Here is a 115,343-nt window from a genome sequence, read left to right on the forward strand (position 1 = left end):
AGCTTGGGCAGATAATTCAAATGCAAACGATGAAAGAAATCAAGTACCATATGTATGGAGCAGAGTTGCTCATACACTTGATCATCTGAAAAATGAAGGCAACATAACCTTTAGAATCACCTTTGCTAGCAACGATTACGATGAAGAATCTTTGGGTATGGCAATAGATAATTTCTATGTTGGTGAAAGACAGAAAAAGGTATTACTTGAAAACTTTACTAACACTAATTTAAGAGAAGATTATATTACCAATAGAACTAATGTAGAAAATCTTCTAACTTCTGAATTAGGTAATGACCTTTTACCATTGAATTTCCATATTTCGATTCCAAAACCAGATTCAATAAATTTGAGAAATTCAATTGAACTAGATTCACGAGCAAGTGTCTACAGTATTGAAGAAAGTCCTAAACTTGTTGTGGATGGTGAATTGTTCAAAGAAAATATATTTGATTCAAATAATGACGTCTCAGAAGCATTACACAAAAGAATTACAAGAAGATCATTACTTGAACCAAGCAACTTGATCAACATTGACATAGATGAAAATGCAGATGAGCATACAGTACGGTTTGATGCTACATTAATACCAAGCAACGATTCGTCAGCAAATCTTACAACTTACTTCTTTGTCATTGAAAAAAATGTTAACCAATCTGATGGTCTAAATAATATCGTCAGAAAGATTATACCTAATATAAACGGGGTCAATATGGACGAGCTCACCGAAAGAACGGTAACTACCTTCGAATGGGAAGTATCATCAATTTATTATGAGGATTTAGCAGTTGTCTCAGTACTACAAGATAGAAATACTAATAGTATTCTTGAAATCCATGTAGAAAACATTAACCAACCAAAATCGCCAGGCCAGGTCTTGAGCGTTGATAATGGATTTGAATCGCTGGGTATAAGCGTTTATCCGAATCCAAGTAGAGGGAAAATCAATATGGCATTTAGTAAAGCCCTTAGTTCTGACTTGAAAGTATTTATTCTAGATAATAGTGGTAAAATACTCAAAAACACCATAGTTAGTAAGGGTTCTTTACAAAGAGAATTAGATTTAACTGGTTTTGCTTCTGGTGTATATCACATTATTACTAAGAATCCTGAGGGTAAATTAAACAGGCAAAAAGTTGTGATTATTGATTAAGACTATTGCATAAAAAAGGTAATATTTTTTTAAACCATATGATCACACTAGCGTTATTTTAAGTGAATAATAATTCTTATAAGAGAAGTAATAATTGGCGATTATAGAAGCTCAGTTTTATTAAAGTATTTTTTTACTTAATTTCGTGAATTATTAAACCATTGTTTCAACATTTAATATAATTAGATTATACATGTCAGATCACGCAAAATTATCATACGCAGGAAAAGATTACGACTTACCAGTTATTGAAGGTAGTGAAAAGGAAGTAGCTGTTGATATAAGCAAACTTAGAGCAAATAGCGGACTCATCACTATTGATCCAGGCTTCAAAAACACTGGTTCTACCAAAAGTGCGATAACATTCCTAAATGGTGAGGAAGGAATATTAAGATACAGAGGATATTCCATTGAAGAGCTTGCGGAAAAATCATCATTTCTCGAAGTTTCTTATTTGTTGATTTATGGTGAGTTACCTACGAAAGCTCAATTGGAACATTTCCAAAACGAAATTACAACTCATACTTTAGTACATGAGGATATCAAAAAAATATTAGATGGATTCCCGTCAAATGCCCACCCAATGGGAGTCTTGTCTTCATTAGTGTGTTCATTAACTGCTTTTTACCCTGAATCTTTAGATCCAAATAGATCTTCTAAAGAGGTTGACTTAAGTATTATTAGAATATTATCAAAAATGCCAACATTTGCAGCTTGGGCATTTAAAAATCAAATTGGGCATCCGGTAAATTACCCAGATAATGAGTTAGACTATCAGTCAAATTTCCTTAAAATGATGTTTGCCCTACCAGCAGAAAAGTATAAAGTGAATCCAGTAGTAGCTAAGGCACTAAACACTTTATTAATTCTTCACGCTGATCACGAGCAAAACTGTTCTACTTCCACTGTTAGAGTTGTTGGTAGTTCGCAAGCGAGTTTGTACGCATCAATATCAGCTGGTATCAATGCGCTTTGGGGACCATTGCATGGTGGTGCTAATCAAGCAGTTTTAGAAATGCTAGAACAAATTGAAAAAGCAGGTGGAGATACTGCTAAATTTATTGCGAAAGCAAAAGATAAAAATGATCCTTTCCGTTTAATGGGATTTGGCCATAGGGTTTACAAAAACTTTGACCCAAGAGCTAAAATCATCAAAAAAGCAGCTGATGATGTTTTAGGGCAATTGGGGGTTGATGATCCATTATTAACTATTGCAAAAGAATTAGAACAAATTGCCTTAAAAGATGAGTATTTCGTAGAGAAAAAACTTTATCCAAATGTTGATTTCTATTCTGGCATTATTTATCGCGCAATGGGGATTCCTACTGAAATGTTCACTGTGATGTTTGCATTAGGTCGTTTACCAGGTTGGATTGCTCAGTGGAAAGAAATGAGAGAAAACAATGAACCAATCGGAAGACCAAGACAGGTTTACACTGGTGAAAACTTGAGGTCTTATGTTGACTTGAACAAAAGATAATTATATATCATATACAATAATTTTAAAGTCAATCTATATTTATAGGTTGACTTTTTTAATTTTACAGAAACTTTAAAAATAAAAATATGAGTTTACAAGAAGATTTTAAAATTGCCGCAGAAAGGTCTAAAACAGATATCAAAGACAGACCCTCTAATGAAGATTTATTAAAGTTATATGCTTTGTTTAAGCAAGGAGAAGAAGGAGATGTTTCTGGTGAAAAACCTGGCGGTTTTGACTTTAAAGCAATTGCGAAATACAATGCTTGGGAAGAATTGAAAGGAAAACCATCAGAAGAGGCTATGAAAGAGTATATTGAATTAGTAAACAAACTAGCTAACGCATAATAAACTTTGTATCAATCTGATAAAGACATATTTCTAAATAACATTGCTCAAACCTCTCCTTTCCCTTTTTTATTGGAAGTGGAAAGCGCTAATGGTATTTATTTAAATACTAAAGATGGAAAATCCTATATGGATCTTATCTCAGGTGTGGCAGTTAGCAATTTAGGTCATCAACATCCTAAAATAGTTGATGCAGTAAAAAAACAGCTAGAGAAACACATGCACATCATGGTTTATGGTGAGTATGTGCAATCTTCTGTTAATAAATTGGCAAAAATCCTGACGGATAATTTACCCCAACATCTCAATAGCATTTATTTCTGCAACAGTGGGGCTGAATCTATCGAAGGTGCCTTAAAATTAGCTAAAAGAGTAACAGGAAGAACAGAAATGCTAGCCTTCCGAGGAGCCTACCACGGAAGCACACATGGTGCATTAAGTATCTCTTCCAACGAAAATAAGAAGTATAGATTTAGACCTCTCCTACCTGATGTTGGATTTTTAAGATTAAATAATTTTGAAGATTTAAGCCTAATTACCAAAAGAACAGCCTGCGTTGTAATTGAAAGTATTCAAGGAGATGCAGGAGTCAGAATCCCTGAACAGAATTTCCTAGAAGCATTACGAAAAAAATGTACTGAAACTGGAGCATTACTGATTATGGATGAAATACAATCAGGAATTGGAAGAACTGCTAAACTCTTCGCATTTGAACATTTTGGAGTTGAACCTGATATTTTATGTACTGCAAAGGCTTTGGGCGGTGGACTTCCATTAGGAGCTTTTATAGCTGATAAATACCAAATGGATTTATTTACAAAAAATCCAATGTTAGGACATATCAATACTTTTGGAGGAAACCCTATGAGTTGTGCTGCTGCTGTAGCAACTCTTGAAGTAATTTTGGAAGGCGATTTTCTTGAAGAAGTTGAGCGTAAAGGCGCTAAGATTGAAGAGCTAATCTCGCATGCTGCAATTGTGGATGTAAGAAGAAAAGGACTGATGTTCGCCTTTGAGTTTGAAACGGATGAAATAGTCAATAAAATAGTGCAAGAGTGCTTAGCCAATGGTGTCATTTGCTTTTGGTTCCTTTCTTGTCCCAACAGTTTCAGAATTGCACCTCCCCTAACCATTACTGATGAAGAAATTGAAAAAGCATGTAAAATTATCAATACTGCTATAAAAAAAGTCGTCAAGTAAAAAAGCCCTTTTGCAATTTCAATTATCAGCTCCATGGAAGACCAAAGTATTATTAAAATATTTGATGAGAAAGAATTGGAGCAACTTATTAAAGACTTTCAGTTAAAATGTCCAGATGTTGACTATATAAGTTCAAAACACCAATTAGACTTCAGCAGTGCGCAATCGAGGCTTTCAATACGACTTCCATATTGTATCGAGTACAAAAAAGACCGAGTTATCGCTGCAAACTTCCTTATTATCATTATTCATTCGGGGGAAGCTGCCTTGGCTTATTCAGAAGAAAATCAAATTGTTGAGCATAAAATGGTGAAAGCATATATGGTACGCCAAAAGCAAGGTAAAAGCCAAATCAAACACCTTAAAACCAAAGGAAAATCTAAAGCTGGTTCAAGAGTGAGACTTGCTGGAACAGACCACTTCTTTGAAGAAATTAATGAAAAAATAGCTGAATGGGACGAGTATTTTAACATTGAAAGAATTGCGATTAGTTGTAATAAGACATTGCAACCCTACTTATACAACCGTCCGGACGCTGCCCTCCAAAAGGATGATCAGAGACTACTTAAAATCCCAAAACATATACAGGAAGCGAACTTTGATAATTTAACCCACATACACAACTATCTTATTTCAACGGAGTTAAAATTTGATAATTCCGATAAAGAATTTATCAATGATATAATTTCTGAAATAGATAATGACTAAAAAAATAAACTGGAAAAAGGAAGCAATTAGCTGGGGAGTGATGTTTGCAATCTTCGGTACATTATACCTCACAGGATGGCACACACCGGTAATTGGCAAAATTCAATCATGGTTTTTGGCTACACACATTTTCACTCCTTCTATTGAAGAAAAAAATAGAACACCCTTTAATTTTGATGGTGAGTTAATCACTCCTGCAGGAAAAAGAATTGCTTATAGTGAGCTCAAGGACAAGACAATTTTCATCAATTATTGGGCAACATGGTGCCCCCCTTGTTTAGGTGAAATGCCACATATTGAAAAGCTTTATCTACAACTAAAAGACAATCCTGAAGTGGTCTTTTTAATGGTCTCAAAAGACAATGAATTTAATAAAGCCATCCAATTCAAAGCAAAAAAGGAGTATGAACTGCCCATTTTTCAAGAATTGAAAAGCCCAGCTCAGTTACAATCACAAATATTACCGACAACTTTTGTGATTAAAAATGGTGAAATCGCCTTTCGTAAAGAAGGAATGAGTAACTTTAATACCGAGGATTTTAAGAACTTCTTGATAAGGAATTAGATTGCAAGGATTATTTCTTGTTTTTAGAAAGAAAATCAAGAAAAAGCCTAATACAATTCGTGCTCATAAAATAGTTTAAACTTAAACATATTTAGCACTTACTCCCCCGTTTGGATGTTTTCACCCAAACTTAAGCATTGAACCTCCCATGAAATCTCACAGAATCTTGAAGGTGAAAACACCTTCAATGTGGGGGTACAAGAAATGATGAGGATTAAATTATATATGTAGCTGAATAGTTACTTCAAAAGTTAAGAATTATTTCAACTCCAAATTGGTTTATAGGGCTAAACACCTTATTTTAGGAAGATTATTTTATCATTCTATAAATATATTTGAAATGAATTGGCTAAAGAAAATCGGTTATTTTAGTGCTTTTATAATTCCAGGTTTAACAATTCTAGGGTTTTACTTGGGCGGAATAGCCAATTTAGCCACTTTGATATTTGTGTACGCCCTTATTCCAGCAATAGATGCTGCAGTTGGCAGAGATCATAGTAATGTCCCGAAAGAAGCTGTAAAATCTGTTGCAAATGATTTCTATTATAGATTTATCACCTATTGCTGGACCTACTTTCAATTGGCTTTCTTAATTTGGGCTGTTTGGGTAGCATCTACCACTACCTTGACAATCTTTGAATGGATTACATTTACCATTGCTGTTTCGCTTTCTACAGGCGGTATTGGTATTACTGTTGCGCATGAACTAGGTCATAAGAAATCCAAACTAGAGCGTTTTTACAGTAAAGCGCTACTCATGACCGTGAGCTATATGCATTTCTATATAGAGCATAATAAAGGACATCATGTTCGAGTATCCACTCCAGAGGATCCTGCAACAAGTAGAGAAAATGAAAGCTTCTATGCTTTTTGGTGGAGATCGGTAACTAAAGGATATTTAAGTGCCTGGGAAATAGAAAATAAGAGGCTAGAAAGAAAAGGCAAATCAAAGTTCTCGATTCATAATAACATGATCTGGTTTAGTCTGCTCCCCTTTATTTTTGCAAGTGGATTAGCATTAGGGGTCAGCCTACTAATTGGTCAAATCACATGGATTCCTTTGGCCTTTTTCTTTGCTCAAAGTATCCTTGCTTTCTCTCTCTTAGAAGCGGTTAACTATGTTGAACATTATGGCTTAAGAAGAAAGAAGATAGATGAAAACAGGTATGCACTAGTAGCACCGCATCATTCTTGGAATGCAAACCACATGATCAGCAACTTTTTCCTATTCCAATTACAGAGACACTCAGACCATCATTATAATGCCATAAAACGATATCAAGTATTAGATGACTACGAAAATGCTCCCCAACTTCCAGCGGGATACCCAACTATGATTTTGTTAGCTCATATTCCACCTCTGTGGTTTAAGGTAATGAATCCGAAGCTTCAGCAATGGAATAATCTTAAATCAACTCATGTTTAAGAATTTGAATTACTTTTGATTCGAGTAGCCAAAATAGTAACACACAATGCCATCAGAGCTATAAAACTAAATGACGCTTGTAGATTTAACCATGCTGCCAAATAGCCAATTAAAGGCGGGCCTAAAAGAAAACCAAAAAAACCCATAGTTGAAACGGAAGCTAGTGCTACACTTGAACTCATGGTTTTAGATTTCCCTGCCAAACTAAAAACTAAAGGGATTACGGAAGAAACCCCAGCCCCTATAATAAAAAATGCTATTAACGAAATGATTCTGCCTGGGAAAAGAATTAGAATCAATAATCCAGAAAAATTTAATAAACCACTAAAGAAGACTACTTTCTTAACACCAAACTTTGTAGTAAAATAATCTGCTACAAACCTTGTTCCCGCCATACTGACCATAAAAAAAGTATATGCTAAGCCTAGTATGTCCTTCGGAGCATTTACAATCTTTTTATAATAAACACCACTCCAATCAAACATAGTGCCTTCACACATCATAGAGCAAAATGCTATTACACCGAGCAAGAGTAACGATTTATCTGGTATAACAAATATTGGTTTGTCATCTTCTTCATCAATATCTGACTTGATCAGGAATTTAAAGCTAATAATTGAGGCTAGAATGCTAGTAGCAAATATGATCGTATAATGATATTGCAATACTATCTCATTTCCAATCATAAAAGCACCTATTATGGCACCGAAAAATCCGGCTAAACTCCACATTCCGTGAAAACTAGCCATTATATTCTTTTTATATTCTTTCTCCAGACTCACGGCTTGTGTATTGATCGCAATATTTACCATATTGCCCATTAGTCCAAAAAGAAATAGCACTAAACCTAGTAGGTAAATACTTTCAGAAATAGAAATGGCAACTAAAGAGATTAAATAAAGAACAATAGATAGTCTGGTAACTGAAAAGCTATTCCATTTAGCTACTAAAACTCCTGCAATAGGTAAGGAGATAAAAGAACCAATTGGCAGCATTAAAAGTAAAGTTCCCAGTTCAGCTTCTGATAGTGAAAATTTTTCTTGAATGCTTGGAATTCTTGATGCCCAACTAGCGAAAGTTAGACCATAACAGAAAAAAATTGTACTAATTGCCCATCTAGCTTTAATGAGGGGGCTTTTAAAAGGTTGAGTCATTCGAAAAAATTAATAAAAATCGCATATATTAAGGTAGATAGCGACTAATAATACCATTTTGAACGACCTCTTCTTAACATTTTTCGTACATCACGTATAAATGCTAAGGCCAAGTACAGTAAAATTGGAGACCCAAAAGTTAAAAACGAAGAATAAATAAAAAATATACGAATATGAGAAGTAGGTATATCCATCATTTCACCCAGTCGAGTACAGACGCCAAAAGCTTGATTTTCGATGAATTGTTGAACTTTTTTCATAATATCCCTTAAATTTAAACAAATAAGGCAAAAGCCTCGTTGATAATTCGATAAATTTAGAATTCTTTTCTTAAATTTACTAAATACATTGGAATAGTTCCAATATAAATATAATTTCGCATTAACTTCCAAACATAATCAAATAATGAATCAAATGAGACAATTATTTTACGCAGCTGTTCTTTTAGGAACAATGACTTTTTCAGGTTGTGCATTAAACAAGATGATGCAAGCCGCAGAAGAGCAAGCTATCGATGTAACTCCAAATCCTCTTGAGCTTCATGGCGAAGAGGTAGCATTTACGGTAGATTTTCAATTACCTTCAAAAATGCTTAAAGATGGAATCACTTATACAGTAAATCCTTATTATGTCTATGGCGATAAAGAAATTGCTCTAGATGCAGTCGACTTTAAGAAAGCCGATTATCCTAATAGTGATACTGAGCCTGTAAGAACTAGCCAAGAATTTTCATTTAATTATGAAGATGATATGAATGTGAATGGCGAGTTAGTTATGCAAGGAACTGCAACTATTGAAAAAAACGGTAAATCTGCATCAACTGATAGAAAAACTTATGCAACAGGTATCATAAGTACTTCTCAGATGGTTATGCCTTCTTATCACGCTGCATATGCTGATCATGGCTATAACAACAAAGAGGAGTTAATTCCAACTAATGTAAACTTCTATTTTGACCAAGGTAGATCAGTACTGAAGTCTTCTGAACTTAGAAGTGACAGAGGTCAGAAATTCAATGCATTTATTGCTGACAAAAACGTAACTAGAACTGTTACGATTACTGGTACTCACTCACCAGAAGGTCCAGAAAGAATTAACAGCAATTTATCTGAGGATAGAGCAAAAGCTATTGAAAACTACTACAAAAGACAAATGAGACGTTATGACTACAAAGGAATGGCGGATTCAATTAAATTTATCTTGAAGCCAGTAGTTGAAGATTGGACTGATTTCAAAAAAGCTTTAGCTGAATATGACGGTATTACTGATGCTCAGAAAAGCGAATACACTAGTATAGTTAACGGGTCTGGAAGCTTCGAAGAAAAAGAAGATAGATTACAAAAATTATCTACTTACAAAAAAGTATTCAAAGATATCTATCCTGACTTGAGAGCTGCTAAAACAGAAGTTTTAACAGTAAAAGAAAAGAAATCAGATGCTGAAATCTCTGTTTTAGCGAAGCAAGTTGCTGCTGAAGAAGTTTCTGCTGATACTTTATCATTAGAAGAATTGATGTATGCTGCAAGCATGACACCTTCTTTGGAAGAAAAAGCAAATCTTCTGAAAGCTGCTACGAAGAAAAATGATGATAGCCCAGTCGCTCATAATAACTATGGAGCTGTTCATTTAGAACTAGCAATGGACGCTGAAGGTAACGAAATGACTACATTAGTTGAACAAGCTATCACTCAGTTTGAAATTTCTAATAAGAAATCTGAAAATGCTGAAGCTTATGCAAACCTAGCAACTGCTTATACTATGCAAGGCAACTACGAGAAAGCTTATGATGCTGCAACAAAAGCAAATGAAATGACTTTGAGTAGTGAAAATGAAAGAGGTTTAATGGGCGTTAAAGGTGCTTTAGAAATCATGATGGGTGATTACAGCGAAGCTTCAACTTCACTGAAAAACACTTCTGATTCTGAAGTAAACATGTTCAACAAAGGCTTAGGATTGTTGCTTCAAGGAAGTTATGAAAACGCAGTAAGCACGTTCGAAGAAGTTGCTGGTAAAACTTCAGGTAAAGGTGTTCATGCAAAAGCTCATTACTTAGCAGCTGTTGCAAGCGCAAGATTAGGAAAAGAAGGTGATGTAATCAGCCACCTAAAAGATGCTGTTGCAGCTGATGCGGATTTAAAATCTAAAGCATTATCTGATCTTGAATTTTCTAACTATTCAGCAAACGAAAATTTTAGAAACGCATTGAAGTAAGATTTAAAGCAATACTATTGAAAAGCATCTGCCTATTGGCGGATGCTTTTTTTTTGCTCAATTTTGATTTATTTCTTTTTAAACCTTCTGATCTTAATAAAAGTTAAGGAACTATTAAGTTTGAGTTGGTAATTGAATGTTGAATAACTATTTTTACCCTGTAAAATTTTCAAGATAGATGAGAGAAATTCAGTTTAGAGAAGCACTAAATGAAGCAATGTCCGAAGAGATGAGACGTGATGAAAACGTTTTCATCATGGGTGAGGAAGTTGCAGAATATAATGGTGCATATAAAGTAACCCAAGGAATGTTAGATGAATTCGGTCCTAAGAGAGTAATTGATACTCCTATTACCGAATTAGGATTCTCTGGAATTGGTGTGGGTGCTGCAATGAATGGAACCCGACCAATAATAGAATTCATGACCTTCAATTTTTCATTGGTGGCTATTGATCAAGTAATTAATTCAGCTGCTAAAATGATGAACATGTCCGGTGGACAATTTAACGTTCCTATCGTGTTTAGAGGTGCTACAGGTAATGCTGGTCAACTGGCTTCACAACATTCTCAAAACTTTGAAAACTGGTATGCAAATACTCCAGGACTAAAAGTTGTAGTTCCTTCTAACCCTTATGATGCAAAAGGATTATTGAAATCAGCCATAAGGGATAATGATCCTGTAATTTTCATGGAGTCGGAATTAATGTATGGAGATAAAGGAGAAGTTCCAGAATCAGAATATCTTGAGCCAATAGGCAAAGCTAAAATCACAAAAGAAGGAAGTGATGCAACCTTGGTTTCATTTGGTAAAATGATGAAAGTTGCACATGCAGCAGCCGAAGAAATGGAAAAGGAAGGGTATTCAATAGAAGTAATTGATTTGAGAACAGTTAGACCAATAGATTATGCTACTATTTTTGAATCAGTAAAGAAAACAAATAGATGCGTCCTAGTAGAAGAAGCCTGGCCACTAGCTTCCATTTCTGGTGATTTAGCATTTAATATTCAGAAAACAGTTTTCGACTTTTTAGATGCTCCAATTTTAAGAGTTAATAGTTTAGATGTTCCCGTTTCTTATGCTCCTACCCTGTTGGAAGCTGTTCTACCCAATAAGGAAAGAACAGTTAAAGCATTAAGAAAAGTAATGTATTTAGATTAAGAAACAATCTCAGCAATAACAAAAAAGGCTAATTTTTAATCAGGATTAGCCTTTTTTGTTTCCAGCAAACCCAATTTTCTTACCACATCTTTGATGTTGACACCATGGTCCGCGGCACACCGACCATCACTCCTGAAACAGCTATCTTTTCCGCTTTCGGTCGTTGTTCCACTGACTGGGGATACAGGATGTTATTATATTTTCAATAAATATTAGAATAAATAACTAACTTATTTTAATTCATCATGCAACTACTCAAGAATTCCTGAGTCTTTGATATAGATTTAAGAAGATTGGAAAAGAATAGTATATACATTCATCAGGATTTGATAATCAGCTGTAAAAATGGCGACCAGAGAGCTTATAAGCAATTATATATGCTTTATGCGAAATCAATGTTCAATATTGCTTTGAGAATCATAAAAAATAAAGACGAAGCAGAGGATATTACACAAGAAGCCTTTATTAAAGCTTATTACAAAATCAATCAATTCGATTTTCAGGCAACATTTGGCGCTTGGTTGAAAAAAATAGTGATTAACCAAGCATTGGATTTCTTAAGAAAAGAAAACAAATGGGAAATGGATGTACTAGGAGATGAAAATACCCCAGAAGAAGACGAAATAGATTGGGAAGATATTGATTTGAGAGTTGACATAATTAAAAAAGCAATTCATAATCTTCCATCAGGATTTAGAACAGTGGCCAGTTTGTATTTATTTGAAGGATATGAACATCAAGAGATTGCAGAAATTCTCTCAATTTCAGAAAATACTTCTAAATCTCAATTTCACAGAGCCAAAAAGAAAATAAAAGAATTCATAAAGCATTATGAGGAAGGTAACAGACAAATTGGAGCAATTTATCAAGGATAATAGAAACGATTTTGATTCAGGATTCAATCCAGAGAACAGCTGGAGCAAAATAGAATCAAAAATATCTACGAAAAAAAGCAATAGCCGCTCCATATGGATGATGGCTGCATCAATCGTGCTTATACTTTCATTAGCATGGTTGATTTATGATAGAGCACAATTAACTGACAAAATCAATGAACTAGAGAGCCTATCAGTTAATAATAAGCCTTATTCAGAAATCGAATCCTATTACCAGCAAAATATCGAAGAAAAGACTATACTGGTCAACCATATTTCGGCAGAAAAAAATATAGAAGTAAATACGGATTTAAAATCCCTAAATAAAAAATATGAGGAATTAAAAGCTAAAGTGAAAAAACAAGGCGGGCATCCGCAGCTAGTGAATGCCATGATTCAGAATTTACAAACGCAAATCGAAGTCCTCGAACAACAACTGAGCATCTTGCAAGATATACAGGAATATAGTCAAAACGATAAAAATGAAAACAATGAAATATCTATCTAAAATAATAATTGCTGTATGTTTATTCTACAGCCAGATTTCATATGCCCAAAATGCACAATATGAAATTTTGAATAAGTCATTCTCGCCAGCTAGTAAATCTACTGAGTTGGAAATTTCAAATAACTTCGGAAATATAACCGTGGCAACTTGGGATAAAAACACAATAGCAGTGAAAATTTCTCTTGATGTGGAAGGCTATGATGAACAAGAATCCAAAAAAATCTTGGATAAGATTGATTTGAAAACGAATGAAACGTCAAGCACTATTTCAATAAAAACGAATCTGAAATCGCATAACTCTTCCTCATTTCGTAAAAAATCATTCAAAATAAATTACGAAATAAATCTGCCCGATGGTCATCCATTAAACTTGAACAATGAGTTTGGAAATATATTCATGACTGATTATTCGGGAAAAACGAATATTAACCTAGAGTATGGTAATTTAACAGCTGGCACTTTAGGTGAATTATACTTAAAGCATGAGTTTGGAAAAGGTGAAATTGAAAGCATTACAAAAGGTATTTTTGAAATGGAATATGTTGATGCATTTTCTTTAACAGATGCTAAAGAATTAGAACTAACGGCAGAGTTTTCAAAATTTGAAATTGAAAATATTAAAACTATCAGTTTTGATATAGAATATGGAAAACTACTAATTGGTACTGTGTCTAACTATAATGGAATATCAGAATTCACTGAAATCACAATCGATAAATTGTATGATAATTTCAAATTGGATGCTGAATATGCAAGTGGAACAATTGAAATAAAATCTATCAGCAAGGATATCCAGTCATTCGAGCTTGATACTGAATTTTCTAAAGCTGAAATTAAAATTGAGGAAGGTGCTAACCTAGGGTTTGATACTAAACACTCATTTGGGAAATTAAAAACAGAAGGCGCCAGCTTTAATTTTAGCAAGAAAATCAAGGACATGTCTGATGAAGAATACACTGGCACCATTGGAGATCAACCCAACAATATAAAAACCATCCTGAAGATCAGGACAAATTATGGCGGATGCACCATCATTGCAGATTAATAAAAAAAGGCTGTTTCAAATGAATTGAAACAGCCTTTAAAAACTTTACGCTAAGTTTCTATTAAGAATCTTTTGGTAAGACATTGGTAGTAATTCTAATACTTCTTTCTTCTCCTATATTTGAGACAATTCGAATAACTTTATTTTGCCTTCCCATTTTGCCTCTACTATTAAATTTTACAGTTATTTCACCAGTCGCTCCTGGAGCTATAGCTTCCCCTTTCGGATAACTTGGAGCTGTACAACCACAAGTGGTTTTTACATTTGAAATTATTAAAGGTTGCTTTCCGGTATTTTCAAACTTAAAAACATGTTCTACCACATCCCCTTGGGTAATATCACCAAAGTCGTGGTTTTTTTCTTCAAATGTGATTTCAGGACCATTAGTGCTTTCTGTACTTTGTGCTAATGCAGTACCTAGGATAAAAAACGATGCGAAAAATAATATTGCCTTTTTCATAATTGAAATATTTGTTTTAAACGATGAGTAAAGTTACGAAAATTCAAGAAAAATTATACCATAAATCCTATTAAGAAATGAAAAAGTGACTCAGTTTAGTTAAAACGCATGTTAAAAAAATTTAGAGTGAAAATTGACCAAAAATAGCTCATCCGTTGATCGGGTGATTGCGGTATAAAGCCATCGGATATATTCTTTATTCAACATTTCATCTGTTAAATAGCCTTGATCAACAAATACAGATTTCCATTGACCTCCTTGCGACTTATGACAAGTCAATGCATAAGCAAACTTTATTTGTAGCGCATTTAGGTACGGATCCTTTTTTATTGCTGCTTTTCGTTCTGCTTTGGTTTCCAAATCCATGTAATCCTCTGCAACGTGATTATATAGCGCTCTGTACTCATCATTATTCAAAGATGGACCAGTTGAATGTAGCGTATCCAAAATCACTTTTACTTGCAGATTCGGATGGTCTTCATAATCTGTCAATCTGATTTCCAGATCTGCAAACCGCAGTCCATACATTTCTTCAAAATTGATGACTTTAACCACCTCCATAAAATCACCATTAGCTAAAAATCCTCCTGGAGTATCTTCAGTTTGATAGACATAATTATTTTTAACAATCATCAAAAAATCCCCAGCTTCCAATTCCCCTTCCATAAAATGAATCTGTCTTCTTATATATTCATTGTATTGGACAGCCATTTTATTTGATCTGCAAATGATTACCGTATTTTCAATACCATATTTGTCATAAGCATAACGCAAACCATCTTCCAACCTCTCCCCTGTCATTCTGAAAATATCCTTATAGGAATTGGTTGTAAAGTGAATATTAAATTCTTTTTTAGAAAGCTCCCCTCTTAGTACGGTAGCATTGTAAAGTATTCCTGAGTTTTGTGCCTGACGCATAACCTCCGTCAAAACAGTCTCAATAACTTCAGAACGATAATTACTTTTTAGAAAATTAGCATCCAGACCTGCACTAGTCAATTTTCCAACAGGTGGCAGCTGGGCATCATCTCCAATAAATAAAATTCTATTACCCTTGTTCTGGAATACGTAATTGATTATATCATCAAGTAAACTGCTATTACCAAACCCCTTTTCATCAGAAAGCATACTGGCTTCATCAACAATAAAAAGTGTTTTTTCATGATAATTTTTTTGCAAGGAAAAATTAGGCTCTCCGCTGCCGACCTCAGAAGTTTGACGATAGATTTTCTTATGGATTGTCAGCGCTAATCTTTTTGAGTAATTGCTCATCACTTTGGCAGCCCTTCCAGTTGGAGCCATCAAAACATATTTATAATTAAATAATGGCAAGAATTTCACTAAAGCACTCACAATAGTGGTTTTTCCAGTACCTGCATACCCCTTTAAAAGTAAAATAGGTCTATCTGTATCATCTAGTTCAAAAAAGGGATCTAATGCCTTGAAGAACTGTGACTGTCCAGGCGTAGGCTCAAAAGGGAATTTTGACCTTATAATATTAGAAGCACTAGGCATTCATTTTATGATTGATGTCTTCTGGGGTAATAACCGCCATAGTTGTGGTTGCCTTTGCAATCAAATTACGTTTTTCACCTTCAACCGACCAAATCTCGGATTCACAAAAGTTCAATTTTCTTCCTCTTTTGATCACATAACCAATCGCATGCAATTTTTCACCCATACCAGCCTTAAAATAAGAAACCTTGATTTCGGCAGTGACTACATGACAATCCATCGGAACCGTTGTGTAAGCGGCAAAACCTGCCACAATATCAGCTATAGTAGCTGTAACTCCACCGTGTACTAGTCCCTTTTGTTGTTTATGTATTTTTTGTATGTCAAGCCATCCTTCAGTTTTACCTTCTTCTATAACCGACAAATCGAAGCCAATATGCTTCATAAACTCCTGACGTTCTAAAAATTTCTCTACCCTTAACTTAAAGTCGTTTGTTGCTGTTTTTTCCTGCATTTTGTGTAATTTCAAATAATTCACAAATATAAGCATATTGATGGCGGCAAATGCAAGGGAAAGTGTCAATCAAAAATTTGGAGGGAAAGTAAGAGTCAGAGTTGGAGGAATCTTAATAGAGGACAACAAAATTTTACTTTTAAAGCATGAGGGTGTTGGAAAGATGGAGTATTTATGGTCACCTCCTGGTGGCGGAATGGAATTTGGCGAAAATGCAGAAGAAAATTTAAAAAGAGAATTTCTTGAGGAAACAGGCTTGAATATAAGAGTAGATGAGATGTTATTTATGAATGAATTCATAAATTATAAGATTCACGCCATAGAATTATTTTTTAAGGTAAAAAAAACCGGAGGAATTCTTAAATTGGGCAATGATCCTGAAATGGGAAATCAACAAATTTTAAGTGATTTAGCATTTTTCGATGAAAAAAAATTAAAAAACACAGAAAACGACTACTTGCACAATATGTTTATTGGAATAAATAAACCCCAAGAAGTTTTAAATCTTAAAGGATATTTTAAATTTGTGAATAATTCCATAAAATAGCGTTTTAAAATAATTTCTAAATAGAGAAAAAAATAAAAAGATGAGTAAAACAAAGATTTTATCAATAGTTTTCTTCGTAATAGCAATCGTAATTGGGTACTTTTTTGTAGACAGCATTGCCTATGATATTCAACAAGAAAAAAAGATTAAGCGAGAAGAAGCTCGAGTAATTAATAAATTAAAGCAAATTCGTTCGGGTATGATTGCTTACCAAAGAGTAAATGGTCAATACACAAGTGATTGGGACAAATTGATTAATTTTATTGATACAGGTGAATTTTATTTAACTGAAAGATCAGAGACGATTATTCCAAGAGAATACGGTGGTGATAGTGTTGTAATAAATATCGACACTTTAGGAACTATTCCTGTATATGATTCCTTATATGCTGATATACCGGATTTCAACCTGAGTAATTTACCATACAAACCAGGTACAAAAACGAAATTTGAAATTTTTGCAGACAAGATTATTAAAGGTTCTGTAAGAGTAGATGTTTTTGAAGTTAAAGATCCGGATCCTATCAACCCTAAGAGACGAGAGGATGATAACGAAAAAGCACTTAGAGTAGGTTCTAGATCAGAAGTTACAACATCAGGAAACTGGGAATAATATTTTGGATATAACAAAAGAGAAAGTATACAAACCTATCAGGAAGGTTAAGGATGACAAATTCTCTATTGACAAAATTGAGCAATATTGCTTAATTTTAGAGATAGGAGACCGTGACCTTCAAGTATCTATTATTGATATTAAATCAAATAGGGTTTTAATCCTTGAAGATTATAGTTTGAATAAAACTGCAGATGAGCATCAGAAAGTGCAAGTACTTAAGGCACTTTTTGATTCTCATCATTTATTGATGGTAGGATTTTGGAAAGAGGTAATATTGTGTTTTAAAACACCAAAGTATTGCTTAGCACCACTTTCCTATTTTTCGAAAGATAACGCCAGGGCAATACTTAAAATGAACTGCGAAGTTCACAAGGATGAATCGGTAGGATACTATAAAGTAAACAGCAACAACTCCGTTAATATTTTCACTTATCAAAAGGAGGTCTTAAAATTCGTCCGATCCATTTATGTGAACAGCAAAATAAAAGTGACGCACCAAAGTGGTATGTTGGTAAATGCTGTTTTGTATAATCCTCCCTTTGCTAACGAAAACGAGTTGTCATTGTACATTGACAGATTCTATCTTCATGCCGCAGTCACCAACAATGGTAAATTGCTCTATTTTAATTCCTTCAAAATTCAAAAATTCGAAGAATATACACGTTACATTAATTTAATTTGTAACGAGTTTAAAATTCTCAAGAAAGAAGGTGTAATAAATCTTTGGGGCTACATTAAAAAAGACTCTTCCCATTTTAATGCATTGAAAAAAGACTTTCCTGCATTGACGATGGGTAGCAGGACTAAAAAACTAAACTTTGGCTTTAAATTTGATGAAATTGCTGAACATCAATATTTTGATGTCTTTGGAAATTACTTCAATCTCTGAATTATGCCTAAAAGAATAGCTATCTTCCCTGGATCCTTTGACCCATTTACAAAAGGACATCACGACATTGTACAGAGAGGGCTTAAGATTTTTGACGAAATAGTTATTGCAATTGGCTATAATTCAAAAAAACAAAACAGATATTTCGATATTGATTTAATGGTCAATAAGCTTGAAGAAACGTTCCAAAATGAGTCCAAAGTCTCCATTATAGTTTACAATAAACTAACTTCAAACTTGGCAAAAGACCTCGGTGCAGGATTCTTGCTAAGGGGTTTGAGAAACACTACAGATTTTGAGTACGAAAATAGTATTGCTCAAGTAAACAAATACTTAAATGAAGGCTTAGAATCTGTCTTTCTAATTACTGCGCCAGAATATGCCGCTATTAGTTCTACTATCATACGCGAGGTGCATAAATTTCGTGGTAATGTAGATGAATTTCTCCCCTATACAATTGAATAGTAAATCTACTGTTCAATTACAAACTTCTTAATTATTGCTTATAAGAATTTCATCAACAGAAATGAAGACATCAATAAATTAAGGAAAAAATATTTCAAAATAATTTCACATTAAGGTCATACAACTTATTTAAAAATACGTTAGATTTCGTCATATAAAAATTATTAAAAAATGGCACTTAATGAACCATCGGATTTCGCACAGTTTGACGAATACGATGACAAGGATTACGATGAGCTCGAAGATGATTTTTTTGATGACGATACAGACGACATCAAATTAAGTGATGACGAGGATGAAGGCACTTGGCGATTTAAAATCGATGACAATTTGGAAGATGAGGATGATGGAGATGGTGATTTCGATTTTGATGATGACGATCTTAGAAAAGATTTAGGCGATTACTAATAAAAATGGGTGTGTAAAATTAATTACCACCCATTTTTTATTAAGCTATTTATAATTGCTTTTCTCCTCGCTTTGGTGTTTTCAACACAGCTTTCATTTCATAAAGATCACATCGCTTTTAGGTGAAAACAAACACCTAAAAATGGGGCGAGTCGAAAATTCAGCTTACCTAGCAGGAAAAACCTCCAAAGCCATTTTTTGAGCTTCAATAAACGCTTCCTGATTAATCCCCAATTCAATATTTTCTTTATTAAAATAAGCCACCATATCTTCTGTCACCATATTTCCAACCAAATCATCTTCCGCCATTGGACATCCGCCAAATCCTTTAATAGCCCCATCAAATCTTCTACAGCCAGCCGAATAAGCTGCTTCTACTTTTTCCAATATTGTAGCGGGATTACTGTGTAAATGCGCACCAAACTCAATATCTGGATATTGAGAAATCAGCTGATTAAAAATCCATGAAATATTTTGAGCATTGGAAACACCTATCGTATCAGAAAGTGAAATAATCTTTACCCCCATTTTTTCAAGCTTTTCTACGAATTCTTGGACAAACCCTGCATCATAAGGATCACCGTAAGGATTTCCAAAACCCATGGAAAGATACACGACCAAAGTTTTATCTTTAGCAATTGTCAACTCTTGTATTTCCTTTAAATCTTCCATTGCAGTAGTAATGGAGCGCTTCGTATTACGCTGTTGAAAGGTTTCAGACAAAGAAAGAGGATATCCTAAATAAGCAATCTGTTCAAACTTTACTGCGTCTGAGGCTCCTCTTTGATTAGCAATAATTGCCAAAAGTTTAGAAGTAGAATTCTGCCAATCTATCTTATCAAAAACTTCGGCACTATCCTTCATCTGCGGAATGGCCTTAGGCGAAACAAAACTTCCAGCATCAATAGTATCAAAACCTACTTTTAACAACTGATTCAAGTATTTGATTTTATCCTGTGTTGGTATAAAGTCATGCAAGCCTTGCATGGCATCTCTAGGACATTCTATGAGTTTAATATTTTGATTTTTTGTTTCCATAAGCCAAAGCTAATCAATAGGAATTTTAGCTAAAAGAAATATTTATTCGGAATGAATTTCTATTAAAGAGAAATCATAAGTATTATAGCAGTTTATTAACATCATCTTACTAAATTTCAGTTTAGTCATAAAAAATAACAGTGGGAGTTATCATCAAACAAAGTGCTTATGCCTCAATTATCAACTACATTGGAGTTGCAGTAGGTGCTGTCAATATGATATTTCTCTTTCCAGAGTTTTTAGGGCAGGAAGGTTTGGGTTTGTATAAAGCCGTAATCTCAATGGCTATTGTTTTATCACCTTTTGCACAGGTAGGCCTTGCAAGAAGCACACTGAGATATTTTCCTCGATTCAATAAAGGTCCAAACTCATCAGGACGATTTTTTACTTTCGTTTTGATTCTGGCATTTTTTACAATTTCTTTATTCATTGGGCTGTTCCAATTAGTTGATCAGTGGGTATTTGGATTCTTTGAAAAGAATGCTGCTGAATTAATTGATCAATATTGGCTAATCATCATTTTAGCAGCCGTAATGGTATATATTTCCATATTTGAAGCCTATTTCAAAGCACAACTCAATGTAGTGATCCCTACCTTTATGAGAGAGTTTTTTCTCAGAATTCTAAGTAGTTTACTTGCATTCATATATTTCTTGGATATCATCTCCTTTGAATGGTTTTTAAGGCTTTCAATTGCAACTTATGCATTAAGCCTGGTACTACTTATCGTAATTTTACTGTTCAAAGGTCAACTACATTTTAATTTCTCAATTTTCCATCTCAAAACACCTTTCATTAAGGAAATGATGAAATATGCGGTTTTTATTATGGCTGGAGCTATTGGAGCAGTAATTGTTTTGCAAATTGATCAGCTAATGGTAACAGGTTTTTTAGGCTTGAAAGAAAATGCTATTTACGTAATTGCCTTTTTTATGGGGACTGTAATAGAAATCCCCAAAAGAAGTATTTCTCAAATGTCAGATGCCATAATTGCGAATGCCTTTGAAAATGAAAGGCTAGATGAAGTCAAGAAAATATATAAACAGAGCAGTATCAATCAATTGATCCTGGGAAGCTTTGTCTTTATTTTAGTAGTAATCAATCTGGATAATATTTATGCCATTATGCCAAAAGGGGATGTATATTCGAGTGGAAAATGGATAGTAGTTTTGGTCGGATTGAGTAAATTAATTGATATGGGGTTTGGGGTTAATTCTGAAATTATTATCTCTTCCAAACACTACAAAAGCAATATCTATTTTGTCTTGATTTTAGCGGCATTGACAATTGGACTGAATGTGCTGCTGATTCCTAAATATGGCTTGACCGGGGCTGCCCTGGCGACTTTTACTTCAGTGTTTTTGTTCAACCTCATTAAAATGATTTACATCTATTACATTTTACAATTTCAGCCATTTTCAATTCATACTTTAACAACCATTGTATTGTCTGGTTTATGCTTTTATATCATGAGTATATTACCTCAATTATCTAATCCAATACTAAATGGAGCTTATTTAACTATTCTAACATTTGTGATTTTCGGTATATTGATGTTGGTTTTCAAACCTTCAAAAGAAATTACTAAAATCATTCAGCCAATTAGAGATAAGCTTAAGCTCTAAAAAAACTTTTAATCTTTTCTGCTACAAACGATATTTCCAGTTCAGTATGATTGGGGTGAATTGGTAGAGATAAAACAGTTCTGGAAGCTAAACTAGCCTGATCGAATTTTTCCAATGAATAAAAAACTTCCATATCTGAAAGAGCGGTTGGATAATGAATATCAGTTTCAATATTATTCTCTAATAAAAACTTTTGAAGTTCATCCCTCCTATCAGTTCTTATTACAAACTGATGATAAACATGACCATTTGCTCTATGGGGTAAAGCACAATTGGTATCAGCCAAAATATCATAATAAATACCCGCCAGCTTTTGTCTTTTCTCATTATCAGAATGAAGAAAGGTAAGATTAGTGCATAAAACAGCAGCTTGAATTTCATCCATCCTACTATTTCTTCCTAATTGGAGGTGCTCATTTCTGATTTCTTGACCGTGATTCGCCCAGCGACTACAATTTTCAGCTAAAGTTCCATTGTTTGTGGCTATGGCTCCAGCATCGCCCAAAGCTGCTAAATTCTTGGTAGGATAAAAGCTAAAAACTGCAACATCACCAAATGTACCAGCCAATTTACCATTTAAAGAGGCTCCATGGGCTTGAGCACAATCTTCAATTAAAACAATATTATTTTGTTTACAAATAGAGCTGATCTTGTCAATTTCGGGATGAAGCAATCCGAATAAATGAGGCAAGATAAGTGCTTTGGTTTTAACAGTAATCCTGCGCTCTAAATCAGATAGATTTATTTCAAAATGACTTATATCTATATCACAAAACACCACTTTTGCACCTATTAACTTAATGACTGAGGCATCTGAGAACCAACTAAAAGCCGAAGTGATTACCTCATCACCCTCCTGAATATCCAGACTTCTTAAAATTATTTCTAATGCGTCCGTGCAGTTTGCAGTAGGTATTATAGCATTAAGATCAAGAAAATTTGAAAATCCATATTTAAAAGCTTCAATATTTTCCCCATTCATAAAAACACCATTCTCTAAAACATCTTCTAAAGCAGTTTTTACCTCAGCTCGAAGTGGAGACAATCTTAAAAATGGAACCGAATCAAATTGCATATCGTAAATTAAAATTATGAGTTATGGACAAATATATAATGATTTTTATTTGCATTAACAGCAACGCTTTTCCAACTTTAAATTTGCTTTTGAAGTGCTAGAGCAATAAAAATTGTTAAATTGAATTAATATCATTAATACTTCAAAGATTGAAATTTTTACCTGAAAATAAGTCATAAATGAAGAAAGTAGCAATAATGACCTCTGGTGGAGATGCTCCTGGCATGAATGCATGCCTTAGAGCTGCTGTTAGAGGGGCAGTATACCATGGAGTGGAAATATACGGAATATATAGAGGTTATGATGGGATGATTGAAGGGGATATTGTAAAAATGGATTCACATTCGGTGAGTAATATTATTCAAAAAGGTGGTACTATTCTAAAATCTGCCAGAAGTGAAGAATTTAAAACCAAAGAAGGTCGAAAAAAGGCCTATAATGAACTTCAGAAATTAGGAATAGAAGGTTTGATCACAATTGGTGGGGATGGTACTTTTACTGGTGCAAAAATTTTCTACGATGAATATGGAATTCCAACAGTTGGTGCTCCGGGAACCATAGATAATGACCTATTTGGAACCGACTATACCATAGGATTTGATACTGCAGTAAATACAGCTTTAGGTGCGATAGATAAAATACGTGATACAGCTGATTCTCATAACCGTCTTTTCTTTATTGAAGTAATGGGTAGAGATTCTGGTTATATTGCCATTCGTTCGGGCATTGGTGGGGGAGCTGAATTAGTGATGGTTCCTGAAACCTCTACCAGCATTAAGGAAGTGATCAGTACTTTGCAGGAAGGTTGGGCTCGTCACAAGACATCATCGATTGTAGTGGTTGCTGAGGGTGATGAAGAAGGGAACGCAATGGAGATTGCAGAGAAGGTAAAAAAACAAATTAGTCAGAAAGATATTAAAGTATCCATACTAGGTCATATTCAGCGAGGTGGTTCACCTAGTGCACAAGATCGAATATTGGCAAGCAGATTAGGATTAGGAGCCTTAGAGGGCTTAATGAAAGGTGAAAAGAACGTAATGGCTGGTATTATTAATGACAAATTGGTTTATACAAGTTTTGAGGACAGCATCACTAAAAACAAACCTTTAAATCAGGAATTAATTCACATGGTTAAAGTGTTGAGCGTCTAATTATTTTGATCACTGTAAACAAACCTGATCAAATTACTTACTAGTGAACAAGCAATATCCAAATTTGAACACAAAATAGAATCCATCTAATTGGGGGTAAAATGGAATTAAAAACAACTATTGAAATTAAGCCAACTGAAGAGAAAATCCATCCACATGATAGGATCACTTCAATCGGAAGTTGCTTTGCAGATCATATTGGCAGCCGTTTTGAAGAAATGAAAATGGATATCTTAAGTAATCCTTTCGGAATCATTTACAATCCGATTTCTCAAATGCGATTGATTAAAGCTGCTTTAAATGAAGAAGATCTAAATGAGAATCATATCATTGAAAACAGGGATATTTATAATCATTTAGATGCACATTCGATCTTTGGAAAGAAAAACCTGATTGAATTAAAAGAAGGTATTAGAGAAGCTACTTCTAAACTAAAAGATTACCTAGAAAGCTCCAAAGTACTAATTTTAACTTTTGGAACCGCTTGGGTCTATAGATATGAAAAAACCCAACAAATTATTGCGAATTGCCATAAACTTCCATCTCAAAACTTCCAAAAGGAACTGCTGGAATTAGAGGATATCGTGAAAGAAGTAGCGGAAACTTTACAATACCTCAAAGAAAAAAATCCTGCCCTAAGAATAATCTTAACCGTAAGCCCAGTTCGTCATATAAAAGACGGAATTCCTGAGAATATGCTCAGTAAGTCTATCTTACGATTAGCAACAAATAAAATTAAGAAAGCAGTTGAAAAGACCTACTACTTCCCTGCATTTGAATTAATGATGGATGATCTAAGGGATTATAGATTTTATGCTGAAGATATGATCCATCCAAATAATATGGCAAGGAATTTTATCTGGCAGCGATTCAGAGAAACATTTTTCTCAGAACCACTCTTTGCCTATTGCGACAAATGGCAAGCCATTAAAAACGATTTAAACCATAGGGTAATGAACCCAGGCTCTGAAGAACACATCCAGTTTCTGGAAGCCTTGCAGAAAAAGCTTAAACGTTTTTCCGTTATGGGCAATGTTGAAGAAGAAATGAATCACGTTGATAAAGAATTAGAAAATGCCAAAAGTCAATAAACTTATTCACGAAAGCAGTCCCTATTTACTACAACATGCGCACAACCCCGTAAATTGGCAAGCTTGGGGTGAAGAGGCTTTAAATCAAGCACAAAAGGAAGATAAGCCCATTATACTGAGCATTGGCTATGCAGCTTGCCATTGGTGTCATGTGATGGAACATGAAAGCTTCGAAGATGAAGAAGTCGCAAAGGTGATGAATGAAAACTATATTTGCATCAAATTAGATCGTGAAGAAAGACCGGACATCGATCAAATCTATATGGATGCAATTCAAACTATGGGCTTACATGGTGGATGGCCTTTGAACGTATTTTTGATACCAAACCAAAAACCGTTTTATGGTGGCACTTATTTCCCTAAAAACAAATGGCTAGAAATTTTAGATAAAGTAGCCATAGCATTCCAAAGCAGTAGAAATCAATTAGAAGAATCAGCTAATAAATTTGCTCAAGCACTAAATGCAGCTGATGGGGAAAAATTAAGCTTAGGAGCGCTGAATGCTGAAAATTTTAACTCCAAAATATTATCTGAAGCTTATCAGAAACTGGGGTCTTTCTTAGATTGGGACAATGGTGGCACATTGGGTGCACCTAAATTCCCTATGCCTGTGATTTGGCAGTTCTTAATGAAATATGCCTTCCATAGCCAAAACCCTGAAGCTAAAAAAGCATTGGAATTCACTTTAACCTCTTTGGCTGATGGTGGAATTTACGACCAGATCGGTGGTGGATTTGCCCGTTACTCGGTAGATGCCGAATGGTTTGCCCCTCATTTTGAAAAAATGCTTTATGACAATGGGCAATTGATCAGTCTATATGCCGATGCTTTTAGATTCACTAAAAATCCTTACTTCAAGGAAATATTTGAAGACAGCATTAGGTTTAGTGCTAGGGAAATCATGGATCCTTATTGTAGGTTCTATTCTGCCTTGGATGCTGATTCAGAAGGTGAAGAAGGGAAATTTTACACTTGGACTTATACAGAGTTAGAGCAAATTCTAGGAGATAAAGCTGAACCCATTCTAAAATTTTATAATGCAACTGAAAAAGGAAACTGGGAAAATGGAAGAAATATTCTATTTCGCCATAGTTCAATTGAGGATTTCTGTAAAGCTGAAAAAATAGATCAAGAAAAATTTAAAGCGCAACTTATAGAAGCAAAAGATTCACTTCTAGACGCCAGAGAAGATCGAGTGAGACCAGCCATGGATGATAAAATCCTTACTGGCTGGAATGCTTTGCAAATGAAAGGAATATGCGATGCTTACAAAGCTTATCAAGATAAAAAGTACAAAGCCATAGCACAAGATAATTTTGTCTTCTTGAGCGAGTTTGTTTGGGATGGAAACCAGTTATTTCGAAGTTTTAAAAATGAACAACCCAAAATTAAGGCGTATTTGGAAGACTATGCTTTAGCAATTCAAGCATCAATATCATTATTTGAGATTTCGTCCGATTCTAAAGCACTAGATTTTGCTGAAAAGTTGACCAACTATGCTATCCAGAATTTCTATGATGAAAAAGAAAAGCTTTTTTTCTATACCGATAAATCAAGCGAGAAATTAATAGCAAGAAAGAAAGAAATATTCGATAATGTAATCCCAGCTTCCAATTCAGTGATGATTGAAAATCTTCATTGGTTAGGTATCTTAAAAGGGAATTCCAGTTTTACTGAAATATCAGAGCAGATGTTGAAACAAATTCAGCACCTACTGCCGAGAGAACCCAAGTTTTTAGCTAACTATGCTTCAGCTTATGCTCTTAAAGCTTTTCGCAGCTACGATATTGTGATAGTTGGCACTAAAGCGACTGAATTGCAAAAGGAATTATGGAGCCATTATTTGCCCAACACTTTCATTATGGCTATTCCTGAAGAGAGTAAGGATCAATTAGTATGGAAAGGAAAAGAAATTATCAATACTAAAACAACTATATACGTATGCGAAAATAATGCTTGCCAGCAACCCGTTTATTCTGTGGACGATGCCCTAGATCAAATCAGAAAATGAGCCAACTCAGCTTGAATACTTTTGAGGAAGATAGTTTAAGGAAAACCTATTTTGTGCAGGTTTTACTGCCTGTCCCCATCCCTAAAACTTTCACCTATAGAGTTCCTCAAAAGTATGAGGAACACATTCAGGTTGGGATTCGAGCTATTGTTCCTTTTGGTAAAAAGAAAATCATTACTGGAATTATTAGTGCAATTCATCAAGAGGCTCCAAATGATTATGAAGCTAAATATTTATTGGAAATACTGGACGAGTTCCCAGTAGTCAGTAGACAGCAATTCAAGCTATTTGAATGGATGGCACAATATTATATGGCTACTGAAGGTGAAGTTCTTAATGTGGGCTTACCTTCAGGTCTAAAATTAAGTAGCGAATCGAAAATTCAATTAAATCCGGAATTTCAATTAGAGCAATCACCCTATATTTTTAGCCAAATAGAAGAAGTTGTTATAAATCTTCTTAAAAAAGAAGGGCTTCTCTCCTATCAGCAATTTGCAGAAATTACAAATACCAAACAGACTAGCGTTTTAATAAAAGATTTACTCAAAAAGCAGGTTATTATGCTTATTGAGCAAGTTCAGGAGCGCTACAAACCCAAAACAGAGAAAAGATTAAGGCTACAAAAAGATTGGCTAGATAAAGCACAGCTAAATGAGCTGATGCAGCAGCTGGACAAAAAACCAAAGCAGTTGGATGTACTTCTAAAATATTTACAGGAAGTCCCAGTATTTAATGATAGAAGCTCAAATTACACTGGAGTTGCCAAAAGCATTTTTAAGGAAGAGCAATTTTCCATTTCTTCTATCAGCACCTTAATTAAAAATAAGATTTTTGAGGAATATGAAGTCATTACGTCTCGATTAGATTACCTCAACAGACAAGAAAATCTTGATCATGAGATTACACTAAGTCCGGCTCAAGAAGCTTGTAGAGATGAGCTCAATACAATTTTCACTGAAAAAGATGTAGCTCTTTTGCATGGAGTTACAGGAAGCGGTAAAACAGAAATTTATCTCTCCCTCATTCGGGAAGTGATTGATAGTGGTTCACAAGCATTATTTCTTCTTCCTGAAATTGCCATTACCACCCAGATGATTCAGCGTGTTCGCAAAATATTTGGTGATCAAGTAGGCATTTACCATTCCAAATTTTCAGATGCAGAAAGAGTAGAAGTTTGGCAAGGCGTGGCTGAAGGTACCATCAATTTTGTAATAGGGGTTCGCTCATCCATTCTTCTGCCTTTTAATAATCTTTCGCTTATTGTAGTTGATGAAGAACATGAAAGCAGTTATAAACAATACGATCCAGCTCCACGCTACAATGCAAGAGATACAGCTGTGGTTTTGGCTAATATCCATCAAGCTAAATTGATCTTGGGCTCAGCCACTCCTTCCTATGAGAGCTTTTATAATGCCAAAACTGGTAAATATGGTCTTTCAATTCTAACGGAAAGGTATGGCGAAGGCAGCATGCCCGAAATTGAAGTAATTGATATGCGCAGGCAAAAAGCCAAGAAGCTGGTCAAAGATGATTTTAGTCACAGTTTGCTAGCAGCGCTTGAATCGGAAATGAATAAAGGGAACCAAGCCATTATATTCCAGAATCGGAGAGGCTATGCTCCTTACCTTCAATGTGAAACTTGTGGCTGGATATCAGAGTGTGAGAACTGCTCTGTGAGCTTGACCTACCACATGCATCAGCATGAGCTGAAATGTCATTATTGTGGCTACAGACAAAAAAGCCCTAGTGCGTGCTTGAGTTGTGAATCTACTGCCTTGGTAATGAAAGGCTTTGGTACAGAGAAAATAGAGGATGATTTAAAGCTGCATTTTCCGGATGTAAAAATCCAAAGGATGGACAGAGATACCACCCGAAAGAAATATTCATATCAGCAAATAATTGAATCTTTTGAAAGTGGTGAAACACAAATCCTGATTGGAACTCAGATGGTTACCAAAGGCTTGGATTTTGAAAATGTAAGCCTAGTGGGCATAGTAGATGCCGATAGAATGATGTACTATCCTGATTTCAGAGCGCATGAACGTGCATTTCAGATGATGCTTCAGGTGAGTGGAAGAGCTGGCAGAAGCCATAAAAAAGGTAAAGTATGGATTCAGAGCTTTCAGGAGAACCATCCGCTCTTTAGTTTTCTCTTGAAATACGATTATGAAGGATTTTATGAACTACAGCTAAAAGAAAGACATTCGTTTTTTTATCCTCCATTTTGTCGCTTAATCAAAATCGTTTTAAAAGGCTCACAAGCAGATGCAGTGAGAAATGGAGCCAGATTATTGCATGAATCTTTAGTGTCTAAAATGGGAAATCAAAGAGTGCTAGCACCGCACGAACCTATGATTGCCAAAATCCGCAATATCTATCATATGGAAATCTGGATAAAAATGGAAAAAGGGTATCCATTGGAAAGCACTAAAAATCAAATAAAATCTACTGTTACTAAATTACAAGAAAACAGTCAATTTAGAAAGTTAAGAATTGTGTTTGATGTGGATCCGCAATAGGAAGCTTAAGGAAGGTTTAGAATCTATGTGTGAGACGGTTCTAACCGTCAGACACTGGGCTAACGGTCTGCAATTTCAATCATCTGGCACTAGGTCGAATATGAATAAGAAAAACCATAAACCTTTGTCATACTATTGCAAATAAAAAGACCTTCCTCAAAGCACTTAACTTTGAAAAAGGTCTTTCAAAAAATTCTCGAATGGCAAAAAATTAAAATTTTACATCAATTTTTCACTTCTTCTTTTTATCATAAATCTTTTTGGCTCCAAAAGCAGCACCTGCCGCAATCAAATATTCAATTCCTGTGATAGGAACTGGGTTATCTGGATCGGTTCCACCTCCTGGGTCTCCAGGCTGGGCATTCAAAGTAGATGCCCCGATAAATAATAAACTAAATATTAAAGCTGACTTTATGATTTTTTTCATTTTTTAATCCCTATTCGTTTAAGCAATAGCTATTTAAACTATTACTTCTTGATAATTCTTTTTGTTACACTCCCCTGTCCTGAAGTCAATTGTAATAAATAAGTTCCTTTTGCAAATTTTGACATATCGATAGATTGGCCATTTCTTGAATCCAACTTCACCTGATCCATAAAACGACCTGACAAGGTATAAATCATAACTTCAATTTCTCCAATATCTTTAATGTCAATATTCAAAATATCATCAACCGGGTTTGGATATAAATCAATCGCATTAGCAAGCGCCTTATTTGCATTCAAGACCTCTTCACTAAATGTATAGGCATCACTTGTTTTTATACAATTGGCTTTACTGACCTCTACAGTATAATCTCCTGATTCTTGAGCTACTAAAATTTTTCCTGTTTCATCAGGTAGTATCTCGTTATTTAAATACCATTGGTATCCTTCTCCCTCAACTGAACTTTCCAATACATTGTTTGACACCAAAATACCTGGTGTAGCTAAATCTGTCACTTCAATTGTGAAGTTAACCGTATTTGTACCACAACCATTCTCAGGAACTCCTGTCAAGGAGTACGTAGTTGTTTCTGTAGGAGCTAATTCCAAAATAGCAGAAGAGGTTTCTGCATGCAATTCTTCTCCTATAAATAGCTGATAACTATTCATGGCAACATTTGAGCTAAGATCAATTGAGACTGCTTCCCCTTTACAAACATTTTGATTTCCGATCTCCGCTATGGTAGCTGCTTCAAATAATTCAAACTCAACTATCTGGTTAGCAGTACGCACTCCACAATTATCATCAATAATATCAATTGTTAAGGTATGATTTCCAACTCCAAATTGATCAGAAGGCAAACTAAATTTCAAAACACTTTCATCATCTGCAGTTGCCGTAGCAATCACATTCTCTGCTTCCTTCAATCTATATTCTTTTCCTTTCTGTGGATTACTAATTTCAACCTTAATCAATTCAGCAGCACATTCATTTGAAGACTTCACTTCTAAATCAGTATTTATTTGCTCATATACATTAATTATAGCTTGATTTGAAGATAAAACAGGCTCGCAATTTCCACCCTCAATTTGTATATCTAATTCATTTAACCCCTGCCCTAGTTGGTTTGAATTGACATTAAACTCTAATTCACCATCCAGTTCGGCTGTTAAACTGCTTATATTTTCGCCCGCTAGTTGTAGGGTATAAACCTTTCCTGATTGTGCGTTTTCAATTACTATTGAAGTATTAGCGTCTCCACAGACATTCTCAGTGATCAAGCTAAGATTAGCATTAATATTTTCTTCTACTTCAATTTTTACTGACTCAGGAAATTCATACTGGGTACATTCTCCATATTTGGCAATAACTGTAAATTCATTTGAGCCCAAGGATAGATTAGTTTCAGGAATTTCCACAGCTTGTGCTGTTCCATCTCCAATTACACTAGTCACTAATGTATTTTCTTTAAAAATTTGATATTCAACACCTGATTGGCTAATAAAGCTTATATCAGCCGGAGTTTTCAAACATGAATTATTAGAACTAAAAGTTATATTTTGATCAATATCCAAATCATCAACTTCGATTTCTATTTGCTTATTTAAAGAACCATAAGCACATTCGTTCTTTTCAGCATAAATTGAAAATGTGTTAAGACCGGCCTTTAAGTATGTTGACTCAATAGTACCCGTAAATATAGTTCCATCACCCTTAATAGTTTGGATAGTATCATTCCCAGCCAGAATATAGTAATCTACACTATTTTCGGTATTTAGTTCAAAATTACCAGAAGTAGCTTCAGGGCAAATATTGCTTCCTATTACATTGGCATCAAGATTAATGTTACTACCAACAGTCTTCACTGTGAATGTTCCTACTTTCACAGAATCACAAGTTCCTGCCATTCCATAAACATCAAATGCATTTGTGACATCTTGTAATAAGGAGTCTGCAATCGAAATTGTTGCTTGCAACTGATTAGACACTTCCGATAATTTCACATCACCTTTATATATTGAATAGGAATGATTTTTATTGAGGTCTTCTAACAAATAAGAAGCTTCAGAGCTAGCGCAAGTCTCAATACTTGTCAGATTGCTTAAAGCTCCTATTCCTTTATTATTTAGCAGTAAACTAAATCTAGTTTTTGCTTTTGATTCCGCATCAGAATTAATTGTATAAGTATACTGAAAATCAGAATCAACTGAAATTATTTCATTTTCATAATTATCAATAAAATCAACTGTATAGTAATTTAACAGATTGTTAACCTGACTAAATGCTAGAGTAAAATCTCCTGTTTTAGATACTGACTCCATATTAACAGGGATTGAAATAGAACAGTCAGAATTCACTACTTTTGGTATGCTGTTGATTTTCAAATTCCTTCCATCATCACCAGTTGTTGATAATGTATAACCAAAACCGTTAATATTCAATCTTCTACTAGCATCAAATTCTTCATCGTAACCAAATGTGGCTTCATCTCTTAGCACTAAAACAATTTCATCGGATAAGTCATTATGAGCCATCTCAATTCGGAATAGTTCCAACGGTGCAGTTCGCTGGTATGTAGGATCTTGACCAACACTTTTGACTGATTCATCAGTTTCTAAAACTGGGGAAGTCGCATCGGTTCTTACCCAAAAAGCTTGCCCTGATGCAATATACTGAGAACCACCATTACTTGCTGTACCCCCAATATAAGTTGCAAAACTACCATCTGTTTTAGGGACATGAACTTCATTTGCAACATTAGTTTTAGTCCAGCCTGCTGCATCCCAATCAATTGGGGCAGCATATGGATTAGCCACTAAATTCCATGATTCTGCAGGATCACCATTATATTCAACAGGCATAGAAGCTGATTGTTGTTGCAATGTTCCTGTCACAGCTCCTACAATATTTGACGAACTATTTCTAATAAATGGAGAATAACCTCTTCCATTTTCAATCGAATTAGATGCAGCAGTTCCACTACTTGGATAAGCTACATAGGTGCTATTTGCAGCATCATAATAATAAAGAGAAGGATTAGATGAATTTAATGTAGATCCGTCATAAGTTCCAGAAGAAGGGTCATCAAAAGTTCCTGTAATTGGAAATTCTTCTTGCCAATCTGCAACTGTTGCATTGGTAACTGGAGAACCTAAGTATCTCCAAAATCTACCAGTGCTAAAATATCTTTCAACAGTTATATTACCTGAAATAGATGAGGTACTTGGAATCTGACCTACATAAGCAGCTTGAGATGAGGAAGTAGATAATAAAATCAATTGATTCGAACCTGCACCATCAACATCAAATGTAGTGTTTGCTCCTATAGTTATACCATCTGCAATTGTTATGCCAGCAGTATTGGTATTGTTGACTGTTCCACCGCTTACATTTAGTGTATTTAAAGCCAAAGCAGAAGATCCGCCAATATTTCTACTACCAGAACCATTAAGGTTTAAAGTTCCTCCATTATTAACAAATGATCCATTATTAATAAAGTTACCACTTGCTGTTAATGAATTAGGGCTGTTTAGAGTACCTTCAATTTGCACATTAGCAAATGTTGGGACAGTACCTGAAATAGAGGTAATGCCTCCAAAAATGACAGTGCCTCCGTTGGCATCAAATGAACCATTATTTGTTATATTCCCATTGATCTGAAAAGCATCATCAGCATCAGCAGTAACCACTCCGCTGCCTCCTATGGTAAAATCATTAACAGTAATGGGTTCTGATCCACCTAATTGAGACGTAGCATTAATCGTCAAGGTACCTGCTGAGCTACTCAAGGTACCATTATTAGTGATATCACCATTAACTGTCAAACTAGCTGCTGGATTAAATGTACCATTGACTGTTATACTTCCAAATGTTGGATTATTTTCGCCCGTAAGATTAGTCGTACCATCAAAAGTTATGGTAGAATTATTTAGTGTAGATCCTGCGTTAGCAACAAGATCACCATTTAACGAAATTGTATTCGCGCCAGCATTAAATGTACCATTGCTAAAAGTAAGAATACCGTTTACAGTAAAATCGTTCTGAACAGTTAAAATACCTGTTCCTCTTTTTTCAATATTGTTTATGGCGGTGGCAGAAGTTGGTAATTCGACACTGGTGTTTATAGCTGAGCTATTATCATAAATTAAATTATAATTACCTACTGCTGTTAAGGCATTTGTCAATGAACCATTTGTTCTTCTTTCTAAAGTGCCTCCATTTGCAATGCTAATGGCTGTACCATCTAGTGTTCCAGAATATAAGTTGAGGTTGGTTGCCGTAAAGTTAGAAGCAGCTGTATTTAAGGTAGCTGAAGCTCTATCTACTGTAATAGTATTAATATCTCCTGAAAATGACAGACTAGTAGGAAGTGTTCCAGCTCCATTAACTATTAAGGAAGAACTTACATTTGAAATTAAGCTACCAGCTGATTGAGTGTAATCACCACTAATTGTTAAACTATTGCCATTTAGAAGTAAATCACCGTTTGTTTGAGTTAAAGATCCATTTATTGTTAAGTCTCCACCTAATGTGACTGAGCCTGATGAAGTTCTATTGATGGTGAAATCATTTAACTCTTGAGTACCTACAAAACCCAGGGTACCAAATGCACCAGTACCTCCAATTGTTAAGTTTGAAAGTGATCCACCGGAAATTCCTCCGCTAGTGGTAGAAACTGTACCATTTAAAGTTAATAGGTTACCATCTCCAATATTTAATGTACCTGCTGTGAGTGTTAAAGTCCTTCCAGAACTAATAGTAACATCAGAACTCATATTTACTCCGCCACCTGTGTTGTTAATTGTAAGATTAACACCAGAAGCAGGGAAGCCATTTCCTAAAGCTTGGGTTGCAGTGCCATTATACTCAATTGTAGAACCTGTATTAAAGGTCCTTGTTCCTGAAACTCTGATTGAACCTGTTGTGGTTCCTGAAGTGATTCCTTCTGAATTTGCTGTTACTAAAGTAGAACCAGGCCCTATTTCAAAAGTACCAGAACCTGTTAAGAAATAAGTAGATACATCTAATGTTGAGGAGTTATTTATAGAAAAATTAATTGAATTAGAAAAATCCCCTCCAGTATTGGTGAAATTTTGAAGTCCCCCCCCACCAAAAATAATTGAATTAGTTCCTGTTCCTGTTTCAGTAATTGATCCAGCGATTATATTTAAGTCTCCATCCAAATCTACTGTAGTTCCAGAAGAACCAATTGATAAATTAACCCCATTACTTGAAGTATTTACATTAAAATCACCAACAACATTAATATTAACTGGCTGGGAATCTGTAGATTCTAATAGAGCTGAATTAGTTATATTAAAATTTCCAGAAACATTCCAAGTCATTGGATTACCAGAAAATGTGCAAGCAACATAAGTATTCGCTCCATCAAGATTTACATTACCTCCAACATTCAAAGTTAAAGACTGATTAAAGTCTGTAATATAAAGTATAATGCCGCCTGTATTATATACATTGAAATCACCGTTAGCAGTTGTAACGTAACCATCCATATCAAACCACCCTTGTCCCCCAGCAGTTAAATTAGGTGTATTCCACTCAAAATTACCAAAAGATTGCCCCCAGTTCCCAGTAGAACTTAAAATAGTTAATGAAGTATAACCTGTAACTTTTACGGTTGAGTTTAAATCCCATGATGCTGATGGCACAACCCCTTCTGTTGTAGTGAATTGATGATCGTAAACTGAACCTGAATCAAAAAATAAGTTAGCACTAGAAAAATTTGTTACTGACCCTTGATTTTCGAAAATGCCTAGAAATCTGGCTTGTCCTGCTGCACCACCCTTTCCCCCAGAACCAGTTCGAAATGTCCCTAAATTTCTTAATACCCCACCATTGTTAACTGTTATATCATCACCTGAACCATCATTGATTGTTAAGGCAATACCACTAGCAATTGTAATTTGACCACCATTGTTAACAGTTGCCTGATCAACAGTAACAGCTGCAGTTACAGTAACAGTATGCGTGTTTAATATACTAATTACTCCGTTAGCACTTGTTGGCGTATTAGCTGTGTTATCCCAACTACTTCCAGTCCACTCTTCCCAGGTATCTGAGTTATTCCAGTTACCTGTTTGGCGAGTTTGAAAATCGCCAGTAGCCTGCCCAATCCCAACACTCGCAACCCCAACAAAAAACAATATCGAAAGTAAAAATCTTTTCATATCTAATTTAATTAAAATCAACCGTTTGGAAATATCTCCTTTGACACAGCTTCATTTATTCTAACTACAAAAATACAAACATAATTACACATAAGGTAAGTAACCAACTACAAAATCTTACATTTAATCGAAAAATACTTAAAAATCCCTATAACCTAAGTGTAAATTGTTTAAATGACGTACGATTTTGGAAAAGGGTTGGATTTTTCAGGTTGGCAAGTTGAGAAGTTTACAGGTTGACAAGTTTGCTTGTTGGCAAGTTTGTGTGTGAAACTTATAGCTTTACAAATTAAACCCCATTAATTATATCTAAATCATATTTTTTGTTTCAACAAACTGGTGACCCCTCTCGAAGAATACAAAAATTGATAATTGAAGACACATCCATCACCCCACTTCCAACATCCTTCAAAACCAAAAAAGCTCCCCATCTCTGAGAAGCTTATTCGTATTTATATAATTTGTAATTCAATCTTTTTCTGGTCTGACCTTCGGTACTGACCTAATACCCATTGACCCATTTGCGTAGGAAATTCCCCCTTGGGGGGCTAGGGGGCTATTTCTCCCTCAAATGCCTTCTAATAATCTTACCTACATTCGACTTAGGTAATTCCTTCTCAAAAGAAACCGCTTTCGGGCATTTATAAGCTGTTAAGTTTTCCTTACAATAATCGATTACTTCTTGCTCGGTTAAGCTTTCATCTTTCTTCACTACAAAAGCTTTTACTACCTCGGTGGATTTTTCATCTGGAACACCAATTACAGCTACTTCCAATACTTTTTCCATACCGGCAATCACATCTTCAATCTCATTTGGATACACATTAAAGCCAGAAACATTAATCATATCCTTTTTCCTATCCACAATTTTGAAAAAACCGTCTCCATCTTGTACTCCAATATCACCTGTCCGGAACCACTCTCCATTGAAAAAAGTAGTATCATTCAATTCAGGTTTGTTCCAATAACCTGACATCACTTGGGGTCCTTTGCCACAAATCTCACCTGGCTCACCTAATGCCACTTCTTTCCCTTCCTCATCCAAAATCTTCATATCAGTGCTTGGTGTTGGCATACCAATTGTGCCAATTCTTTCTGTCCCATCCAATGGATTAACACTTAATACTGGAGAAGTTTCACTCAAACCATAACCTTCAACCAATGGCCCTCCAGTCAACTTTTTCCATTTTTCAGCAACAGCTCTTTGGACTGCCATACCACCTCCAATAGAGCCTTTCAAATGGGAAAAATCCACTTCTTTAATATTAGGCTGATTTAATAATCCGTTGAACAAGGTGTTTACACCAGTCATTAGAGTAAATGGATGCTTTTTCAATTCTTTAATGAAAGCTGGCATATCCCGAGGATTGGTAATCAGAATGCTTTTGGCTCCAATACTGAACATTAAGACACCATTTACCGCAAGTGCAAAAATATGATATAGTGGCAATGCTGTAATCATTTGCTCTTGCAGCCCTTCGGTAAATAATGGCTTAAACCACTCTTTAGTTTGCATAGTGTGTGCAACTAAATTACGATGTGATAATTGCGCTCCCTTACTAACACCAGTAGTTCCACCTGTGTATTGTAAAAAGGCTAAGTCGGAAGGTTCTATTTCAGGTTTTTTGAAAGTATGAGTCTTTCCCTTCTTTAAAACTTCTTTCCACTTGATTGCAGTTGGTAAATTATAGCTAGGCACCATCTTTTTGATGTTCTTCACTACAAAATTGACAATACTGCCTTTTAATCCGCCTAGCATATCGCCTAATTGAGTAACAATAACGGTTTTAATTTCCGTTTCATCCAAAATCTTCTCCAGATTACTCGCAAAGTTGGCTACGATCACAATGGCTTTGGCTCCAGAATCTTTAAACTGATGCGCCATTTCTCTTGCAGTATAAAGCGGGTTGGTTCCCACTACAATTACACCAGCTTTCAAAGCTCCTATCATAGCAATGGGATATTGCAAACAATTCGGCATTTGAATAGCCATTCTATCACCCTTTTTCAAACCTACCTCGTTCTGCAAATAAGCAGCGAAATTATTAGATAATTCATCTACCTCAGCATAAGTCAATACCTTGCCCATATTCTCATAGGCTTCATTACTGCCATGCTTCTGGAAAACTTCTTCAAATAATTCGGGGAGGTTTTTATATTGGTCGGGGTTTATCTCTCTCGGTACTCCTTTAGGGTAATGATTGTACCATGGAAAATCGCTCATAGTCGTATATTTAGTTTCAATTTTATCGTTTCGGATCGGAAATTAATAAAAAATATTATTCTTACATAGACCTATTTCAATCAACATTCATACAGCTGTCACGAATATTGCAAAATAAACTGTAAATCAATTGGTTAGAGATTTAAGTATTAAGTCTTAGGTTATAAGTTTTGGGTATGAGGTACAGAGTACAGTGAAAAAGGAAAATCTGCCGTTTGTATATCGAAAGTGGTAAATGCTCGTTCCTTTGGAACTTTTTAAACAGAGTTTTAAGTATTAAGTATTCGAAGTCTTTCCAGCCAAAAGCTGATCAGCCTTCGGCTGAAAACTGAATTTCAAAGAAGATAACAAAGTGAAAGAGAGTGTAGCATAGAAGGGAGATTCAGAGCTAATCAAATATTCTAGACTCTAGGTTCTTGATTCTTGAATCTATCCTCAACACTTCCCTACCTCAAAACGTACACACTTTCAATAGCAAACATCTATAATTCGATAAGTAAAAAATATAGTTTTTTGATAACTAAAACGCACAATTTGTGTTAGCTTTGTAACTTAATTGAAATTAGTCTAAATAATTCATATATGAGTAAAGACGATCAAATACTGGAAGAATTTGCCTCTAAGGAATATGAGCATGGTTGGACAGTAGATTTTGAAGCAGACTCAGCTCCTCCGGGGCTAAACGAAGATATAGTACGATTTATCTCTGCCAAAAAAGAAGAGCCAGAATGGCTTTTGGAGTGGAGATTAAAAGCATACAGGAATTGGAGAAAAATGGCAGAGCCTAAATGGGCAAATGTTCATTACCCAAAACCTGAATTCGAAGACATTATCTATTACTCTGCACCTAAACCTAAGGATAAACCTAAGAGTTTGGATGAGGTAGACCCTGAAATGAGAAAAACCTTCGAAAGATTGGGCATTTCTCTTACAGAACAGAAAAGATTGACTGGCGTTGCGGTTGATGCCGTAATGGATTCAGTTTCTGTTGGAACTACCTTCAAAAAACAATTAGGAGAATTAGGAATCATATTTTGTTCATTCAGCGAAGCGGTAAAAGAGCATCCTGAATTAGTTAAAAAATACATTGGCTCAGTGGTTCCGTCAAACGATAACTTCTACGCTGCATTGAATTCAGCTGTATTCTCTGATGGTTCATTTTGTTATATTCCAAAAGGAGTAAGATGTCCTGTGGAGCTTTCAACTTATTTTAGGATTAATGCTGCTAATACTGGCCAGTTCGAGAGAACATTAATCGTAGCAGAAGATGATTCATATGTAAGTTACTTAGAAGGCTGTACGGCACCAATGCGTGATGAAAACCAATTGCATGCGGCAGTAGTAGAGATTTACGCAGCTAAAAATGCTGAAGTAAAATACTCTACTGTGCAAAACTGGTATCCTGGTGATAAAAATGGCAAGGGAGGTATTTACAACTTCGTAACTAAAAGAGGAATTTGCGCTGGTGACTATGCAAAAATTGCATGGACACAAGTAGAAACTGGCTCTGCTGTTACTTGGAAATACCCTAGCTGTATCTTAAAAGGAGATTATTCTCAAGGAGAATTTTACTCTGTTGCAGTAACAAACAACATGCAACAAGCCGATACAGGAACCAAAATGATTCACATTGGAAAGAACACCAAAAGTAGAATTGTTTCCAAAGGAGTATCAGGCGGAAAAAGCCAAAACTCCTACAGAGGATTGGTAGAAATCCACAAAAGAGCAGAAAATTCAAGAAACTTCTCTCAATGTGACTCCTTATTAATGGGTGATAAATGTGGAGCGCATACATTCCCATACATAGAAATCAAAAACAAATCTGCACAAGTAGAACACGAAGCAACGACTTCAAAAATTGGTGAAGACCAGATTTTCTACTGTCAGCAGAGAGGAATAGATGAGGAAAGTGCAGTAGCATTGATTGTAAATGGTTACTGTAAAGAAGTATTGAACAATTTACCTATGGAGTTTGCAGTTGAGGCACAGAAATTACTGGCCTTGACCTTAGAAGGTTCTGTTGGGTAAATAGTATTGAGTACTGAGATGATGGTCGGTGTGCCACCGACCATGGTCAAACCTGTTCCCTGGTCGGTGGCACACCGACCAGAAAAGAAAGGAATAGAATTAAAAGAAGAATAATTTTTAGAAATAAGCATATATCATAATGTTATCAATTAAAAATTTGCACGCCTCAATTGAAGGCAAAGAAATATTAAAAGGCATCAACTTGGAAGTAAAGCCAGGTGAAGTTCATGCCATCATGGGGCCAAATGGTTCCGGAAAAAGTACTTTAGCCTCTGTTTTAGCTGGTAGAGAAGATTATACCGTTGACTCAGGCGAAATCACTTTCAATGGAAACGATTTATTGGAATTAGAAGCTGACGAAAGAGCTAAAGAAGGTGTTTTCTTGGCTTTTCAATATCCTATTGAAATCCCAGGTGTAAGCACAACCAACTTTATGAAAACGGCTTTAAATAAAATCCGTGAGCATAAAGGTTTAGAGCCTTTGGATGCTGTTTCTTTCCTAGCCAAAATGAAAGAGAAAATGAAGTTGGTTGAAATTGATCAAGCCTTATTGAGCCGCTCATTAAATGAAGGTTTCTCTGGTGGGGAAAAGAAAAGAAATGAAATTTTCCAAATGGCGATGTTAGAGCCTACACTTTCCATCCTTGATGAAACTGATTCCGGTTTGGATATTGATGCCTTGCGAATTGTAGCAAATGGTGTTAATAAACTAAAAAATGATGACAATGCAACAGTAGTGGTAACACACTATCAAAGGCTATTGGATTATATCGTACCAGATTTTGTTCATGTTTTATTCGATGGTAAAATCGTTAAAACTGGCGGAAAAGAGCTAGCACATAAGCTGGAAGAAAAAGGCTACGATTGGATTAAGGAAGAAGCAAGCATTGCATAATTTTAATCAGCAATACATATGAGTAAATTGATTAAAGAAGATATAGATAAATTTTTCATTGGGCAATTTAAAGCTTTTGAAAGCTCTCTTAACGGAGAAAGTAAAAAGCCATTGCACGCAAAGAGAAAACAAGCAATTGATAATTTCAAGGAGCTTGGTTTTCCTCATGCAAAACATGAAGAATATAAGTACAGTAATGTAGCCAAGATGTTTGGCAAGCTTTTTAATGTGGGAAATCTGTCTGACGATAGCTTTTCATTAAGTTTAGATGAAGCTTCTAAGTACTTTATTCCTGAGTTGGATGCCATTCGTTTGGTATTTGTAAATGGAGTATTGGATAATAAATTATCTGATATGGAGACACTTCCGAAAGGGGTACATATCCAAGCTATCAAAACTGCAGCGGATGATTATGCTGAAGATTTTGAGAAGCATTTCAACACCCATGAAATAGAAGGTGCTGATAATTTTTCTGAATTGAATACGGCATTTACAAATGGTGGAGTATTTGTGAAAATTGATGCTAATGCAGTTGTAGAAACACCAATTGCTTGCTATTATTTTAATGATGCTAAAAATGCAGATGTTATCAGTCAGCCAAGAAATTTGGTGATTGCCAAGAAAAATAGTCAAGCCTCACTGATTGAATCTTATGTCACCTTAGGTGAAAACACAAGTTTCACCAATGCAGTGACTGAAATTGTGATGGAAGACGATTGTGTTTTCAATTACTACAAATATCAGAATGAATCTGATCAGGCTATTCAAGTTGGGGCTACTATGGTGCACCAATTAGGAAAATCTGTTTTCAATGGTGTGACTTTAAGTTTAAATGGAGCTATGCTTCGAAACAACTTAAATACTGCCATACATAAAGAGCATTCAGAAACCAATATGTACGGATTGTATCTATTGGATAGAAAAACTCATGTTGATAACCACACTGTAGTGGACCATAAAGTACCGAATTGCGAAAGTAATGAGATGTACAAAGGTATTTTAGATGGTCAATCAAGAGGGGTTTTCAATGGTAAAATATTTGTAAGGCAAGATGCTCAAAAAACCAATGCATTTCAATCGAATAGAAATGTAGTGCTTTCTGATGATGCTGAGGTAGATACAAAACCACAATTGGAAATATGGGCAGATGACGTGCAATGTTCTCACGGTGCCACAGTAGGGCAACTGGATGTAGATCAGCTATTCTACTTAAGAGCCAGAGGAATTGATAAGCATACGGCTAAATCAATGTTATTAAATGCTTTTGCATCTGATGTTTTAAGCAATATTAAAATTGAAGCTTTCAGAACATTAATTGAAGGCAAAATTAACGAAAGATTATAAACACTTTATTAAGTAAAAATATCCCCGTTTTATAGAGGATTATAGCTCGATTAGGTTAAGGATTTTTAGCAGGGATTGCTTAAAAATAAGGTTGCTCCTACGGAGCTTGGTTAGCCGTTTTGCATGAAAATTACCATAATATAGCCCTCTGGGGCTGAATTAAAGTAAATAAAGATTAAAAAATGGAATTAATTTATATCTGCTATTTTACCTTGTAGTAAAAATCAAAACACAATAATATTGTAAGTCCCATAGGGACGAACTTATGGTAACAAAAATATAGACATATATGAACAAGCTCCGTAGGAGCAACCTTATAACCTAAACATTTTAGGACTTGAAAATATATAAAAGCACAAATGATTAGTTTACAAGAATGTAAAACTAGTCTTTGTTGTTAAAGACAAGATTATAAATATAAAGAATATGAGCACAGCAGTAGCACCAAAATTGGATATTCAAAAAATCAGAAAAGACTTTCCCATCCTTGAACAAAAAGTGAACGGAAAGCCTTTGATTTATTTTGATAATGCTGCTACCACTCAAAAGCCCAAACAGGTGATTAACGCTATCTCAGAATATTATGAAGGTTATAATGCCAATATTCACAGAGGTTTACATTCGCTTGCTGAAAAAGCTACGACTGCTTTCGAAGACAGCAGAAAGGTTTTTCAAAAGTTCATTAATGCAGCTGAAGTGGAAGAAGTGATTTTCACCAAGGGCACTACTGATGGAATCAATCTGATAGCCAATGCTTACGGTAGAAAATTTCTTCAAGAAGGTGATGAAATCTTAATCACTGCAATGGAGCATCACTCGAACATAGTGCCCTGGCAAATGATAGCAGAAGAAAAGGGTGCAATTTTGAAAGTAGTTCCTGTGAATGCTAAAGGTGAAATTTCACTTGATGATGTTGAGAAACTAATTACTGATAAAACTAAAATTGTATCGGTGGTTTATGCTTCCAATTCATTAGGTACTGTTAATCCTGTTAAAGATATTGCAAAATTAGCGCACGCTAAAAATGCGCTGATGGTAGTGGATGGAGCACAAGCTTCTTCTCACTGTGTAGTAGATGTACAAAATTTAGATTGCGATTTTTATGCGACTTCTGGTCATAAAATGTATGGTCCAACAGGCTGCGGAATTTTGTATGGAAAAAGAGCCATTTTAGAAGAAATGACGCCTTACCAAGGCGGTGGGGAAATGATTGATAATGTGAGTTTTGAAAAAACCACTTATAATGACATTCCTTATAAATTTGAAGCGGGTACTCCTAATATTGCTGATGTTGTGGCTTTAAAAAAGGCTGCAGAATATATTGATGCAATCGGAAAAGATAATATAATGGCACATGAACAAGCTTTGACTCAACATGCTCATGAAAGATTATCAGAAGTGCCTGGAATTAATTTCTATGGTACAGCAGCTGAAAAAGTAAGCGTAGTGTCCTTTACAATTGATAATGTTCATCCGTATGATGCAGGGATGATGCTAGATGCAAAAGGCATTGCAGTAAGAACGGGACATCATTGCACGCAACCATTAATGGATCATTTCGGAATTGAAGGAACGATTAGGGCTTCCTTCTCTGTTTACAATACAATAGAAGAAATTGATTTTTTTGCAGACTCTTTAAAAGATATAGTGGCAAAATTTAGTTAAAAATTAGTCAATGGCTGACAATACAATCAACGCAAAACAAGACGAGATAATAGGACAGTTCTCCATGTTGGACGGAGACATGGAAATGATGATAGGTTATTTGATTGAGCTTGGAGAAAAGCTTCCTGAAATGCCTGAATCATTAAAAACTGAAGATAATATAGTAAAAGGTTGCCAATCAAAAGTATGGTTGACTGCAGATGAAAATGAGGGGAAACTTCATTTTCAAGCAGATAGTAATACCGCCATTACAAAAGGATTGGTTAGCCTATTAGTTTCTATTTTAAACAATGGCAGAATAGATGATGTCTTAAATGCCGATTTATATTTTGTTCATAAAATAGGCATGAATCGTTTTATAGGGACGCAAAGGTCAAATGGTTTTTTATCCATGATCAAACAAATCAAAATGTATGCGTTGGCGTATAAAACAAAATTAGAAAATGAAGCTTAAATTGATGCATTATGGCAGAAGAAACAAAATTTGAAAAGAAAACAGAAGTTCCCAATTTAAGAGATAAAGTGCTGGAAGCCATCAAGTCAGTTTACGACCCTGAGATTCCTGTTGATATTTACGAATTAGGATTGATTTACGAGGTGAATGTATATCCGGTAAACAATGTATATATCCTAATGACTTTAACTTCTCCCTCCTGCCCTGCTGCGGAAGAAATTCCAAGCGAGGTTGAGATGAAAGTGAAGTCTATTGAAGGTGTAAGTGATGTGAAAGTGGAATTGACTTTTGACCCACCGTACTCTCAGGAAATGATGAGCGAGGCAGCGAAACTTGAATTAGGCTTTATGTAAAGCTCCCTAGATCACAAAGAGGGAAGTTTCATGTAAGGAGTAATTAAATGTGTACAATAAATTAAAATAGAAATGGTGAGATTTAACTGATTTAGTATAAAATCTCATCATCATAAATCTTAAATATATAAATATGTATCCTGAAGAATTAGTAGCACCAATGCGTGCAGATTTAACAGAAGTTGGTTTTGAGGAATTCAAAACAGCTGATCAGGTGGCTGAGCACCTAAAAGACCATAAAGGAACTTCTTTAATGGTAATCAATTCAGTATGTGGTTGTGCTGCAGGTGCAGCTAGACCAGGCGTTAAGTGGGCAGTTCAACAAAGTCCGAAGAAGCCTGATAACTTGACAACTGTTTTCGCTGGTGTTGACCAGGAAGCAGTGGCAAAAGCTAGAGAGTTAACGGCTCCTTATCCGCCATCTTCGCCTTCTATTGCTTTATTTAAAGACGGTGAATTGGTTCACTTTGTAGAAAGACACCACATTGAAGGAAGAACTGCTGAAATGATTGGAAATCATTTGGTGCAGGTTTTTGAGGAGTATTGTTAAGAGAGATGCTAGAACATATAGTCTAGAATCTAGACTAAAAAGGTTGTTGGAATAATCCAACAACCTTTTTTTATGAATTCTTCTTATTTTATTATTAACCTGAGTTTCGAAATAAGCAATTAGACGGTTCTAACCATCAAACCGCATGCATCACTGCCTTATTCTTACTGATAATCAGCAGGAATCTCCCTCGCTTTAGTTTTCTTTTCAAAAGCATAGGCAATTTTCAATAATTTCTCTTCTGAATATGGTGCTGCAATGAACGTTATGCCTTTTGGCTGACCGTCTTTCTCATACCCCATCGGTACAGTCAAGGCCGGATGATGAGCCACTGCTGCATATCCTGCACTCCAATTATTGATAGATAAAACAGCATCTAATTCATTCTCATTCATCATCGTTTCAAAATACCTTCTTCCTTCACTCATTAAGCGAGTTTTCAAACTATCAAATTCCATTGCAGAGGTAGAATCATTTACTATCCCATCAAATCTGGCTTGTCCATAAGGAATTCTAGTAGCTGAATCCTCTAAATTAAATTGAATCACATCCTGAACTGAACGTAGTTCAACACTTGGGCCAGCATAATTTTCAAAGTAGTGCGGCAAATCCGCTTTCATATCTAAATTCAATAAGGTTAGAAAACCAGATAGATCTACTTCTGGGGCTTCTACTTCAACTAATTCAGCTCCCAATTCTTCCAACTGCTTAACATTGACTTTATATAAAGAATCTTCCAAAAATCCTTTCATCACTCCCAATCGCATGCCTTCTAAATTACTTTCCTTTAAAGATTTCCAGTAATCTTTTTCAGGTGAGTTGCCAACAGTTACCTCATCTTCAGAATCTTCACCAGTTAAAGCTGAAAGGATAATTGCATTATCCATTACATTTTTGGTCATCGGACCAGGGGTGTCTAAAGTACTGGAAATTGGTACTATCCCTCCTCTACTTAATAAACCAACAGTTGGCTTTAATCCTACAATAGAATTTGAACTGGAAGGGGATAAAATAGAACCAGAAGTTTCTGTTCCAATTGCACCAGCTGCGTAATTTGCTGCCATGGAAGAACCACTACCTGAGCTAGAACCGCCCGTATCAAACTCTCCTCTTCCATAAGGATTCAACGTTTGCCCACCGATGGCGCTATAGCCATTCGGGCAACCATCACATAGAAAATTCGCCCACTCACTCAAACTAGACTTACCTAATATAATTGCTCCGCTGTTCTCCAAACGACTAACTATATGAGCATCACCAGTTTGATTATTCTGCAAAGCCACTGCTCCTGCTGTGGTTGGTATTCCTTCAAAATTGATATTATCTTTTAACAAAATGGGCATTCCATAAATGGGATGTTGATCACCTGACTTACCTTCATCTCTTGCTATTGCTTCTTCAACTGCAGTAGGATTAATAGATATTATATTATTTAAAGTGCTCAAACTATCATTTTCAAACAGGGCAATTCTATACAAATACCACTGCGTTAATTCTTTATAGTTCAGCCTACTATCTGAAATGGCATTTTGCATACTCATCATATCCTGTTCCAGAATAAGTGGCTTTAAACGCTTATAATCATCAGCGCTAAAATCACTGATTTGAGGTTCAATTTGCTTCCATAAATCATTTCTATCACTTACTTTGGATTGGATCAATTTATAGCGCATGTATTCGGACTCATGATCAGCATTCTTAGCAATTATGGCAGTTTCATCATAAGGAACCCAAGTCTCTATTTCTGTATCTGGCTTTTTATCACAAGCCCAAATAACCAAAAGCAGCAAGTAAAATATTCTTCTCATAGTATGAAATTTTGTAATTATATTAATCAAAAATCAAGATAACAATTTACAAAGCTTTAGATTCAGACATTATCAATTTTACATCATTGGTTAATTTGAGTGGTAATTAATAAAAATCAGAACCGTTAATAAAAACTCCCCAATAAAACTTCCCTTCCCTCAATTCTTGATGTTCTTTAAAGAGATATGAGTTACCATCTTTATCCACCATAGGGACATGACGACTCTTTGCAGTATTCCATCTTCTAGGCCAAATCGGTAAATCATGCATGAATTTATTCTGAATTAAATTCCTTATTTTCTCATGATCATAACCAGATGAAATTCTTAACTGATTTCCAAAAGGCAGTTGTCGAGTATAATCGATAGCAAGAATTCCATGAGAATATTTTCCGTAAGGTGTATCGCTTAAATCAAAATAGCCATAGCGTGAAAAATCTGACGAATTAACTCTTTTGGTATCAGGATCATCCTTATTTCCAGTCCAGAATAAAAAGGAAGAGGCAATACTTTGAAGTGAATCCTGATATCCTATTCTCAGGGCTGCAGTTCGAAATTTATCCACTGTTTCTGCAGCCAACAGATCGTTTTCATGAAGGAGAAAAAAATGTCCAAAATTCAACCCTATTTCTCCTGTAGGTTGACTAGTATTCCAGTTATTGAAGTAATAGCGATAGAAATAATGAAATTGATAGAAAGCTCGACTACTAAAGGGCGAATTACTAATGGCTCGAAAAATAATCGGCCTTCGATCAAATGCTGTTGCCAGTTTTATTCCCGCTATATGCTGAAAAGAATTTTCATAGTATCCGAAGTCTTTAAAGGTATAGAAAAAATTGTATTGAAAACTGACATTGGCATAAGACTGACCAAAAGTACTGCTCAGGCTTAACCCTACCCTGTTTTGATGAGAACCAAATTGCAAACTTATTCCACCACTTACATAATATTTTAAACTATTACCCTTACTATTCCACTCTTGGGCACATATTTTATTGGTATAGAGGCATACTAATACTAAGCTGACAAAAAAGATTGGTTTATGCACTTCCTTTCTAAAAATCAATTTTAATTTATTGAATAACATCTCCTTGTAGGAATTATATATGCTGTTGCATAGCGTATAATAAAAAGCAATCTAAATCCATCATTTGTAATTAACGCTAGTGGCAATTATAAATAATTCAGATCATCAGTTTAACAAAGCTATTTTAAAGCAAAGTATCAGTATTAAACTTTAAATAACAAAAATCACTATACTTGTGGTAAGATATCAACAAAATTTAGCAACAATGATGATAAAAACTACCTTAGTTCTCATTTTCGGCTTGTATGTGTATTCTCCCCTCAATATACATGCACAAAATTCGTCAGATAAAATGGAGCTTGAACAGATGCTCCACACATTTATGGATGGAGCTTCAAAAAATGATTCTCTCATTCATGCTAATTTTTGGGCGGAAGATTTGATCTATACAAGTTCTAATGGAACTCGTTTTGGGAAAAAAGAAATTATAGGTCGTTTTAATTCTAATGAAAAAACTAAAATTGAAACTCCTTCAAGCACATATGCCGCTGAGGATATTATCATACAGCAATATGCCAATACCGCTATTGTAGCCTTTAAAATGAAAGCAGTTAGTGATACTAGCATTCAGTACTACCTAAACAGCGGTACTTTTCTTAAGAGAAATGGCAAGTGGCAAGTGGTCAATTGGCAAGCCACCATAAGCGGTAAACCGATAAAGAAATAAGGTTCCTTTATTGGTTATAGCAACGATAACTATAGAAATACAAAATATTATTTGGTTGTTTTTTAACATATAGTGATTTATCAAAAAATTATTTCTACCTTTGTGCAACAATTACAATCCTAGGCTACTCGAAAGGTTCGAAAATGGCTTGGGTTAAGCCAGGGAATAATCGAGAGTCGCTTAATGCAATAGGCTGCTTAGCAGTCATGTCACAACATATCCCTGATATTGTATTAAATTTTAAAACAACACATGTTAACATTTGAAGAATTAGGCTTAAAGCCTGAAATCCTAAAAGCAATTTTAGAAATTGGCTTTGTGGAACCTACTGCTATTCAGCAAAAAACTATTCCACATTTATTAAACACTAAGCAAGATTTAATTGCCTTAGCTCAAACAGGTTCTGGTAAAACAGCCGCATTTGGATTACCTGTTATCAATCAAATTGATAGCGATTCTAAAAAGACACAATCATTAGTATTATGTCCTACTAGAGAATTGGCTATTCAAATTGCTAACGACTTTAACTCATACACTAAATATTCAAAGAAATTAGATGTAGTACCTGTTTATGGTGGTGCAAGTATTGAAACACAAATCAAAGCCTTGAATAAAGGAGTACAAATTGTAGTAGGTACTCCAGGTCGTGTAGTGGATTTGATCAAAAGAAAAAAATTAAAGTTAGAAGACATCGAGTGGGTGGTTTTAGATGAAGCCGATGAGATGTTGAATATGGGCTTTAAAGATGATTTAGATTTCATTTTATCACATACGCCTGACCAAAGACAGACTTTACTATTCTCTGCGACCATGTCGAAAGAGGTATTAAGGATTTCTAATAACTATATGAACAAGCCTGAGGAAATATCTTCAGGAAAAAGAAATCAAGGTGCTGACAAGGTAGAGCATTTCTATTTCGTAGTGAATGGAAGAGATAAATATTTAGCCTTAAAGAGAATTGCTGACATCAATCCTGATATTTATGCTATCATTTTCTGTAGAACTAAGAGAGAGACACAAGAAATTTCTGACCAATTAATGGCTGATGGCTATAATGCTGACTGTTTGCACGGTGATTTATCACAAGCGCAAAGAGATGCGGTAATGGGTCGATACAGAAAAAAGAATTTGCAAATGTTAGTGGCTACTGATGTGGCAGCTAGAGGTTTGGATGTAAATGAAATCACCCACGTCATCAACTACAATATTCCAGACGATTTGGAAACTTATACGCACCGTAGTGGTCGTACAGGTCGTGCTGGTAAAGCAGGTATTTCAATGGCGATTATTGGCCCAAGAGATATCAATAAGATCAAGCAATTAGAGCGTATTTTAGGTAAAACTTTCACGAAAGCGGAAGTACCTGCTGGAGATGCTGTAATCGAAAAGCAATTAATGGCTTTTATTGAAAAAGTGAAAGCAACTGAAGTTGAAGAAAAGCAAATCGAGCCATTTATCAATAATATAGCTGCTGAATTTGAAGATTTAAGCCGTGAGGACTTAATCAAGAAATTCGTTTCATTAGAATTCAATAAGTTTTTGGATTACTATAAAAACTCTGCAGACTTAAATCAAAATGCGAAAGCTGGAAGAGATAGAGATTCAGGAAGAGGCGAAAGAAGTGATAGAGGAAGAAAAGGCGGTGATTTCACCAAACTATTCTTGAACATAGGTGAGAAGGATAATTTAAATGCTGGAACTCTTCTAGGTTGGATTAACGGTTTACAAAGCGTTCCTAACGGAATTGAATTCGGTAAAATTGATGTTCAAAGAAGCTTTACTTTCATGGAAGTAGAAAGCCAGCATGAGCAAACTATTTTAGGAGCCTTGAATGTAAGCGAATTTGATGGCCGTAAAGTGGTAGCCGAACCTAAAATGGGTGGTGGACCAAGAACATCCAATAGATCTGACAGACCAGATAAGAAAAGAGGAAGCGGTTTCAAAAAGCGCCCTAATGCTGGTGGTGACAGAAAATCTGGTGGAAGAGCTAGAGTGAAAGCTGGTTCTGGTGGAAGAAGAAAATAATTTTTGGAGTAATAAGTTTAAGGTTTTAAGTCGTAAGTCTTAAGAGTTAAAAGTGTGACGTCCTAGAAAAGCCTTTTTGCAGTGATGCGAAAAGGCTTTTTTTGTGCCTTGCAGATACACATACTTAAGAGGCTCTTTCATTCGTGTCTAGTACGTTAAATCTGCCAAATCCTTAGGAACATACTGGGTGACTGCAATATTGGATAGCTATTTATCTAAGTGTAAATTTTACACTAACTTTACAACCAAATTAACTACTGTAAATCAACGAGTTAGCACAGTTATTAATTTATTATTTCAACCTTTCCCCAAATAATTTTATGTTTTATACAATAGATTTCCTAATTTCATTCCACTTAAATATCTACAAAACTATTTTATTATGGACGACTCAAACAAAGACAATCATTTAAACAGGCGTAAATTCCTTCGCAATATGGGACTAGCTGCAGCTGGAATAACCATAGTACCAAGTAATGTTATAGCTGGCTTAGGACATACAGCACCAAGTGACAAGCTGAATATTGCTGGTATTGGTGTTGGTGGAATGGGACGTACAAACCTACGGAACATGAATTCGCAAAACATTGTGGCTTTAGCTGATGTAGATTGGAAGTATGCAGACAAAACTTTTAATGACTATCCAAAAGCTAAAAAGTACAAGGATTACCGTAAGATGCTAGAAGAGATGGATAAAGATATTGATGCTGTAATGATCAGTACACCTGATCACACGCATTATGTCTCTGCAAAAGACTCTATGAATGCCGGTAAGCACATATACCTTCAAAAACCATTAACACATTCTGTTTATGAGTCGAGGAAACTCAAAGAGTTAGCAGACAAAACTGGAGTTGCTACGCAAATGGGTAACCAAGGAAATTCATCTGATGATATGCGTAAAGTTTGTGAATGGATTTGGAATGGTGAAATTGGTGAGGTAACAAAAGTAGATGCTTGGACTGACAGACCTATCTGGCCACAGGGTTTAGAAAGACCTAAAGAAAAAATGGAAGTTCCAAGCACCTTGGATTGGGATTTATTCTTAGGCCCTGCAGCTGAAAGACCATACCATGAAGCTTACACGCCTTGGAACTGGAGAGCTTGGTGGGATTTTGGCACTGGTGCTTTAGGTGATATGGCATGTCATATCATGGATCCGGTATATAAAGCGTTGGAACTAGGTTATCCTTATGCATTTGAAGCAAGTTCTTCTCAGGTAAACACTGAAAGCGCTCCAATGGCTGAAAAAGTGACTTATTACTTTGGTGAAAGACCTAAAAAAGGTAAGATTAATATGCCAGCTGTAGAATTCACTTGGTATGATGGCGGACTAAAGCCTGACAGACCAGAAGGATTGAAAGAAGGCATGTATCCTGGAGACCAGATGGGCTGGGGAGGTGCTATTTTTTATGGTACTAAAGGTACTTTAATCTGTGGTACTTACGCTATGGAACCATTCATTATCGGAAGAGAAGATAATCCACCACCTGTGACCAATGAATTGAGAAGGATTCCTAAGGCTATGGAAGGTGTTCATGAAATGGACTTTGTTCGTGCTGCAAAAGAAGATAAAAAATCAAGAGTTGAATGCAGCTCCAATTTCGCTTATGCAGGACCACTTAATGAGGTTGTCGTTGCAGGGAACTTAGCGGTTAGATTACAAGACTTAAGAAGGAAACTAGATTGGGATGCTGAAAATATGAAAATCACCAATATAGGGGAAGATGAAGAAATTAGGGTAGTCAGTACAGATAGTTTCACAGTAGTGGATGGCAATCCTAGATTCGACACAAAGTATGAAACTATTAATGCCAAGAAAGCCGCTGAAGATTATATTAAAAGACCTTACAGAAAAGGCTGGAATTACTAACTCTTAGGCTTTCAATATTTAAACCCAGTTGCATTTACAAAAAAAATCAACTGGGTTTATCTACAAACAAAATCAAGAATAATTTTTAAACTTTTAAATAAAGAGAACAATGAAAAAATCATTATTTATAGGCTTTATAGCATTAATGGCAATTTATGCTTGCAGTTCTGAAAAGAAAGAAAATACTGAAGACAGTAAAGATACCGAAGCAATTGCTGAGGATGTACAAGAAATAGCAGAAGAAAAACCTGCTCATAATGTGTTAACTTCTCAAGAAGAGGCAGATGGCTGGATGCTTCTATTCGATGGAAAATCTACTGATGGATGGCGAGGCTATCAAAAAGAAAATTTTCCGGCCGCTTGGAATATCGACAACAATGCACTGCATATTCAAGGTTCGGGAAGAGGCGAAGCTGGTGCAAAAGACGGTGGAGATATTCTCTATGAAAAGCAATTTGCTGATTTTCATCTAAAATTAGAGTGGATGGTCGATAGTGCTGCTAATTCTGGTATTTTATATCGTGGTAAAGAAAAGTTTGATTATATCTGGAAGACTGCTCCTGAAATGCAGGTTTTAGATAACAAGCACCATCCTGACGCAAAATTAGGCAAGAATGGGAATAGACAAGCAGGATCATTATATGATCTTATCCCAGCTGATCCTCAAAATTTCAAGGGACATGGAACTTGGAATAAAGCTGAAGTAATTGCAAAAGGTAACGATATTACTCATATCCAAAATGGAGATACCGTTGTTCAATACACAATTGGTTCCGATGAAATGGCCAATCTTATCGCCAACAGCAAATGGGCTGATATAGGAAATGATGATTGGGGTAAAATCGCACCTAAAGGTTTTATTGCGCTTCAAGATCACGGTGATGACGTATGGTTTAGAAATATTAAGATTAAGGAATTGAAGTAAGTTAGAAGATGGAAGTTGGAAGCTCGAAGTACTTCCAACTTCTGGCTTCCCCCTTCTAACTCTTACTAATCCCCTTCAAATACTTATAACTCTTCGTGATTTCTTCAAAGGGTTTTCCACTTTTGGTATCATCTTGTTCAACAAAGAATTGCTTTAAGCCTGCGGTAGAAGCATGATTGAAAATATTTTGCCAATCGATTACACCTTCACCCACTGCTGAAAAGAATTGCTCCTCTCCTGCCCCCATGTCTTTCACATGCCATAAAGGAAATCTACCTGCATGTTCCTTAAAATAAGCTACAGGATCAACTCCAGCTCTGGCCGTCCAATATAAATCCAATTCAAATTTTACTAGTTCAATATCGCACTCTGAAAGAAGTAAGTCATAAGGAATCTCACTCTCCAAAGTTTGAAATTCAAAATCGTGGTTATGATAAGCCATTTGAATACCATATTCCTTGGTGGTTTCCCCACATGCGTTCAACAGCTCCGATAACTTCTTATAATCATCTATGCTTTCCCGCTCAGAATCAAAAAGATAGGCACAGGCAATATGTGTTTGCCCTAATTCAGCAGCATCTGCTACTGCCCTCTCCCAATCGTTTGTCATGGTTCCAATATTTTTAGGCATTGCCCAACCAGTCAAAACATGGCTACTTTTAGCTTTCAAATCATATTCTTCTAAAATGGATTTCACTTCCTTAATACTATTTCCAAAATATTTTCCGTCAGAATAATTAAAAAACTCCAAATATTTATAGCCTATTTTTGCTACTCTTTCAATAGTACCTTTAAAATCCTTTTCTAACGCTTCTCTTAAAGTATATAATTGTAAGCCTGCATCCTTTGCCACAGCTTGATTTTGTGGAATACAAGAGGATAATATGGAAGGAGAAATAAAGGCTAATGCCGAAGTCATTCCTGCTTGCTGTATAAATTTACGTCTGTTCATAGAGTTATAGTTGTGTTATAGTTTTGATCAAGGAATTTAGTAAATATTGAAGATAGATGGAAGTAAGTGACCTAAAAATCACTTCCTATCCTTTTCTTTCAGTAAATCTCTAATTTCAGCTAATAATTCTATATTCTTAGGGGTTGTGACCGTTCCATCTTGCTCATTATCGGATTTCTTTCTCAATTTATTGAACATCCTCACTACTATATAAATACAAAAGGCAATAATTAAAAAATCAATTGCAGTTTGAATGAGGTTCCCATAATTAATAGTGATGGCTGCCTTTATTATATTTCCTTTTTCGTCCAATTCTGCTTCCTGAAATACATAAGCCAACTCCTTAAAATTAATCTGACCAATGAAAATACTTAAAACTGGCATGATAAAATCAGAGACTACTGAGTTGACTACCTTTGTGAAAGCAGATCCTATTATGATACCAACTGCCATATCAAATACATTTCCTTTTATGGCAAATTCTTTAAATTCTTTTAAGAAAGTCATATTAAAAGTTTTAAAATGATGTTTTCAATAAAGTACAAATACTGTAAAAACAGAAAAAGCTACAAGGTTGTACCCCCTGTAGCTCTTCACACAAAAAAACGGTGTTTTTCTTAAAACTCAATAGGAATGCTCACCATGGTTTTAGCCCAGATCATTTGCAAACTCACTTCTCCATTTGCCTGTTCGAAACGAATGGTAAATGGCTCAAACATTTCATCGGACTGATTAACGGGCACTTCAAATCTTACTAAATCATTTTCTTCATCATACTTATAGGCTCCCCACTGGCCAACATCCTTATTTAAAATAATCGTCCAGCTTTTAGCTCCCGGAATTGTAAAAAGGGAATATGTTCCAGGGGAAACTGTTTCTCCAGCCATTTTAATGGTATTAGTAATTGTTATCTCAGTCGCCTCATTTGCTCCCGTTCTCCAAATTTTACCAAGTGGTGCTAGTTCTGCAGTTTCAGTAAAAGCTTCTCTACCTCTTAAATGTGGTCTTCCATAAGTTACTTTCACATAAGTGTTTTCAAAAGTATAGGTAACCATCCCTAAAGGGCTAGGCTTTTGTTTTAATGCTTCTTGTGCGTTAGCATCAAAACTTATCAAAGCAAGCAACGCAAAGCATGCAAAAATCGATGTGATTATCTTTTTCATAATTTCCTGTTTTTATTTTAAAAGCAATTTACAATTTTATTACGCATAGCACCATAATCCATTATATTTGTTTTATGGAAAAACCACAATTTGATGATATTTTCATGGAATTAGCAGTTAACCTTGCCAAACGCTCCCATTGCATTAAAAGACATGTTGGTGCGGTGCTGACAAAAGAAACCAGAATCATTTCTATTGGCTATAATGGACCGCCTGCCGGAACCCACAACTGCGATGAGGAATTTCCGGGAAAAGGGTGCGGGTTAGATTCTAAAGGTAGTTGCATGCTGGCAATTCATGCAGAGCAAAATGCTATTATGTATGCTGTGAAAAACAATGCTTCTGTTGAAAACTCAACACTTTATGTCACACTCTCTCCTTGCCTGTCGTGTGCTAGGATAATTTTTAGTATGGGAATCAAAAAGGTAATCTACCTTAATTCTTATGCAGAGTACAAAGGCTTAGATCGGGATGAAGGTTTAGACTTTCTAGAAAAATTTGGAGTAGAAGTGGAAAAATATAGAGGAAATTTGGAGAACGTAACGCATATGATATGAAAAATATCGCCTACCCTTTGCACCACTACTCCTGCCGATATCTTCATTTCTAAGATATTTTTAAGTAGCTTTGTATCAAACTTAAATAATCTTATATGAAAAAATTCAACCTACTAACAGTACTATTCTTAGGTCTATTTGTATTTCAAGCCTGTAACAGTGACGAAAAAGCAACAGAAGGCGAAATTGAAGGTAAATGGAATGTGTCAGATTTAAGCTTTGACTTTACAATCAATGGTGAAGATTTCAGCGACTACTTCTCTGATGATCCATCTACAGCTGATTTAGTTGAAAGTATTCTAACCGCCTCTTATCAAGATAGCTTTGGTGGAACATTAGAATTTAAAAGTGACGGTAGTTACGTAGCAACAGGTGATAATAATTCTACTGACGAAGGTACTTGGTCAGTTAATTCGGATGGCACTGTATTAACTCTTGATGGTGGAACTGCTGAAGAATTTGCTTTTGATATTGTTACGTCAACCAATAGCTCTTTAGTTTTACAATTTACTCAGACTGAAAGTCAGGATATTGATTTCGATGGAACTGTTGATGAAGTGTCTACTTCTTTGAATTTATCACTATCAAAATAATTTGAATTATTAAACCTGCTTTGCAAAGTAGATTTTTACGCTCCTGATTTGTGCGTGCCTACTTGAACAGAAGGTCTGCACAAATCTATTTAGCGTAAAGTTTGTGCTTAAATTTATCGAACAAAATTCACTTACGGATTCTGAGGTCTGAATGAATTTAGCTTAAACTTTATGGAAATTATCTTAATTTTACACTAGATGTAGTAAAAATGAAATGAAAAATTTAAAAATAATTTTAATCGCTGTATTTACTGCTTTCCTTTTCCAATCGTGCAGTGAAGATGAATCTCAAGAATCCAAAATTATTGGTATATGGAAGGTAGACAACATCGAATTTGATGTTTCAATCAACGACCAAGGTTTTTCTGAATTTTTAGGAGATGATAGTGGAGTATTGGAAACACTCTTAGTATCTGAAATAGAGGGAGAATTTGAAAATATTACACTTGATTTTAAATCTGATAACTCTTATGAAATAACTAGTCCTAATGAACCAACTGAAACTGGAACTTGGACTGTTAGCTCAGATGGTAGAGAATTAATTATTGATGAGGGTAGATCTTATAGCGGTATTTACAAAATTAAATTTATATCAAACACTTCCCTAATTCTTAATTCAGAAGAAATTGATGATTCGCAAGATTGGAATAGTGATGGTGAAACAGAAGAAGTAAAAATAATGTTTGATTTATATTTAATTAAATAAAATTAACTTCAGGACTTAATTCTATTCCAAATTTTAAACGAATTGAGTCCTGAATTTTTTTAGCCAAAGTAAGAATATCTTTTCCTTTCCCCTGACCATAATTCACCAAAACAAGAGCCTGTTTATGGTGAACTCCCACTCCATTTTCTTGATGACCTTTCCAACCTGCTTTTTCAATTAACCAACCTGCTGCTAATTTTATTCTGCCGTCTTGCAGTTCATAAGAAGGAATTTCAGGAAATTCACTTTTCAAACGATCAAATTGAACAGCATGAACGATTGGATTCTTAAAAAAACTTCCAGAGTTACCTATTTCAGCTGGATCAGGAAGCTTAGATTGCCTAATTTCTATTACTGCATTACTGACATCTTGAATAGATGGCTTTACTATATTCCTTTCCGATAATATGTTTTTAATGATTCCGTAATCCAGATTCAATTGGTGGTATCCGGGCTTATCTAATTGAAAACTAACTGAGCTAATTAAATATTGCCCCTTCAAGTCATGCTTAAAAATGCTTTCCCTATAACCAAATCGGCATTCTTCAGCCTTGAAATACTCGACTTCTCCCGTCTCTATATTAACAGCTTCTAGTGACTGAAATCTATCTTTGATTTCCACTCCGTACGCACCAATATTTTGCATAGGTGCGGCTCCCACTGTGCCTGGAATTAAGGATAAATTCTCTAATCCACCCCAATTATTTTTCAAACTATAAAGTACGAATTGATGCCAGTTTTCTCCTCCTCCGCATTTCACTACTATTGAACTTTCATTCTCATCAATAATTTCAATTCCTGAAATTCTATTGCTGATTACGAGACCATGAAAATCATCTGTTAGCAATATATTACTACCGCCCCCAAGAATCAAATGCTTATTTTCCTTCCATTCAGAGCTTATCAATAAGGATTGAAATTCATTAATGCTGTTTAGCTCAACAAACAAATCTGCTTTGGCATCAAACCCAAAAGTATTATAATCAGCTAAAGATTGAGACTTTAAGAATTTCAGCATTAGAAAAAATCGCTATTCAATTAATAATTAAGAATTACTTTTCAATCTTCCATTTCGTTAAAAGCTTCTTCTACTTTGCTTTCAGCTCCTTTCAACATGGATTTGCAATTTTTTAGCAGGCCCATAGATTCACTGACCAATTCTGTTAGTTGATCAATAGGTATTTCTTCATTTTCCACCCTATGCAATATCTCCTCCAATTTGCGAAGTGATTCTTCATAGCCAAGTTCTTTCTTTTTTGCCATATTTAATCAATTTTAATATCCCACTCATCATTCAGCATACTGATAGTATGGTGCGCAGTCAAATCAAACTGGCAAGGAACTACAGAAACAAAATTATTAGCAATTGCCCATTCATCATTGTCCTCCCCCTTATCAAAATTCACGAAATTTCCTGCCATCCAGAAATACCTTCTGCCATTTGGATCAAATCTTTGGTCAAATTCTTCTTCCCATTTAGCTCTGGCCTGCCGGCAAATCTTTATTCCCTTAATGCGTTCATTTCTTTTAGGAGGAAAATTTACGTTTAAGGTTGTGTATCTTGGAAGGCCTGTATCCAAAACCTGTTGAGCTATTGCTTTCACATAAGGCAAAGTATGTTCAAATTCTGCATCTTGTGCGTAATCACACAATGAAAACCCAATGGACGGGCAACCTTCAATTGCACCCTCTATAGCTGCAGACATGGTGCCAGAGTAAAGCACGCTGATTGAGGTATTGCTACCATGATTAATACCACTGACAATTAGGTCAGGGGTTCTATCCTTTAAGACATGATGCTTAGCCAATTTAACACAATCGGCTGGTGTTCCAGAACTTTCGTAAGCTACCACATCGTCACCAAAAATATCAGTTCTATCTAATCTTAGCGTATTTCCAATAGTTATAGCATGCCCCATACCTGACTGGGGACTATTGGGTGCAACAACAATCACTTCACCAAGATCTTTCATTGTTTCCACTAAATTTCGAATTCCCTTGCTTGTTACACCATCATCATTGCTGACTAAAATTAGAGGTCTCTTCATAATATACTATTCTGGTATTAATTTCATTTATTTACTTACTTGATTGTAATGATCAATGATCTTAATGAGATCGGATTGTTTATCTACTTTCAATCTATTTTCTTTAACATAGTCTTTCATAACATCCTCTAACCTTCCAAAATAGGGATATAAATCTTTCCTTTTTTCTGAATACTTATTGATTTCCCCATTCTCCGTCAATAAATAATAATCATATGTTAAAATCTCTCGAGAAGAAAAACCTCGACTGGCACTGTACATTGGATTTATAAATCTATTGCTACTATTGCTTTCAGTAATTACATACTCCCTTGACATTAGTGTGATTCTCCCCTCCGCTAGAATTTCAAAAAAAATAGGAACGTTCATTCTGCCTTTTAATTGATATGGAAGGGAATAAACATATCGATATCTTTTGAAAAACTGGCAATAAAAACTAAAATAGAGAACATTTTGAGAACTAAAGGTTCTTATTCTTTTATCCACTGAATATTGAAGAAGATTGGATTCAAAATCATATTGAATCTTTCCTCTTAACGTATCTTCAGAATCCAATACTATCATTCCAGGATGCCACATTTCATGCGGCAAATCTTGTGATGCTGCTGGGCTAAGCCTTAAAATGAATAATATTATGATCAGTGAAAAAAATTTCACATTAGCTATTTTTAAGAATGCTATGCCCCATTTTGTCTCTTTTGGTTCGTAAATAGTTTTCATTATGCTTATTTGGTGGAATCTCTAAAGCAACATTCTCTACAATTTCCAAGCCATAACCTAATAAACCTGCTCTTTTTGTTGGATTATTGGAAACCAATCTAATTTTCCGAACACCTAATTTTCGTAATATCTGAGCTCCTACACCGTAGTCTCGTTGATCCATTTTAAAACCCAAAGCCACATTTGCTTCTACGGTATCCATACCTTGCTCTTGTAATTTATAGGCTTTTAATTTATTCATCAACCCAATACCTCTTCCTTCTTGGTTCATGTATACAATCACACCTTTACCTTCTTTTTCAATCATTTCCATTGCTTGATGAAGCTGAGGCCCACAATCGCAACGGCACGAACCAAATATATCACCCGTCAGACAAGAAGAATGCACACGAACCAACACAGGCTCATCCTCTTTCCATTCTCCTTTTACTAAAGCTAAATGATTATCCTTTGTGGTGGTTTGTTCAAATGCTACTAATTTAAAATCTCCATAGTCTGTTGGCATTTCAACATCCACTTTCTCCTCCACTAATGATTCATTATTTAATCTATACTCGATTAAATCCTTTATCGCCACTAATTTCAAATTGAATTTATCGGCAACTATTCTTAAATCAGGAAGGCGAGCCATAGTGCCGTCTTCATTCATGATTTCCACTAAAACTCCGCCTGGTGTCAATCCAGCTAATTTAGAAAAATCAACAGCAGCTTCGGTATGACCAGTTCTCCTTAAAACACCACCTTGTCGTGCTTTTAGCGGAAAAATATGCCCCGGCTTACCCAAAACTTCAGGTTTTGTATTAGGATTCACTAAAGCTTGAATAGTTTTGGATCTATCACTAGCTGAAATCCCAGTAGTGGTTCCCTCACCAATTAAATCTACAGAAACTGTAAATGGCGTTTCAAATTGGGCAGTATTTTTCCCTACCATCAATTCTAACCCTAATTCATTACATCGATCTTCTGGAAGCGAGGCACAAATCAATCCTCTTCCGTGTTTAGACATAAAATTAATAATTTCAGGAGTGACTTTTTCGGCAGCACAAATGAAATCGCCTTCATTTTCTCTGTCCTCATCATCCACTACAATGATGATTTCTCCATTTTTAATCGCTTCAATAGCTGATTCTATAGTATCTAATTGAATTCTTTCTGACGACATAAATCTTTGAAAAATAATAAATCACAAAGGTAGCCAATATTTCATGATTACCCGACAAAATTTAAAACGAATACATTCTTCAAGTGTTTGAAGATTACACTATTTAACAACCACCATTCCTAATAGATTGCCAATTTCCATTTTAGCCTGATTAAGCTGCATTAAATACTGTAAAATTATCTGCTCATCTTCTTGGGAAACAGAATCCTTAAGCTTTTCTGTGTTTTTGTCAATTAAATGAAGAATGGATCGGTGTTTTAATCTTAAAACATGAATATAAATCGAGTCATTTAGAATGTGACGTTCATGAGGCGTGTAAATTTCGAATTTTTTCTCCCAGTTTTCACTCAACTCGTAGCGATCTGTGTATAGTGAAAATATTACTTTCCTCACTTCTTCAGAACCATTTTTAATAAAATGAGATTCATTCAAAATAGTCCCATCTTTAAGATGAGAAACAAAATCCTCAAGTATTTCAGCATAAACAGGATGTATAAAATCAGTATCGGATAATTCTTGTAACAAGTAATCTATCACTAATTTATCATCCGCCAAAGGCAGTTCAGCATAGGTGAGTAATAACCTTATACTTTCTCTTTCTTGTAATGCAGCTACATCAAAAGGCGTGTATTGTTTTTGAATTTGCTCAGGGGCTTGACTAAAACTTTCACTTAAATAATTAGCCTGACGCTTAGTGATATCCCCTTTGCTTTCCTTTTCCCTTAAAACAACCTTATTCTGTTCTGCAATTAATAGTGCTTCATCTATTTCCAGAATATCACTACATTCTTTAATATAAATTGCCCTTTTAACAGGGTCAGGAATTTTAGAAATCGAGCGAACTATGTCCTGGATAGTCTCGGCCTTCTTGATCGGATCTTGTTTGGTCTCTTCCAACAACAAATCCGATTTGAAGCGAATGAAATCTTTTGCATTTTCTTTTAAAAAGCTCTTGAAAGCTTCATCTCCCATTTTTTGGGAATAGCTATCAGGATCTTCACCATCAGGGAAAATAACTACTTTAACATTCAATCCGCCTTCCAAAATCAAATCGATACCTCGCATGGCAGCTTTCAAACCTGCCGCATCTCCATCGAATAGAACGGTAACATTTTGCGCATACCTCCCTATCAACTTAATCTGTTGAGTAGTTAAGGATGTCCCTGAAGACGCCACCACATTTTCCACCCCAGATTGATGTAACGAAATCACATCAGTATAGCCTTCTACCAAATAGCAATTCTCTTCATCTCTGATACTTTTTTTAGCTTGAGCTATTCCGTAAAGGACTTCACTTTTATGGTAAACATCCGTTTCGGGAGAGTTTATATATTTAGGTTGCTTTTTATCATTGATAAGTATTCTGGCACCAAAGGCAATTGGTTTTCCAGAAATGGAATGAATAGGGAAAATTACTCGATTACGAAATCTATCATAGGTTTTATCCTCCTTCTTTATAATTAAACCTGCTTTTTCCAATAGCTCTTCGGAATGCCCCGCTGCCTTGGCTGCTTTTATTAAACCATCCCATTGATCTAAAGTAAATCCTAAATCAAACTCTTCAATAGTGGCATGTGAGAAACCTCTTTCTTTGAAATAACTCAAACCGATGGACTTTCCTTCAGGATGATTATGCAACAAATCTTTGAAATACTCAGCAGCAAAATTTAAAACAATATAAAGACTTTCCCTTTCATTATAAGCCTCTTGTTGTTCCGGAGAAGATTCAGTTTCTTCAATTTCAATACCATATTTATCGGCTAGTTGACGAATGGCTTCAGGGAAATTAAGCCCTTCCAAATCCATGATAAACTGAATAGAATCGCCTGCTTTACCACAACCAAAGCATTTGTAGATACCCTTATTGGGTGCTACGGAAAAAGATGGAGTTTTCTCATCATGAAAAGGACAACAAGCCCACATGTTTTGCCCTTTCTTTTTGAGTGGCACATAGTCGCCTACTACCTCCTCAATTTCGGCTCTATCTTGTACCTCTTGTATGGTTTTTGGACTTAATCCCACAGAATCATCAATTTTTTTTACTTTTATTTAAACTAATTCCAACTAATTTCCCGTATGAATTGTTAGCTAATTCGATAAAGATTAACTTGCAACAATTTCAAAACAAAACTACGATTTTTTTAATTATAAAAGATATATATGGCTGTTACTAAAGATAGCATAATTAAAGCATTAGGAACTGTAGATGATCCGGATTTCAAAAAAGACTTGGTGACTCTTAATATGATTGAAGATGTAAGCATTGATGGCAATGCAGTATATTTTACCGTGGTATTAACCACACCCGCTTGCCCTCTGAAAGAAATCATAAAAAATGATTGTATAAATGCCATACATAAGCATGTAGATCCAGATTTACAAGTCTTTCCAAATATGACTTCTAATGTGACTTCAACACGAAGTACTGCCCCCTTACTACCCAATGTAAGAAATATTATTGCCATTGGTTCTGGTAAAGGAGGAGTTGGAAAATCTACTGTTACGGCTAATTTAGCAGTTTCTTTGGCTCAACAAGGCGCAAAAGTTGGGTTAATTGATGCCGATATATTCGGGCCTTCAATCCCTACTATGTTCAATTGCGAAGCTGAACAGCCAGAAGTAAAGCAAGTGAACGGTAAAAATGTAATCGTACCTATTGAGCAATATGGAATTAAACTTATTTCCATTGGCTTCTTAACCCCGCCTGATAATGCGGTGGTTTGGAGAGGACCAATGGCAAGCTCTGCTTTGAAACAATTCATAGGAGATACGGAATGGGGAGAATTAGATTATCTATTAATTGATTTACCTCCTGGGACTAGTGATATTCATTTGACATTGGTACAAACAATTCCGGTAACTGGGGCTGTGGTAGTGACCACTCCGCAAAAGGTAGCTTTAGCTGATGCTAAAAAAGCTATAGGAATGTTCAAGCAACCACAAATTAATGTTCCAATTCTGGGATTGGTTGAAAATATGGCTTACTTTACACCTGCAGAATTACCTGACAATAAATACTTTATATTTGGTGAAGGTGGTGGTTACAAGATGAGCGAGGAATATGAGATTCCATTTTTAGGACAAATGCCATTAGTACAATCTATCCGAGAAAGCGGAGATTCTGGTTATCCTACCGCAATGAAGGAAGGACCATCAGCAGATGCATTTAAGGATTTAGCACAAAAATTAGCCCGACAAGTTGCCATCAGAAATGCAAGCATGGCGGGCACCAAAACAGTAGAAATGACGAGTTGAAATCAATAAATTATGGATGTTTTAGATAGAATAGAAAAAGCATTGGATTCCATTAGACCTTATCTAGAGGCAGATGGTGGTAATGTTAGAATTTTGGATTTAAATGAAGGTGTCTTACGTCTTGAATTATTAGGTGCTTGTGGCAACTGCCCAATGTCAACTATGACTTTGAAAGCAGGCGTTGAAGAAGCTGTCAAAAAATCTGTGCCAGAAGTGACTTCTGTTGAAGCAGTTAATATAACTTCAGCTGATGATCCAAATGCAGAATTGCCCCATACAATGCGATAATTATATTTCGAATTCATATTCTTTTCAGAAGATAATTTTGGATTCAATTCTGATACCGCTTATTACTTGGTTTTAATTTGAAGTCTAATTAAATTTAGAGTAAACTGTTTAAACCAAATGAAACAACTATACCACTCTTATTTCAAATACGTCTTTGGGAGTGGTATTTTTATTTATCTATTACTCTTGAGTTTTCATCAAATTCTAGCGCAAGAACGGTGTGCTGTCCCCCAACTATTAGAAGAAAGAGAAAGTAAGTATCCAGAATTAAGCACTGAAAAATTCGAAAAATGGATTTCTGAAAAGAAAAAGCTTAGATTTCAGTCATCGCAAAGAAATCAATCCAATTTAGTTCAAATTCCAGTAGTATTTCATGTGATTCATAATGGGGAGCCTGTAGGAATCGGTGGTAATCTACTTAAAAGTAGAATCGATCGTCAATTAGAAATCTTGAATGAAGATTTTAACAGATTGAATACAGATGCTACAGAGACTTTAGAAGAATTTAGTAATCTAGCTGCATCATTTGAAATTGAGTTTATCTATGCAAAGCAAGATCCAGACGGCTTTGAAACAAATGGAATTGTAAGAATGCCTGGAAGCCAAGCCTCTTATGGCTATCAAGAAAGAGCGATCTTAAGTTCTGAAAGTTATTGGCCCGCTGAGGACTATCTTAATATTTGGGTTGCCGATTTAGCAAACGGCAGTTTAGGCTGGGCCGAATTTCCTGTTTCAAATTTACCAGGATTGGATGCAGCCAGTAACAATAGGTTGATTGACGGTGTAACATTGGATTATGTTTACTTTGGAGAAAACCCTGATAGCCCCAGTTTCGAAAGCAAAGGAAGAACTGCAACACATGAAATGGGTCATTTCTTTGGCTTAAGACACATTTGGGGAGATGGTGGTTGCTCAGTTGATGACTATTGCGAAGACACTCCTTTTGCAAGCAGATCGAGTACTGGTTGTGATTTAGCTAAAACTACCTGTGAAAGTTTGGATATGGCGCAAAACTTCATGGATTATACAAATGATGCTTGTATGAATATATTCACGCTTGACCAAAAATCTCGAGTGCGGACAGTGGTTGAAAATAGTCCGAGAAGAAAAAGCCTTACAGAATCAGTTGGACTAGAAGAACCACCTGTTTTTAATCGCGATTTAGGATTGACAGAAATCAATTCACAATATACTGGTAGCTGCAGCGGAAATTTCACTCCACAAATCAAAATAAAAAACCAAGGCCTCTTTCCTCTGGATCAATATTCTATTCAAATGCTCGTGGACGGAGAACTGACTGAAACATTAACATTCAATGAAACACTGGAAAGCGGTGAAGAAAAAGAGGTTTTCTTTTCACTGCTTAATTTTGAGGAAACCGCTGAATATTCCATATTCTATAGCCTAAACCTCGAGGGAAATTTTCAAGATGAACGTTTGGACAACAACCAAAAAACTGAATATTTTCAAAAACTAGAAAACGCAGACCTACCTTATGAAAAGAAATTCAATAACAATATTAACTCTTGGTTTATTAGAAACGGAGATGAAGAAGAATCCTGGCAGATTTATGATGAGGCAATAGGAATTCCTTTCTATGAAAACCGGCAAAATTTTGGACAAAAAGAAGAAATAATTTCTCCAATTTTTGATTTCACAACACTAGATGTACCCGAACTGAGTTTTGTATTTTCACAAGTAGCGGATTCAATCCCTAACAGAGTTAGTATTTATGCATCCTATGACTGTGGAAGAAATTTCGATGATTTGATATTTTCAAATAGCATAACTGATATATCTACAGCTTATACCGTTGATTCGGTTTTTACACCACAGTTTCGATTGGATTGGGACACAGTGAAAATTGATTTAAATCGTTTGAGAGATGAAGAATCCGTCTGTTTTAATATTGTTGCGGAAAACAGACTTGGTAATAATTTTTATGTCAGTCAATTCAAAATAGAAGAATCAAGCAAAAAAAATAGAGAAATTGGTATTGTAAAATGGCAAGAGATAAATCCGCTTATTTGCGAAGAAAGATTAGAAGGAAAACTGGTAATCAAAAACATTGGACGGGAAAATATTAGCAATTATAAAATTGAGATATTAAATAATGGGTCTCTCATAAAAGACTATATCTTAAATGAGGAATTGCTAGTAGCCGGACAGGATACGGAAGTTGATATTTTAATTGAACAGCCTGAGCAAAATGTGGGTGAATTTGAAATAAGGGCAATAACAAATGGCGTTGAAGGAGAGATAGCCAATTCCTTTTATCTTCCATTCGAAAAAAATTGCATTGAAGAACTCCCTCCATTAAGGCTAGTGTTTAATGGTAGCAACAGTAACAACTGGTTTGAATTTAACCCAGAGAAGGATAAGGGATGGGAATACAGTTCTGCTGATTTCGCTGTTAAAAGTAATTCTTCGGAAATCACCACAGAATCCTCAGAAGATTGGTTGATAAGCCCTCTCTTGGATGTCAGCAATACGAATTATTTGGGTTTAATATTCGATGTTTCTTACAGAAAGGCTTTGAGGCAATCTGAAAAGTTTGAAATTTATCTTTCTGATGATAATGGCGCAAATTTTAGAACCTTAATTTATAGTAAATCAGGAGATTCATTGGCTACTTCTTTCGGAAATGATGTCCCTACTCAATTAGTATGGAGAAATGAATTCATAGACCTCTCCCCCTATGTTTATAGAGATAAAATACGACTTGCTTTTAAAGCCACTCATGACAATGGACAAAACATCTATTTAAAAAATATCACTTTTTTTGTAGGGCAATCACCACCACCACCCTACCCAAATGTCAGAAAGCCATTTGTCATTTATCCAAATCCTGCCAAAAATGACCTTAATTTGCACTTGAATTTAGAAATAGCTGAAGAAGGATACTTCCAAATATTGGATATGAAAGGGAATGTTATTTTAGATTTTACAGAGCCCAAAATCCTAAATCAATTTATTAGTTTTGATGTTTCACAATTGGCTGAGGGGATGTATATTTTACGATTGAGAACCAACAGATTCTCTGCGTCAGAAAGATTCATGATTCAAAAATAGCTGTTCTTCAAAAATCTTTTTTGTTTTTAAATTTACAAACTACAATTCATAGGTAGAATTCTAATTGATATGTTATTTTTACATTTTAGTATAGCTTTACTTAGTTAAGTAAACTGTTTGGTTTAAGTAACAGAACTACTATCACTTAGAGTTAAATATAATTCATATAAACTGAATACATGAGAATCGGAATATTTTTTGGAGGGCAATCAAGAGAAAGAGAAATTTCCTTTGCAGGTGGAAGAACGGTCTATGACAACCTTAATAAATCTATTTTTGATGCTGTTCCAATTTTTATAGATAGCAAAGGACACTTTGTTTTGCTCGATTGGCAATATATTTACAAAGGCACTATTCGTGACTTTTATCCTCCTGTTAATTTCTTACCGAAATCTGATTTACCCGTTCAAATTTATGCCGAATCATTAAAGAATTTATCTGATGAGGATTGGGACAAACTTATCGCAGAAGTTGGTCAAAAAATCAATCCTTCCGACTTCAAAAAACACATTGATTTTGCATTTCTAGCTCTTCATGGTCCTTATGGAGAAGATGGCAATATTCAAGGTATTTTAGAATGGAATGGCATACCTTTTAGCGGTGCTGGAATTTTACCCTCAGCTATTGGAATCAGTAAAATTGCTCAAAGACAGTTCTTGCAGCAAGCTGGTTTTGAAGGCCCCAAAAGTCGTATTCTGAACCAAAACGACTGGAATCATCAACCGCATGAAAACATTTACCAAAACTTAAAGAAGGAATTAGGCTTACCTTTGGTTATAAAAGCTCCTCACCAAGGTTCATCTATTGGCGTCAGCATTTTGAACGAGGATGATCCAAACAAATTTGAAAAGCTTGTTCAAAAAAGCTTCTTCGAACTGGAAATTACTGAGGACGAATGGAATGGCTATTCCCAAGAAGAGAAAATTGGGTTTATTGCCAAATTAGTTGATATCAGGGAAGGTATAGGCTTACCTGTAATTGCTGAGGAAGGAATGCTGTATACTCCCGATGAATTATTGGAATTCCTCAACAATACCTTTACAGCGAAAAAGCAAAGTATTAAACTTAAAGCTATCGATTCTGAGAACTCCCTTTTAATTGAGTCCTTTATTGAAGGAAAGGAATTCTCCTGCATTGTCATTCAAGATGAGAATGAAAGACCGATTGCATTGCCTCCTACGGAAATCAGAAAAGGAAAAGATGTTTTTGACTATCGTTCTAAATACTTGCCAGGCATCAGTAGAAAAATCACACCAATTGATGCTCCGCAAGACATTATTGAAAAAATTAGATCTCAGTGTGCTGCTTTATTTAAGGCATTGCAAATTGATGTTTATGCAAGAATAGATGGTTTTATCACCAAAGAAGGGAAAGTGTTTTTAAACGATCCAAACACAACATCAGGCATGTTGCCCTCTTCATTTTTCTTTCATCAAGCAGCTGAAATTGGATTGAATCCTTCGCAATTCCTGAGCTATATTATTAGAACCTCTTTACAAGCTCGTCTCAAAACTGGCAAGCATCATTTTGAATTGCAAAAAATGATAAAACAGCTTGATGCTGCTTTAGAAGGATTAAAGAAAGAAGCTCAAAAGAAAATCAATGTTGGGGTTATAATGGGTGGTTTCTCCACGGAAAGACATATTTCAGTAGAAAGCGGAAGAAATATTTATGAAAAACTATCTTCCTCTGAAAAATATTTACCTATCCCGATATTCTTAAGCGGAAATGAAGATCAACATGAACTTTATGTCCTGCCTATTAACATTATGTTAAAAGACAATGCTGACGATATAAAAGACAAGATACAGAATTATGAGGTACACCCTATAATCTCTCAAATCAAATTTGAAAGCAGCGAGATTACAGAGAAATACGTGGGCATAGAAAATATAGTACTAAAAAAGATTAGCTATCATGATTTACCTGATATCATTGATGTAACCTTCATAGCCCTGCATGGAAGACCAGGAGAAGATGGAGCCGTTCAAGCTGAACTGGAAAAATTGAACATCCCCTATAATGGTTCAGATGTTGAAAGTTCAAAAATCACTATCAATAAATATGACACCAACGAAATTCTGAAAAATGCTGGAATCTCAGTAGCTGACCACAGATTGGTATTTGAAAACAAATGGCAAAGCAACAAGGAAGCAGAGATAGCAGCAATTGAAGAGCAATTAAGCTATCCTTTAATTGCCAAACCAGCTGATGACGGATGTAGTTCGGCCGTAAAGAAGATAAAAAACAAAGCAGAACTTGAAGCATTTGCTGGTATGATGTTTCGACCACAAGCAGAATTTATAGAGGATTTAGCCAATATTTTAAAGCTCAAAAAAAATGAAGAATTTCCTCAAAAGAATTTCTTTCTATTGGAAGAATTGATAGAAAAGAAAGATGCCAAATACTTCTTAGAAATAACAGGCGGACTATTAACACATTTCAAGGAAGATGGAAGTATCGAATATGAAATATTTGAGCCCTCAGAAGCGTTAGCAGGAGGTGAAGTTTTAAGTTTGGAAGAAAAATTTCTTGCAGGAGAAGGTCAAAACATAACGCCTGCACGGTATACGCCACAGGCAGAAAACTATAAAGTAGTGGCAGAGCAAGTAAAAGCCACATTGAAAAAGACTGCAGAAGTGCTCAATATTACGGGTTATGCAAGAATTGATGCTTTTGTAAGGGTTTACGAGGATTTGAGCGTAGAAACCATTATTATTGAAGTTAACTCATTGCCTGGTATGACACCGGCAACTTGTATTTTTCATCAAACTGCAATCAACGGCTATAAGCCCTACGATTTTATTGATAAAATACTTGCTTTCGGAACTGAAAAAATGAAAAAACAAACCATTACAAAATGAAGCTAAAAGCTAATTCTTTAAAAGATTTACTTATACACCTGGGCATAATTATAGGGTTAGGTATTATCATCGTATTAACGTTCTTTTATATCTACCTACCAGTTACCACGCATCATGGGGAGAGCATTACAGTGCCACAATTGGAAGGCGTTCATCTAGAAGAATTGGACGAATTTTTATTGGAAAGAGACTTAAGATATGAAGTTACCGCAGATTCTGGTTATTCGGCAGAATACCCTCCTTTAACAGTCTTAAGCCAAAATCCGAAAGAGGGCAAAAAGGTGAAAGAAAATAGAAAAATCTACGTTTCATTAAATGCCACCAGTCCACCCAATGTGAAAATGCCGAAATTAATTGATGGCTCATTAAAAAATGCGCAAATGGTTTTAGAAAGCTATGGTTTGCTATTGGGCGAAATCAGTTATGAACCACATGAATTTCAAAATGCAGTTTTGAAGCAAAAGCTAAACGGAAAAGAAATTGAGCCTGGTGCTGATTTACCTAAAGGCTCTACAATTGACCTGGTTATCGGAAATGGACTAGGGAGACCTTTTGCTATGCCTGATGTAGTGGATAGCAAACAAGAGGAAGCAGAATTTATTATTATCGGCAGCGGTTTACAAATAGGGAAAGTAAGAACACGTGAAGATGATGAAAAAGCTGCTGGAATTGTATTACAGCAATATCCTGAAGCAGGCACTTCCGTCAGGACAGGGAACAAAGTGGATCTTTGGATTGTAGCACCCAAAAATCAAGATGAATTATTGACTCCTGAAGAAATATGAGATCAGCTTGGCTGAAAATATTTTTAATCATTGGATTTCTATTCCAATCAATGGCTTTTTATGGGCAAATTATAGAAAGCCCTATAGGTCATCTCTCAAAAAAGAAATCCAACTTTCAAATGAGGCAAATTGCTAACCAAGACACCATTAGCCTGCCTATCTGGGATGATTTTTCATACAAAAGTCAAGTGCCCGACTCTAATGTTTGGCAATATGGTGAGCATGTATTTGTCAATAACGGATACTCTTACCTTCCTCCGTCTTATAATGTAGCTACCTTAGATGGTTTCGATGGAAATGGACTTTCCTATAATACAGAAGATAATTCAAATGGTATTGGAGACAGTCTAGTATCAAAACCCATTGACTTATCATCCTTCAATGAAAATTCAAATATTAACCTCAGCTTTTTCTTGCAAGAAGGCTTTGGAGGAAATGCGCCTGACGCTCAAGATTCATTAAAAATAAGCTTTAAGAATGCTGAAGGTAATTGGGAATTAGTGCAGGCCTTCGGAGGTGAAGGGAATCTCGAAAGATCATTATTTTCACAGCACTTCGAAAGAATCAATGAAGCTAAGTTTCTTCATGCAGGTTTTCAGTTCAAATTTGAAGTGAAAGGTAATTTGTCTGGTGATTTCGACATTTGGAATTTGGATTACATTTATTTAAATGCTGGAAACACTCCTGTCAATACCCAAGATAATGCTTATGATTCCTATGAGGACCGTACATTTTCCGAGAATCCAAAAACTCCTTTTGCTGATTATTACGCAATTCCTTTAAAACACCTAAATGAAACTTGGTTGGTAGAAAATATCGATACCGCCTCCTTTATTTACAATAACTTATGGGCTGGAAATGCCAATAATTTCTCATTCGGAACTGAATTTTTCAGCACTGTATATGACACTTTAAAACCCAATCAAATCATTGATTCTTTAGAAGTTGATGGCGTGTTTTTAACAGATTTACAGGATACCGCACAGTTTATTTATCACCCTGAAAATAAAAATCAATTCATTGATCATCTGTTGTCAGAAAAGGATAGTGAAGACTCCGTTTATTTAAAATTTCAATTCAATTTAGGAACGAATGATAGTCTGTTTTTTGAAACCATTGACGGTGTTGCCGTTTACTATCCTGAATTAAGCTTCAGACAAAACGATACGGTTTCCACAATTATTCCATTGCATGACTATTATGCTTTTGATGATGGTACTGCTGAATCGAGGGTGCAACTCAACTCCAGAAATTATCAATTAGCGCAATCATTTGATCTAATTGGAGAACAGTTTCTTACCGGGATTGAGATTTACGTACCTAATATTGGTCAAAATGCCTCCACTCAGAATATAACATTATTGGTTTGGGATGATTTAACCTCAAATACTAATGATATTTTGAGAGCAAAAAATGTCCTGATAAATGAAACTGAATCCGTAAATCAATTTCAGAGATTCACCTTTGATAGACCGGTGCTGTTGAAAGATGAATTCTTTATAGGATATAGAGAAGAAAATGATGTTCCAGTCTCCATTGGGTTTGATAAAAACACCAATAGTGCTACTAGATTATTTTACAATCAGGGTGGTGAATGGGAACCCAACAAAACGCTCAAAGGTAGTGTGATGATCCGTCCGGTATTTGATGCTAAGGAAGTGCCCGTTTCAAATGACAAAAAAATAAGTCAAATGCTTGATGTAAAAGCATACCCTAACCCAAGCAAGGGAATCATAAAATTAACACAAGAAGTAGATCAAATTGAAATTTATGATTTGCAAGGAAGGTTAAAAGTAAGTGAAACAAAAATTGACAGCAGTCAATCGATTGATATCTCCCATCTGCCCGACAATTTGTACCTCATTAAATTAAGAAAGGGAAATAAGTTTTCTACCTTAAAGGTGATGTTGAGGAAGTGATTTTTCTAATACTTCAAGTGGTCGGTGTGCCACCGACCACGGGTAAGGATTGTAGGGCTCTAAATTACAAACTGTCCAAAGGTCGATGGCACACCGACCTTCTGAAACAATACCTCTAAATCAAAATCTAGACTCTGTTCATATCAATCCTCTGTCTCATCACTGCCCATTAAATAAGCTTTGATATAGTCGTTCAAATCACCATCCAAAACATTCTGAACATCAGTTCTTTCTACTCCTGTTCTGGCATCTTTAATTAATTTATAAGGATGCAATACGTAATTCCTTATCTGAGAACCAAAGTCAATTTTCTTCTTGCCTGCTTCTACTTCATTTCTTTCAGCACTCCTCTTCTCTACTTCAATCTGATACAATTGGGATTTCAACATTTTCATAGCCTCTTCCCTATTGCCTAGCTGGGTTCTGTTAGCTTGGCAAACTACCACTATACCTGTCGGCTTGTGGGTTAACTGAACTTTGGTCTCCACCTTGTTCACGTTCTGACCACCCGCACCACCAGAACGGGAAGTATGTAGTTCCACATCATTTGGATGGATATCGATTTCAATACTGTCATCCACAACAGGGTAAACATAAACCGAAGCAAATGAAGTATGTCTTCTACCGCCACTATCAAAAGGTGAAATTCTAACTAATCGGTGTACGCCATTTTCGGATTTTAAGAAGCCGTAAGCTTGTGGGCCGTCAAATTCCAAAGTAACGGATTTAACGCCTGCTACATCGCCTTCTTGAAAATCCACTTCTCGAACTTTATAACCATTAGCTTCTCCCCACATGATATACATCCTCATCAGGATTCCTGCCCAATCGTTACTTTCCGTACCGCCAGCTCCAGGAGTGATTTGTAGCATAGCCGAAAGTTGGTCTTCCTCCGAAGATAGCATCTTCTTCAGCTCCAGTTCTTCCGTTTTGGTCAAGGCTTTTTTATAGGCTTTGGAAACTTCCTCCTCGCTGGACTCACCCATCTCCAAGAATTCATAATAGGTTTCTACCTCACCATACAATTCACTAAGCTCATCGAAATGTTTAGTCCATTCCTTTAAGCCTTGAATGACTTTCATGGTTTTTTCAGCCTCATCTGAATCGTTCCAAAAATCAGGCTGGGCTGATACTAATTCAAGTTCTTTTATTTCTTCAACTTTCTTGTTGTAGTCAAAGATACCCCCGAAGTGCTTCCACTCGGGCCTTTAAATCTTTTAAATCGTCACTAGTCATTAGGACAGTTATTTATGTTTTTAAAATTTAAACCTTAAAATTAGGAAGCTTAAAAATTTCAGCTTCAATTGAATTCAAAGTTATGTTTTTATAGCTCAATTACCTTCCTTTTTCCTTGATGAAAAAGAAAGAATCCTAGGCTTTATAGATTTAACATCTATACAAGGCAGAGTCTTTCGCTTTATTCTTTCTTCCTTTCTTTTTGCTTGAACAAAAAGAAACAAAAATTCAAGAAAGTTTAATGCTTCCACCCACAAGGCCATCGCTGGCCCGCTAAACTTTCCTCCCTCCCGCTCTCTTCGAGCAAGTTTCAATTAATCATTCTACCGGTTTACTATTTAAAAAATTCCTCTACAATAATCTGATTCTACAAAGTAGCTTCCAGTAGGTAGACACATAGATTTAAATCAATGGAATCAATAAATTACATCACTATTTTCATCAACCGTTACGCAAAAAGTATAGTAAAGTGATACTGAATCAAATTAAAAAGCAAAAGCATTTCAGTGCTCACTATTCCCCGCCAGCTGGCGGGTTAGGGGGCTAAAAAAAAGCCGTACAATCATTCATCATACGGCAAGATCAATATTTTTACTACAAGTTAAAGCTTATAAATCCACTCAAATTTATCTTCAGCTTCGCCTAATTTGATTGCGTCCATTGCTTTTAAGACTTTATTAGAGAATTCTCTTTCTTCAATTGCAGGCAATTGATAGTCTACGCCTTCATGACCAATCAGCTTGATATGCGCAATAGTAGCAGCAGTTCCAGCTCCGAAAGCCTCTTGCAATGTACCATTCTTAGCAGCATCAACTACTTCTTTAATGCTGACTTTCCTTTCCTCTACTTTCATGCCCCAGTCTCTAGCAAGCGTCAAAACAGAATCACGTGTAATCCCTCTCAAAATAGTAGAACTAGCCTCTGGCGTAATCAAAGTATCATTGATCACAAACATAATGTTCATGGTGCCTGACTCTTCAATGTATTTATGCTCTGAAGCATCTGTCCATACCAATTGGTGATAACCTTGCTTTTGAGCTAATTTAGCAGGATATAAAGATCCCGCATAATTACCTGCTGCTTTAGCATAACCTGTTCCGCCTTTAGCCGCTCTGGTAAATTCAGTTTCGATTTTCACTTTCACCGGCTCACTATAATAAGCGCCTACTGGACAAGTGATAATCATAAATCTATATTTTTCAGATGGCTTGATGCCGATATAATCGTCCATAGCAAACACAAATGGACGGATATAAAGCGCTGTATTTTCTTTGTTCGGAATCCAGTCTTTATCTAAATTTAGTAACTCAGTCATAGCTTGAATGAAAAGCTCTTCTGGAACTTCTGGAATGCACATTCTCTCAGCTGATTTGTTCAACCTTTTGGCATTCGCCTCAGGACGAAAAACCACAGCTTCGCCATTACTGTTTTTATAGGCTTTTAAGCCTTCAAAAACAGATTGACCATAATGAATAACACTTGAAGCCGGAGCCATGGAAAGATTTTCGTAAGGAACAATTCTTAAATCACTCCACTGACCATCCTCATAGTCCGCTATAAACATATGGTCAGAATAAACTTTCCCAAAAGGGATGTTGTTAAAATCCACCTCATTGATGCGGGAATTTTGAACTTTACGGATAGAAATATCTAAAGTATCTAACATGATGGTCGGTTTAGTTTAAAATTGCACAAAAGTACAAAAAAAAAGGGTTATTTCCAATTACTTTTTTGGTACCCAAGGCACTTCACTAGCATTCAATTCCTGCGTTAATTTGCGTGAAAGCATAAACAGGTAGTCGGACAAACGATTTAAATAAGTGATTATCAAATCATTGACTTCTTCATGTTCTTTCAATGCCACCACTCCCCTTTCGGCACGCCTGCAGACGGTGCGCGTCACATGCGTAAAAGAAACCAACTGATGACCGCCCGGCAAAATGAAATTTTTCATAGGGGGTAAATTCTCATTCATTTCATCTATAGTAGCTTCTAATCGCTCCACATCTGATTCTGAGATGTCGGGAATAGGAAATTTACTTTCGCCCGGCTCTTTCGCCAATTGCGAACCAATGGTAAATAAGCGATCCTGAATTTCAATAAAAAGTAGGTTGCGGGACGTGTTTTCTTTATGATCGCGCAAAACGCCCATCCAAGAATTCAGCTCATCCACATTACCGTAAGCATCTATGCGTAAATGCGCTTTTGAAACCCGTGAACCACCTAATAAAGAGGTTTTGCCTTTGTCTCCGCCTTTGGTATATATTTTCATGTGTATATTGTTTATATTTTATGGTCACATGGAATCTTTGAATAAAAATTCAACTTCACTTAGTGTAAAATTCGAAGTGGAATTGATATTGTCGATTTCATTTTTTATAGTCGTTTGTAGTGATGCAAATATAGGGGAAAAGGGTGAAAGAAATTAGGGGTTTGGGGATAGAAGTTGGTGGATAAAGTGATGATCTAGGGAAATAATGTTTTGTAGATAAAGCTATACCTATGCTTAGTGGAACTTGGAAAGCACTAAGCTTACCATCTGCACTCAGCCACAGCAATTATTAAATGTATTAATTGTGGCTGACTATCCAAGTACAAACAAAATATCCTGCTTGATAAAACCACCTTCATAAATAGCCCCTGTGTTAGTGATCGAATCTTTTTCGTTGTTCCTCACTGAAAATTACTGGAAAAGCAAAACGTTCTCGTACTGGTTCACCCCGTGAGTAGAATTTCTTAAGTTCTGAAAACTCCTCTAATACCCGATTAAGTTCATCCGCATATAGCTCAGGAGCCTTGCTTTTGATAATGCTTAGACTGTCCTTTGCTCCAGTTGTCAAGCTCACATAAATCTTAAAGTCTTTTGAAAGTTCCGGCAATTCTTCCCACTTAATCATATTGTGAACTTTAGCCATTATGGAATCAGCTTCACATGAGAACCCAGGATCATCTTTAAGGTATCCATTTGTGAAAAATTCTTTGTTTTTAAGTCTGCCTTGTTCGATTGTAATCACAGTTTCTTGTTCATAGTAGCGCTCGAATCCAGAATGTTGATACTTAATCTGTTTCCCATGTTGAATGAATAGTTTGCCAGTGTACCAATCTGCTTTAATTGGAGATACTTGGTCAAAAATTTCTTCTAGTAAACTGTTAGCATGCTCACCACATTTAAAGACATCAATTAGATACAATTTAGAGTTTTCAATCTTCCAGTAGCCAATGTAGTTACGCCATAAACCAGTTGAACACATACCTTTCAAAGAAGGATACTTTTTTATTCGTTCTTCGTACTCTCCTAGAATATCTTCTAGTGGTAAGGAAAGGAGTTCTAAAGTATCTCCTTCATAAATTATTCGTTCTGCAGCTTGTCCAGTTGCGAAGAGTTGGTGATTGCCAAAACAAATTATCACTATGATTAAAAGCCTATTCATAATTCAGAGTTAAAAAGTAGCCTTATTTTAGGACGGGGCATTTTGCTCGCTGCCGCTAAATTTAAGAAACGTAGGGCTATGCAAAGTTTATGAAACTAAGGTGAGGTGGATTACACCGTCCCAATTTGCGAATAGTCACAAAGACCTATTTTTTCTTATATGGTGTTAGACACTACTACAAGTTTCCATCCCATTGAAGTCCATTATTTAATTAATTAACCGCTATTCATCCCGCCCATGACTTATCTCAAAAGTATGACATTTTTCTACTTTCGCCATTTCATACTTTTCTCCCTTAGGAATTAAAATAAATATATTTTTATAATTTTCGAACATAGTTTCGCAACTATATTTTTCTTCATCAAAATATTCAATTACATACTTGTTGAAATCTTCAAAATGCCATATATCTCCTTCTACTGAATTCAAATCAAGTATTTCAATATTGGATTCTGCTTCTATTTTAAAACAGAATGATGAAAACAAAAAAACATCTTTCGTTTCAAAACAAACATCTGCTATCTGCTCATTTTCGTATCGTAAAATTTTGGGAAAATATTTTACAGAGCTTTCATTCTTGTCTGCTATTATAAAAAGTGATTTTTCTTTTGTCCCTTGTAACAAACACAAATTTAAGCTCATTATAATATAGATTATTACTGACATCTTTCTCTATTATTATATAAAATTGATTGATCATTTTCTATTTCGGCTTTCTCTTCCTCAGTCTTATCCTCCCAAAGATCTGTTTCCTCCAATCCCAACCATGCACCCGATTCATAAAGAGTATGGAAATTGACTCCATTTATATTAGAATCAAATTGACTCATCATATACGAAAGTTTATCTAAATAAAACTGCACCATTAAATTATGTTGCGTAGTACCTATTTCTGCTCTAGTATATTCTCTAAATAAATCATAGAATTCAGATTTATCAAGATATGTATATTTATAGTAAAGTTCTGCATGTATAAATTCATGACATAAAGTCCTAGCAATTTCAAGATTCGACCTACCTGCATCAATATATGATTTACTTAATTCAATTTTAATAATTCCATTCGAAGGTGCATAAGTTTTTCCATTTGCAAAACCATCCTCAGTTGGTATTTCTTCTACTAAATCTATTTCCAAATTAGCCTTTGGGTTATCACCAAAAAAATCACTTAGCACATCAAACGCAATATTATTCTCCATCAAATCATCATAAACGCCTTTTGCACAAGGGTTATTCTCAAATTCTTCTGAAAGCTCAATATTTTCTTGTTCCCATAACTCTGCTAACAAAAGCTCTTCATCAATACATACTCCATCAACCCTTACTTCTCCATCACCGCACTGTGGCAATGGTGACGGTCCGTTAAGGGGAGGCTCTAATCCTATTAGTTCGTCCTGTGCTTCTCCTGGGGCTGAAGGACTGCCACCATCATCTTCTGGTGAACTAGGTTCGCCAGAACTACTTCCTCCTGGACTAGTACCACCTCCTATTTCGGGATCGGGTAATGGGGTACCCCAATCGTCAACATCTTCATTTGTTCCATCATCATTGCCACCACCATGAGGGTCAGATTGAATGCAGCTAACAGGAGTAAGTACCACTGTTTCCCAGCACCCATCATCTTCTTCTTCAAATTCGAAAGGATCACACGGAGAGCCATCAAAAGCCAACCACTCCACGCTAGCTTTATAGCAAGTTTCTGTGAGCAATCTATTTGTATTACCATTATTACTATCAGTATTATATTGACTTATTAGCCTACCGTCAAGACTATACTTATTGATTCGTTCTATAGTATTAACAAGGGTTCCGTTAGCATCAGTAAGGTAGTGATATTCAAATAGAGCCCCGTAAAATCCATCAGCCTGCTCTTTTAAAACTAAATTAAGAAAGTTGCTTTCATCTTTTTGTTCTATCGAAAAGGTATAATTGGAATAATTACCATTTCCGTTTTGAACAATTTGGAGTACACGGCTGTGATCTACCATATCCCAACTAAATTGAAATGGAAAGTTAGTTCTACGATTAGGTCGGTTCACAAACTCTTTTGCTTGCATGAAGGCTTCATTTAGCTTTTCTGAATCTTGTAGACCAATATAGCCATTTATTGCGGCTTCTTCAGGATAAACAGCTTCAACCTCTTGCTCTTGGCAAGAGAACAGAAAAGCCAAAAAGAAAATTAGGTTTAGTGAAGCAAATTTGTAAGGTTTCTGAATTTTGATTGACTTGTAAACACAGCTGTGTTTGGGGAAATTTGGTTTCATTTCTTTTATTTAATTGGTTTTGTGCCAATTTTTGTTTTAACGTTTGGTATAAGAAACGTAGGGCTTGACAGTATTCATTAAATTAAAATAATAAGGCTTATTTAACCTTCTCAATTTGAAAATTGCTACAAAAGCCAAATGCTTTCTTATCTGATGTTAGGCACTTTTTTCAAATTGACCCCAATCTATATCTTGAGAATCTACCTTCCACTTTATAAAGCAGTATTTAAAATTATAAAAGAAAGAGTCCGTTTTTATTATTTCTTTTTTATGATTGGTCACAAATTTTTTAAGGTCAGAAATAAATCTTTCAATACCTCCTTCCCATTTAACCTCACCTTTATCGTATGCTCCAAAGAAATCAGCTAGATCTTGCTCACAAATAAATTTTAAAGATTCTAAGAAAATTTCTTGAATCTGACAAAAAGTAAAGCTAGTATTTGAGTTTTTTAAGTAAAGCCAATAATCCCCAATACCATCTTCTTCGGAAGTTTCAAAAAAGAAATTTGAAAGATATTTCAATGTAGTATCAGACAAGTTCATTATAAATAGAATTTTAGTTTAATCGCTCTACCACCTCTTAAGTGAGCGTAGTCTTTCATCAGTACTTCAATGGTCATTTCTCCTTCATTTGTCTTAGAAAAGTTTCTAAACTTTACGAATTGATCTACTCCATTTTCTTGCCACCTAAGTTCCTGTATCAATTTCCCATCAACATTCAAGACTGTTTTAAACTTTCTACCAGCAACCATCTCTTCAAATATGGCTTTAGCTTCAATATTTGTTACATCAGTAAATTTATAAACCCCATTAGAATTCTTTAAACCAAGTAAATTCCTTCCACCTATTTTTAATGTAAGAGAACTATTGTTCAAGCCAAATGATAAGCCTGATTTCATTCTATTGACCACGATAGCGATCGATTTAGTATTGATTCCAATGTTTGCTAGTTGAACACCCCACTTTACACTTAAGAGTCCTTTTACAGAATGAAAAAGTACCCCTGAACCAGTTTCTATCAAAGCTAATTGTACAAACCATTTTGCCGTTTCAACAACTGGGTAAAAGTTTGCCATAATTAGCCGACCTACCAACTCTTCCCAGTAATCATTGACAATTTTGTTGATATCATCTACTTCTCCTCTGGTAATGCCCGGGGTTGCAATAAGACTTTCAATATTATCTTTAAAATCTCTACCTGCCTGAGCGTTATGAGTTGCAATATACATTAATTGTTCCTTTCTTTTCTCTTCAGGATTATTGATATGATCAATTTGTGCTTTCCAAAGTTCCATTAAATAAAGCTCTTCATTAATACATACTCCATCAACCCTTACTTCTCCATCACCGCACTGTGGCAATGGTGACGGTCCGTTAAGGGGAGGCTCTAATCCTATTAGTTCGTCCTGTGCTTCTCCTGGGGCTGAAGGACTGCCACCATCATCTTCTGGTGAACTAGGTTCGCCAGAACTACTTCCTCCTGGACTAGTACCACCTCCTATTTCGGGATCGGGTAATGGGGTACCCCAATCGTCAACATCTTCATTTGTTCCATCATCATTGCCACCACCATGAGGGTCAGATTGAATGCAGCTAACAGGAGTAAGTACCACTGTTTCCCAGCACCCATCATCTTCTTCTTCAAATTCGAAAGGATCACACGGAGAGCCATCAAAAGCCAACCACTCCACGCTAGCTTTATAGCAAGTTTCTGTGAGCAATCTGTTTGTATTACCATTATTACTATCAGTATTATATTGACTTATTAGCCTACCGTCAAGACTATACTTATTGATTCGTTCTATAGTATTAACAAGGGTTCCGTTAGCATCAGTAAGGTAGTGATATTCAAATAGAGCCCCGTAAAATCCATCAGCCTGCTCTTTTAAAACTAAATTAAGAAAGTTGCTTTCATCTTTTTGTTCTATCGAAAAGGTATAATTGGAATAATTACCATTTCCGTTTTGAACAATTTGGAGTACACGGCTGTGATCTACCATATCCCAACTAAATTGAAATGGAAAGTTAGTTCTACGATTAGGTCGGTTCACAAACTCTTTTGCTTGCATGAAGGCCTCATTTAGCTTTTCTGAATCTTGCAGACCAATATAGCCATTTATTGCGGCTTCTTCAGGATAAACAGCTTCAACCTCTTGCTCTTGGCAAGAGAACAGAAAAGCCAAAAAGAAAATTAGGTTTAGTGAAGCAAGTTTGTAAGGTTTCTCAATTTTGATTGACTTGTAAACACAGCTGTGTTTGGGGAAATTTGGTTTCATTTCTTTTATTTAATTGGTTTTAAGGTAATTATACCTAATTGAGTAGTAACAAAAATATAAACACTATCCTTATTATCCACCAGATAGTGACACAGTTACTACTATTTAATTTATAAGAACTCAAACACTCCTCAAAGCAAAAAACCATCAATAGACAGGTTTGCAGGTTTTGATTGCATGTATGAACTGCTAATATATGTGAAATATGAAAAGTTTGGACATCTAAATGATACTATTTACTGAAAAGTTTGTCTAAAACGTATGAGCAAGTTTAATAAAAGTCCAAGCGGACGCTTGAACTAGCGCAAGTTTTGCCTTTCGCTGCTCTTTCTACATGCATAAAGTCGGAGGCAATGACAATTCCTTTTTAAGTTCTCCATCAAAATTTTCTTGCGTTAAACCCACTTCAGCCAAAAGTCCCCAAATATTATCCGCTCCATCTAACAATGCCAAGAGTTTTTCTTTTCCATATAAACGATAAGTTCTTTCACAAATCAAAGCACCAACCATATACGGAATGGCGGTTTCGCCAGCAAAGAATCGTTCAAAAGGTTCTAAATGTTTGGAAAAATCTATCTCAGGATGCTCTTCTATATGACTTCTTAGGTTCTCTTTATGCCATGTATAAGAATAGACTCTACTTCCTCCAACATAGGTAGCCAATCCTTCATCAATCAGTTTAGTGCTCGAAGGATACCAGGCACTGGTGTAAAGATGCATAATTTCATGCGTGTAGAACTCGGATCTATTCCCTGAAAAAACAATATTGAGCGTTGCAGCCAATCCCCCACCTCCTTCTCTGTACATAATCGGATTGTAATCAAAGCCTTTGATTTGAAAGAGTTCTTCAAGACCGATGCAAGAATAATAAGTAATCGGCATAGGTTCGGTACTAAAGAAATCACAAATTTTAGCTATATCCTCAAGCTGCCTTTCAGCCTCCTCTTCATTGAAATCTCTATCCGGTGAGACTACATATTCTATACTCCCTTTCTGAATTTTTTTCCAGTTCTTGGTGAAGTATGGCAGTGGATGACTAAACACTATACCCGTATCGGTTTGGTTGGCCACAATATTATAAATGCTCTTGATCGTGCTTTCTTTTGTGGTATCATCATGCCCTATAAAAGCCAGCTTCAGTAACTTCTTTTGCTCATCATCAGTATTGACAATTTCCATTAAAGAAGGCTGATAGAAATATAATGCACTGTCTTTATGTTCTATTTCATAAAGATCCTGAAAGGGAAACCAGAAGGTATCAAAGTCTTCTGCTAACCAATATTTATTCTCCTTGAAGGAATCATTCTTTGTTTCTAGGAAGTTTGTAAGCGTGCTAATGATTTCTTGATTTAGGGGTTTTTCTTGATTAATGCTGGAAGAGATGCTTAATTGAATACCTTCGACTTTTTCCTGCTCTTCAGCAAGATTACATGAAACCATTAAAGCCAAAAGTGCTACGCCTACTATTTTCTTCATTTTATCGGATACTTTTGAGGTTATTATAAAATAAGCAATAAAAATCACCACCATAGCTCGAATATCAGCTGATGCGGCTGATCTTTTTACGCTTCACAGCAATGCCATTTAAAGCAAAGAAATGTTAGCAGCTCTTTTAACGATTACATAAGTTAATTAGTGCTCTTGAAGAGTACTAATTAGTTTTAAAATAAGAGCAGAATAACAATATTTTACTCCTTACTACTTCATCAAATTTAGTTTTATAAAAATAGTTGGTGAATAAAGTTTTTTCATCTTAGTGTGCTTTACAAAGTACTTTTCATTAAAACCAATTTTTCGCATTATGGAAAACAAAAGATTCTTACTTATTCTTGGAGGAATTGGTGTCCTGCTCCTTATCCCGGCTGTGCCCATGCAGTTTAGCAATGAAGGAAATTGGAAACCTTTTGATTTTAAGACAATGGGTTTTTTACTATTAGGCACTGGTCTATTGTGCGTAGTGGTATTAAGAGCAGTAAAAAGCCTGATTGCCAGATTAATCCCTTGTGGCGGCATCTTACTCGTGCTACTGGTGATTTGGGCAGAATTGGCTGTTGGAATTCTCGGGTAGCCTTTTGATCGATCGTAATTGTTAAAACCTTCCCCAAGAGGTAAGTTGAGATTTTAAATTTATCTAGATCCTATCCGTAACTATTTTTCAAGAGCATTAACTTTAGCTAAGTTAAAAAACCATTCTAATCCCAAGCCCATTTCCACTAGCAATTAACTTAAGTTCAGGCTTTCTTTTAAGGTAAGCTGAGGATTTTAAAGAAGAATTATAAATTCCTATAGCTCTTTCAACATTTTTTGAATAACTACTTGTGAATGGAATTGCTAAAACTAAAACACCGGCACCGATTCCTGCCAAGCCCCAATTGGGATCACCGCCAGCTAATGCAGTACCAACTGGCCATCCTATTAAAAAGCCACCTGTGTAGCCCACAATCGTTGCCAATGTATTATTTGTTTTTGCCTTTTTTATATGTTTATAAGCATCAGGTAATGGCTCCATTATTTCTTCCAACTGATGTATATTTAAAGGTTTTCCTTCTTGAATATATTTATAACCACCAAATACTTTTTCCGACTCAATTTCTTGAGCATTGATAAAGGAAATAACTGTTAAGCTTATTATTAAGGTTAAAATTGCCTTCCCCATTTTTCTTTAAATCTCTATTGAATTATTTAATTTGCATAGATAATAAAATTAAAATTAATTGTTTTTGATTCTGAGGATTTTTTCCAATTATCAATGACCTCTATGCGCATCAATGAGTTCTGCTTTGTTCATTTTAATTCCCACATTTTGAGCTTGCTCTTGAAGTTCTTTAACTGTCCATTCTTCATGAGGAGGTGCTTGCCCGCCTTTTTTACCTGGACCTGGTGTATTAGCAAGTCGAGCAGCCTTTTACTTGTTCACGCCCTTGTCTCTTAAAGCTTCGTATTGCTCTTCATTTTTTACGGTTTGTATGTTATTAGTCTTAGCCAAAGGTCAATTGATTTGTATTTATTTTAACCTTTAAGCTGATCTTAGTTTTCATTTATTTTTGAGATCAAAGAAGTCAGAAGCCTCGTATAGTCCTAAAACTACACTCTTTAAAATCAACCATGAATTTTGTCTATTGTACATTGTCAACTGTCAATTTGATTTATAAGCAATCTCCATTCATTTATATCTACTCAAGCATTCTGTCAGCAATATTCCCCTTGCTAATACAAATTCTTATAGCGAAATTGTGGTATGATGGACAAACCGCAACAGCTATTTGATTATTTTGCTTTAGCCATGATGCATGTCGGAATGCGTTATTTTATCGTGGCTGGCTCTGCATTTATCCTTTTGTATGTCCTTTTTAGGAAAGCGATGAACAATAGAAAAATTCAGTCCAAATTTCCACAAATTACTGACTATGGAAGGGATTTTTTCTATTCCATAATTACCATTTTCATCTTCAGTCTGGTAGCTGTTCTCACTTTAAGAACTTTTGCGGATTATACATTAATCTATTATGAAATCAGTGATATGCCCGTATGGTACTATTGGAGTTCTATACTACTTATGTTTGTATTACATGATTTCTATTTCTATTGGATTCATCGAATGATGCATCTACCTAAATTTTATAGACATTTCCATAAAGTGCACCATACTTCCACTAATCCTTCTCCTTGGACTGCTTATTCCTTTCATCCATTAGAAGCCATTTTGGAAGCTGGCATTATTCCCTTGATTGCCATTACAATTCCAGCTCATAGAAGTGCAATTGTAATATTCTTTATTTTTCAGATCATTTATAATGTATACGGCCATACTGGTTATGAGCTTTATCCAAAGAATTTCCACAGAACATGGATTGGCAGGTATATTAATACCTCAGTTGCGCACAATATGCATCATAAGAAATTCCATGGCAATTTTGGGTTGTATACTTTGATTTGGGATAGAGTGTTTGGTACGCTTAGAAAAGATTATAATGAGGATTATGAAAAGGCAACTGAAAAGAAAGGTGTTATTCACTCCCGCTAGCCCAATGCCGTTAAGTTAAGAGATAACCATAGCACATGAATTAAGGATTAAATCCAGAAAAGCTTAAATATAACTTTCAGTTAAATGTGCCAAGTTGCTATTTATTTTTTTTTGAGGCCCGAAGGGCTGATGTATCACAAAGTAGGGTGAAGCCCTACATAATAATAAACCGAGATAAAAAAGCCCTGAAAGGGTGAAATATTGCGCCCTTTCAGGGCTTGGGAGTCAGTTTGTTTATAACACAGGACTTCACCCTGTGTTACAATATGACGTCCTTTCAGGACTATAATGAGAAAAATAAAAATCACTTAAGTAAGACAAGAATTTAAGAAGGATTCAATTTTATACAAAGCTTAACTTAACGACATTGCCTGCTAGCCTCGGGCTAGTGGAAAATACTACCGCCTCGGACGTTTTTTAGCTGTTTACTGCTTAGTGTCTTTTTAGTCATGCCTGCATTACGTGCCTGAGGCACAAGTAACCATCGTTAGCCAGAGACTAACGATAGAACTGCTATTTTAAATTTTACCAAAACTAATTAATATCTGCCTCCAAATACTCTTCCCCCGTCATGGTGGGTTCCAAGTTCTCGATTTCTTCCATGGTGAAAATACGAGAGCGAATCATAAACCGAATCCCCATAGGAATTTCCAATGAAAAGCTTGAGCCTCTTCCTTCGGTTACATCTAATGTAAGATGGGTATGTTTCCAATATTCAAATTGGTCTTTGCTCATAAAGAAATCGCATCCGTAAACTTGTCCCAACCAAACATCTCCTCCTCCTACTTTGAAGTCTCCTTTTTCAAAACACATAGGAGATGAGCCATCACAACAGCCTCCACTCTGGTGAAACATCAAATCTCCAAATCTATCCCTCAGTTTATCTATTGTTTCAATTGCTCTGTCGCTTATTGATACTCTTTCCATATTGTTCAGTATTCAGTAGTGTGTAATGAGTATTGAGAAAAGTGGGTATCGAGTTCAGAACGATTTTTCAATCTCATTCCCGAATACTCAATACCCACTACTATCTATCTACTAAAAGAAACCTAATTTATTCTTATCATAAGAAATCAACATATTTTTGGTTTGACGGTAGTGATCCAACATCATTTTGTGGTTTTCTCTACCGAAACCTGATTTCTTATAGCCTCCAAATGGTGCATGAGCAGGATAAGCATGATAGTTATTCACCCAAACACGACCCGCTTTGATGGCTCTTGGCACTTGATACAGTTCATGAGCATCTCTACTCCATAATCCAGCACCCAATCCGTACATCGTATCATTTGCTATTTCGATCGCTTCTTCCACTGTTTTGAAAGTACAAACCGAAGTTACGGGCCCGAAAATCTCTTCCTGGAATACGCGCATTTTGTTATGCCCTTTGAAGATGGTCGGCTGGATGTAATACCCATTTTCCAATCCAGAATTTAATCCTGCTTTAGCGCCTCCGCAAAGCACTACTGCTCCTTCTTGCTTTCCGATATCCAGATAAGAAAGGATCTTCTCAAATTGGTCATTAGAAGCCTGGGCACCCATCATGGTGTCTTCGGCTAAAGGATGTCCCATTTTAATGGCTTTCGTACGCTCCACTACTCTTTTCAGAAACTCATCGGCTATGTCTTCATGCACCAATATTCTAGACGGACAAGTACAAACCTCCCCTTGATTTAGAGCAAACATCACGGCTCCTTCAATACATTTATCCAGGAATTCATCATCTTTATCCATTACAGACTTCATAAAAATGTTAGGAGATTTACCTCCCAATTCCATGGTCACGGGAATAAGGTTCTCAGATGCATATTGCATAATTAGACGACCAGTAGTGGTTTCTCCTGTGAAAGCCACTTTTGCTATCCTATCGGATTGAGCTAATGGTTTCCCTGCTTCAGGACCGAATCCTGTTACAACATTCAATACACCAGCTGGGACAACATCCTGAATCAATTCCATCAAAACCATAAGAGAAGTTGGCGTTTGTTCTGCTGGTTTAACCACCGTACAGCAACCTGCTGCCAAAGCCGGAGCAATCTTCCAAGTCGCCATTAATAAAGGGAAATTCCATGGGATAATTTGACCTACAACCCCTAAAGGCTCTTGTAAATTAATACTTACAGTGTGCTCATCATGCTCAGAAATGCTGCTTTCATCCGCCCTGATGGCTCCTGCAAAATATCTAAAGTGATCTACACAAAGCGGTAAATCAGCTGCTCTGCACTCTCTTAATGCTTTACCATTGTCAATGGTTTCGACTCTTGCCAACAACTCAAGATTTTCCTCAATAATATCGGCAATCTTTAAGAGTACATTTGCACGGGCTGCCGCAGAAGTTTTAGACCAGGTTTCAAATGCTTTATGGGCTGCATCTATCGCTCTATCTACATCTTCTTTTGTTCCTCTTGCAGCTTTAGTGAAAGCTTGTCCATCAACTGGGCTTATGTTATCAAAATATTCTCCTTTTGCGGGTTTCACCCATTGACCACCAATAAAGTGGTCGTATTGCGCCTTGAAGGTAGGACGTTCAACTGTTTTTTGAGTTCTTTCTAAAGTTTCCATAGTATTTTTTTAATTTTTAATATGTTGTAATTTCCTACTTATAATTCTTAAAAGTTTTGTTATCCGTATGAATCATTTTGCTTTCCATCTTATTTTTAAAATATCATAAAAATCACTAAATTGTGAGACTGCTTTTTTGAAGCTTTTTGAAAAGAAACTGATAGGTTTACTTATTCCAAATTCTGGTCGGTGTGCCACAGGACCGGGGTAAAACCCATGGTTGGTGGCGCACCAACCATTTTAACCCTAAATCTGACAGTTCTATCTAGAAAAAATAATATGAACAACGCTATCCGTCCATACCAAGTCCCTGTAGGAAATGAAAATTCGCTGTTCACTTTAGTGGAGAATCGAACTGCCTATACTTATGATAGTTGCGAACTGAATGTTTTTGAAACTCATCAACAGGCAAAGGATGTGAAATTGGTTTTCAACGATTTTGTTTTTACTTCTATGCTAAGAGGCAAAAAGGTGATGCACTTAGAAAATAAGGAGGCCTTTGATTATTTACCTGGGGAATCCGTAATTGTCGGCCCTAATGAGGTAATGGAAATAGATTTCCCTGAAGCAAAAAAGGGACAGCCCACTCAATGTATTGCATTAGCAATTTCCCAACAATTGATTGATTTCACTTTGGATATGCTGAATGAAAAGCATCCGAAAGTGATAGAGCAAGATCAATGGAAAATTGACCCTAGCATACATCATATCATCAATAATCAGGAGTTGATTAATACGGTCGATAGAATCATTAAAATCTCCAGAACAGAAGATAGCAGCACCAAGGATTTATATGTTGATTTGGCGATGAAGGAAATGATTATTCGCTTGATGCAAACTCAAGCAAGGCATGTTTTTACTTCCTCACCCAAAACTTTAGCTTCCCACCATCCCTTGGCTTATGCCATTCACATTATTCAGAATAAAATTAATGAGAAAATTGATTTTGACCGCTTGGCTAATGCTGCTTGCATGAGCAGGGCGACTTTCTTTAAGAAATTCAAAGAAGCATTTGGTTTTACTCCAGGACAATATGTGCTTTCGGAAAGAATAAAATTGGCTAAAAAATGGTTAAAGAAACCCAATTGTAGTATTTCTGAGGCTTGCTATAATTCCGGTTTTGAGAACCTCTCGCATTTTACAAGTACTTTTAAGAAAGAAGAAGGAGTTTCACCCTCAGGATATAAGAAGAATTATCAAGGGAATGGTTCATTCTTGAATTAATAAATTTGTGCTAAACTATTCGCTTATTTTCCTACGACTTCACTACATCGTTTTGGTGTTTTCAACAAAGCTTCAGCGATGAAAGATAATTGGCTTTCCATATGTCTTCAGGTAAAAATACCTAAAAGAGAGTTAGCACTTTGAGAATAGGAATTTAGTAAATCCTGTATCTCATATTTATTCTTGTCGTATTAGAGAAGAAACAAATTCATAAATTTGGAAGACTACAACAGAATACTCGATGATATTTTACATACGGTTAATTCAGTAGATACACCAGGAAATGTAGCTTCGTACATTCCCGAATTAGCAAAAATTGATCCTTTCAAATTTGGTGTCTCTCTGCAATTTGTAAATGGAGAAACCTACAATGCTGGAGATTATGACGAACGATTTTCCATTCAGAGTATTTCAAAAGTCTTCACCTTGAGTATGGCCATTCAGTGCATTGGCGACAAAGTCTGGGATCGAGTGGATGTGGAGCCATCTGGAGATCCATTTAATTCATTGGTTCAATTGGAACATGAAGAAGGTATTCCAAGAAATCCATTTATCAATTCAGGAGCCATCGTGATTTGTGATATTCTACTTTCAGAACTGGAGAATCCGAAAGATGATTATTTGCAATTCATGCACGATCTTCAAGGCTCAGATAAAATACAGTACAATGAAGAAGTTTTTAAATCAGAGAAAAGCATGGGCTATAGAAATGTGGCCATGGCTAACTTTATCAAAAGCTTTAAGAACATCCACAACAAGCCAGAAGATGTGCTGGATTTCTATTTCTACACTTGTTCTTTAGATATGAGCTGCGTTGAACTAGCTTGGTGTTTTCAATTATTCGCACAACATGGAAAATGCGCTCCTGATGGCACCTTGTTTCTGGAACCCAATCAAATCAAAAGGATCAATGCGCTTATGCTGACATGTGGATTCTATGATGAATCTGGTGAATTTGCATTTCGTGTTGGTTTGCCTGGTAAAAGTGGTGTGGGCGGTGGTATTGCTGCTGTCTTGCCAGGAGAGTTCAGTATAGCTGTTTGGAGTCCGAAATTGAATGAAAAGGGAAATTCTGCTAAAGGCATGCATGCATTGGAATTGTTTACCACGCATACAGAAAAGTCCATTTTTTAACCACAAAGCGACAAAAGAAAACATAAGAACAGCCAAAGGCTGCAAATGTTTAACCGCAGCGTTTTACTAATATTTCACAACTTGTCCCGTATTCATCGGGAAAGGACACAGAAGATTAGAAATGCTACAATAGCGAAGGAATGATCAAAGTGCCACACGACCATGGGGATTTTGCACAATAATGCCGTAGGCATGACCTTAAGGTAATCAAAAAAGTAAAAGGCTATCCAAGTTCCGTAGGAGCGACCTTTCTCAACATACTTTCAAAATACTCAAACCCTCTTCAACCTAAAACTCAATACGATTGCCAAAACCAGCAAACTCATAAAAAAGATGATCTGAGCTGGTAAACCAAATAACTGAGCTATTACCCCAAAACCGGCTGCCACCAATGTGAATAAACCAATGAAAGTATTCGCTACTGAAACATAGGTAGCCTTATTGTCATCAGGAGCATAATCTACCAAATAAGTCTTTCGACTTAATCTTGCTCCGCTATACGCAATGCCATTGATAAAAAATACGGGTAAAAAAGCATAGAAGCCTAGATTCCAGTCAGAGGCATAGTAAAACAGCAATGCAAAAACAGCTCCTCCTATTGCTATAAAGGAAGATATTCTCATCAGTCGAGTTGCGGATTGATCAGCAACTTTACCCCAAAAAGGACTGCTTAAAACATTTGCAAGTCCGTTTACAATAATTAAATATCCAAGCAAACTCCAGCTAGTATTATCAATATCTTTAGCAACCAGAACATAAAATGGCTGGAGGAGTGGAACCGCCATTAATAATGCCCTAGTAAAAAGGAAATTTCTGAAATTTGCTTCTTCTTTTATCAGCTTAATCCCTGCCTTAACTTCTTCAAATGGAGTTCTACCACCTTTTGTTGCTCCTTTCTCTTCTTCTATCATGAAAAACAAAATAGAGGCTATAAACCACAAACCAGAAGCGAAGAGAAACATAAACCCATAAATGGACTTGTCAGCCTGCCCCTGAATAAAGAATACCAAAACAACGCCTGCTATCAAGCTCAAAATCCCTCCAAAGGTAGAACGGTAGCTCAACATTTGTCCGCGAGTACTTTTGGGAATGGTTTTTCCAATCACGTCTTTGTAAGCAACAGAAGCTACACCGCTTGCCACACTAAAAATCGCAAGTAGCACTAGCATTGCTATCGGAAAGGTTTCCTCATCACCAAAGAAAATGTGACCAGCTGCAGCCAACCAACATAAACCTTGCATTAAGGCACTGATTGCCCAGAAATTTTTATGTATTGAAAAAGATCGGATTTTTCCCGAAACCGCTAGCTGAGGTAATAATGAGCCTGCATCTTTAATAGGAACCAAAGCACCAATCACAGCTGAGGAAGCACCGAAGAAGTCCATAATCCAAGCTAAAGTTAGATTTGGACTGATGATCTTTTCTGCCAATTTGCTTAGTGTACCATTGGCAATATTGAGCGTAAAATTCTTGGGAACATTAGTGCAAGCATCATCTGGAATTGCTTTGCATGCACGCAGTTCATCTTCTTCTATCAAAAAATCATAAAATTGCTCCTTTAATTTAGCCATCAATATTTAAGACTTAACTTTGCAAAAATTAAAAATAAGAATAATGAGGGTAATAGGTGAACTTCCAAACAACTTTTGTAAAATCAGTTTGTTCCAATGGAATGAAAAATATTTAGTGAAATTTGAATTAGGATTATATGAGCAAACCTTCAAAATTGATGAATATGAAGTGGCAGATGTAGAAGAATTAAAAAGCCTAATTTCTGAAGATTTTATCAAAAAAGTGATGCAGCGTTTTGATGATATGCATGCTGATTGGGGAGAAATTGCTTTGGGTTAACGCTTAAAAGAAAAGCATTAAAAGCCTTCATAACCTATAGTTAAGTATTGAAGACTTTTTCAATACTTTTAGTTAACCGTAATACTTCCTGTCATTCCAAGATGTACAGTACAAACGTAATTATCGAGTTCACCTGCCAATGCTTGTGTTAAAGTAAAATTAAAGCTAGTACCGCTAGCTTGAAAATCAACATCTGAGTCTTCTTCAAAACTTCCGTCAACACTATTCATACTTAACAGAATATTATTCTCACTATCTCTAAGTGCAAATGGATGAGAGCTAGCTCCAGTAACTGTTAACACATAACGAGTTCCAACAGTTAATTCCCATGTACTATTATCTTCATTGGTAGTAGTCACCTCTTCATTTCCATTAATTTCAGAAACGAAATAAGCCGAAGCACCAGAATTATCTATTGTCATTTCAACAATATTGACTGAATTATCATCATCGTCATCATTATCATCTACCATATCATCAACTTCCTCTTCACAAGAAAACGATAAAAAAGCAATTGGAATGAGAAATAGAATTTTTCTTAAATTATCCATAAGTAGTTTAGTTTTAATGAGATCAATCGTGAACATTGAACAATATTTTAATTATAGCAATATAAGTTATTCAATTAATTTCACAAATCCTTCAGCATAATTCTCCCCTATTAAATCCGCCTCAGCATTGAATTGGAAATCGCTTAAAACTTCAAAATCTATCGTATTGGGGTTTTGAAATGCTTCCAATAAATCCAATTGAAAATTCATTTCAGCTCCGGAAGAGCCAACCGTTACAGGAGCTTCAAAAGTAAATGATTGAGGTTTGAAATTATTTTCAGTGCCCACATGAACCACTACTCCTCTTCTATTTCCGTCATTATCTTCAAATTCACCGTCCATTCTGATAAATTTATAGCCAGTAGTCCAATTCCACGCCATATTATTGCTTGGGTCCAAATCTCCAGAAAGTGATTCGGAAAGATTGGTGTCTTCACGAATACCTATATTAAACCTGATTTCTGTATAGCTATCTTGTGAAACCGATGGGAGTCTTAAACTGTACTTATTACCTTCTTTAGGCTCAATTAAGTGGTAGCTGTCCGAAAAAGCGGTAATATCTCCTTCAGAATTAACCAATCGAATATCACTGATGTATGTTCTCCATAATCGTAAAGAAAACTCATTACCAGCTGCATTTTGGTATAAAGTATTATACTCAAAATCTGCAGTTCCAGCTTTATGATAAAAGTTAATATCAAGCGGTGCACCAATAAAATCATCATCTTTACAAGAAAGTAAAGCGAATGGGACTATGAATAAAAAGGCTTTAATTGTTTTCATTTTCAAATGGATTAGAGAATTGAGGATTATTAATAAATTCTTCATCAGTTAACATATGTAGAAATGCCAAAATATCTTCTTTTTCCTGATCTGTAAGGAATAATTGTGGTCGTTCTCCTGCAGCCTGACTTTCATTACTACCTTCTATAATTAGAACATCTAATGTACTGCTTTGATGAATTCCATTGTCGTAATGCTCAATCACTTCCTTTAAAGTTTCAAATCTACCATCATGCATATATGGTGCAGTTAAAGCTATATTTCTTAAGCTAGGAGTTTTAAATCTACCTTTATCTTTTGGGTCTCCAGTCACTGCCATTAAACCTTCATCCATATTTTCATCATTATCCAAACCATTATTATGGAAGCCTTGAAATTCATCAATTGCACCAGAAGTAAGTGGCCCCAAATGGCAGTCTCCACAATTACCACCTCTCAACTGACCAGGAATTGGATGCGTAAAAAACAATTGCTCCCCTCTTCGTTCAGATTGAGTTGGTTCATATTCGCCTCTTAAATATTGATCATATTTAGAATTAGATGATATCAACGCTCTTTGAAATTGAGCCAATGCTTTTCCAATTAATTCTTCTGTGATTTGATCAGTGTCAAATGCTTCTTGAAATAATGTATTATAACCTGCATCTTGTAATTTTTGAATAGCATTATCAAAATTCTCATGCATTTCAATGGGGTTACGAATTGGTTCGGTTGATTGTGCCTCTACTGTTTCCATCTGCCCATTCCAAGTAAATTTTTCAGCCCAAAGCAAATTCACCAAAGACATAGTACTCACTTTTCCATTTATGCCGTCTATTCCCGGGCTAAAAGCCTTACCGTCAGTGAAGGCTTTGCTTTGTTGATGGCAAGTAGCGCAAGACATGCTGTTATCACCAGAAAGTTTTTTCTCATAAAAAAGCATTCTTCCTAGTTCGAAGCCTTTCGTAGTAATGGGATTGGCTTCGGGAATTCTTTCATTGAAGCTACCAAAATAAGATGGAGCAGATAGCTCAAAATCCTCTTCAGGTTCAAACTCCTGCTCCTTGGGATCACAACCCGAGGATATAAAAAAAAGAGTAAGAATGAAAATAGGGTGATTCGCATTTTAAGTTCTTGAAAAGAAGTAAAAATATAGATTGTCAATCAATAATAACAAACGTAATTTGTATGAAAAAAAGTTTATATAAAGTAAGATAAATTAATTCCAGTTCAAGCAAAGATTGGTATTTCATTTAATTTAATAACCATTAGTATAAAAATCATGTCTAAAAATTTAGATTTAACGTAATTTTCAAAAAGACCTGTTTATGAAAATAGTAAAAACATTTATTATCGCACTTCTAATTTCAAGTTCTTGTTTTGCCCAAGTTCAAGAACCACTAGATTTCCTATCAAGTGACTTTCATAAAGAAAGAAGAGAAATTTTAAGAAGCAAGATGCCTGAAAATTCTGTGGCAGTGTTCTTTTCAAACCCAATTCGCAACCGAGCCAATGATGTAAATTATAAGTATCATCAAGATCCTAATTTCTATTACCTCACGGGTCATAGACAGCCGCATGCCTTATTGATGATTTTTTCAGAAGAGCAAAACATCAATGGAAATAGTTTTGATGAAATTGTATTTGTTAGGGGTAGAAATGCATTGGCCGAACTCTATGATGGCGGAAGAATGAGCGCATCAGAAGCTGCGAAAGATTTAAAATTAGACCTAGCTTTTGAAACACCTGAATTCAAAAACTTCCCTATTGATTTCTCGAAATACGATCAAGTCTTATTTCATGATTTTGAAGATGATGTGAGGGAAACACAGGAAGAAGGGGACTTATACGATTTGATTTCACAATTTAAGCAAAAAGTAAATTATCCTGATGATAGTAATTTAGATATCACACCTGAGCCGCAAGAAAATAATTTAAACACCACTCTTTTAGATCAACTATTGCGCCCAATGCGCGGTATTAAAACCGAAGAAGAATTGGATTTATTAAGAAAAGCGGTGAAAATTTCTGCTTTAGGACAAGCAGAAGTAATGCGAGCAATGGAGCCGGGCATGTCTGAACTTGAAGTTCAAGGAATGCATGAATTTATATATAAAAAATACAAGGCGGAATATGAAGGCTACCCTAGTATTGTGGGTGCAGGACATAATGGATGTGTATTGCATTATATAGACAACTACAAACCTGAAATTGAAGATGGGGAACTGATCTTGATGGATTTGGGTGCTGAATATCATGGTTATACCGCTGATATTACCCGAACTATTCCAGTAAACGGAAAATTTACCAACGAGCAAAAAGCGATCTATGACTTAGTATACGAAGCACAGGAAGCGGCCATGTCGATAGCCAAAGCTGGTGTTCCTTTTTCAGATTTGTTGGACACCACACAGGCTGTTATTAATAAGGGCTTGTTGGAACTAGGCATAATTGAAAGTTTGAATGAGGAAGATTTAATAGACCCGTCAACCGGAAGACATCGCTATTACCCACATGGATGTTGCCATCACATCGGTTTGGATGTGCATGATTTAGGTGAATACGGTACTTTGGAAGAAAATATGGTCATCACCATTGAGCCTGGGATTTATATTCCGCAAGGAAGCCCTTGTGATGAAAAATGGTGGAACATCCCAGTAAGGATAGAAGATGATTATTTAATTAAAAAAGATGGGATTGAATTGCTGTCGGATGATGCGCCAAGAAAAAGCGAGGAAATCGAAAAATTAATGAAGGAAAAGAGTGCATTTGGGCAGTTTAATTTGCCTGATTTGGATGGAGAATAATGAGCAATTAATAGCACTTCTAGATAAATATAGGTTACAAAATATTTTTAAATCGATTAGCCTAATAAAGGCTATCAATAATGATAATAGCGAATTGTTAGACAAAACAGTAATGAACCGACTGCATCTAATCTTACTATCATTTATACTTATTTCTTGTCAAGAAAGCCAAGAAGAGGACACTCAAAAACTAAATAAAGAAGTAAATAAGGTTGTTAATGTTTTTATAGAAGATAAAGCGATGTATAAATATGGAGTCATTTTAAATAAACTTTCTCCCTATGAATATTATAATTTACAGCACACCTCTGGGAAAGAAATTCCACCTTCTCGTGCTAGTTATGATTTAAAAAATGAGATTAGTTTACTAAAAATTATTGATTCAGAAAAATACTTTGATTCGATTAAGAATAAAAATAATCTCAAGACACAAATAATTCAATCAGAGAAAATTTATTCCGATTTTTCTTTAAATCTAAATTATCTTAGAGAAAAAAACTACGCATTTAAGGACACACTAACTTCCTATAGAATATATCCTCCTTTATTTAATAATGATTCAACTGCTGCATATATCCAATATGATTTTTTTGATTATGGTTGGAAAGAAGGGTCAGGCACCATTTATATTAAAAAAAAAGAAGAATGGCATTTTTTTAAAAATGTAAGTAGTCATATAATGTAAACTTTGCCTAATCGAGTAGACTGCCCTGAGCCATAAACACACGGTGCGGCTCTCATATACAACGATTCAATGAATGACTACTTAAACAATATTGAAAAACATTGATTCAGTTCCTTTCCCCCTGTTTTCGTTGCTGATATCTACAACATAATTATTTGAACACTAAATTAAATTATTCAAATAATATAAAATTATTCTGTTCATAAACGCAACCTAAAAATTAAACATTCCTTTTATTATCAGTGTATCAACATTTATTTAAAAGATGAATCGAACAATACCACTTTTCCCATTAAATTTAGTGGCGTTCCCATATCAAAATCTTAATCTACACGTATTTGAGCCACGCTATAAAGAGCTAATCGCAGACTGTCTAGAAGATAATAGCACTTTTGCAATTCCGTCTTATGTGAAAAATAAGGTGGAATATGGTACTGAAATGGAGATTCGGGAGGTGACTAAGAGATATGAAGATGGTAAATTTGACATCAAAACGAGAGGAAAGAGGATTGTAAAAGTACTGGATATGGAAAACCCATACCGAAATAAGAAGTATGCCATTGGTGCAATTGAAGAAATCCCGAATAGAAATAATGGAGATGTGCTATTAAAGGAAGAAATCTATGAGGCCGTTCAGGAAATGTATGATCTGGTTGAAGTAGATAACAGACAACTTTCCATGGATTTTCAAGTATTTGACATTGCTCATCAAATAGGGCTATCCACTGAAGCTGAATATGAACTCATTCAATTAACTGAAGAAAGGCAACGACAAAGATTTGTACTTGATCATCTGAAAGTAATTTTACCAAAATTGCGTGACATTCAAAGATCGAAAGAACTCATTCAAATGAATGGCCATTTCAGAAAGTATAATCCTCCACAGGAATTTTGAGCAATGCCAACTTTACAATTGGCTCTTTATTCCTTGATTATCCGTTGATAATAATCTTCTTTACCGTTTGATAATTTCAAAAGGTAAATCCCATTTGCAATTCCATCAATTATCAAAGCATGCTTGCTTTTCAATTCCCCTTCAAACAAAATTTCACCTTCTAGATTGATAAATTGATAGTGAAAATTTTCTGACTTTATCGATTCAATTTTAAGTTCGGAACCAACTGGATTGGGATAAATCAAAAATTTATTTTCAATAGATAAACGATTTGAAGTCATTATTTCTTCAATTCCTTCCAGTGCTACCCTTTGTTCTTGTCCACCAGAAATATGTAGTATCTCTCCCGAAATTTCACCTCCCATAGCAGTAATAGGCGTAAAGCGAACATAGACTTCAATTTCAGGAATATCTCCTCTTTCATTTATCGGTAGTACCAATTCGTTTGTATAATTCGAGTTTTTCAATAAACTGATTTCAAAATTCTCACTTATTGAAATACTGAGATTCTCAGGTAAATTTCCTGCTTGTACGCTATAAGACTGGACGGCTGAATACTCATCTAAAAGTATATCGCCAAAACTCAACCCTTCTTTAGGGGCTTCAACTATCAAAATGGTGTCTCTTGGTATTATTTCCAAATCCTCTTCAAATTCAGGGTAAATATGGAATTCATCATTTCTCCTACCAATGATTCCTGTCACATTTACTTTTCCAATAGGAATATCCTTTCCAACTAGAGGATGATCATCTCCATTTAATCTAAAAATCAAGGAATCAGTATTACTGTCAATGATAAAATATTCACCCGCTGTAAATTGACCTTCATAAGTAATCTCTAAATTTTCAATTTTCACTCTCTGTGATTCCACCCCAGCATTAATTTCATTAATTGCTTTTCCTTGAGGTTCAACCACTACGGAGTCAGAAGATAAAACATTGATTTCTGTTTCTGGAAGAATGCTTAACCAGCTATTTTCACTAACTAAAATACCTTCAACCTCCACACTATCCCCAAAACTAAGACTAGCTGAATTTAGTCCTTCAATGGCTATACCTGCAGTTCCATCTTGAATTATCCGCTTATTATCAAATTGATTATTTCCGCCACTTACAACGCCTTGAACTTTTACTCTTTGCCCTATTGATTTGTCTCTTGCCGTAGCAATTGAAGTTAAATTTAGTCTGCCTTCTTGTCCATTAACTGGTAAATAAGTTGTGTCGGCATCTTGGCTAAGATGCAAGATATTTCCATGATAGAATCTTCCAGCATCATCATCAGGGCAGAATTGAACATAGATTTCAGTGCCCTTAAATTTGTCACTTTCAAAAACCAGGGTGTCCTGAGCATTAGTAAAATCAGGATTTAGTGATAGCTTAAATGCTTCAGGCGCCACTGCCAAAATTGAATCTTTTAAGTGCTCAACAGAAATTTGATAAGATTGAATAGTAGAACTATCAGGAAAGGTGATCAATCCAAAATCGCTATTGAACTCACTAGTGTCCAGATTAATTTCAGGTCTAATAAAATTGATTTCAATGCTTTCCGAAAGAATGCTATCGGTAATTTTAAAAGTATATAAACCAGTATTTTCAAAACTTAAACCTTCAAAAACCCCTTTTCCTTTTTCTAAATTGACTTCAGATAATTGGATTTCATTATTATCTAAAATAGCCAAAGTTCGTTCAGCATAATCCAAATTGCCATTTTCATCCTCTGCACTTACTAAAACATCAAAATAATCCCCCACATAAACCTCATCAGGATATGAAATATTCAGTTCCGTAGCGATAACATTTATTGAATGCACAGAAGAAACAATTGATTTACTAAAGTTTTCAGCTAATTGGGAGCCATAAGGTGCTACTTCCCAAGCAGATTGACTAGAAGAAATTTCAAATACTAAATTTTGCTCATCCTCTATGGTTTCATTCAATTTAATCCGCAATTGAAAGCTATTGGAATCACCATCATTCAACTCAAATATTTCCGCTAATTCAAAAACGATTGAATCAGAGGAAATTGAATCATTTGTATTAATCACCACTTCATTTGACAAATCATATAGTTCCACTTTATTAATTACCTCACTAAAATCAACCTCATTTCCAGTCGATGGATGGATGACCATCTGATTGATAAAGGTGGATAATGAATCACTTGTACCTCTATCAACTAAGGTAAAATTAAATACTGGTTCAAAAACCTGACTAGCTTCAAAAGCATTGATTTCAGATGCCGAAAGCTGTTCCGTAGGTGGAATAACTTCCACATCCTTATCAGCTTCAGCATTAAGCGAATAAAAATCAAATTGTAGGATTTGCGTAGCATTACCTAAAGTATCCTCAGCTGCTACATAAATCGAATATTCTGTATTGGAAGATAGGTTTTCGATATTGATCGAAATAGGATCCTCTACATTATTAAGTTCAACTTTCTCATTACCTGCACTAATTATTTGTTCATCAGATTCCGGATTTTTTAAGCTTTGCAAGTCAGGAATTGAATCTTCAACCTGTTTAACAGCATAGTAGACAACCGAGAATTCATTTACAGAAAAACTCATATCAACCTGCTCACTTTGGATATTGAAAACTTGGGGTTCTTGATTGAAAATTGGAGCATAAGGATCCGCAATTTCATGATCTAAGGAAACAATCAATTGAATGCTATCATTTATGCTTTCCATGATGCCCTCTAAATCCACAGCTCCAAAAGGAAGCTGAGCACTTCCATCGTAATAAATATTATTCGGCTCTATTTTCACCAAAACTGTATCTTCCGCTCTAGAAAATTGAAAAACATTTTCAGCAAAATCTCCCCATAATTCAGGCTGATTTAAGATCATACTATCTAGCTTTATCCTAGTGCCAATTAGTTCATTATTTGAATTAAATTCAGAAGGGGCAATGGGATAAGTCTCTGGCAAAACATCATTATTACTTAGATTCATGACCGTATCAGCATTCAATCGAATACGTCCATTCACCTCTTCCCTACTACCCAAAACTTTTACGCGATTGCCAGCATTAATATTGGAGAGTTCTTCACTATAAAAAATTGCCATCCCCTGATCATAAGTAGTGGATTCATCCTTTTGAATATAGAATTGAGAGTTTCCTGAACCAAAATCATTGGATGCCACATAGCCTGTAGTTGAATAAGTAGTTCCATCCGAGCCATTTCGAATAGCTTCTATTCTATCAAAAGCTTCAATAAGCTCAATTTCATTGGAAGAAATACTGTCATTTAAATTGCTGAGCAAAACTGAGCCTGAATCTGAAGACACAAATTGGTGTTCTGCTGGTATTTGTAAAGCAAATTGCTGGGTATCGTTTACATCAAATCGGTTAAACCAAATAGCGATTGTGAAATCAACTGATTGCCCAGAAGCTATTTCATATTCTTCATTTTCAGGGAAATCAATTTTAATCCTATCATCTACTATAGTGAATTCTGCAGTACTGATTTTCCCACTACCATCTTTTAAAATAGCATTGAGGGCGCTGTCCCAAGCCAAAGTATTATTAGGCGAAGATTCAAAAACCATTTCCTTAATAAAAGTAGAAACCGTATCATATGTTGCTAAATCAGCTATCTCAAATGAAATAACCTCTTCTGCTTCTGATTCCTCATCTATTGTAGAAAGTAAATTACCTACTGTTGGCTGGCTTACATTATTGATTTCCGAATCTTCATCTAGCGCTATTTCAGTAGTGAAATTTGTTGTGGCAGCGGCTTCTAAATTATAGCAATTTTCTAGCTCATTATATGCAAAGGCAGCTAGATGATAGCTTGTTCCTGAATTAAGATTTGAAATGCTTACATTTTCTCCATTGTCTGCAAATATAATTTTATTGCCATCCCCTAATTGATTAGCCAGGCTGAAATCGGAATCGGCTGTATAACCATCACCACATATTGGCGGAAAATCAACTTCACTTCCCTCTTTTATCAAAATGATGGATTGAAGACCCGTAGGTTCATTCCAGTTTATTTCAGCAGTATTTTCGGAGATATTTTGAACGGAAATATTAGAAATCTGCTCAGTTGGTGCGCTACATCTAAAATGATTGCCCAAATAAGAAAACTCATCGGTATCATAAATTATCCATTCGGAATCCATTTGATCATTCCCAAAAGAGGATAAATTATCAGGATTTCCTTCCTTAACAGAAGCTTTTCTTACCAAGGTTTTGTCCTGGGTGGCTTCTGAAATGCCAGCAACATCCCAAGCTGATCCTGGGTCAGTTCCAATTTCACCGATCACATCGATTATATTTCCTTTGTATAATAAAGCCAGCGCATCATCTCCATTGAAATTTGCAATAGTACTTGTATAATCAGTAACATTATTAATTCCTACATCTGCTGAAGAATTAGAAACAATTAGTACCTCTTCACTATAAAGTTGATTTTGTATATCTGACAATACAAGTTCTGTGCTGATTATTGGAGATCCATTAGTATAAATTACAATTGAAAAGTCATTCAAATCAATTGTATTACCCGAATTATTGTAAATTTCAATCGCCTTATTATTGCTACTTCCTTCTATATATTCTGAAATAAAAACGGTACTAATCAAAGGTATAATATCAATTTCAGGAGAAACCACCGTCATCCCATCCCCACCAGAAACCTCAATTATAATACTTTCTTCCGTATCATATTCCAAATCCGTCCATTCAAAGAATCCATCATTCATGCTCAAAGGACCAAGTCCAACTGAAGGAGAAATTAAATTTCCAGTTCCTTCTTTTAAAGCCAAGTTGATCTCTCTTGCTTCAAAATCAGGATTGCCATGAATATCAATTGCTCTGATATTTAAATTAAAGGTATCATTAACCTGGGCGCTTGAAACTGTATTGATCTCAAAATCAGTAGCTTCTACTTGAATAATAAAAGGATTAGATATAATTGCTGCTGGAATAATATCTTTTAATAAAGACCCATTGACTTTAGTTCCAAACCCTTGATTTTCAGGGATTTCAAATCCAATTGTATCTCCATCAGTTTGAGATTCATTTAGCCATATTGATAGCGTAAGGTTTTCAGTGCTTCCATCAGCAATGGCATATTCATTTCCTGTAAGATCAAACTCAATATTGTCTGGATTGATGGATAAATTACTAATGGTCAACTCGCCTGCACCGTCATTTAATTTTGCACCTTTAATAGCTGATGACCAATCTTCCACTGTATTGTCAGCACTTTTTTCAATCATAATAGTATTGAGCAAAGTAGGTACTGCGTCACCACTGCCTTGATCGGAAACCTCAAAGCTGAAAACACCTACCGCATCTGTTTCAGTATTGGTAGTAGAAGAAATTTCAGAAGAGATAATTTGAGTAAAAGGAGGATTAATTTCACTATCCTCGTCAAAAGAAGTGGTAGTGCTCACCGAGATTGTTTCACTTTGCATTAAATAGCATTGAGCTGTAGAATAATATTCAAAAATAGCAAAATGATACTCAGTGCCTTGGATCAACCCTGAGATCTGAACTGAAGAAGCACTACCGTCATAAACCACAAAATTACCAATCCCGATTTCATCTGCCAACCCACTGCTAAAATCATCGTCAGAAGTATAGAGGGCTCCATTTTGTGGAGTTTCATTTACAGCAGTGCTTTCTCTAGCCAAAATAACAACGCTGTCACCATCTCCCCTACTCCAACCTAAAGTGATCTGATTATCTTCTATATCTGCTTCAGAGGGTGTGGAAAATGCGGCTTGATTTGTAGGAGCAGTACAGCTAGCACCAAAAGTTTGCCCGTTATTGACTTGTCCTTTGGTAGCCCCAGCTGGTTCTTCCCAAGTAAAATCTGAATAAGCTGTTCCACTTCCGGATAATTGTAAAGATTCACCAATTGGCGTTGAAGTAGTTTCTTCTACCACTACATCTTTTGAAATCTGTCCGTCAGCAAGTCCACCTACTCCTGTAAATGCTCCCTCATAGCTTATAAATTGAATTAGTGTACCATTATATTCAAGGGAAAGAGCATCATTACCATTTTGGATACCAGAAATATCTTTATGAAAAATCGTGAATCCGTTTTGAGTATCACCCTCTGTGAAAGAATCTAAAGTGTGTGAACTCCCATAAGTCTCACCATCAGAGCCATTGTAGAGAAGAAGCTTAAAAAGACTTAAATCATAGGAATTAGCATCTTGCACTACAACTTCTACAAACTCCCCTTCATCCGTACTCACATTATCATAATGAAACTCATTGATCCAGGCATTTTGGGCTTGGAGATTAAAAACAGAAAATAGTATTAACAGAAGGACAAGAGTAGGTTTTGGCGAAAATGGCATTATTTTGAATACAATGGTTCTGATTCAAAAATGATAATTTACCTTTAAAATTCATAAAATATTGAAGAATTTCTAAACTTCTATTTCTTCAAACTTTTAATGTAAAGCCGCTCCACTTTTTCTCTAGCCCACGGTGTTTTTCTTAAAAAAGTTAAACTAGATTTTATGGAAGGGTCATGATTAAAACTATTGATTCTAATTCTATCTCCTAGTTCATCCCAGCTGTAAACTTCTACTAAATGCTCTAAAATAGCTTTTAGTGTTATTCCATGAAGTGGATTATTGGGTTGTTGTTCTGGCATATTAGGTTTTATTTCAATAGTCTAAAATGAAAAAAGCATCCGACTTAAGCCGAATGCTTTCATTATTATTTACTAAAAAGTACTAATTACAATAAACCATTAGTTTTTCTTACTGCTTCGGCACTTTCATTCAATTTTGCTTTTTCAGCATCATCTAATTCAATTTCAACGATTTCTTCAATTCCGTTTTTACCGATGATGGCAGGAACTCCTATAGAAATGTCTTTCAATCCATATTCACCTTCCAATAAACATGAACAAGGGAACATTTTCTTAGAATCATTTGCAATGGCATGAACCATAGCAGATACAGCAGCACCTGGCGCATACCAAGCAGAAGTTCCTAATAATTTGGTCAAGGTAGCTCCTCCTACTTTTGTTTCTTCTTTTACGTTTTCTAATTTATCATTAGAAATAAATTTAGAAACAGGGACACTATTTCTAGTTGCTAATCTTGTCAAAGGAATCATGCCAGTATCGCTATGTCCACCGATTACCATTCCGTCAACATCTGAAGCAGGGCATTCTAGAGCTTCCGCTAATCTGTATTTGAAACGAGCTGAATCTAAAGCTCCGCCCATTCCAATAATTTTATTTTTTGGTAAGTTAGTTGCTTTATGAGCCAAATAAGCCATTGTATCCATTGGATTAGAAACCACAATGATGGTCACATTTGGCGAATTTTTGATTAAGTTTTCAGCAACTTGCTTTACGATACCCGCATTGGTAGAGATCAATTCTTCTCTTGTCATTCCTGGTTTTCTTGGGATACCAGAAGTAATTACGGCAACATCACTATCAGCTGTTTTGCTGTAGTCATTTGTAACACCCGTGATTTTTGTATCAAATCCATTTAATGAAGCACATTGCATCAAATCCATTGCTTTCCCTTCAGCAAAGCCTTCTTTGATATCAACCAATACTACTTCTTCAGCGAAATTTTTGATGGCAATGTATTCGGCACAACTTGCACCCACTGCACCAGCTCCTACTACGGTAACTTTCATTTTATTTATTTTATAAGTTAAACAATCTTGATTTCGCTCACAAAACTACAAAAAAATATGCTATTCTGATGATGATTCCTTAAGTGTTTCTAAGACTAAAATAGCATAAATCTACCTACATTTTTCCGTAAACATGACCTAAATCGAAAAAGCCGAAATTGGTCTTATATGTCGAAAACAAACGAGCCACATAATCATTTTGTTGTTGGGTGTACGACTCTAAAACTTTCGCTTTTATTTTGGGATAATGATCAAAAATTTCAAATATATTAATCTGGGGAATCACATAAATTTGAGCTTTTTCAGAAGCCACTACCGCATTATAAATTCTCCTTGCATCAGGAATTAACGCATTGTCTCCAAAAGATTTATTCTCAGTCAATATACCTAAACTCTCAAATCTATCTTGTATATCAATAGTCAAAGAAATTTCCCCTCTTTGTGTAAGATATAAGGCGTGACTAGGATCGTCCCGAAAAAAAACCACCTCATCTTTTTTATATACACGCATATGCATAAAAGGAACAAAGTGAGATAGTTGTTCAAAACTCAATTGCTCAAACAGTTTAATCTCTTTTAAAAACTTAAAAAGAACCACTTGCTTATGGTCATATGTCTTTTTAAATGGATTAAGAATTTTCATATTCTATTCGTAATATTTTTGTAGTATCTTTTTTAACTTTAAATGAGTCAGAAAATTTATGTCCAATCACCCAAATGATTTCTCCACCCGACTTTAAAACCATAACCTTTTTCTTTTGGGGCAAAGGAACCTTTTGATCAATCAATATATCACTTATTTTTTTCTTCCCCTTCATCCCAATGGGTTGAATTTTATCTCCTTCTTTCCATAAATCTAACTCTATTGGTTCTTTTAGCTTATTTGCTTCAATAAAAACTATTTTATTTCCAATAGAGTAATCTACATCATTTTTATTAATAAAACTCCATTTAAATAATCCTAAAGGTGTTTTAATCAACTTATCTTTTAATTGTATTTGTATCGGAAAAAACTGTTTCTGAATTTCATCAGATATTGGATTTACTAGTAAAAAACCCCTATCTATAACTAAAGTATGAGAGAAAGATGATAACTGAGCACCAATTTTTCGAAATTTGAAAGATTGTAATTGTGCTAAATTAAATCCATAATCAGACAAAAATTCATATAAAAACACTTCCATTTGTGGTAGTTTTAGAATCCTTCTATCGATTCTTATCCCTTCATCCCGATTAAAAACATATTTCTTTCGGATTTTGGCTAATTTTTCATCCCAAACCGACTCTGCAGCACGTAATCTCAAAGTTGTTTGTTGAATACCGCTAAGTAAATTTGGATTCTCCTTCAATAATAAAGGAATGACACGATGTCTCATTTTATTCCTTTTATATTTTTCTGAAGCATTTGAAACATCCTCCCTCCATTCGATGCTGTTTTCCTCAGCATACTCCTTAATTTGTTCTTTGCTTGCAAAAAGTAATGGTCTGGCAATATTATGATGAAGAGGAAGAATACTTCTCAGGCCTTTTATTCCCGTCCCTCTAATCAAATTCAATAAAGTTGTCTCTAATAAATCATTCGCATGATGAGCAGTCAACAACTTACTAAAATGATGATCTTTCATCAATCTTCGGAACCAATCATATCGCAAATCCCTTGCCTGAAGCTGTGTAGAACCTTTTTCCTTATCAATCTCAACTCTCTTGACAAAAACTTCAACTTCCAACTTCTTTGCTAATTCTCTAACGAATTTCTCATCTCGATTTGAATCCTCATCTCTTAATTGAAAATTCATATGAGCCATTGAAAAATGAAAATCAGTCAGTTTCAACAAATGAGCTAAAACAACAGAATCAAGCCCGCCACTAATGGCAAGGAGTAAATGTTCATGCCTATTAAAAAGGCTTTCTTTTTTTATATAATCTAAAAATGACGCACTTAACATAATTCTTTATGAAATTACTTAGATTTGCACAGAATTTGCTAATGAAAGCAATCAAAAGTAAATGTATGAACTTCCAACGAATTTTAATCCTTTGTTTCTTTCTAATCTTATCCATAACTGCGAAAGCGCAGAAAAATGGAGTGAAATATGGCTCTGAAGGATATTCCGAAACAATCAATAAAGGAAAAGACAGTTTTACCCGATTGGTTAAAAATGTTTGGTTTGATATTGAAAAGGAAAATGTCAAAATAAAAGGTGATTCAGCTCTTTATTATGATAAAAAAGGGATAATGATTGTGTTTGGTGATGTAGTAATTACTAAAAACGACACAATCGACATTACCTCTAGAAGGCTGAATTATTATATAGATGAAAATAAGGCAGAGTTAAGAAATAATGTAGTTTATGATGATGGTGAAATGCGTATGACTACCAATTATCTAGACTATTATATGACCACTGAAGATGGTCACTTTTTTAATGGTGGTAAATTAGTAGATGACGAAACTACTCTGATTGCAAGAGAAGGATTTGTGGTAAATGCTGAAGATTTAATCAAATTTTATAAGGATGTCGATTTAACCAACCCTGAATATCAGTTATTAACCGACACCCTCTTCTACCACAGAACTACTAAAATTGCTACTACTTTTGGCCCAACCAAAACCATCATGAAAAATGGTGAGGTAGTAGATGCAGAAAAAGGAGGTAAATTTTATACCGACAAGAAAAACGCTCAATATACAGCTGGTAAAATCACTACGGAATCTTATGAGATTTTCGGTGACGAGCTCTACTTTGATGACCTAACTCAACAATCAAGAGCCAAAGGAAATGTCAAAGTAATCTCTGAGGAAAATGACATTATAATCTTGGGACAAGAAGCTGCCACAAAAAAAGAAAAAGGTATTACTAAAATATGGGGAAATCCCGTTTTGAAACAGGCTGTAGATAATGACACTCTTTATCTCTCAGCCGATACTTTAATATCAATTGATTCTGAATATGACTCTTTGAGCAGATTACTGGCCTTCAACAATGTAAAAATTTATAAATCTGATATGCAAGGAGTTTCGGATTCTATGGCTTATATGATGCAAGATTCCATGATTTTCTTCTACCACAATCCAATACTTTGGAGCGAAGGAAATCAAATAGTAGCAGATACTATTTTCATGGAAATCAAAAATGGCAAAATGGACAAACTCAACATGCGAAATAAAGCCTTCACCATTAATCAGGATACTGTTAAAAATTTCAACCAGATAAAAGGAAGGAATATGACAGCCTATTTGAAAAATGATCAGATGGATAAAATTTTAGTAGAAGGCAATGGTGAAAGTATTTATTTTGCAGTAGACGATGAAACTTTAGAACTAATAGGTATGAATAAAGTTTTATGCAGTTCCATGAGAATACAATTTTTAAATGGCGAAATGAATGATATTACTTTTTATAAAGACCCTGAAGGACGCTTTATACCTCCACATGAAATAGCTGAGCCAGAGACAAGACTGAAAGATTTTAAGTGGCAAATTGAGAAAAAGCCAAGTATGCTGGATGTTTTAGGGAAATATTATTCTTCGAAAACTAACACCAAAACAATTGACGAGACTCTAGAGAGACCTAAGCCTACTCTTTTAGAGCCGGAAATTAAGGATAATTAGAAGCAAATACGGTGAAACGCTAAATGAATTTAATTATTATATCCGCTCTTGCTTTTTTCTTCAAATGAGTAGATTTTTAAATAAAAAAATCCTACTTTTACTAGTCAAACTGAAAAAATCAAGTGAAAATAGTTTTTACCATATCTTTAATATTCCTACTATCCTTTTCTAGCAAGGCTCAGGACATTATTATTAAAGATTTGAGCAATGAAATCACTACTAATTTTCAAAATTCCAAGTCTGAAACATTTCAAATCCATAATTATACTAACCAAGACAAAGCCATTAAAATAAGATCGAATATCCCCAAAATGCAAGGCGGCACTACTTTACTTATATGCCACGATGATAATTGTCAAGAAGATTCAAATGCTCTTATAATAAATATACCTGCCAATAGTACCTCCAAAGAAATCACCATAGTACTAAACGGAGGACTATCAAACTATAAAGAAACTGCTTACTTTGAATTTATTGACATGAAAGTGGATATAGGGATTAAAAAAGAAATTGAGTTAAATGTAAGCAATGAACGCACTCAAGAACTATTCTTTTCCAAGGAAGAAATTCAAGTTAAAAGCTTTTTTCCTAATCCTGCAGTAAAATCAGCTATAATGGAATATAGCATTAATCCATATGAACAAGACGCAAAAATCACTCTTCAAAATGTATTAGGTTCTATTGTAGACACGTACAAACTTAATCCAGATGAAAATAAATTAACAATCAGCACGGAGGATTTAACTCCTGGTGTGTATTTCTACACCCTTACAATTGATGACGAAGGATTAGCAACCAGGAAATTAATTGTAAAAAAATAAATTCAAATCCAATCTTCGAGCAAGATATACGTTAGCACTAAAAAATTGCTCATTCCATAAAACAAATGTATATTTGCACCCTTATGCGAAATTCGTACAGAAATTTACTAATAATATTAACGCTCAGCCTTACTTTAGCAGCTTGTAGTGACTTCCGCAAGCTTCAGAAAAGTGCTGATTGGGAAAAGAAATATGATGCTGCCATTTCTTATTATGAGCAGGGAGAATACTATAAAGCCAATGTCTTATTGGAACAAATTCTACCCATCATAAAAGGATCGGAAAAAGCAGAGATTGCTAACTTCTACTATGGTTACACTTACTATTACCAAGAGCAGTATCTGTTAGCATCGCATTATTTCAAAACTTTTTACGACACGTTCAATAGAAGCGAATTTGCTGAAGAAGCAAGATTCATGTTCGCATTTTCGCTTTTTCAAGATTCACCTCGCTATAATCTAGATCAAACGAGCTCAAAAGAGGCAATCGTAGCGCTGCAAGGATTCATTAATTTGTTTCCGAATTCAGAATATGTTCCAAAAGCTGATGCTGCTTTAAGTCAATTACGTTCTAAATTGGAACGAAAAGCCTACGAAAAAGCTTTGTTATATTACGACTTGAAAAAGCACATGACAGGGGAATTTCTAAAGGCGGCATTAGTAGAGTTCGATAATTTTCAAGATGATTTCCCAGGATCACAGTTTACTGAGGAAATTAGATATCTAGAAATAGAAGCGATGTATAAGCTAGCACAAGTAAGTATTTACTCTGTCAGAAAAGAGCGGTATCTAGAAGCTATGGATTTCTACGAAGATTTTATTGAAACATACGAGCAAAGCAACTATTTACCAAAAGCAGAGAAAATTTACGAAGACTGTTTAGAACAAATTAGAAAATTAAATTCATAAATAAATATGGCAAATCCATCAATTACTACTAGAGATACTTCAGAGTTGGTACAAGATACAGACAATATCTACCAAACCGTTGTAGTGGCTTCAAAAAGAGCTCGACAAATTTCAAGCAATGTAAAAGAAGAGTTGAGTAACAAATTAGCTGAATTTGCTTCTACTGTTGATAATCTTGAAGAAATTTTTGAAAACAGAGAGCAAATTGAAATCTCTAAATTCTATGAAAGAATGCCAAAGCCCACAATAATGGCAATGGAAGAATTTTTAGAAGGTAAAGTTTATTACCGAAAAAGAGAAGAAGAGGACAAATAAACCTGGAAATGCTCCAAGGTAAAAAAATAATTTTAGGTATAACGGGTAGTATTGCCGCTTACAAAGCAGCAACGCTTACCCGTTTGTTGCTTAAAGCAGGTGCTGAAGTGCAAATCATTATGACTGATGATGCTAAAGAATTCATCACTCCTTTGACTTTAAGCACGTTAAGCCAAAAGCCCGTATTATCAAAATTCACTAGAAATGATTCTGGCGAATGGAACAATCATGTCCAATTAGGCTTATGGGCTGATCTAATACTAATTGCTCCTGCATCTGCAAATACTCTTGCAAAATGCGCACATGGTATTTGTGATAACCTTTTACTAGCCACTTATCTATCAGCTAAGTGCCCCGTTGCTTTTGCACCAGCAATGGACTTGGACATGTACCAGCATCCTACTACTACAGCCAACATCAAAAAGCTTGAATCTTACGGAAACTACATAATCCATGCTGCTTCTGGTGAATTAGCCAGTGGATTAGAAGGTCAAGGTAGAATGCAAGAACCTGAATTTTTAGTAGAAGAATTGGTAGATATTCTTTCCGTAAAAAAAAATTCCAAGGTAAAAAAGTAGTGATCACAGCGGGCCCTACGCACGAAGCTATAGATCCAGTTCGTTTTGTGGGTAATCATTCTTCAGGGAAAATGGGATATGCCATAGCTAATTCGTTCGCAAGAGAAGGTGCTCAAGTAACCCTAATTTCTGGCCCTTCATCATTAGACCAACCTGTCGGAATCTCAAACTTTATTGCAGTAACATCAGCTGAAGAAATGTTTAAAGGAGCTGAGCAAAATTACGGAGATGCAGACATCATTGTGTTTGCAGCTGCGATTGCTGATTACAGGCCAAAATCAGTTGCAAAGGAGAAAATTAAAAAGAAAGCAGAGGATATGTCAATAGAAATGGAGAAAACCATTGATATTGCCAAAACATTAGGCGAACAGAAACAAAAACACCAATTGAACATAGGCTTTGCTCTGGAAACAGAAAATGAAGAAGCAAATGCTTTAAAAAAATTGAAAAATAAAAACTTCGACTTAGTCGTTCTAAATAGTCTGAGAGATGAAAATGCTGCTTTTGGGCATAATACAAATAAAGTGAAGATTTATGGACAGAAGGGATTGCTAACAGAATCTGAATTACTGTCTAAATCAAAAGTAGCAGACATTATATTAAATCAAATTTATAAATTGAGTATCTAATAATGATAAAAGGCCTTCTTACATTTTATATTTCAATTTTTTCCCTGACTTCCCTAATTGCTCAAGATTTATTCTTTCAAATAAAAGTTGATGCATCAACAGCTAATACTTCTGAAACAAGGGTTTTTACCGATATGGAAAACGCCTTTAAACAGTTCATGAATGAAACTAAATGGACCGATGAAGAGCTTGAGCTTTTTGAAAGAATTAAAGGGGTAATGGTTATTAATATTACAGACATTCCCAGAACTGGTAGATATCAGGCAGATATGCAAGTACAATCCGTCAGGCCTGTGTACAATAGCAATTATGAATCGATCATGTTTAATATTGCAGATAGAAAATTAAGTTTTGATTACACCGAGTCTCAGCCTTTAATTTATACTAAGAATAGCTTCAACAATAATCTAGTAAGCATTTTAGCTTTCTACGCAAACTTTCTATTAGGAATGGATTTTGACAGTTTCTCAGAACTAGGTGGTCAAAAATATTATGACGAAGCCTTAAACATTGCAAGATCTGCTCAGCAGCAAGGATTTCAACCAGGCTGGGAGCAATTTGGCAACCTGCAAAGTAAATATGCACTAGTACAATCTGCTCTTAATTCACAACTTGAGCCTGTTCGTAAAAGCCTATACCTTTACTACAGGAAAGGGTTAGATATGATGGAAGAGGATCCCAAAGAAGCAAGAAAATCCGTATTGGAGGCTTTAGAAAATATTCAAAAAGCTAATAAGCTCAATCCCAATTCTCCTTTTATCACAGTCATTCTTCAAACTAAATCTGAGGAAATAGTTCAAATTTTCACTGAAGGAGATATGACAATAAGAAGAAAAGCTTACGAAATCATGCGAGA

General features: G+C 35.4%; 99 protein-coding genes (2 of these 99 only partly in view). 57 read left to right on the forward strand and 42 right to left on the reverse strand.

Annotation, left to right across the window (positions count from 1 at the left end):
• The 7 genes from FTRAC_RS04405 to FTRAC_RS04435 form a co-directional block, all read left to right on the forward strand.
• On the forward strand, nucleotides 1–1,153 hold the 3' end of the coding sequence (locus FTRAC_RS04405; RefSeq protein WP_013453027.1) for a PKD-like domain-containing protein. Its footprint begins 10,514 nt before the window's first position; only the last 1,153 of its 11,667 coding nucleotides appear in the window; its start codon lies off the left edge, out of view; the stop codon is at nucleotides 1,151–1,153.
• Between the two features lie 193 nt (nucleotides 1,154–1,346).
• Nucleotides 1,347–2,633, forward strand: a complete 1,287-nt coding sequence (locus tag FTRAC_RS04410; RefSeq protein ID WP_013453028.1) for a citrate synthase — start codon at nucleotides 1,347–1,349, stop codon at nucleotides 2,631–2,633.
• Between the two features lie 86 nt (nucleotides 2,634–2,719).
• On the forward strand, nucleotides 2,720–2,980 hold the full coding sequence (locus FTRAC_RS04415) for an acyl-CoA-binding protein (RefSeq protein WP_013453029.1): 261 nt from the start codon (nucleotides 2,720–2,722) through the stop codon (nucleotides 2,978–2,980).
• A gap of 6 nt (nucleotides 2,981–2,986) precedes the next feature.
• On the forward strand, nucleotides 2,987–4,180 hold the full coding sequence (locus tag FTRAC_RS04420) for an aspartate aminotransferase family protein (RefSeq protein WP_013453030.1): 1,194 nt from the start codon (nucleotides 2,987–2,989) through the stop codon (nucleotides 4,178–4,180).
• A 33-nt stretch (nucleotides 4,181–4,213) separates the two neighbouring features.
• Complete coding sequence (locus FTRAC_RS04425; protein ID WP_013453031.1) at nucleotides 4,214–4,888, forward strand: hypothetical protein; 675 nt, start codon at nucleotides 4,214–4,216, stop codon at nucleotides 4,886–4,888.
• Nucleotides 4,881–5,453, forward strand: coding sequence for a TlpA family protein disulfide reductase (locus FTRAC_RS04430; RefSeq protein ID WP_013453032.1), 573 nt, complete (start codon nucleotides 4,881–4,883; stop codon nucleotides 5,451–5,453). Before FTRAC_RS04425 ends, FTRAC_RS04430 begins: the two co-directional genes overlap by 8 nt.
• Nucleotides 5,454–5,793: 340 nt before the next feature.
• On the forward strand, nucleotides 5,794–6,879 hold the full coding sequence (locus FTRAC_RS04435; RefSeq protein WP_013453033.1) for an alkane 1-monooxygenase: 1,086 nt from the start codon (nucleotides 5,794–5,796) through the stop codon (nucleotides 6,877–6,879).
• Here the strand turns inward: FTRAC_RS04435 and FTRAC_RS04440 are convergent.
• Together FTRAC_RS04440 and FTRAC_RS20185 are read right to left on the reverse strand one after the other, a co-directional pair.
• Nucleotides 6,876–8,033, reverse strand: a complete 1,158-nt coding sequence (locus FTRAC_RS04440) for an MFS transporter (protein ID WP_013453034.1) — start codon at nucleotides 8,031–8,033, stop codon at nucleotides 6,876–6,878. The genes FTRAC_RS04435 and FTRAC_RS04440 overlap by 4 nt on opposite strands.
• 44 nt (nucleotides 8,034–8,077) lie before the next feature.
• Complete coding sequence (locus FTRAC_RS20185; RefSeq protein WP_013453035.1) at nucleotides 8,078–8,293, reverse strand: PspC domain-containing protein; 216 nt, start codon at nucleotides 8,291–8,293, stop codon at nucleotides 8,078–8,080.
• 154 nt (nucleotides 8,294–8,447) lie between these two features.
• On the opposite strand from FTRAC_RS20185, the gene FTRAC_RS04450 reads away from it, so the two are divergent.
• From FTRAC_RS04450 to FTRAC_RS04470, 5 genes are all read left to right on the forward strand, one after another.
• A complete protein-coding gene (locus FTRAC_RS04450; protein WP_013453036.1) occupies nucleotides 8,448–10,244 on the forward strand; it encodes an OmpA family protein in 1,797 nt (598 codons plus the stop codon).
• 178 nt (nucleotides 10,245–10,422) lie between these two features.
• Nucleotides 10,423–11,403 (forward strand): pyruvate dehydrogenase complex E1 component subunit beta, encoded by a 981-nt coding sequence (locus FTRAC_RS04455; RefSeq protein ID WP_013453037.1) that lies wholly within the window; start codon nucleotides 10,423–10,425, stop codon nucleotides 11,401–11,403.
• Between the two features lie 293 nt (nucleotides 11,404–11,696).
• On the forward strand, nucleotides 11,697–12,278 hold the full coding sequence (locus tag FTRAC_RS04460; RefSeq protein WP_013453038.1) for an RNA polymerase sigma factor: 582 nt from the start codon (nucleotides 11,697–11,699) through the stop codon (nucleotides 12,276–12,278).
• Nucleotides 12,235–12,786, forward strand: a complete 552-nt coding sequence (locus FTRAC_RS04465) for a hypothetical protein (protein ID WP_013453039.1) — start codon at nucleotides 12,235–12,237, stop codon at nucleotides 12,784–12,786. The genes FTRAC_RS04460 and FTRAC_RS04465 overlap by 44 nt, the downstream gene beginning before the upstream one ends.
• A complete protein-coding gene (locus FTRAC_RS04470) occupies nucleotides 12,761–13,831 on the forward strand; it encodes a hypothetical protein (protein WP_041649517.1) in 1,071 nt (356 codons plus the stop codon). Before FTRAC_RS04465 ends, FTRAC_RS04470 begins: the two co-directional genes overlap by 26 nt.
• Nucleotides 13,832–13,892: 61 nt before the next feature.
• On the opposite strand, the gene FTRAC_RS04475 is transcribed toward FTRAC_RS04470, so the two are convergent.
• From FTRAC_RS04475 to FTRAC_RS04485, 3 genes are all read right to left on the reverse strand, one after another.
• Entirely contained in the window at nucleotides 13,893–14,291 is a 399-nt protein-coding gene (locus tag FTRAC_RS04475; protein ID WP_013453041.1) for a DUF1573 domain-containing protein, read from the reverse strand.
• A 111-nt stretch (nucleotides 14,292–14,402) separates the two neighbouring features.
• On the reverse strand, nucleotides 14,403–15,806 hold the full coding sequence (locus FTRAC_RS04480; protein ID WP_013453042.1) for an ATP-dependent DNA helicase: 1,404 nt from the start codon (nucleotides 15,804–15,806) through the stop codon (nucleotides 14,403–14,405).
• On the reverse strand, nucleotides 15,799–16,260 hold the full coding sequence (locus FTRAC_RS04485; RefSeq protein ID WP_013453043.1) for a PaaI family thioesterase: 462 nt from the start codon (nucleotides 16,258–16,260) through the stop codon (nucleotides 15,799–15,801). Before FTRAC_RS04485 ends, FTRAC_RS04480 begins: the two co-directional genes overlap by 8 nt.
• 40 nt (nucleotides 16,261–16,300) lie before the next feature.
• On the opposite strand from FTRAC_RS04485, the gene FTRAC_RS04490 reads away from it, so the two are divergent.
• The 5 genes from FTRAC_RS04490 to FTRAC_RS04510 all read left to right on the forward strand — a co-directional run bounded on the left by FTRAC_RS04490 (nucleotide 16,301) and on the right by FTRAC_RS04510 (nucleotide 19,185).
• Nucleotides 16,301–16,807: an NUDIX domain-containing protein gene (locus FTRAC_RS04490; RefSeq protein WP_013453044.1), complete on the forward strand. Its 507-nt coding sequence runs from the start codon at nucleotides 16,301–16,303 to the stop codon at nucleotides 16,805–16,807.
• A 40-nt stretch (nucleotides 16,808–16,847) separates the two neighbouring features.
• Entirely contained in the window at nucleotides 16,848–17,420 is a 573-nt protein-coding gene (locus FTRAC_RS04495; protein WP_013453045.1) for a hypothetical protein, read from the forward strand.
• A 4-nt stretch (nucleotides 17,421–17,424) separates the two neighbouring features.
• Nucleotides 17,425–18,312, forward strand: a complete 888-nt coding sequence (locus FTRAC_RS04500) for a DUF3822 family protein (protein WP_013453046.1) — start codon at nucleotides 17,425–17,427, stop codon at nucleotides 18,310–18,312.
• 3 nt (nucleotides 18,313–18,315) lie between these two features.
• Entirely contained in the window at nucleotides 18,316–18,777 is a 462-nt protein-coding gene (gene coaD / locus FTRAC_RS04505; protein ID WP_013453047.1) for a pantetheine-phosphate adenylyltransferase, read from the forward strand.
• A 171-nt stretch (nucleotides 18,778–18,948) separates the two neighbouring features.
• The gene (locus FTRAC_RS04510) at nucleotides 18,949–19,185 is read left to right on the forward strand and encodes a hypothetical protein (protein ID WP_013453048.1); all 237 of its coding nucleotides are present in this window, start codon (nucleotides 18,949–18,951) and stop codon (nucleotides 19,183–19,185) included.
• Nucleotides 19,186–19,350: 165 nt separating this feature from the next.
• On the opposite strand, the gene FTRAC_RS04515 is transcribed toward FTRAC_RS04510, so the two are convergent.
• Complete coding sequence (locus FTRAC_RS04515) at nucleotides 19,351–20,223, reverse strand: hydroxymethylglutaryl-CoA lyase (protein ID WP_013453049.1); 873 nt, start codon at nucleotides 20,221–20,223, stop codon at nucleotides 19,351–19,353.
• Between the two features lie 140 nt (nucleotides 20,224–20,363).
• Between FTRAC_RS04515 and FTRAC_RS04520 the strand changes: the two genes are divergently transcribed.
• On the forward strand, nucleotides 20,364–21,848 hold the full coding sequence (locus FTRAC_RS04520; protein WP_013453050.1) for a lipopolysaccharide biosynthesis protein: 1,485 nt from the start codon (nucleotides 20,364–20,366) through the stop codon (nucleotides 21,846–21,848).
• Here the strand turns inward: FTRAC_RS04520 and FTRAC_RS04525 are convergent.
• Entirely contained in the window at nucleotides 21,838–22,923 is a 1,086-nt protein-coding gene (locus FTRAC_RS04525) for a DegT/DnrJ/EryC1/StrS family aminotransferase (protein WP_013453051.1), read from the reverse strand. The genes FTRAC_RS04520 and FTRAC_RS04525 overlap by 11 nt on opposite strands.
• A gap of 179 nt (nucleotides 22,924–23,102) precedes the next feature.
• Here FTRAC_RS04525 and pfkA point away from each other — a divergent pair, with 179 nt between their 5' ends.
• From pfkA to priA, 4 genes are all read left to right on the forward strand, one after another.
• Complete coding sequence (pfkA, locus tag FTRAC_RS04530) at nucleotides 23,103–24,074, forward strand: 6-phosphofructokinase (protein ID WP_013453052.1); 972 nt, start codon at nucleotides 23,103–23,105, stop codon at nucleotides 24,072–24,074.
• 101 nt (nucleotides 24,075–24,175) lie between these two features.
• Nucleotides 24,176–25,165, forward strand: coding sequence for a GSCFA domain-containing protein (locus FTRAC_RS04535; protein ID WP_013453053.1), 990 nt, complete (start codon nucleotides 24,176–24,178; stop codon nucleotides 25,163–25,165).
• Nucleotides 25,149–27,176, forward strand: a complete 2,028-nt coding sequence (locus tag FTRAC_RS04540; RefSeq protein ID WP_013453054.1) for a thioredoxin domain-containing protein — start codon at nucleotides 25,149–25,151, stop codon at nucleotides 27,174–27,176. The genes FTRAC_RS04535 and FTRAC_RS04540 overlap by 17 nt, the downstream gene beginning before the upstream one ends.
• Nucleotides 27,173–29,695 carry a replication restart helicase PriA gene (gene priA / locus FTRAC_RS04545; RefSeq protein WP_013453055.1) on the forward strand — a complete coding sequence of 841 codons (2,523 nt, stop codon included), beginning with the start codon at nucleotides 27,173–27,175 and terminating at the stop codon, nucleotides 29,693–29,695. Before FTRAC_RS04540 ends, priA begins: the two co-directional genes overlap by 4 nt.
• Nucleotides 29,696–29,927: 232 nt before the next feature.
• On the opposite strand, the gene FTRAC_RS04550 is transcribed toward priA, so the two are convergent.
• The 3 genes from FTRAC_RS04550 to FTRAC_RS04560 all read right to left on the reverse strand — a co-directional run bounded on the left by FTRAC_RS04550 (nucleotide 29,928) and on the right by FTRAC_RS04560 (nucleotide 38,534).
• Complete coding sequence (locus FTRAC_RS04550) at nucleotides 29,928–30,122, reverse strand: hypothetical protein (protein ID WP_013453056.1); 195 nt, start codon at nucleotides 30,120–30,122, stop codon at nucleotides 29,928–29,930.
• Nucleotides 30,123–30,163: 41 nt separating this feature from the next.
• Nucleotides 30,164–36,310 (reverse strand): T9SS type A sorting domain-containing protein, encoded by a 6,147-nt coding sequence (locus FTRAC_RS04555; protein ID WP_013453057.1) that lies wholly within the window; start codon nucleotides 36,308–36,310, stop codon nucleotides 30,164–30,166.
• Between the two features lie 556 nt (nucleotides 36,311–36,866).
• Nucleotides 36,867–38,534 carry an AMP-binding protein gene (locus FTRAC_RS04560; protein ID WP_013453058.1) on the reverse strand — a complete coding sequence of 556 codons (1,668 nt, stop codon included), beginning with the start codon at nucleotides 38,532–38,534 and terminating at the stop codon, nucleotides 36,867–36,869.
• A 582-nt stretch (nucleotides 38,535–39,116) separates the two neighbouring features.
• On the opposite strand from FTRAC_RS04560, the gene sufB reads away from it, so the two are divergent.
• From sufB to FTRAC_RS04595, 7 genes are all read left to right on the forward strand, one after another.
• Nucleotides 39,117–40,562: a Fe-S cluster assembly protein SufB gene (sufB, locus tag FTRAC_RS04565; protein WP_013453059.1), complete on the forward strand. Its 1,446-nt coding sequence runs from the start codon at nucleotides 39,117–39,119 to the stop codon at nucleotides 40,560–40,562.
• Between the two features lie 139 nt (nucleotides 40,563–40,701).
• Entirely contained in the window at nucleotides 40,702–41,457 is a 756-nt protein-coding gene (sufC, locus tag FTRAC_RS04570; protein ID WP_013453061.1) for a Fe-S cluster assembly ATPase SufC, read from the forward strand.
• Between the two features lie 18 nt (nucleotides 41,458–41,475).
• Complete coding sequence (sufD, locus tag FTRAC_RS04575; protein WP_013453062.1) at nucleotides 41,476–42,801, forward strand: Fe-S cluster assembly protein SufD; 1,326 nt, start codon at nucleotides 41,476–41,478, stop codon at nucleotides 42,799–42,801.
• 426 nt (nucleotides 42,802–43,227) lie between these two features.
• Complete coding sequence (locus FTRAC_RS04580; RefSeq protein WP_013453063.1) at nucleotides 43,228–44,466, forward strand: aminotransferase class V-fold PLP-dependent enzyme; 1,239 nt, start codon at nucleotides 43,228–43,230, stop codon at nucleotides 44,464–44,466.
• 10 nt (nucleotides 44,467–44,476) lie between these two features.
• Nucleotides 44,477–44,920, forward strand: coding sequence for a SufE family protein (locus FTRAC_RS04585; RefSeq protein ID WP_013453064.1), 444 nt, complete (start codon nucleotides 44,477–44,479; stop codon nucleotides 44,918–44,920).
• A gap of 11 nt (nucleotides 44,921–44,931) precedes the next feature.
• A complete protein-coding gene (locus FTRAC_RS04590) occupies nucleotides 44,932–45,273 on the forward strand; it encodes an SUF system Fe-S cluster assembly protein (RefSeq protein WP_013453065.1) in 342 nt (113 codons plus the stop codon).
• 133 nt (nucleotides 45,274–45,406) lie between these two features.
• Nucleotides 45,407–45,823 carry a BrxA/BrxB family bacilliredoxin gene (locus FTRAC_RS04595; RefSeq protein WP_013453066.1) on the forward strand — a complete coding sequence of 139 codons (417 nt, stop codon included), beginning with the start codon at nucleotides 45,407–45,409 and terminating at the stop codon, nucleotides 45,821–45,823.
• 164 nt (nucleotides 45,824–45,987) lie between these two features.
• Here FTRAC_RS04595 and FTRAC_RS04600 read toward each other — a convergent pair whose 3' ends face one another.
• Nucleotides 45,988–47,631: an amidase family protein gene (locus FTRAC_RS04600; RefSeq protein ID WP_013453067.1), complete on the reverse strand. Its 1,644-nt coding sequence runs from the start codon at nucleotides 47,629–47,631 to the stop codon at nucleotides 45,988–45,990.
• A gap of 106 nt (nucleotides 47,632–47,737) precedes the next feature.
• Nucleotides 47,738–48,718 carry a polymorphic toxin type 23 domain-containing protein gene (locus FTRAC_RS04605; protein ID WP_013453068.1) on the reverse strand — a complete coding sequence of 327 codons (981 nt, stop codon included), beginning with the start codon at nucleotides 48,716–48,718 and terminating at the stop codon, nucleotides 47,738–47,740.
• A gap of 205 nt (nucleotides 48,719–48,923) precedes the next feature.
• Between FTRAC_RS04605 and FTRAC_RS04610 the strand changes: the two genes are divergently transcribed.
• The 4 genes from FTRAC_RS04610 to FTRAC_RS04625 all read left to right on the forward strand — a co-directional run bounded on the left by FTRAC_RS04610 (nucleotide 48,924) and on the right by FTRAC_RS04625 (nucleotide 54,208).
• On the forward strand, nucleotides 48,924–49,385 hold the full coding sequence (locus tag FTRAC_RS04610) for a nuclear transport factor 2 family protein (protein WP_148230040.1): 462 nt from the start codon (nucleotides 48,924–48,926) through the stop codon (nucleotides 49,383–49,385).
• A gap of 252 nt (nucleotides 49,386–49,637) precedes the next feature.
• Entirely contained in the window at nucleotides 49,638–51,410 is a 1,773-nt protein-coding gene (locus FTRAC_RS04615) for a DEAD/DEAH box helicase (RefSeq protein WP_013453070.1), read from the forward strand.
• 382 nt (nucleotides 51,411–51,792) lie between these two features.
• On the forward strand, nucleotides 51,793–53,283 hold the full coding sequence (locus FTRAC_RS04620) for a Gfo/Idh/MocA family protein (RefSeq protein WP_013453071.1): 1,491 nt from the start codon (nucleotides 51,793–51,795) through the stop codon (nucleotides 53,281–53,283).
• A gap of 109 nt (nucleotides 53,284–53,392) precedes the next feature.
• Entirely contained in the window at nucleotides 53,393–54,208 is an 816-nt protein-coding gene (locus tag FTRAC_RS04625; RefSeq protein WP_013453072.1) for a 3-keto-disaccharide hydrolase, read from the forward strand.
• A 55-nt stretch (nucleotides 54,209–54,263) separates the two neighbouring features.
• Here FTRAC_RS04625 and FTRAC_RS04630 read toward each other — a convergent pair whose 3' ends face one another.
• The 3 genes from FTRAC_RS04630 to FTRAC_RS04640 all read right to left on the reverse strand — a co-directional run bounded on the left by FTRAC_RS04630 (nucleotide 54,264) and on the right by FTRAC_RS04640 (nucleotide 56,323).
• Complete coding sequence (locus FTRAC_RS04630) at nucleotides 54,264–55,160, reverse strand: sugar phosphate isomerase/epimerase family protein (protein WP_013453073.1); 897 nt, start codon at nucleotides 55,158–55,160, stop codon at nucleotides 54,264–54,266.
• A gap of 78 nt (nucleotides 55,161–55,238) precedes the next feature.
• Nucleotides 55,239–55,667 carry a large-conductance mechanosensitive channel protein MscL gene (gene mscL, locus FTRAC_RS04635; RefSeq protein ID WP_013453074.1) on the reverse strand — a complete coding sequence of 143 codons (429 nt, stop codon included), beginning with the start codon at nucleotides 55,665–55,667 and terminating at the stop codon, nucleotides 55,239–55,241.
• Between the two features lie 110 nt (nucleotides 55,668–55,777).
• Nucleotides 55,778–56,323 carry a DUF2911 domain-containing protein gene (locus FTRAC_RS04640; RefSeq protein ID WP_013453075.1) on the reverse strand — a complete coding sequence of 182 codons (546 nt, stop codon included), beginning with the start codon at nucleotides 56,321–56,323 and terminating at the stop codon, nucleotides 55,778–55,780.
• 74 nt (nucleotides 56,324–56,397) lie between these two features.
• Between FTRAC_RS04640 and FTRAC_RS04645 the strand changes: the two genes are divergently transcribed.
• The 3 genes from FTRAC_RS04645 to FTRAC_RS04655 all read left to right on the forward strand — a co-directional run bounded on the left by FTRAC_RS04645 (nucleotide 56,398) and on the right by FTRAC_RS04655 (nucleotide 58,179).
• Nucleotides 56,398–56,880, forward strand: coding sequence for a deoxycytidylate deaminase (locus tag FTRAC_RS04645; protein ID WP_013453076.1), 483 nt, complete (start codon nucleotides 56,398–56,400; stop codon nucleotides 56,878–56,880).
• Nucleotides 56,881–56,975: 95 nt separating this feature from the next.
• Nucleotides 56,976–57,473 (forward strand): hypothetical protein, encoded by a 498-nt coding sequence (locus tag FTRAC_RS04650; protein WP_013453077.1) that lies wholly within the window; start codon nucleotides 56,976–56,978, stop codon nucleotides 57,471–57,473.
• Between the two features lie 214 nt (nucleotides 57,474–57,687).
• The gene (locus FTRAC_RS04655; RefSeq protein ID WP_013453078.1) at nucleotides 57,688–58,179 is read left to right on the forward strand and encodes a hypothetical protein; all 492 of its coding nucleotides are present in this window, start codon (nucleotides 57,688–57,690) and stop codon (nucleotides 58,177–58,179) included.
• Here the strand turns inward: FTRAC_RS04655 and murB are convergent.
• The 6 genes from murB to dnaG form a co-directional block, all read right to left on the reverse strand.
• Complete coding sequence (gene murB / locus FTRAC_RS04660; RefSeq protein ID WP_013453079.1) at nucleotides 58,172–59,197, reverse strand: UDP-N-acetylmuramate dehydrogenase; 1,026 nt, start codon at nucleotides 59,195–59,197, stop codon at nucleotides 58,172–58,174. The two genes, FTRAC_RS04655 and murB, sit on opposite strands and share 8 nt — an antisense overlap.
• 41 nt (nucleotides 59,198–59,238) lie before the next feature.
• The gene (xseB, locus tag FTRAC_RS04665) at nucleotides 59,239–59,442 is read right to left on the reverse strand and encodes an exodeoxyribonuclease VII small subunit (RefSeq protein ID WP_013453080.1); all 204 of its coding nucleotides are present in this window, start codon (nucleotides 59,440–59,442) and stop codon (nucleotides 59,239–59,241) included.
• A 2-nt stretch (nucleotides 59,443–59,444) separates the two neighbouring features.
• The gene (surE, locus tag FTRAC_RS04670) at nucleotides 59,445–60,227 is read right to left on the reverse strand and encodes a 5'/3'-nucleotidase SurE (protein ID WP_013453081.1); all 783 of its coding nucleotides are present in this window, start codon (nucleotides 60,225–60,227) and stop codon (nucleotides 59,445–59,447) included.
• A gap of 27 nt (nucleotides 60,228–60,254) precedes the next feature.
• Entirely contained in the window at nucleotides 60,255–60,947 is a 693-nt protein-coding gene (locus tag FTRAC_RS04675) for a hypothetical protein (protein WP_013453082.1), read from the reverse strand.
• Complete coding sequence (locus FTRAC_RS04680; RefSeq protein ID WP_013453083.1) at nucleotides 60,886–62,109, reverse strand: bifunctional 3,4-dihydroxy-2-butanone-4-phosphate synthase/GTP cyclohydrolase II; 1,224 nt, start codon at nucleotides 62,107–62,109, stop codon at nucleotides 60,886–60,888. The genes FTRAC_RS04675 and FTRAC_RS04680 overlap by 62 nt, the downstream gene beginning before the upstream one ends.
• A 99-nt stretch (nucleotides 62,110–62,208) precedes the next feature.
• Nucleotides 62,209–64,131 carry a DNA primase gene (dnaG, locus tag FTRAC_RS04685; RefSeq protein ID WP_013453084.1) on the reverse strand — a complete coding sequence of 641 codons (1,923 nt, stop codon included), beginning with the start codon at nucleotides 64,129–64,131 and terminating at the stop codon, nucleotides 62,209–62,211.
• Between the two features lie 138 nt (nucleotides 64,132–64,269).
• Between dnaG and FTRAC_RS04690 the strand changes: the two genes are divergently transcribed.
• The 6 genes from FTRAC_RS04690 to FTRAC_RS04715 all read left to right on the forward strand — a co-directional run bounded on the left by FTRAC_RS04690 (nucleotide 64,270) and on the right by FTRAC_RS04715 (nucleotide 74,292).
• Nucleotides 64,270–65,364, forward strand: a complete 1,095-nt coding sequence (locus FTRAC_RS04690; RefSeq protein ID WP_013453085.1) for an Mrp/NBP35 family ATP-binding protein — start codon at nucleotides 64,270–64,272, stop codon at nucleotides 65,362–65,364.
• Nucleotides 65,365–65,376: 12 nt separating this feature from the next.
• Complete coding sequence (locus tag FTRAC_RS04695) at nucleotides 65,377–65,652, forward strand: NifU family protein (RefSeq protein WP_013453086.1); 276 nt, start codon at nucleotides 65,377–65,379, stop codon at nucleotides 65,650–65,652.
• Between the two features lie 117 nt (nucleotides 65,653–65,769).
• The gene (locus tag FTRAC_RS19175; protein ID WP_013453087.1) at nucleotides 65,770–68,724 is read left to right on the forward strand and encodes a M43 family zinc metalloprotease; all 2,955 of its coding nucleotides are present in this window, start codon (nucleotides 65,770–65,772) and stop codon (nucleotides 68,722–68,724) included.
• A 179-nt stretch (nucleotides 68,725–68,903) separates the two neighbouring features.
• Nucleotides 68,904–71,588 carry a D-alanine--D-alanine ligase family protein gene (locus FTRAC_RS04705; RefSeq protein WP_013453088.1) on the forward strand — a complete coding sequence of 895 codons (2,685 nt, stop codon included), beginning with the start codon at nucleotides 68,904–68,906 and terminating at the stop codon, nucleotides 71,586–71,588.
• Complete coding sequence (locus FTRAC_RS04710; RefSeq protein ID WP_013453089.1) at nucleotides 71,585–72,373, forward strand: PASTA domain-containing protein; 789 nt, start codon at nucleotides 71,585–71,587, stop codon at nucleotides 72,371–72,373. The genes FTRAC_RS04705 and FTRAC_RS04710 overlap by 4 nt, the downstream gene beginning before the upstream one ends.
• Complete coding sequence (locus FTRAC_RS04715; RefSeq protein ID WP_013453090.1) at nucleotides 72,370–74,292, forward strand: T9SS type A sorting domain-containing protein; 1,923 nt, start codon at nucleotides 72,370–72,372, stop codon at nucleotides 74,290–74,292. The genes FTRAC_RS04710 and FTRAC_RS04715 overlap by 4 nt, the downstream gene beginning before the upstream one ends.
• A 143-nt stretch (nucleotides 74,293–74,435) precedes the next feature.
• Here the strand turns inward: FTRAC_RS04715 and prfB are convergent.
• The 9 genes from prfB to FTRAC_RS04765 form a co-directional block, all read right to left on the reverse strand.
• Nucleotides 74,436–75,528, reverse strand: a protein-coding gene (prfB, locus tag FTRAC_RS04720) for a peptide chain release factor 2 (RefSeq protein ID WP_013453091.1) whose coding sequence is annotated in 2 segments (ribosomal slippage) — nucleotides 74,436–75,467 and nucleotides 75,469–75,528 — 1,092 coding nt in all. Because the reading frame shifts where the segments join, the coding sequence is not laid out codon by codon here.
• Nucleotides 75,529–76,129: 601 nt separating this feature from the next.
• On the reverse strand, nucleotides 76,130–77,194 hold the full coding sequence (locus FTRAC_RS04730; protein ID WP_013453092.1) for a branched-chain amino acid aminotransferase: 1,065 nt from the start codon (nucleotides 77,192–77,194) through the stop codon (nucleotides 76,130–76,132).
• Nucleotides 77,195–77,251: 57 nt separating this feature from the next.
• Nucleotides 77,252–77,800, reverse strand: a complete 549-nt coding sequence (locus FTRAC_RS04735) for a cob(I)yrinic acid a,c-diamide adenosyltransferase (protein WP_013453093.1) — start codon at nucleotides 77,798–77,800, stop codon at nucleotides 77,252–77,254.
• Between the two features lie 373 nt (nucleotides 77,801–78,173).
• The gene (locus FTRAC_RS04740) at nucleotides 78,174–78,959 is read right to left on the reverse strand and encodes a hypothetical protein (protein WP_013453094.1); all 786 of its coding nucleotides are present in this window, start codon (nucleotides 78,957–78,959) and stop codon (nucleotides 78,174–78,176) included.
• 222 nt (nucleotides 78,960–79,181) lie between these two features.
• The gene (locus tag FTRAC_RS04745; RefSeq protein ID WP_148230041.1) at nucleotides 79,182–79,601 is read right to left on the reverse strand and encodes a hypothetical protein; all 420 of its coding nucleotides are present in this window, start codon (nucleotides 79,599–79,601) and stop codon (nucleotides 79,182–79,184) included.
• Between the two features lie 14 nt (nucleotides 79,602–79,615).
• Entirely contained in the window at nucleotides 79,616–81,223 is a 1,608-nt protein-coding gene (locus FTRAC_RS04750) for a SprT-like domain-containing protein (protein WP_013453096.1), read from the reverse strand.
• A 156-nt stretch (nucleotides 81,224–81,379) separates the two neighbouring features.
• Nucleotides 81,380–81,766, reverse strand: coding sequence for a hypothetical protein (locus FTRAC_RS04755; RefSeq protein ID WP_013453097.1), 387 nt, complete (start codon nucleotides 81,764–81,766; stop codon nucleotides 81,380–81,382).
• Nucleotides 81,766–83,499, reverse strand: coding sequence for a hypothetical protein (locus FTRAC_RS04760; protein ID WP_013453098.1), 1,734 nt, complete (start codon nucleotides 83,497–83,499; stop codon nucleotides 81,766–81,768). Before FTRAC_RS04760 ends, FTRAC_RS04755 begins: the two co-directional genes overlap by 1 nt.
• Nucleotides 83,500–83,829: 330 nt before the next feature.
• Nucleotides 83,830–84,975, reverse strand: coding sequence for a hypothetical protein (locus FTRAC_RS04765; RefSeq protein WP_013453099.1), 1,146 nt, complete (start codon nucleotides 84,973–84,975; stop codon nucleotides 83,830–83,832).
• A gap of 325 nt (nucleotides 84,976–85,300) precedes the next feature.
• On the opposite strand from FTRAC_RS04765, the gene FTRAC_RS04770 reads away from it, so the two are divergent.
• On the forward strand, nucleotides 85,301–85,567 hold the full coding sequence (locus FTRAC_RS04770; protein ID WP_013453100.1) for a hypothetical protein: 267 nt from the start codon (nucleotides 85,301–85,303) through the stop codon (nucleotides 85,565–85,567).
• A gap of 111 nt (nucleotides 85,568–85,678) precedes the next feature.
• On the opposite strand, the gene FTRAC_RS04775 is transcribed toward FTRAC_RS04770, so the two are convergent.
• Nucleotides 85,679–86,155, reverse strand: coding sequence for a hypothetical protein (locus FTRAC_RS04775; protein WP_013453101.1), 477 nt, complete (start codon nucleotides 86,153–86,155; stop codon nucleotides 85,679–85,681).
• A gap of 582 nt (nucleotides 86,156–86,737) precedes the next feature.
• Between FTRAC_RS04775 and FTRAC_RS04780 the strand changes: the two genes are divergently transcribed.
• Entirely contained in the window at nucleotides 86,738–87,523 is a 786-nt protein-coding gene (locus FTRAC_RS04780; protein WP_013453102.1) for a sterol desaturase family protein, read from the forward strand.
• 534 nt (nucleotides 87,524–88,057) lie between these two features.
• Here the strand turns inward: FTRAC_RS04780 and FTRAC_RS04785 are convergent.
• Together FTRAC_RS04785 and FTRAC_RS04790 are read right to left on the reverse strand one after the other, a co-directional pair.
• A complete protein-coding gene (locus FTRAC_RS04785) occupies nucleotides 88,058–88,450 on the reverse strand; it encodes a DUF779 domain-containing protein (protein WP_013453103.1) in 393 nt (130 codons plus the stop codon).
• 111 nt (nucleotides 88,451–88,561) lie between these two features.
• Nucleotides 88,562–90,085 carry an aldehyde dehydrogenase family protein gene (locus FTRAC_RS04790; RefSeq protein ID WP_013453104.1) on the reverse strand — a complete coding sequence of 508 codons (1,524 nt, stop codon included), beginning with the start codon at nucleotides 90,083–90,085 and terminating at the stop codon, nucleotides 88,562–88,564.
• Nucleotides 90,086–90,364: 279 nt separating this feature from the next.
• Here FTRAC_RS04790 and FTRAC_RS04795 point away from each other — a divergent pair, with 279 nt between their 5' ends.
• Both FTRAC_RS04795 and FTRAC_RS04800 read left to right on the forward strand, forming a co-directional pair.
• Nucleotides 90,365–91,309, forward strand: coding sequence for an AraC family transcriptional regulator (locus FTRAC_RS04795; protein ID WP_041649531.1), 945 nt, complete (start codon nucleotides 90,365–90,367; stop codon nucleotides 91,307–91,309).
• 216 nt (nucleotides 91,310–91,525) lie between these two features.
• Nucleotides 91,526–92,443, forward strand: coding sequence for a glutaminase (locus tag FTRAC_RS04800; RefSeq protein WP_013453106.1), 918 nt, complete (start codon nucleotides 91,526–91,528; stop codon nucleotides 92,441–92,443).
• A gap of 272 nt (nucleotides 92,444–92,715) precedes the next feature.
• On the opposite strand, the gene FTRAC_RS04805 is transcribed toward FTRAC_RS04800, so the two are convergent.
• Complete coding sequence (locus FTRAC_RS04805) at nucleotides 92,716–94,014, reverse strand: MFS transporter (RefSeq protein ID WP_013453107.1); 1,299 nt, start codon at nucleotides 94,012–94,014, stop codon at nucleotides 92,716–92,718.
• 43 nt (nucleotides 94,015–94,057) lie between these two features.
• Here FTRAC_RS04805 and FTRAC_RS04810 point away from each other — a divergent pair, with 43 nt between their 5' ends.
• On the forward strand, nucleotides 94,058–94,294 hold the full coding sequence (locus FTRAC_RS04810) for a hypothetical protein (protein WP_013453108.1): 237 nt from the start codon (nucleotides 94,058–94,060) through the stop codon (nucleotides 94,292–94,294).
• Between the two features lie 68 nt (nucleotides 94,295–94,362).
• Here the strand turns inward: FTRAC_RS04810 and FTRAC_RS04815 are convergent, their stop codons facing one another.
• The 3 genes from FTRAC_RS04815 to FTRAC_RS04825 all read right to left on the reverse strand — a co-directional run bounded on the left by FTRAC_RS04815 (nucleotide 94,363) and on the right by FTRAC_RS04825 (nucleotide 96,550).
• Entirely contained in the window at nucleotides 94,363–94,845 is a 483-nt protein-coding gene (locus FTRAC_RS04815) for a cupredoxin domain-containing protein (RefSeq protein WP_148230042.1), read from the reverse strand.
• Nucleotides 94,846–94,911: 66 nt separating this feature from the next.
• A complete protein-coding gene (locus FTRAC_RS04820; protein ID WP_013453110.1) occupies nucleotides 94,912–95,628 on the reverse strand; it encodes an MbnP family protein in 717 nt (238 codons plus the stop codon).
• A complete protein-coding gene (locus tag FTRAC_RS04825; protein WP_013453111.1) occupies nucleotides 95,615–96,550 on the reverse strand; it encodes a cytochrome-c peroxidase in 936 nt (311 codons plus the stop codon). The genes FTRAC_RS04820 and FTRAC_RS04825 overlap by 14 nt, the downstream gene beginning before the upstream one ends.
• A gap of 385 nt (nucleotides 96,551–96,935) precedes the next feature.
• Between FTRAC_RS04825 and FTRAC_RS04830 the strand changes: the two genes are divergently transcribed.
• The 3 genes from FTRAC_RS04830 to FTRAC_RS04840 all read left to right on the forward strand — a co-directional run bounded on the left by FTRAC_RS04830 (nucleotide 96,936) and on the right by FTRAC_RS04840 (nucleotide 99,994).
• On the forward strand, nucleotides 96,936–98,414 hold the full coding sequence (locus tag FTRAC_RS04830) for an aminopeptidase P family protein (protein WP_013453112.1): 1,479 nt from the start codon (nucleotides 96,936–96,938) through the stop codon (nucleotides 98,412–98,414).
• The gene (locus FTRAC_RS04835) at nucleotides 98,404–99,099 is read left to right on the forward strand and encodes a hypothetical protein (RefSeq protein ID WP_013453113.1); all 696 of its coding nucleotides are present in this window, start codon (nucleotides 98,404–98,406) and stop codon (nucleotides 99,097–99,099) included. Before FTRAC_RS04830 ends, FTRAC_RS04835 begins: the two co-directional genes overlap by 11 nt.
• A gap of 265 nt (nucleotides 99,100–99,364) precedes the next feature.
• Complete coding sequence (locus tag FTRAC_RS04840; protein ID WP_013453114.1) at nucleotides 99,365–99,994, forward strand: LON peptidase substrate-binding domain-containing protein; 630 nt, start codon at nucleotides 99,365–99,367, stop codon at nucleotides 99,992–99,994.
• A 26-nt stretch (nucleotides 99,995–100,020) separates the two neighbouring features.
• Here the strand turns inward: FTRAC_RS04840 and FTRAC_RS04845 are convergent, their stop codons facing one another.
• From FTRAC_RS04845 to tilS, 5 genes are all read right to left on the reverse strand, one after another.
• Nucleotides 100,021–106,314 (reverse strand): lamin tail domain-containing protein, encoded by a 6,294-nt coding sequence (locus FTRAC_RS04845; RefSeq protein WP_013453115.1) that lies wholly within the window; start codon nucleotides 106,312–106,314, stop codon nucleotides 100,021–100,023.
• A gap of 80 nt (nucleotides 106,315–106,394) precedes the next feature.
• Nucleotides 106,395–106,616: a VF530 family protein gene (locus FTRAC_RS04850; protein ID WP_013453116.1), complete on the reverse strand. Its 222-nt coding sequence runs from the start codon at nucleotides 106,614–106,616 to the stop codon at nucleotides 106,395–106,397.
• Nucleotides 106,617–106,702: 86 nt separating this feature from the next.
• Nucleotides 106,703–107,623 carry a malate dehydrogenase gene (mdh, locus tag FTRAC_RS04855; protein ID WP_013453117.1) on the reverse strand — a complete coding sequence of 307 codons (921 nt, stop codon included), beginning with the start codon at nucleotides 107,621–107,623 and terminating at the stop codon, nucleotides 106,703–106,705.
• A gap of 115 nt (nucleotides 107,624–107,738) precedes the next feature.
• Nucleotides 107,739–108,266 (reverse strand): cyclic nucleotide-binding domain-containing protein, encoded by a 528-nt coding sequence (locus FTRAC_RS04860; protein WP_013453118.1) that lies wholly within the window; start codon nucleotides 108,264–108,266, stop codon nucleotides 107,739–107,741.
• Nucleotides 108,253–109,569 (reverse strand): tRNA lysidine(34) synthetase TilS, encoded by a 1,317-nt coding sequence (gene tilS / locus FTRAC_RS04865; protein ID WP_013453119.1) that lies wholly within the window; start codon nucleotides 109,567–109,569, stop codon nucleotides 108,253–108,255. The genes FTRAC_RS04860 and tilS overlap by 14 nt, the downstream gene beginning before the upstream one ends.
• Nucleotides 109,570–109,577: 8 nt before the next feature.
• Here tilS and FTRAC_RS04870 point away from each other — a divergent pair, with 8 nt between their 5' ends.
• From FTRAC_RS04870 to porD, 7 genes are all read left to right on the forward strand, one after another.
• A complete protein-coding gene (locus tag FTRAC_RS04870) occupies nucleotides 109,578–111,236 on the forward strand; it encodes an OstA-like protein (RefSeq protein ID WP_013453120.1) in 1,659 nt (552 codons plus the stop codon).
• 122 nt (nucleotides 111,237–111,358) lie between these two features.
• Complete coding sequence (locus FTRAC_RS19180; protein ID WP_013453121.1) at nucleotides 111,359–112,057, forward strand: T9SS type A sorting domain-containing protein; 699 nt, start codon at nucleotides 111,359–111,361, stop codon at nucleotides 112,055–112,057.
• 83 nt (nucleotides 112,058–112,140) lie between these two features.
• Nucleotides 112,141–112,965, forward strand: coding sequence for an outer membrane protein assembly factor BamD (locus tag FTRAC_RS04880; protein ID WP_148230043.1), 825 nt, complete (start codon nucleotides 112,141–112,143; stop codon nucleotides 112,963–112,965).
• A 6-nt stretch (nucleotides 112,966–112,971) separates the two neighbouring features.
• Nucleotides 112,972–113,280 carry a DNA-directed RNA polymerase subunit omega gene (locus FTRAC_RS04885; protein ID WP_013453123.1) on the forward strand — a complete coding sequence of 103 codons (309 nt, stop codon included), beginning with the start codon at nucleotides 112,972–112,974 and terminating at the stop codon, nucleotides 113,278–113,280.
• 8 nt (nucleotides 113,281–113,288) lie between these two features.
• Entirely contained in the window at nucleotides 113,289–113,858 is a 570-nt protein-coding gene (locus FTRAC_RS20130; protein ID WP_316928285.1) for a flavoprotein, read from the forward strand.
• The gene (locus FTRAC_RS20135; RefSeq protein ID WP_316928286.1) at nucleotides 113,858–114,487 is read left to right on the forward strand and encodes a phosphopantothenoylcysteine decarboxylase; all 630 of its coding nucleotides are present in this window, start codon (nucleotides 113,858–113,860) and stop codon (nucleotides 114,485–114,487) included. The genes FTRAC_RS20130 and FTRAC_RS20135 overlap by 1 nt, the downstream gene beginning before the upstream one ends.
• Before the next feature lie 2 nt (nucleotides 114,488–114,489).
• Nucleotides 114,490–115,343: the 5' portion of a type IX secretion system protein PorD gene (gene porD, locus FTRAC_RS04895; RefSeq protein WP_013453124.1), read on the forward strand. 46 nt of this gene lie beyond the right edge of the window; the window shows 854 of its 900 coding nt (coding positions 1–854); the start codon lies at nucleotides 114,490–114,492; its stop codon lies off the right edge, out of view.

The organism is Marivirga tractuosa DSM 4126, from assembly GCF_000183425.1.
GTDB classification, from domain to species: domain Bacteria; phylum Bacteroidota; class Bacteroidia; order Cytophagales; family Cyclobacteriaceae; genus Marivirga; species Marivirga tractuosa.

Bases quoted from the DNA above. Each gene is read 5' to 3' on its own strand.
- mscL (WP_013453074.1), bottom strand. From the start codon at position 55,667: ATGACTTTCTTAAAAGAATTTAAAGAATTTGCCATAAAAGGAAATGTA.
- FTRAC_RS04590 (WP_013453065.1), top strand. From the start codon at position 44,932: ATGGCAGAAGAAACAAAATTTGAAAAGAAAACAGAAGTTCCCAATTTA.
- FTRAC_RS04760 (WP_013453098.1), bottom strand. From the start codon at position 83,499: ATGAAACCAAATTTCCCCAAACACAGCTGTGTTTACAAGTCAATCAAA.
- FTRAC_RS04885 (WP_013453123.1), top strand. From the start codon at position 112,972: ATGGCAAATCCATCAATTACTACTAGAGATACTTCAGAGTTGGTACAA.
- FTRAC_RS04785 (WP_013453103.1), bottom strand. From the start codon at position 88,450: ATGGAAAGAGTATCAATAAGCGACAGAGCAATTGAAACAATAGATAAA.
- FTRAC_RS04555 (WP_013453057.1), bottom strand. From the start codon at position 36,310: ATGAAAAGATTTTTACTTTCGATATTGTTTTTTGTTGGGGTTGCGAGT.
- priA (WP_013453055.1), top strand. From the start codon at position 27,173: ATGAGCCAACTCAGCTTGAATACTTTTGAGGAAGATAGTTTAAGGAAA.
- FTRAC_RS04560 (WP_013453058.1), bottom strand. From the start codon at position 38,534: ATGAGCGATTTTCCATGGTACAATCATTACCCTAAAGGAGTACCGAGA.
- FTRAC_RS04425 (WP_013453031.1), top strand. From the start codon at position 4,214: ATGGAAGACCAAAGTATTATTAAAATATTTGATGAGAAAGAATTGGAG.
- murB (WP_013453079.1), bottom strand. From the start codon at position 59,197: ATGCTGAAATTCTTAAAGTCTCAATCTTTAGCTGATTATAATACTTTT.
- FTRAC_RS04510 (WP_013453048.1), top strand. From the start codon at position 18,949: ATGGCACTTAATGAACCATCGGATTTCGCACAGTTTGACGAATACGAT.
- FTRAC_RS04880 (WP_148230043.1), top strand. From the start codon at position 112,141: ATGCGAAATTCGTACAGAAATTTACTAATAATATTAACGCTCAGCCTT.
- FTRAC_RS04620 (WP_013453071.1), top strand. From the start codon at position 51,793: ATGGACGACTCAAACAAAGACAATCATTTAAACAGGCGTAAATTCCTT.
- FTRAC_RS04455 (WP_013453037.1), top strand. From the start codon at position 10,423: ATGAGAGAAATTCAGTTTAGAGAAGCACTAAATGAAGCAATGTCCGAA.
- FTRAC_RS04705 (WP_013453088.1), top strand. From the start codon at position 68,904: ATGAGAATCGGAATATTTTTTGGAGGGCAATCAAGAGAAAGAGAAATT.
- surE (WP_013453081.1), bottom strand. From the start codon at position 60,227: ATGAAGAGACCTCTAATTTTAGTCAGCAATGATGATGGTGTAACAAGC.
- FTRAC_RS04490 (WP_013453044.1), top strand. From the start codon at position 16,301: ATGGCGGCAAATGCAAGGGAAAGTGTCAATCAAAAATTTGGAGGGAAA.
- FTRAC_RS04600 (WP_013453067.1), bottom strand. From the start codon at position 47,631: ATGAGAAGAATATTTTACTTGCTGCTTTTGGTTATTTGGGCTTGTGAT.
- sufB (WP_013453059.1), top strand. From the start codon at position 39,117: ATGAGTAAAGACGATCAAATACTGGAAGAATTTGCCTCTAAGGAATAT.
- FTRAC_RS04630 (WP_013453073.1), bottom strand. From the start codon at position 55,160: ATGAACAGACGTAAATTTATACAGCAAGCAGGAATGACTTCGGCATTA.
- FTRAC_RS04415 (WP_013453029.1), top strand. From the start codon at position 2,720: ATGAGTTTACAAGAAGATTTTAAAATTGCCGCAGAAAGGTCTAAAACA.
- FTRAC_RS04735 (WP_013453093.1), bottom strand. From the start codon at position 77,800: ATGAAAATATATACCAAAGGCGGAGACAAAGGCAAAACCTCTTTATTA.
- FTRAC_RS04780 (WP_013453102.1), top strand. From the start codon at position 86,738: ATGATGGACAAACCGCAACAGCTATTTGATTATTTTGCTTTAGCCATG.
- FTRAC_RS04650 (WP_013453077.1), top strand. From the start codon at position 56,976: ATGAAAAAATTCAACCTACTAACAGTACTATTCTTAGGTCTATTTGTA.
- FTRAC_RS04745 (WP_148230041.1), bottom strand. From the start codon at position 79,601: ATGAGCTTAAATTTGTGTTTGTTACAAGGGACAAAAGAAAAATCACTT.
- FTRAC_RS04410 (WP_013453028.1), top strand. From the start codon at position 1,347: ATGTCAGATCACGCAAAATTATCATACGCAGGAAAAGATTACGACTTA.
- FTRAC_RS04765 (WP_013453099.1), bottom strand. From the start codon at position 84,975: ATGAAGAAAATAGTAGGCGTAGCACTTTTGGCTTTAATGGTTTCATGT.
- FTRAC_RS04750 (WP_013453096.1), bottom strand. From the start codon at position 81,223: ATGAAACCAAATTTCCCCAAACACAGCTGTGTTTACAAGTCAATCAAA.
- FTRAC_RS04595 (WP_013453066.1), top strand. From the start codon at position 45,407: ATGTATCCTGAAGAATTAGTAGCACCAATGCGTGCAGATTTAACAGAA.
- FTRAC_RS04740 (WP_013453094.1), bottom strand. From the start codon at position 78,959: ATGAATAGGCTTTTAATCATAGTGATAATTTGTTTTGGCAATCACCAA.
- FTRAC_RS04610 (WP_148230040.1), top strand. From the start codon at position 48,924: ATGATGATAAAAACTACCTTAGTTCTCATTTTCGGCTTGTATGTGTAT.
- FTRAC_RS04690 (WP_013453085.1), top strand. From the start codon at position 64,270: ATGGCTGTTACTAAAGATAGCATAATTAAAGCATTAGGAACTGTAGAT.
- FTRAC_RS04715 (WP_013453090.1), top strand. From the start codon at position 72,370: ATGAGATCAGCTTGGCTGAAAATATTTTTAATCATTGGATTTCTATTC.
- FTRAC_RS04775 (WP_013453101.1), bottom strand. From the start codon at position 86,155: ATGGGGAAGGCAATTTTAACCTTAATAATAAGCTTAACAGTTATTTCC.
- FTRAC_RS04770 (WP_013453100.1), top strand. From the start codon at position 85,301: ATGGAAAACAAAAGATTCTTACTTATTCTTGGAGGAATTGGTGTCCTG.
- FTRAC_RS04540 (WP_013453054.1), top strand. From the start codon at position 25,149: ATGCCAAAAGTCAATAAACTTATTCACGAAAGCAGTCCCTATTTACTA.
- FTRAC_RS04830 (WP_013453112.1), top strand. From the start codon at position 96,936: ATGAAAATAGTAAAAACATTTATTATCGCACTTCTAATTTCAAGTTCT.
- FTRAC_RS04585 (WP_013453064.1), top strand. From the start codon at position 44,477: ATGGCTGACAATACAATCAACGCAAAACAAGACGAGATAATAGGACAG.
- FTRAC_RS04825 (WP_013453111.1), bottom strand. From the start codon at position 96,550: ATGCTTTTTTATGAGAAAAAACTTTCTGGTGATAACAGCATGTCTTGC.
- FTRAC_RS04860 (WP_013453118.1), bottom strand. From the start codon at position 108,266: ATGAAAATTCTTAATCCATTTAAAAAGACATATGACCATAAGCAAGTG.
- FTRAC_RS04470 (WP_041649517.1), top strand. From the start codon at position 12,761: ATGAAAACAATGAAATATCTATCTAAAATAATAATTGCTGTATGTTTA.
- coaD (WP_013453047.1), top strand. From the start codon at position 18,316: ATGCCTAAAAGAATAGCTATCTTCCCTGGATCCTTTGACCCATTTACA.
- FTRAC_RS04845 (WP_013453115.1), bottom strand. From the start codon at position 106,314: ATGCCATTTTCGCCAAAACCTACTCTTGTCCTTCTGTTAATACTATTT.
- FTRAC_RS04805 (WP_013453107.1), bottom strand. From the start codon at position 94,014: ATGGCTAAATTAAAGGAGCAATTTTATGATTTTTTGATAGAAGAAGAT.
- sufD (WP_013453062.1), top strand. From the start codon at position 41,476: ATGAGTAAATTGATTAAAGAAGATATAGATAAATTTTTCATTGGGCAA.
- FTRAC_RS04850 (WP_013453116.1), bottom strand. From the start codon at position 106,616: ATGCCAGAACAACAACCCAATAATCCACTTCATGGAATAACACTAAAA.
- FTRAC_RS04645 (WP_013453076.1), top strand. From the start codon at position 56,398: ATGGAAAAACCACAATTTGATGATATTTTCATGGAATTAGCAGTTAAC.
- FTRAC_RS04550 (WP_013453056.1), bottom strand. From the start codon at position 30,122: ATGAAAAAAATCATAAAGTCAGCTTTAATATTTAGTTTATTATTTATC.
- xseB (WP_013453080.1), bottom strand. From the start codon at position 59,442: ATGGCAAAAAAGAAAGAACTTGGCTATGAAGAATCACTTCGCAAATTG.
- FTRAC_RS04640 (WP_013453075.1), bottom strand. From the start codon at position 56,323: ATGAAAAAGATAATCACATCGATTTTTGCATGCTTTGCGTTGCTTGCT.
- mdh (WP_013453117.1), bottom strand. From the start codon at position 107,623: ATGAAAGTTACCGTAGTAGGAGCTGGTGCAGTGGGTGCAAGTTGTGCC.
- FTRAC_RS19175 (WP_013453087.1), top strand. From the start codon at position 65,770: ATGAAACAACTATACCACTCTTATTTCAAATACGTCTTTGGGAGTGGT.
- FTRAC_RS04710 (WP_013453089.1), top strand. From the start codon at position 71,585: ATGAAGCTAAAAGCTAATTCTTTAAAAGATTTACTTATACACCTGGGC.
- FTRAC_RS04480 (WP_013453042.1), bottom strand. From the start codon at position 15,806: ATGCCTAGTGCTTCTAATATTATAAGGTCAAAATTCCCTTTTGAGCCT.
- FTRAC_RS04835 (WP_013453113.1), top strand. From the start codon at position 98,404: ATGGAGAATAATGAGCAATTAATAGCACTTCTAGATAAATATAGGTTA.
- FTRAC_RS20185 (WP_013453035.1), bottom strand. From the start codon at position 8,293: ATGAAAAAAGTTCAACAATTCATCGAAAATCAAGCTTTTGGCGTCTGT.
- FTRAC_RS04450 (WP_013453036.1), top strand. From the start codon at position 8,448: ATGAGACAATTATTTTACGCAGCTGTTCTTTTAGGAACAATGACTTTT.
- FTRAC_RS04695 (WP_013453086.1), top strand. From the start codon at position 65,377: ATGGATGTTTTAGATAGAATAGAAAAAGCATTGGATTCCATTAGACCT.
- FTRAC_RS04435 (WP_013453033.1), top strand. From the start codon at position 5,794: ATGAATTGGCTAAAGAAAATCGGTTATTTTAGTGCTTTTATAATTCCA.
- FTRAC_RS04515 (WP_013453049.1), bottom strand. From the start codon at position 20,223: ATGGAAACAAAAAATCAAAATATTAAACTCATAGAATGTCCTAGAGAT.
- tilS (WP_013453119.1), bottom strand. From the start codon at position 109,569: ATGTTAAGTGCGTCATTTTTAGATTATATAAAAAAAGAAAGCCTTTTT.
- FTRAC_RS04580 (WP_013453063.1), top strand. From the start codon at position 43,228: ATGAGCACAGCAGTAGCACCAAAATTGGATATTCAAAAAATCAGAAAA.
- FTRAC_RS04790 (WP_013453104.1), bottom strand. From the start codon at position 90,085: ATGGAAACTTTAGAAAGAACTCAAAAAACAGTTGAACGTCCTACCTTC.
- FTRAC_RS04535 (WP_013453053.1), top strand. From the start codon at position 24,176: ATGGAATTAAAAACAACTATTGAAATTAAGCCAACTGAAGAGAAAATC.
- FTRAC_RS20130 (WP_316928285.1), top strand. From the start codon at position 113,289: ATGCTCCAAGGTAAAAAAATAATTTTAGGTATAACGGGTAGTATTGCC.
- sufC (WP_013453061.1), top strand. From the start codon at position 40,702: ATGTTATCAATTAAAAATTTGCACGCCTCAATTGAAGGCAAAGAAATA.
- FTRAC_RS04820 (WP_013453110.1), bottom strand. From the start codon at position 95,628: ATGAAAACAATTAAAGCCTTTTTATTCATAGTCCCATTCGCTTTACTT.
- FTRAC_RS04730 (WP_013453092.1), bottom strand. From the start codon at position 77,194: ATGTTAGATACTTTAGATATTTCTATCCGTAAAGTTCAAAATTCCCGC.
- pfkA (WP_013453052.1), top strand. From the start codon at position 23,103: ATGAAGAAAGTAGCAATAATGACCTCTGGTGGAGATGCTCCTGGCATG.
- FTRAC_RS04675 (WP_013453082.1), bottom strand. From the start codon at position 60,947: ATGAAAACTATTTACGAACCAAAAGAGACAAAATGGGGCATAGCATTC.
- FTRAC_RS04605 (WP_013453068.1), bottom strand. From the start codon at position 48,718: ATGTTATTCAATAAATTAAAATTGATTTTTAGAAAGGAAGTGCATAAA.
- FTRAC_RS04615 (WP_013453070.1), top strand. From the start codon at position 49,638: ATGTTAACATTTGAAGAATTAGGCTTAAAGCCTGAAATCCTAAAAGCA.
- FTRAC_RS04525 (WP_013453051.1), bottom strand. From the start codon at position 22,923: ATGCAATTTGATTCGGTTCCATTTTTAAGATTGTCTCCACTTCGAGCT.
- FTRAC_RS04430 (WP_013453032.1), top strand. From the start codon at position 4,881: ATGACTAAAAAAATAAACTGGAAAAAGGAAGCAATTAGCTGGGGAGTG.
- FTRAC_RS04465 (WP_013453039.1), top strand. From the start codon at position 12,235: ATGAGGAAGGTAACAGACAAATTGGAGCAATTTATCAAGGATAATAGA.
- FTRAC_RS04625 (WP_013453072.1), top strand. From the start codon at position 53,393: ATGAAAAAATCATTATTTATAGGCTTTATAGCATTAATGGCAATTTAT.
- FTRAC_RS04475 (WP_013453041.1), bottom strand. From the start codon at position 14,291: ATGAAAAAGGCAATATTATTTTTCGCATCGTTTTTTATCCTAGGTACT.
- FTRAC_RS04495 (WP_013453045.1), top strand. From the start codon at position 16,848: ATGAGTAAAACAAAGATTTTATCAATAGTTTTCTTCGTAATAGCAATC.
- FTRAC_RS04870 (WP_013453120.1), top strand. From the start codon at position 109,578: ATGAAATTACTTAGATTTGCACAGAATTTGCTAATGAAAGCAATCAAA.
- FTRAC_RS04680 (WP_013453083.1), bottom strand. From the start codon at position 62,109: ATGTCGTCAGAAAGAATTCAATTAGATACTATAGAATCAGCTATTGAA.
- FTRAC_RS04810 (WP_013453108.1), top strand. From the start codon at position 94,058: ATGAGGGTAATAGGTGAACTTCCAAACAACTTTTGTAAAATCAGTTTG.
- FTRAC_RS04840 (WP_013453114.1), top strand. From the start codon at position 99,365: ATGAATCGAACAATACCACTTTTCCCATTAAATTTAGTGGCGTTCCCA.
- FTRAC_RS04655 (WP_013453078.1), top strand. From the start codon at position 57,688: ATGAAAAATTTAAAAATAATTTTAATCGCTGTATTTACTGCTTTCCTT.
- FTRAC_RS04440 (WP_013453034.1), bottom strand. From the start codon at position 8,033: ATGACTCAACCTTTTAAAAGCCCCCTCATTAAAGCTAGATGGGCAATT.
- FTRAC_RS04795 (WP_041649531.1), top strand. From the start codon at position 90,365: ATGAACAACGCTATCCGTCCATACCAAGTCCCTGTAGGAAATGAAAAT.
- FTRAC_RS04815 (WP_148230042.1), bottom strand. From the start codon at position 94,845: ATGGATAATTTAAGAAAAATTCTATTTCTCATTCCAATTGCTTTTTTA.
- FTRAC_RS04485 (WP_013453043.1), bottom strand. From the start codon at position 16,260: ATGCAGGAAAAAACAGCAACAAACGACTTTAAGTTAAGGGTAGAGAAA.
- FTRAC_RS04755 (WP_013453097.1), bottom strand. From the start codon at position 81,766: ATGAACTTGTCTGATACTACATTGAAATATCTTTCAAATTTCTTTTTT.